A 115,343-nucleotide genomic window follows, 5' to 3' on the forward strand; every position below is an offset into this window, starting at 1 on the left:
ATCGTTCGGCGCCCTCCGGACCGACCGGGTTCGGGTTGGCGCGAGGGTGACGCGTGGCTCGCCGGCGGAACATGGTTGTTCTCCACCGAGCAGCCGCAGCTGCGGCGTCTCGTCGATCTCACCGCACTTGGTTGGGACAGTTTGGTGCCCAGCGATGCCGGGCTCGAGATCGGCGCGACGTGCACCATCGGTGAGCTGGCGGCCTTCGTGCCGCCGAGCGACTGGCGCGCGGGCTCGCTGTTCGCCACCAGCTGCGAGGCGTTCCTGTCGTCGTTCAAGATCTGGAATGCGGCGACTGTGGGTGGCAACATCTGTATGTCGCTGCCCGCAGGCCCGATGATCACCATGACGGTCGCGCTCGAAGCCATGTACACAGTGTGGGCTGCGGACGGGTCCGAACGCACCGTCGACGCGGCCGCCTTCGTCACGGGCGACCACCGCAACATCCTCGCCCCCGGCGAGATTTTGCGGCACATCGACATCCCGGTCAGCGCGCTTCGCAAGCGGCACACGCACCGGCGCTTCACCCTCACGCACCTGGGTCGCTCGACGCTGTTCATGATCGCCACCCAGGCACCCGGCACCGCCGACCTGCTGCTGACCATCACGGCAGGCACCACCCGTCCGGTGCGCCTGACCTTCGACACCATGCCCGACGCCGAGGAACTGCGGCAGTGCATCGATGCGATACCCGAAGACCTGTGGTTCAGCGACCCGAACGGCACGCCCGACCATCGTCACCACCTGGCCCGGCACTTCGCGGAGGAGATCCGCGTCGAACTCGCCGAAGGATGCCGGGCATGACATACACCGTGAACGGAACCACCTTCGACGACGAGCCGAACCCTGGTCAATGCCTGCGCACATTCGTGCGCTCGCTCGGCTACCGCGGCGTCAAGAAAGGTTGTGACGCAGGCGATTGCGGTGCGTGCACGGTGTGGCTCGACAACATTCCGGTGCACAGCTGCATCACGCCCGCGTTTCGTGCGGACGGGTGTGCGGTCACGACGATCGAAGGCCTCGGTTCGCCGGAGGACCTGCACCCGATGCAACGGCAGTTCCGCGACGCCCCAGGCTTCCAGTGCGGCTTTTGCACCGCGGGCATGATCATGACCGCAGTGGCGCTCACCGACGCCCAGAAAGCAGACCTGCCCCGCGCACTGAAAGGGAACCTCTGCCGTTGCACCGGCTACCGGGCGATCGAAGATGCGATGAACGGCGTCGCCGAGATCGAGGTCGCCCGGCCGGGCCGAGCAGTCGGCGTGAGCGTCGGCGCGCCGGCGGCCACCGAGGTGGTGACGGGCCGTGCCGAGTTCACGATGGACATGGCCATCGACGGCATGCTGCATCTCAAGGTGTTGCGCTCACCGCACGCCCATGCCCGCATCGTGTCCATCGACAAGACCGCGGCGCTCGCGGTGCCCGGTGTGCATCGGGTGTATACCTGGGCGGATGTGCCGCGCAAGAGGTTCACGACCGCGATACATACCGATCACCTCGTCGATCCAAGCGACACCTACATCCTCGACAACACGGTACGTTTCGTCGGTCAACGGGTGGTCGCGGTGCTGGCCGACACCGTCGCAGCCGCGGAAGCGGGCTGTCGCGCCGTGATCGTCGAGTACGAGGTGCTGTCTGCGGTCTTCGACCCGGAAGAGGCGATGGCCGACGGCGCTCCCCCACTGCACGGCTCGAGCGATCCGTTCATGCAAGATCCCGAGCACAACATCCTGCTGGAGATCCACGGGCACATCGGTGACGTCGAGGCGGGGTTCGCCGAGGCCGATCTGATCCACGAGGGCACATACTTTTCACCGCGCGTGCAGCATGCGCATCTCGAGACACACGGATCGATCGCATGGATGAACGACAGTCGCCTGCACGTGCGCACCAGTTCGCAGTCCCCGTCGATCGCCAAAGGCAAGCTCGCCTATCTCTTCGACCTCCGTCCCGATCAGCTGCGCGTGTTCAGCAAGCGGGTCGGCGGTGGGTTCGGCGGCAAGCAAGAGGTTATTTCCGAGGATCTGGTCGCCCTCGCCGCCTTGGACACCGGGCGGCCCGTTTGTCTCGAGTTCACCCGGGAGGAGGAATTCACCACAGCGTCACCGCGACACCCGATGGCACTCACGATCAAACTCGGCGCACGGTCCGACGGCACGCTCACCGCGTTCCAGGTCCGCAATGTGTCGAACACGGGCGCCTATGGCAACCACGGTGGCGAGACCCTGTTCGCGGGTGGGGCCGCCATGGCGATCTATCGCTGCCCCAACAAGAAGTTCGACGCCTATTCGGTTTACACCAACACTGTGCCCAGCGGCGCACTGCGTGGCTACGGGATGACCCAGCCCGCGTTCGCGGTCGAGTCGGCTGTGAACGAGCTGGCGATCGCGCTCGCCATGGATCCTTTCGAGTTACGGCGGCGCAACATCGTGCGTCCCGGTGACGCCCTGATCGCGCTCGACGACGGTCCCGACGACGTCATGTTCAGCGAGGACGGCCTCTCGCAATGCATCGATCTCGTCGATACAGCCCTCCGGCGCAACGCGGACCCGCCGCCACCGGGAGACGGGTGGCTCATCGGCACGGGTGCTGCCAGCTCACTGCACGAGACCGCGCCCCCGACCGACCATCTCTCCGAGGCATGGCTGACCCTCGGTGATGACGGCGTCTACGAGCTTGCCATCGGCACCGTCGAGTTCGGTGAGGGCACCTCGACCGCCCACGTGCAAATCGCGGCCGACCAGCTCGGCACCACGCCGTCGCGGATACGCATCGTGCAGTCCGACACGGACCGAACGGGTTTCGATACGGGGGCGTTCGCCAGCGCCGGCCTCTTCGTCGCCGGGAAGGCGGTACTGCGGGCAGCCGAGGCCCTGCGCGCTCGGATCCTGGCCTTTGCCGCGGCGCATGAGCGGGTCGATGTCGCGTCGTGCTCGATGGACGACGACGGGGTCGTCTGCGACGGCCGCCGCGTGTCCCTGTCCGAGCTGGTCGAGCTGGCGCGTCGGCGCGGCATACGATTGACGGAGGCGCGCAAGGCTTTCGGGTCGCCGCGCAGCGTGGTTTTCAACAGTCACGGCTTCCGCATCGCCGTCCACCGGGTGACAGGTGAGGTCCGCATCCTCTATAGCGTGCACGCCGCCGACGCCGGAATCGTCATCAACCCGGCGCAGGTACGCGGCCAGATCGAGGGCGGCGTTGCCCAGGGCATCGGCTTCGCGCTGACCGAGAACTTCCACGTCGACGAAAACGGCGTCATGGTCAATCCGAACTTACGCAATTACCGCATCCCGACCTATGCCGATATTCCCCGCACCGAGGTGCTCACTGTCGACTCGACCGATTCTGCCGGGCCGATGCATTCGAAGGGCATCGCGGAATGCTGCATCAACCCGGTGGCGCCTGCACTCGCCAACGCGCTCGAGGATGCGACGGGGGTCCGATATCGAGCGCTGCCGTTCACGCCGGAGCGCATCTACCGCCGGCTCGACGAAGACACCGGTTTCAGTGCGGGCTGAGCCGTGAGGAGATCGTGATGGAAGCCGGAGAACTCACCGATAGTGCCGCGACTGTCATCATCGGCCACAAAGTACGCGCCGGTTTCGGGCAGGCCTTCAAAACCTGGCAGCAGGAGGTGAACGCCGCGGCTTCCGGTTACGCCGGATTCCGCGGCGCCGAGATCGCCGCCCCGACCGCCGCGCAAACCGAATGGGTCGTGGTCTACCGCTTCGATACCGTTGCCCACCTGCAGGCCTGGATAAACAGCGCCACCCGTCAGGACTTTCTCGACAAGGGCAGGCAATACTTCGACGGCCCCGCCACCCAGCAAGTCATCAGTGGCGGCACGCGACCTACGGATCCGCTTGTCACAGTTGTCGTTACCCACCGCGTAAATCACTACAGCGTCGCCGATTTCGTTGCGTGGCAGAAGCACCTGGCCCAGGAGGAGGCCAAATTCGAAGGCTTCCGCGGCAGCGAGCTCTTCCGTCCCATCGAAGGCATTCAGGACGAATGGACCGCGCTCTACCGTTTCGACACCTCTGCGAACCTGGCCAGGTGGCTCACCTCGAACCGGCGCCGGGAACTCCTCGCCGAGGGCGAGAAGTTCAGCGACTTCGAGTTGCGCACCATCGACAATTCCTTCGGCAGCTGGTTCGCCTTCGACGAGAACGACAACACCGCTCCCGCTCCGTCGGACACCAAAACGGCCATCGCGGTCTGGGTCGGTCTCTACCCGACCGTCGTGCTGCTCACCCTCGCGCTGTCGCCGTTGAAAATGCCGCTGTGGCTGGGGCTGCTCATCGGCAACCTGCTGTCCAGTTTCATCATGAGTTTCTTCACCATGCCGTACTACGTGAACCGGCTGCTCGAGCGGTGGCTGCGGCCACCTTCGGACGCGCCGGCCGTGAAGACGAACCTCCAGGGCCTCGCAGTTGTCGCCGCACTCACCCTGACCTGGGTTGCCATCTTCTATGTAGTGACCAGGCAGCTCTGGTCCCTCCCCTGACCGGGCGGGTACCCGCTATCGACCGGCGAGCGGTGCAGGCCCGGTCGGTGCGGGAATCGGGGCAAGCGTGTTCAACAGCCGCGGTGACAAGGTCGTAGCACCCTCAGCAGCTCGACTCAGCCCGTACCGTCGGACCTCGCTTCCATTCCCGGCGAGCCCACTGACGAGCAGATCTGCGCCGGCGGTCGTGCTAGTGGTCGCCACCTGTACCCCGGTGCCGCCGACGAAGGGGGCGAATGACGTTGTCTCTCTGAAGGAAACCGCGCCCGGGTGGTGGTTCGGGCTCTCGGTGTACATCGCGGGCTCGCCGTCGAGCCGCGATCCGCTCGACCAGACCCGCACCGTGCCGTCGCCGCCGATCATGCCCGTGATGATGCTTTTCGCCCCGCCCTCGACGCCGGCCACCCACCCTGTCGAGAGCGTGACACCATCACGGTAGTTCTCGTCGAAGGCCAGAAAATCCGAGGTCGTCTTCGGCTCACCCGGACGACCGGCATGCGGCTCTGTCGTGCTTTTCGCCGCTGCGGCGGCGGTCGGCGTGTACAGGTCGTAGTGGAAGGTCTTCACCCGTGGGGCGTCGCCGGGCCCCGGGACCGTCACGATGCTGGCCCGGCCCGAGGAGGTTTCGACCATCCCGGTAGCAACTGTGACACCGGCCGTCGATCCGGGATACGGCGTGAAGCTCGAGTACAGCTCGGGCGCCTTGCCCGGCTGGCCGGTCAGCGTCGAGGAGAACACGCGCACTGCCGATTCGATGCCCGGACCCGAGCCGACGATGAGGTTGTCAGCCGAACCGTTGCCATCGATATCGGCGCCCGCGACGTTGACGCCACCACGGAAGTCGGACCCGAACGGGGTGAACCGAGCCAGTTCCGTGCCGAAACGTGCACCGCCGACGCCGCTGTACGCCACGACCTCGGAGCCGACGCCGGCACCGGTACCAGCGACGAGGTCGAGCACCGCGTCGCCGTTGAGGTCGGCCATGGCAACCGTGGGCGTGCCCATGAAGGCGGGAAACGGAGTAACGGTGGCAACCAACTTGTCGCCGTCGCCGTCGTAGACCTGCACGGTCGCCGGCCGGCCCGGCGCCCCTGCGATCGCCACCGCGTAGGTCGATACTTCGGGGATCACGTTGACGATCGCCATCAGGCCGTTGTCTTCGTGGTTGAGGCGATGGCAATGGATCACGAAGGTGCCGGTGTAGTCGATGAACCTCATCCGCAACGTCACCGAAGCGGGGACCAGTGGGTTCTCGTTCTCGTCGGTCACGGGAGCCGGAACGTTGACGTTGTCCACCCCCCACATCTGCACTCCGGTAACGGATTTCGCGACAGGATCGACGATCTCCATCACCTGCAAGTCGTTGACGTGGATATGCATCGGGTGCTCGTCGTTGTTCAGGTTCGTAATCAACCATTCCTCGACCGAGTTGAGTCGCGGCTGGAGCAACGGGATGTTCGGAAACGTGTTGTCGTCGAACTGGTAGGTGAAAGCCTTGGGATCGCTGTTGCTCGCCTTCTCGTTGCCGAAGCCACCCGAGACCGTCAGCGTGCGCTGCACGGCGGGCATAGTGGCCGACGTGTCCACGAAGGACGTGTAGGCATCGAGTTGCTGGCCGGGCACGAACGGTGTGGTCCGACCCTCGCCACTGTCGGGCCGCACCTGAATGAGCTTCTGGGTGGGAAAGGTGAAAAAGCCGTCCTGGTAGCTGATGACCGACGGGTCGACGCTCACCGTGCCCAGTACGGCGGGCGGCTGGTCGGTGCTGTTGTTCGTGTAGAGCACGCCGGGCTCCGTGCTGGGCCTGGCGTCGGGTGCGGGTGGCATTCCGAGCACCAGATCACCGGTTTTCGGCATCGTGACCGCGATCGCGTACCGCGATGCCGGCGGAATGACCAGACGCGTGCCGTCGCCGGCGACCGGCAGGTCGACCTCGGAGAAGGGGACGCCGTCTTGCCCGACGATCGCGAACTTCGGATGGTTGCCGGTCGCCGTTTCGGTCAGCATGACGGGGATATAGGCCATGTCGCTGATGTTCGCCAGAACCCATATCTCGGTCTGACCCGGTTTCAGCTTCAGTGCGGGCTGGAACTGCCCGTTGATCGTGAACTGCACGTCGCGCTGGTTCTCCGGTAGCGTGAGATCCGTGGGGACCGAGATGGGCGGCCGCGACGTAGGACCGCTGATGAAGCTCTGCAGGTTGCTCGGTACGAACTGGTTCTGACCACGGTGGTTGGCCGGCGACAGTGGCCCGCTGTACCAGTTGGTGACATACCGGGAGCCGTTCGTCGTCTCCGCGAAGTTCACCGGGGCCAGACTCGGCCGGTATGTGCCGTCGGCAAGCTGCGATCCCTCCGGAGGCTTCAGCGTGCTCACGTACTGCGGCCGATTCGGGTCGTTCAACTGGTGACCGCTGCCCTTGCGATCGAAGACGTAGTTGTACTGCAGCGCCATCGTGCGGATCGGAATGTGATTCCGTGTCACCAGCGGCAGATTGCCGTCGGGCCGTCCGATCTCGAGTAGACCAGCCAGACCCTTGTAGGTCTGCTGAGCCGTCAGCGTGTGGCGATGGCTGTGGTACCAGTACATGCCGTCGGGCATGCCCTTCGGCACCGCGTAGTCGTAGACGTTGCCCTTACCGGCGGGGATGTCGAGCAGGACGTTGTCGACGTTGCCGTCAGGGCTCACATGGAGTCCGTGGGTGTGCAGGTTGAGCGGCGACGAGGTGAGAGCAGGAGGGTAGATCGGAACTTCTTCACCCGCTCGGGTGAAAGCGGGATCGTAGTAGTCCTCGATCGTCAGGTCCTGCAGATCGTTGTCGTAGTGCACGATCAAGCGCTCGCCCGGATCGACGTGCAACGTTGGCGCCGGGTAGAGATTGTCGCCCTTGGTCGAGCCGTCCGAGGCGGCACCCTTGATGACCTCGTAACCGAAGACCAAGAAGTTCGACACAGGTTTCGAGACGGTGTCGAGTGCGACAGTGCCCTGATGGGCCGACAGCCGCACTTCGAGAACGCCGTCCTTGCTCGTGAGCTTCACCGGCTCCCGGTAGGCGACCGGGATGCCGTCGGGACCGGCGTTGCCACCGCCTGATGTCCTCGACGCATCGGACCCGCACGCTGCGAGCAGCAGCGTGATTGCCGCGGCGACAGCGACAACGGAGACATTCGGCTTCCAGCGATGGGTGACCATAGTTTCCCGTTCCACAGCTGCGGGTGAGTGGCTACGCTCCAAAGCATCGATCGACGAGTCGAAGACTACTCAGAAGCTGCCCTACCAGCACCGAGTCGGGGAAATGCCATCACGAGAATCCGAGCAGCTCCACCAGCCGGTCGAGCTGCAGCTCGAACAACTCGGACCGATCGGCGAACGTGTCGCGGCCGTACATGTCGAACACATCGAAGCTCACCGCACCGAACATCGCACTCCATACCGTGATCCCGCGCGAGAACAGCCAGTCCGGCGCATCCAGCTCGAACTCGACTCGAATCTGCGCGAAACTCGCTGCCAGCGCGGGAGATACGGTGACAGGCTTGGAAGGCTCGGTGAGCAGTCCGCCGCGATAGGCCTGACCGTAGATCTGCAACAGCGCGGCGATCACCCGAACTCCCGGAGAGACGGTCTGTTCGGCGGGCGCGTCGTAGCCCGGAACCGGCGTGCCGAAAAGTAGCCCATACCATGCAGGTTCGGCGAGCGCCCAGGCGCGCACGGTCCGGCCGACCACCCGCAGCCGCTGCGCCGGGTCTTCGGGGGCTGCCGCAAGCGCCGCGTCCACCGCATCGCCCAGCGCGTTGTAGCCCTCGACGACGAGCAGGGTGAGCAGCTCATCTCGGCTGCGCACATACCGGTATACCGCTGAGGACACGACGCCGAGGTCGCGCGCCACCGCACGCAACGACAGCGCGGCGGCGCCGTCGGTCGCCAGATGTTCGCGGCCGATCCGGACAATATCGGCCATAGTTTGCGCGCGGGCGCGGGCGCGGGGAGTAGTCGGCACGACTCCACCGTGCATTTTCTAGAGAGCATTGTCAACAACCGTGAGCAATGCTCTTGACAATGCAGTGCGACTGCCGCATTCTTTTATAAATATAGAGAGCATCGCTCTCTAAGAGAGTCAGGGAGCCAATGACCGAACTGCACGTCGTCACCGGAGCCGGACCGACCGGCGCCACCATCGCCGAGCATCTGGCCGGAGCGGGTAAGCACGTGCGGTTGCTCACCCGCTCCGGCAGCGGGCCCGAGCATAACCTTATCGAACGGCGCGCAGTGAACGTGACACTGCCCGAACAGCTTTCGGGCCAATTCGACGGCGCTACCGCCGTCTATCACTGCGTGGGCGCCTCGCGCTACGCCGCGAAGACATGGCAAGCCGAGCTGCCCCCCACCGAACAGGCGGTCATGGACGAGGCCGGAAAGGCCGACACCGTGGTCGTTTTCGCCGAGAATCTCTATTCCTACGGCAAGGTCGAGGGCCCCATTACCGAAACTGGGCCCCGCGATGCCGATTTCGGCAAGCCCGCGGTCCGGACCCAGCTGGTGCGGGCGCGGGCGGCCCACGCCACCCCGACGGTGAGCGTCGCGGCCTCGGACTTCCTCGGCCCTTACGTGCGCGCCTCGGTGGCGGGCGAACAACTCTTCACCCCCATCCTCGCCGGCAAGAAGGTGCAGGCGCTCGGCAAACTCGACGTCCCGCACTCCTTTACCTACGTTCCCGATCTCGCCGCCGCCATGATTCGGGCGGCCGCCGACGAATCGGTCTGGAACACCTTCCTGCATGCGCCGACCGCGCCGCCGATCACCCAGCGCCAACTCATCGACGCCATCGCCACCGCCGCCAGTGTCACCGTACCCAAGGTGTCCGCCGCGCCGATCACCGTGATCCGACTGTTGGGCCTGTTCAGCGCGCAATTGCGGGAGCTCGCGGAAGTGAGCTACCAGGTCGCGCACCCGTTCGTGCTCGACTCCAGCGACAGCCAGCAGCGGCTCGGCCTGCACCCCACTCCCCTCGACGAGGCCGTCGCCGCCACCGTCGCCTGGTGGAAAACTCAGCTGTGAAATGTCACTGCCCGCTCATATCCACCCCCTGACAGCCCACAATCGGCCGTAACCTACCCAGTAGTAGTGTTAGCGGTGTCACTGGCGACACCGATCGAGGAGCACCATATGGACCAGCGAGAGACGGATTTCGACGTACTCATCGTCGGTTCAGGATTCGGCGGCAGCGTGACCGCGCTGCGGCTGATCGAGAAGGGCTACACGGTCGGCGTGCTCGAAGCCGGTCAGCGCTACGCCGATAGCAAACTGCCCGAGACCAGTTGGGACCTGCGGAAGTTCCTGTGGGCGCCCAAGCTCGGCTGCTACGGCATCCAGCGCATCCACCCGCTGCGTAATGTCCTCATCCTCGGTGGCGCGGGCGTCGGTGGCGGGTCGCTCAACTACGCCAACACGCTGTATGTGCCGCCGGAGCCCTTCTTCCAGGACGCGCAATGGCGCGACATCACCGACTGGCGTGCCGAGCTCACGCCGTATTACGAACGCGCGCAGAAGATGCTCGGGGTAGTGCGCAATCCGCACATGACTCCGGCCGACGAGATCTTCAAGGAGGTGGCCGAGGATCTCGGCGTCGGCGACACCTTCGTGCAGACTCCGGTCGGCGTGTTCTTCGGTGAGCCGGGCAAGACCGTGGCGGACCCGTATTTCGGCGGTGTCGGTCCTGAGCGTACCGGCTGCCTCGAATGCGGTGAATGCATGACCGGCTGCCGGCACGGAGCGAAGAACACACTCGTCAAGAACTACCTGTATCTCGCGGAAAAAGCAGGCGCGCAGGTGATTCCGATGACGACGGTCACCGAACTGCGCCCGCTGCCGGACGGCACCTGGGACGTCGCGACCGAACGCACCGGCGCGTGGGTGCGCAAGCGTCTCGCGACTTACACCGCGCGTCAGGTCGTCCTGGCCGCAGGCACCCTCGGCACCCAGAAGCTATTGCACGCGATGCGCGACAAGGGTGTGCTGCCCGACCTTTCCGATCGACTCGGCGAACTCACCAGGACGAACTCCGAATCCATCGTCGGAGCGGCGACCAAGAAGGTCACCCCCGGTGTGGATTTCACCAAGGGCGTCGCGATCACCTCATCCATCCACCCCACCCACGACACGCACATCGAGCCGGTCCGCTATGGCAAGGGCTCCAATGTGATGGGCCTGATGCAGACGCTGATGGTCGACGGTGGCGGCCGGATGCCGCGCTGGCTGCGGTTCCTCGGCGTCGTGTTGCGCAACCCGCTCACCCTGCTCACCTTCCTGAGTGTGAAGAACTGGAGTGAGCGCACCATCATCACACTGGTGATGCAGCACCTGGACAACTCCATCACCACCTACACCAAGCGCGGCCTGTTCGGCCGCAAGCTGACCAGCAAGCAGGGCCACGGCGAACCGAACCCGACCTGGATTCCGGCGGGCAACGATGTCACCCGTCGGGTCGCCGAGAAGATCGGCGGCATCGCGGGCGGCAGCTGGGGCGAGATCTTCAATATCCCGTTGACCGCGCACTTCTTGGGAGGTGCACCGATCGGCGCCGACCGCGAAACCGGTGTCATCGACGCCTACCACCGGGTGTACGGCTATCCGACCCTGAGCGTCGTGGACGGTGCCGCGGTGTCGGCGAATCTCGGTGTCAATCCCTCGCTGACGATCACCGCGCAGGCCGAACGCGCCGCGGCCTATTGGCCGAACAACGGCGAACAGGACACCCGCCCGGCGCAAGGCCTTGCCTATCAACAGATTTCGCCGGTGGCGCCCACGAATCCTGTCGTGCCCGCAGGCACGCCGACCGCGCTGGTGCTGCCGATCGTCGAGATCCGCGGTGGCCGCAGCGCAGCCGACGAGAGTGCGACCGCCTGAATCCGCGCTCAGCCAGGGGGCGCGATCTTGGTGATGACGATCGAGCCTTCGCGGTCCGCCACGGTCACGATCTGTCGATAGGTCCGCACGGTCGAATTGGGGCGACTCTCGGTGATCACCACATCGAATCGGCCATCACTCATCGGCGCGATCAGGACACAGTGCTGACTGCCGGGCGGAATCGACGCGATACCCGCGTCGATCACCTCAATCTTCGGCACCGCCGCGTCCGGTGTGGTGACTGCCCGCGCCGCCTGCCCCGAACGCTCCACGTAGTAGGCGTGCTGGAACGCCAGAATCACTTCCGGCCCGGTCGCGCTCGAACCGATACCGTTGCCGCGCACCAGCTGTTCGGTCCGGGTCGCCTCACACCCGGGCCGACCGCCGAGTACCGGATCGACAACCGTCGCGGACTGACGCGGGTCGGTCGCCGCGGCGCTGTAGACCAGCACAATCGCCGCTGTCGCCAATGACCCACCGATCGCGAAAGCGCCGAGCCACCAGAATCGCAGCGGTCCGTGGTGCGCGCGATCAGCGCGCCGCCGCGAGCGGCGTTGACGGCTGAGGCTCTGCCGTGGGTCCACACGCTGCGGCGGCTGGAGCCGCCGTGGCGGCTCCAGCCGCTGTGATATGTCGAGGTGTTGCGGCAGCTCCGAGGAGATCATGCCCGGCCACAACGGCACGGCCGATGCCCTGCCCCGGCCGTGCCGCGCCGCGATATGGCCGCTGGACCCGGCTGTGTTCGACGACGACATACTTTCGCCGCACCCCCTTCGCCGACGCCCGTGGGCAAGCTCGGGTTTCCTATGAATGCCGTTGTGCAATAACAAGATTGCACACCTTTGCCATTTATGCGACCGAATGACCGATAGATAGCCGAAACGTGCACCAGTTATCTTCTGGCACACAATGTTTCGGTTACTCCATGCCAACCGCACACGGCCGGAGGGGGATGCCGGGTCGCCCTCAGAGCAGGCCGCGTTGCCGCAGGTCGGAAACGTACTTGTGGATCAGCGACTGCGACAAGTGCGGAATATCGTTGTCGGGGCCGATGTTTGTGGCCTGCACCGCGGCGGCGAAGCCCTCGGCCGGAATCACCGATCCATCGATGGGCAGGCTGGGCCGGCGATAGGCGTGCAGCAACGGCAACAACGATGCCTGCCGCTGCCACTCGGGTAGACCTCGAAGCGCAGTGTCGAAGCGGGCGAACCACTCTCGATAGTCCTCGATCCGCTGGATCGGGTGACCCGCCTCGATCAACCAGTCGACGAATACGTCGAGCGAGACACCGTCGTCGTGCGGGTTCAGGACATCGAAGGTCTGGAAGCCCGCAGTGGCCTGCGCGCCGAGAGTGGCGATCGCCTCGGCGGTGAAGTCGGCAGGCAGGCCGTCGTAGTGCGCCCGCTGCCGAACGCCGTCGGCAGCTGTCTCATAGAAGGAATACGGCGCGATGCCGGTGACAAGCAGGCTGATCAGCAAGCGCGTGAACATGTCGGGCACGTTCAGCTGACCTGCGTAGCGACTGTGGGCCAGGATCATGTCCGACCGGAAAACGGCGACCGGTAGGCCGCAACGGTCGTGCGCTTCCCGCAGCAGCACTTCGCCCGCCCATTTGCTGTTGCCGTAGCCGTTCGCATAGCTGTCGTCGACGACTCGCACTGGACTGATCTCGCGGATGTCGCCGTCTTCCTCGAAGATCGCGGGTGGGATCTGAGCGGTCACCGCGACGGTCGAGAGATAGTTGACGGGCTTGAGCCGTGTGGTGATCGCGAGGCGAATGAGTTCCGCGGTGCCGACGACGTTGGGTCCGAACAACTGACTGTAGGGCAACACATGATTCACCAGGGCGGCTGGATGCACGATCAGGTCGACGCTGTCCGCGAGACGATGCCACGTCGCATCGTCCAAGCCCAGGTTCGGTTCTCCGATGTCGCCTGCGAGAACCTCCAGGTTCCGGCTCGCCAAATCCCGAAAATGCCCGAGCAGTCCGGCGTCGCCGCTGTCGAACGCCTCTTCGAGCCGTGCACTCGCCGCCGCCGCGTCCCGCCCCCGGACGAGACAGATCAGCGTGCCGCCGGTTCGATCCAGACGTTCCAACCATTCGAGGCAAAGAAACCGACCCAGATACCCGTTCGCCCCGGTCAGCAGAACCGTGCGGGCGGCCGCGGCGCGCGGGAGATCCCGTGCCGCAGTGAGGGTTCGGACGTCGATGAACTTGTTCAGTGTGAGGTCACGGGCTCGGGCTCGGTCGGCCCCGGAACCGTGCACAGCAGCGAACGTCGGACGTTCGGCCGCGGAGTTCTTCGCTGTCTCGATGTACACCGCCAGCTCATAGAGATCGTTGGCCGGGCTGAGGATAACGCCGACCGGCACCTCCAGGCCGAGGATCTCCTGCAGCAGATTCGAAAAGGACAGTGCAGCAAGGGAATCGCCACCGAGATCGGTGAAGTGCACGTCGGGCCGCAGATCCGTGGTCGCGCAGCCGAGCAACGCTCGCGCCGCACGACCGATGGTGTCGAGCACCGGCTGGTTCGCCGCCTCGCGTCGCAGCGCGAGCAATTCGTGCGCCTGTCCTTCGGCAAGGTCGGCGTACAGTTGCTGGAGCCGCCCCCCGTAGCGCTCGGTGAGCGCGGGCCGCAACAACTTACCGATGCCGGAGAGCAAGCCGTTATCGGTGGTGAACGGTGCGGTCTCGATGAGGAAATCGCGTGGAATCTCGTAGGAGTTCAGATTGCCGTCCTTGGCGATCCGTTGCAGCGACTCGGCCAGTGGCACTTTCAGTGCATCCGGGTCGGCGGCGGCGAGTGCGTCCTCAGTAGGAACGATCACCGCAAGCAGGTAGGCGCGTTCGCTGCTGCCGTAGACGAAAATCTGGCGAATCAGCGGACTATTGGCGAAGACGGCCTCGAGACGCGACACGGCCACGAACTCACCCTGCGACAGCTTCAGCACGCTGTTGCGACGATCGACATAGACCAGCTCATCCGGTCCGAGCTCGGCCACAATGTCACCGGTCCGGTAGAAGCCGTCGGCGTCGAAGACCTCCGCGGTAACCTCGGGCCGCTTGTAATACCCGGGAATCATGGTCGAGGTCTTCAGCAGCAATTCACCGCGCGGATGCGGCTGATCGGTATGGAAGTAGCCGAGTTCGGGCACGTCGACGAGCCTGTAGTCGAGCACCGGTGGCCGCCGCACCTGGTTGTCGATCACGAGACCGCCGCCCGCCTCCGTCGAGCCGTAACCGTCGTGCAGATCCATGTCGAGCAGCGACTCGATGAACACCTTCATCTCCGCGGCCAGCGGTGCGCTGCCGCACACCACCGTTATGAGGCGGCCGCCGAAGAAGTCTTGCCGCAGTTGCGCTTTGACCTCGCCGTCGAGCGCCGCGGGGTCGATGCCCGGTGCGGTGCGGCGGTCCATCTCGCTCTGGTAGCGCTGAAACACCATCTCGCACAACCGCGGAACGAGAAACAGCTCCGTCGGTCGCGCCAGCGCGATGTCATCGAACAGCGTCGAAATATCGCTCTTGGCGGCGAAGTATGCGGTGCCGCCACGGGCGAGCACCCCGAACAGGGACATGCGCCCCGCGACGTGGCTCATCGGCATGTAGTTGAGATTGATCGCGGACACCGGCGGCGCGCCGAGCCACATCGCCGAGACCAGCCGGTCGGTGTACATCGCGCCTTTCGGCGTGCCGGTGCTTCCGGAGGTGTAGATGAGCAAGGCCAGCGGATCGTCCTCGGCCTCGGGGACGACGAGCGGGGCCTGCGGGAGGGCGCGCCCCTGTTCGAGGACATTCTGCAGCGTTTGGATGTGCACCGTGCTGCCCGCACTCGCGAGCCGTCGGCGTGCGGATTCGAATGCGTCTTGCTGGTCGTCGTCTTCGGGGTGGTAGTCGAAAACGATCAGTCGCTGTGGCGATGTGCTTGCCAGAATGCAGTGGACGGCGGTCTCGAGATGTTCCGGAGTCGTCGCCAGAATGTGCGGGGCCGTCTCCGCGATGATGGCCGTCAGTGGGGAGACAGCCGCGCTCGCCTGCAGCGGGACGACAACCGCGCCCAGATGCACACAGGCCAGATCGATCGTGGTGTAGTCGCGGCTGGTGAATCCCAGTATCGCCACGAAATCACCTGTGCACAAAGGCTGCTCGGAATCGTGGTGCCATGCGCTCGCCACGGCGGCCGCCCGCTCCCACAGTTCGCCGTAACTGACGGTCTCGAAAGCGGGCAGCAATCGCAGCGAACGACGGCCCGACGCCGCGTCCACCGTGGGCTCGACAGCGCGCTGTCCGAGTGCCGGACGGTCGGCATAGGCCCTCATGATGGCCGCCACGATCTGTGCAAGGCGCATGTCGGGTTGCCGAATCGCTTCGGTGGCGGTGTCGAGTGGCAGCGCGTCGCGAATCTGCTGCTCAGCCGCATACAGATCGGCGATACGTTGCATCAGCCGCTCGCGCGTGTCGGGTACCACTGCCCGCCTCCTTGGGTCGCTCATCAACCTTCGGTCGCTTCGTGCACTCACAAAAGACACCTTTGTCCAGCAATACGTTAGCCTGCCTAAGCATTCCAGGATGGGCGCGGGTCCGGCAATGGACTTGATGTCCTCTCGAAGACATCACGCCCGACGAAACAACGCCCAGTACATCCACCACCCGGCCCATCGGAACCCCGACCGGTTCGTCGACCACATCGGGCCGTCCTTCGCATGCTCCCACCACCCGATGAAAACCACGCGACACATTCGGCGGCCACATCGCCATTCGACGGCTTCGGCAAAGTAGCCAAGTCTGTCGGCCAATTCGTCGCGCCGACAACGATGGTCACTGCGGTGCTGTTCTACTTCGGTTGGGCGCATGTGTATTGGTTCTTCGACTATTTCGGCGTCGACTCGACCACCCTGCACCCCAGCATCCAATGCCGGTGCGTTCGGAGGCCGCGGGTGTCCTCGAGTGGACGATCCTGTTCATCCTGATCGGCATCAGCATGTTCTGGATCGCCACCGACTACGCGGCGGCGGTCGGGCGATCACGAGCCCAGCAGGCGGCGGCCGAGATCCCCACCAGCGCAGGGATTGTCATCTACAGCGAAAAGGACCTCCATCTCTCGGGACCCGACATGCGGAAAGTGGAATGCGGTCCCGAAAGCTCGGCCTACCGCTTCCGCTACGACGGGCTGGTGTTGCTCGCCCACATCGATGACCAGTACGTCCTCCTGCCACGAACCTGGCCGGACCGACTGGGCGCCGCTGTCGTTCTCCCCGCATCGACTCCGGGCGCGGTGCGATTCGAATTCCGGCTGGCAGTCGACCCGGCGTCGGACAGCTGCACGTAATCTGCGCTCAGCCGCCGACCACTGTGTCACAGCGGCGGAAGTTCGAGATTCTCACGGAAAGTAGCGCCGAGATAGTCGCTCCCGACGATGCCTCGGCGGCGCAGTTCGGGGAGCAGTCCGTTGGTGAGGAAGTCACGGGTCCGTGGGTCCGCGAGACCGCCCAACGAGATGACGTCGAGCACTCCTGCCAGGTACCGCTCCTCGATCGCGTCGGCGAGCTGCTCCGGAGTGCCTGCAGCGGCCCAGTGTCCGGTGTCTTTCGAAGCGATGATCAACTCGCGCAGGGTCCGGCCCGAGGCCGCGAGCTTGGTGAAGATCTCGACGCGCCCACGCCGGCGGTTCACCGAGGTCACCTCGGGCAGCAGGTGCGGTGGGATGGGTTTGTCCAAGGGGAGTTCCGAGAGGTCGATGCCGCCGCCGAACATGTCGGCCAAGCGGATTCGACCCGCGTCGAGATCGGTGGCTTCGGCGTCCTCGCGGACCAATCGGCGCACCTCATCTTCGGTCGCGCCGTAGGTGGCATGGAAAGAACTCATGATCAATGGCAATGCCTCGGCGCGGCCGAGTTCGGTCGCGCGGGCGCGCACCGCTTTCGTATAGGTGATGGCATCTTCGAGCGTGGGCAGTGAGGTGAAAACGACTTCGGCGAACCGGGCGCCGAGCTCGATACCGCCTGCCGACTGACCCGCCTGGAATTGCACAGGCCGCCGCTGCGGCAGCGGCGGGATGTTGAGCGGACCTTTCACCGTGAAGTACTGTCCCGTATGGTCGATCGGCCGCACGCGCGTCGCGTCGAGGACCACGCCGCCATGCCCGTCGGGCGTCAACGCGCCGGCGTGCCAGCTGTCGAACAGCGCGTTGACCACCTCGAGGGATTCGGTTGCCCGCGCATACCGCTCTTCCGGTGTCGGCAGGTCCTGGTCACCGTAGTTCTCTTCGCCGACCGACGACGTGACGACATTCCACGCCGCACGACCGTTGCTCACGTGATCGAGCGTTCCGAACAGTCGCGCCAGGTTGTATGGGTGATGGAAGGTGCTGGTCACGGTGGCGATCAGACCGACGTCCGTGGTCACCGAACTCAACGCGGACAGATAGATCAGCGGCTCCTGCGCGCCGATCGCGCCTTGCGCACCGAAGCTGAGCAGATCGGCGGCGAACAGGGCATCGAACTTGTTGGCCTCCGCGATCTTCGCGATCTCGATCGAAGACGCGGCAGTCGACTGCCGTGGATCTATCGCGGCCGCATACACACTCACGGCACCACTGACTCCGGTGACCGTCTTCAGCGTCCGGCGTCGGACAGCACTCATCGTCTCTCATCCCGTCACGAAATCCATAGCGACTCCCGCGCTCTGTCCGTTCACGCGAACACGGGAGCCCGGTCGCCGGCACAATCCGGCGCCCGTCCGAGTCCAGCACTGGTCGTGCTCTGCGGCGACGGTTCGGATCAGCGGAATTTATTTCGCCGTACGTAGAACACGGGTGACCGGATCTCCGAATGGGTACAAACCCATTACGACCCAACGCAAGTCGGCACGCGACGGTCCACGACCGGCACCGGGCCGACCGGCACCGATCCACCTGTCCAGGGTGTCCGCACCCCAACGGCGCGAGGCGAACACCCGCTCGGTGGCCATGTTGCGATCCGACTGTGAGCGGATCAGTGGCATAGCCCACACCTGGCTCTCGTAACCCGGGACCCCAGTCTTCGCGCAAGATATGCCACCACTACCGGAATCGCCTGGTAGACACGCCATTCAGCCCTGACCGTGTCGAACCACGGATACCCCTGCGGTGGACGGCGTTTCGCATCGACTTACGCGATCACACCACCATCGGAACTTTCGCGTTGATGCGGCCGACCCATACAACGCACTTCGAACCCTGACCGAAAGTGCACTGGTCGAACCAAACCCAGTACCGATCGACGGCACCGCATGCCGTTGCAGATCTCTCGGTCGAACCGGACCGAGAAAGCCCGAGAACAAGAAACGAGAAACTGTGAACACTGTCTCCCGAGCAGCGGCGATTGCCGTATTGGCAATCGCCGCGACGGGCGTCACTGCCGGTATGGCAGCGGCCGCACCCACCGAGTCTCCCGCACCGGTGGCAGCGCCCTCCTTCGGCAACGAGAACACCGATGTCCTTGCCGCCGTGCACGGTACGGAGCAGGTGACACCGAATACCGGCGGTGTGGATCGGAATGCGGAAATCGACAAGGCGGTCGAGACGGTCACCGAGGCGTTCAACCACGCCAGCGCGGACGGCCGCATGGTCGGCACGGTCGCGGGCGTCGTCGTCGGCTGCCCGCTCGGCGCGGTAACCGGCGGCACGCTGACCGTGCTCACCACGGCCGGCGTCCTGACCCCGATCGGTGTGGTCGGCGGTTGCATCCTCGGCGGTCTCACCCTGGGCGGCCTCGGCGGCACCATCGGAGCCGCAATCACCGGTCTGCCCGCGCTCGCCACCACCGCGAACGAGCAGTACAACGCGCTGCATGCCAAAGGGTTCGTCGCCGCGCCGATCGACACACCCGCTCCTTAGTCCTCGGCCGGCCGCCGACGGCGGCACGGCTTCCGCACCACATGGAAACGAGCATTTTCATGAAATACCCCACTCGGGCAGCCACAGTCACCGCACTGACCGCCGTCGCCGTTGCGATCGCTGCGGGCACCGCAGGCGCCGATCCGGCGCAGGCACCCGACGCCGACACGGTCTCCGTCGAGGTCATGCCCGGTGTCGAATTCACCGGAGCGGCGGCGGACAATTCTTCCGTCCTCAACACGCCGATCGGGTCGGTCACGATGCGCGACGGTCAAGTCGCGGTGCAGGATGCAGCCCAGCGGCCGATCCTCGGCGCACCGTTGGACACCGCGGCAGGCAGTCCTGCCGAATCGGTGACGGTTCCGGCCGCGCCCATCGCGACCGGTCAGGGCGACTTTCTCACTGACATGAATCAGGCGTGGCACCAGGCAGGCCCCTACACCGGGCTCGCAGCCGGTATCGGCGGCACCGCAGGCGCTTTCGCGGGGATGGTCGTCGGCTGCCCGATCGGCGCGGTCACCCTCGGCAGCATGGCCACCGTCATGTCGGCGGCTGTACTGACCGTGCCGGCCATGATCGGCGGCTGCCTGGCAGGCGCCGGCACCACCGCCGCTTTCGGCGGCATGGTCGGTAGCGTCGCCGTCGGCGTGCCGGTGGGTATCGCCGTGGCCGTCGACAAGTACAACCAGATCCAGGCCAAGCGCGCCAACGGAACCGACGCGGCGCCGCAGCTCTGACCACGCCGACGGCGCTGGTGCGGTCATCACCGGATGACCGCACCAGCGTGCCTATCCGGATCGCTGTCTCAGCAGTGATCCTCCAGTCCTCGGCCGCATCGGTCGCGCACCACTGGGTGTGATACATCGACGCGGCACTCGACCTGCCCCACCAACACCGGTCGGCACCGGAGACCGGGACTCGCGTTGACTACGCTGTTGCGAATGCTCGAATCTGTGCCACTGACGAGGCTCCTCGACGACGCGGGGCTGCTGTCGCTCGAGCACCGGCTCCACCTCGAAGATGTGCTCGGCGCACACGTGTGGCAAGCCGATCTCGATGGACGCCGACTCGAATTCATCGGCGAGCAGCGGTCATTCGAATGCACCGACGTCCACCTGCTCGGCACCGCCGACGCCGAGACGTGGTTGTGGGGATGGGCTAATCCCTGGGGCTATCCGCCGTCACTGATCGAGGCGGCGACGACGGTGCGCGAGTTCGGCTTCCAGTACGGGGTCGCCGAATTGTGTGCGGCGGAAATGCCGATCGCCCTCGCGGGCGCGACACCGGAACCGCACCAGGTGGCCACACTCCTGGCGGACGCCGCGAAGATCGTCTGTGGGCGCTGGAGTTCCTACTGCGGCGTCACCGACGGCACCTACGTCGCGTTTCTCGTCGAACATCCGGCGTTCCTGCTGCCGCCACCCACCGCGTCCGGCCTCGCGCGCGTCATGGCTCACGGCGTCCGCGCACTGCCGCTGACAGATCATCGACGCGCCGCACACAGCTACCTGACCCGACGCGGCCTGCGCACCGCATTCCTCGATGACTACGGGTTGCTCGAATTCAGCGGCCACGGTGTCGAGGGTGACATCGAATTCGATGCTTATGGCCATATCGCAAACCTCGATGTCCGAATGGTCACCGATCGCATCGCACTGCCATCCGGGTCGAACGCACAGTCGGCCCACACGCACTAGGTCCGCGTGCTCCGAGGCGGCGAACCGACCGCAACCTCGACCCACCGGCCGTGCAATTCCGGCAGTCCGTTCTAGGCTGTGACCGTGTCGCTTCAGCCAGGTGCCCAGTTCGCGGGCTATATCGTTCGCGCGCTGCTCGGTCGGGGCGGCAGCAGCGATGTGTATCTCGTCGACGATCCGGCGCGCTCGGGTCGGGCGGTGCTGAAGATCCTCGACCACCCGACGACCGACTTATCCAGTGCGCGACGGCAATTCCGCCATGAGTTCGAGATCGCCGACACGCTGCATCACCCCAATGTCGTGGAGATGCTCGAGTTCGGGGAGTTCCGGGATCAGCCGTGGATGACCTACACCTATCGCGAGGGCGAGCCCGGTTCCGGCCTGCTCCCGCGGCGGCACGAAGAGATCGATCTGGCACGAATGCTTCCGGCACTGGCCGGCATCGCCGCCGGATTGGACTACATCCATCAGCACAACGTGGTGCACCTCGACGTCAAACCGCACAACATGCTCATCGGCCCGCGGGGCACGGAGGCGGTGCTGACCGATTTCGGAATCGCGCACCGCCTCAGTGACGATTCGCCGCTCGCCGGACCCGATGGGCTGGTGCCCGTGTCACTCCCGTACGCGGCACCGGAAGTGCTACGCGGCAAGCCGGTCTCTCCCGCGACCGACCAATATTCGCTGGCATGTGCGGTGGTCGAGTTCTTCACCGGCCGCCCGCCCTTCCCACTACCGACTCAGTTCGCGATCGCCGATGCGCATCTGTGGGCCATTCCCCCGGACGTGTCGTGGCGACGCCGCTGGATCCCGCACGCGGTCGACTCGATACTGAACAAAGCACTGGCGAAAGATCCGGACGCTCGGTACGACTCGTGCGCGGAGCCGATCCGCCTGATCACTCGGGTATTGCGTGGCATGGAACCGCCGAAACACCGCTGACGAACGCAGTTCCCCCTAATTCCGGCCGATTCTCGGCGGTGGCTGTCGCTGAGGCAGGGCCGGACAAACTGGAGGCCGCAGCAGCCCGACCCCTGCCTACATCATCCGAAGCGCCGGTAATTTCCACCGCGCCGTGCCCGGACCGTCAACTCCGAGCCGAATCGTGGCCTCAGCCGAATCAAACGGCCGGCGCTGTCGCCACCTCATGCCCACGGCGGCCGATGGAAACCTGGCGAGGCCGCGGTGATACAGAGTGCGCCGACGCCCTGATCGGACACGGTGAACTCGTACCAATCAGGAGTACGCGCATGGCCGACGATTCCGGATTCGCCGTCGGTGGTGTGGACATTCCAGCCACGCTTACGCCATTCCGCTATCACCATGTCGAGGTAAGCGGCAGTCGCGTCCGCGGGCAAACCCGCGAGCCAGTAGCGCACATCGAGGCGGTCGACCTGGTAGACGTTTCCGGCATCGTCGTCGAAGGGCAGGATCAGTTCGCCGTCCATGCCGTGCTGCGGATGTAGGCTCGGCGCGCCCGGCAGAGCGTCGAGCAGGTCGGCGAGGTAGTCACGAATCTGCTCGCGCGCGGTCGACTCGTCCAGCGAGCGATTCCACACAACGGCCCGGGCCACGGGTTCCAATATCGGAAGTAGGCCATCATGAGCAGTGGTCTCGGCCGATTGCGGTAGCTTGTCCCGACTGAGCACGAACCCCTGGCTCATGAAGGTGTCGCAGGTCGAATCGAAGGGCTGCGGGCTATCGATATTCCCGCCGAGCTCGAACCCGATCGTGCCCGCAGGCAGGTCCGGCGACACGCAATAGCGGATGCCGCTGATGGCATCGGCGACGAGCATCACCCGGTTCGGCGAGATCTCAACGTCCGCATCCCAGTTGTGGACCACCGCGTGGCCGACGCCGAGCTCGGCGTAGGTAATCATGTCGCGTGGACGCAGCGGGCCGAACGATTCGCCCTCCGGGGCCGAGAATCCAGCGTGGACGGTGCGCAGAAATGCGCGCAGCGGCTCTGGCAGACAGTCGAAGAACGGCGGCTCGTCTGCGCCGAATGTGCTCGGATCCCAACCGATCCGGATAACCGGTGGCTGGTATTCCTCGCGCAGAATGTAGAGCAGTACCCAATCCCCGCGCAGCAGGGCTACCCGAACGTCGACGAGGAACTCGTCCAGCACGGCGGCAAACCGCGGCAGCACGTTGAGAAAGTCCAGATTCCATAGCGCGAGTGCGAGTTCCCGGCGATCCTGCGGCCACGTGGCCCGCGCGATCGCCTGCCACCGAGCAGGCACATGCGCGGCGGCAGGCGATCCGGGCTCGACGAGATCGGCGACCGCTGGTCGTAGTGCATCGATGATCTCGGCGAGGCCGATCTCCTCCATACGAATTCCATCCTTGGGTGCGTGAGGCAGAACCCGGCGGCATACTTCGACGTTCGCCCACGTCCGCCTCCACAGCTGGGAACTCCGCTCGTGCACTCAGCGCAGCGTGTCGGCCTGTTCGGGCAGCAGCTATCGGTTCCGAATCGAGCGCGGTAGGGTCCCGTCCGGTGTCACCAGATCGCAGGCCAGGGCGATCGCTCGTGCATGTCCGCCGAAGTGGCCGAAATGAGGTGTCAGGATGGCGATTGCCCCTGCCTTGCAAGCTGTTTGGACCACCAGCGTCGTCGGCATGTAGGTGTCCGATCGGATCGTGAGGATTCCGACGAACTCATAGCCCCGCTGATGAGCCAATGTGCCGATCACCTGCTCGTCCCGATGCCGGTTCGGGCCGGTGATATCGAGCTGCAGCAAGCCGATTGCCCTGGGCTGCATAAGATCTCCCCTGATCGCTGTTGGTTGGCGCAGGCTCATCCGACTGCGGTCAGTCGTCGTTCAATACCCGTTCCAGGCGTCGGTCCGGCACAACCTCACCCGCGAGGACCAGCACCCGGAACACCGACCGCTTCCGGCCACACTCGTCGATACGACACTCGCTGTGCTCTTGCGCGGCGTCATGCGCCTCCGGCACCGTGAATGGGACCGTCGGCGATTCATGCTGGAGCCGAAACTGGATGCCGGACACCGTGATCGAGTCGTGCTCGTTCGGGTGCTGCTCATCGCCGAACGGAAGCAGCCACACCATCGCCACGATTCCGCCACAACAAGCAAGCGCCACCAAGAGTCCGCTGACCACTGCCGCATCCATCGGTCACCGCCCGGCGATTCGGTCACGGCCCGTGATGTCAGCTCCGGCCCGAACGCTCCGCACCAGTTTCGGCCCGCTACTCATAGTCGGAGTCGTCACGGGCACTGATGTAGGCCGTGGCTGCCACGCTCGGTAAACACTGAGGGCTGTGTGCAGCGTGATCCTCGAGAATCTGGTGCGCCATGTCGCTGTTCACGATCACTGGTGCGTCCTGGTCGCACCGGTGCCACACAGCCCCTTGGCCGGTCATGATGCCCATTGGTATGCCTTCCCTTGTCTGTTGGCACCCGGTTCGAGCTGTGGCCGTTGGCGTTTGGCTGACGCCGAGCGAGCATCGAGATAGCGTCGTCAGCCTTGGTTCCGATCCGAGGTTGAGTTCTCTGAGATCGGCAACGTCGTCGGGTGCCAGGAACACACTGGGGCTATCACCGAGAGAAACTGTCCCGCGGCGGGACAACGTCCAGCCCAACTAGCACTTGGATTGCCAGTGCCGCCTAGAGAGCAGGCATATGAGCGAAACCCCCGCTGATGAAGGCCGCTTTGTCGGCAGACAGGTGCGGAGTATCCGGGCCCGCCGCGGCATATCGCAGCAGGTGCTCGCCGATCGGGTCGGTGTCAGCCGCGGCGCTATCGCCAAGTACGAAAACGGCGAGCGCCCTATCGACTCCCGCAGACTGCTGTATGCGCTGGCGAGCGCACTCGGAGTTCGAGTAGACGACCTGACGGGCCAACCAGGTGACCAGACCGATCCCTCCGCAATGGCGTTTCACGCGACTGTCGCGGACATCGAGACCGCACTGTGGGCAGCTGGCGATGCGACTCCAACCGAGCCACCGATGAGTATCGCCGATCTCGCAGCGGCGGCCCGTCGAGCCAGCGTGGCCCTGATCGACTGGGATTTCGTAGTACTCGGGCCGATGCTGGCTCCGCTGCTCACCGAGTGCTACCGACATACCGCCGATACGACTGGGGCACAACGTGATCGCGCATGGAACATTCTTGCGGGCATTGCATCCGACACTGCGATCGCACTCCGGGTGCGCGGCTACACCGCGCAGGCATGGACAGCGACGCAAGTCGCCGAGCAGGCCGCGACGAACACCGATGACCTCGCAGCGTTCGCGGCGGCAGCTTTCGCACGTAGTCAAGTGCTACTGTCCCGGCCGGAATCGTTCTGCGCCGCGCTGAATTGCGCAACGCGGGTTGCCGACGAATTGGATTCGCATGCAACCACGCTCGGAGAGCTGGAAACGGTCGGTATGCTGCACCTGCAGAGTGCGCTTTCCGCCGCTGCACTCGGTGAGAACGCCGAAGGATATTTCGACAAAGCCGCCGAAATCACGGCTCGGATACCTCATGCCCGGCCTGGGTGGTCGATCTTGCGCAATCCCACATTCGGCGTGGAGAACGTAACTCTCTGGCGCATGTCAGCGGGCATGGAGCAACGCGAGCCGGGCCGTGTGTTGGAACTTGGATCCGCGCTCCCGCCAGCGACGATTTCGGCACCAAGTCGACGCGCACAGTACTTCGTAGAACTGGGCCGCGCCTACGCTCTGCAGCGCGAATACCCAGAATCTCTGAATGCTCTCTTGCGGGCCGAACATATTGCGCCACAGAATGTCCGCAGTATGACGCACGTGCGAGAACTGGTCGGTCACATGATGAGAACCGCTCGCCGCGGCCTTACAACCGGAGACCTGGGCAAACTGGCGAAACGCGTCGGAGCCGTTCCGACCTGACTCGCGTGGCCACACCGAGCTGACACGATGGTGGCTATGAATGATCAGGGAAGCCCCGTGCTGTATGCCATCGTGACCGGTGCGACCCCAGCCGGCGGCGTCGGTGAGCTTGTCGACCATGCTCAGGCCGACGGTTGGGACGTATGTGTGATTGCCTCCCCGAATGGCAGTCGGTTCATCGACGCCACTATGCTGGCCGCCAAAACCGGGCACCCGGTGCGCAGTCAGTACAAGGAGCCCGGCACACCGGACGCCCTGCCGCCAGCCGACGCCATGATTGTCGCGCCCATTACGTCGAACTCGATGGCGAAGTGGGCGGCGGGGATCTCCGACACCCTGCCGTTGGGGATGCTGGTGGAAGCTGTGGGGCAAGGACTTCCGGTAGTCGCGGTGCCTTTCGCAAAGCAGGAGTTGCTTCGCTTCCCCGCCATACAGGAAGCCATGCGCAAGCTGTCCGATTGGGGTGTGGTGTTGGTCGGCGACGACGGTCACGAACAAGGCACAGATGAACTCTCCCTCGACGATGTCCCGTGGCTCGCAGCTTGGCAAGCGCTGATTGCGCATCTACGGCACAGGTCTGCTGGCGGCAAATCACTGACCAGCTGACACGATCAAGGGGCATCAAGTCGTGGCCGAAAGGTACCGGTCGTCCTCCTGACACTATGTTTGGCCTCGATCGTCGGACCCACCCGACTCGGGACACGACCGCCACAACTCGCGCCATCGAGGGAATTCGCGCAACCCAGCGCTAACATGGGCCAGCTGGTAACGGTCGATTTGCCGATCCCGAGGTGGTTCGATGCCAAGTACTGTTCCACAGCCTGTGGCGCTGGGTGATGATGCCGCCCGGACCCTTGCGAACGCGACCAAAACCGTCCCGCAGATGGAGTCGATCACCCCGCGGTGGCTGGTTCATCTGCTCAATTGGATCCCGGTCGAGGCCGGTATCTACCGGCGCAACCGGGTAACGCATGAGCAGACCGTCGATATTCAGTGCGACAATTTCGACGAGTCCCCGCTGCCGGAAACCTTCATCGACTACGAGAAGCAACCGCGTGAATACCGACTGAAGGCAGTGCACACGATCCTCGACGTGCACACCCGCGTTTCGGACCTGTACTCGAGCCCGCATAGTCAGATAGCCCAGCAGTTGCGCTTGACGATCGAAGCGATCAAAGAGCACCAAGAAGGCGAGCTCATCAACAGTCCCGACTACGGGCTGATCGCGAATGCCGCCGACAAGCAGCGGATCCCGACGATCGCCGGACCCCCCACCCCCGATGACCTCGACAATCTGATCGCGCGCGCGTGGAAGGAACCCGGCTTCTTCCTGACGCACCCAGAAGGGATCGCGGCATTCGGGCGAGAATGCACCCGGCGCGGTGTGCCGCCACCGACGGTAAGCATGTTCGGTTCGCAGTTCCTGACCTGGCGTGGGATTCCGATCGTCCCGTCGGACAAGGTGGCGGTCGAGAGCGGCAAGACGAAATTCCTGCTGATCCGGACCGGTGAGACCCGTCAGGGCGTGGTGGGGCTGTACCAGCCGGGACTGGCAGGCGAACAGGGGCCGGGGCTTTCGGTGAAGTTCATGGGTGTCGATCGCAGTGCGATCGCGTCGTATCTGGTGTCACTGTATTGCTCGCTGGCGATCCTCACCGACGATGCCGTCGCAGTGCTAGAGGGAGCAGAGGTGGACAAGTTCCATGACTACGCCCCGTCCTACCGGAGCTGAGCCGCCGGTTCCGCCATATTCGGCGGATACCGTTGCGGCACCGGCGAGTTCATTGCTGCCGGACGAAGCCACGTTGAACCGTCTCGCCGCGGAGTTCTTCTCGGCGCTGCCTTCGGCGGCGCGTGGGATCGAGTTTCCCGGCATCACGTCGCCAGACATTGTCACACCCGATTTCGCGTCGCCGGGTATCGCGACGCTCGGTGTCGCGGAGCAAGGAATGACGCCGTCGAGCGCCTCCGTTCCGGCCGCACCACCTGCGGCCGGGCGCTCGGCAGCCGGTCCAGCCGCAGGTGGTACCTCGGCAGCGAGTCCGTGGATGGCCAGTCCGTCGGCAGCCGATCGGCAGGCATCGATGCCACCCAGCTCGCCCGCACAGGGCGTCCCACCCGGAGGACCCACCCCGGATCCGACGGTGCCTTCCTGGCAGACAGAGGTGCCCGCCAACCCGGCGGGCCGACCGCCGACCGCGGCACTGACCGGTGCAGATGTGTACACCGACCAGTTCCTCCCCGACTTGCCCACGCTGAGCAATTCCCCCAGGCTGCCACCGTCGACCGGTCCCGCACCGTCGGCCGAACCGAGCTTCTATTTCCTCGACCGGCCAGAAATCGCTGCACCACAGGCCAATTCGCAGTTCTACTTCCTCGACGAAGGTCGCAGGGCCTCGCCCGACCGGCACCCGCCCTTCGACGTGTACGCGGTGCGCAACGACTTTCCGATTCTGCGTGAACGGGTGAACGGACAGCCGCTCGTCTGGTTCGACAATGCCGCCACCACGCAGAAACCACGATCGGTCATCGAGCGACTCACATATTTCTACGAGCACGAGAACTCGAACATCCATCGCGCCGCACACGAACTGGCCGCCCGCGCGACCGACGCATATGAGCAGGCCCGCGACATCGTGGCCCGGTTTCTCGGCGCATCCTCCGCGGAGGAGATCATCTTCGTCCGCGGCGCCACCGAAGGCATCAATCTCGTCGCCCAAACCTGGGGCCGCAAGAACATTCGCGAGGGCGACGAGATCGTCATCTCGCACCTCGAGCACCACGCGAATATCGTGCCCTGGCAGATGCTCGCCGGCGAGACCGGCGCGGTGCTGAAGGTCATCCCAGTCGATGACAGCGGGCAACTGCTGCTGGACGAGTACACAAGACTGCTGTCCGATCGCACGAAACTTGTCTCGGTAGCGCATGTTTCGAATGCGCTCGGCACGATCACGCCGGTCCACGATATCGTCGCGGCCGCGCACCGAGCCGGTGCCGTCACGCTCGTCGACGGAGCGCAATCGGTGCCGCACACCAGGATCGATGTGCGATCGATCGGCGCCGACTTCTTCGTGTTCTCCGGCCACAAGCTCTTCGGCCCCACTGGAATCGGCGTGGTGTATGGCACTTCTTCTGTGCTACAGGATGTTCCGCCATGGCAGGGCGGCGGAAACATGATCAGCGACGTCACCCTGGAACGTTCCCTCTTCCAACCGCCCCCCGGCCGCTTCGAGGCAGGCACCGGAAACATCGCCGACGCGGTCGGGCTCGGCATGGCCATCGAGTATGTCGAAGGCATCGGCATCGACAATATCGCCCGGTACGAACACGATCTTCTCGCCTATGCGACGCCCCTCGTCGCTGCGGTGCCGGGCGTTCGCCTGGTCGGGACCGCCGTCGAAAAGGCCAGTGTGCTGTCGTTCGTCATGGACGGATATCAACCACTCGAGGTCGGAAAGGCATTGAACGAGAACGGCATCGCGGTGCGCGCCGGGCATCATTGCGCTCAACCCATACTTCGGCGCTTCGGACTGGAAGCGACCGTCCGTCCCTCGTTCACGTTCTACAACACCTGCGAGGAAGTCGACCGCATGGTTGCCGTCCTCGAACGGCTGGCCCGCGCACGTCGCTGAACCTCCGCGGTACGACGCTGGTCTATGGCTACTGGGCCGGTTCCCGCAAAACCCGGGGCGGGAGCGGCCGTTGCCGACGATGCTTGTCTCCAACTGATGACATCTGCCGGATTCGTACACCGGGATCGGGTCGACGCCGGGACCGAGTTCAGGGTGACGTGGTCGGATCGATCTCTGGAAGGGCCTCGACCCCCATGAGGATCGAGTTTCAAAGTTAGCCGCGCAGGAGGACGACACGAGCGGTAGCCAGGCGTTCGGTCTCGTTGCGTGGTGAGTGATTGCCCGATACCTTGTCGGCCCATTCGAGCAATTGATGCAGGTAAGGGTCGGGCACGGCCGTAGCGATGCGGGGGCTGCCGATGGTGACCGCACCGCTGGTTCCATCGATGGTGACGAGCGTGCCTTCGGGGAGTGTGCGTTCACCACAGCGCACGGAGGCGGCGTCGACGATGAGGTCTGTGACCCCCACGACGGCTGGTTTGCTCATTGCTCGCGCGACGATCGCGGCGTGACAGGACGGCCCGCCACGGGCGGTGACAACTCCGGCGGCGGCGGCCAGGCCGTGCATGTCCAGTGGGGAGGTCTCTGGTCGGATCAGTATGACCGGACCTGCTGCGGCCATCCGGACCGCGTTGTCGGCGGTGGTCACGATTCTGCCAGCGGCGACACCTGGGCAGGCACCCAGTCCTCGGGCAAGGATGTCGGCTCCGCTGTCTGTCGCTATTCGGGGTGTGCGGGCATGCTGGAAATGTTGCGGGGAGATTCTCAGTAGTGCTTCATGGCGTTCGATCACGCCCTCGGCGGCGAGGTCGACGGCGACCCGGACCGCGGCAACAGTGGCGAGTCCGCCGGTGCGTACTTGCAGGATCCACAACGCGCCTGCCTCGAAGGTGAACTCGATGTGGCATGCGTCGCGGTAGTGGTTCTCGATGCGCGTCAGGGCGTGTACCAGGTCGGCCCACACTTGCGGCTCTCGGTCGGCCAGTTCGTGAAGGGGGCGAGTCGGTGATTTGCCGGAGACGACGTCGTCGCCTTGGCCGCCGCAGAGGACTTCACCGAACGGGACAGGTTCACCGGTGTTGGGGTCGCGGCTGAATGCGACCCCGGTCCCGCTGTGGCGATCGCGATTCCCGTACACCATTGCCTGCACCGTTACGGCTGTGCCGAGGTCGTCCGGGATGTTGTGCAGTGCGCGGTAGGTTGCGGCACGCGGCGTGTCCCATGACGAACACACGGCCGCGACCGCCAGCTCCAGCTGCCGAGGCGCGTCCTCGGCAGCAACGGCTTCCAGACCGGCTGCGTCGATGTCGGTGATCGCGGATGCGAAACTCGACATGAATCGCAGCCGCGATTTCCACGCGAACGATGAATTGCCTGTCTCGGCCGTCAATCCCCTGGTGGCGTTGATGGTGAGACCGAGGTTGAGGATTGTGTTCATCATGCCGGGCATCGACACGCTGGCTCCGGAGCGGACGGACACTGTCAGCGGCCTTTCGGAGCCGCCCAGCGTGCGATGCGTAGCGGATTCGAGTTCGGTCACGGCGGTTACGAGTTCGGTATGGAAGCCCTCCGGGAAGCGCCTGTCACGGAGAAAAGCGCGGCAGGCCTGTGTGCTGCAACTCTGGCCGACTGGGAAGCATCGCTTCGCCCCCGAGGTGCGCAAACGACAAACACTGGCCCGCAAGGGAATGAGCCGCTTCGCCCCACCAACCAGAGCTCACGTCTGGGCAGGCGAACTGATGCTGCCTCTTATGCCGCCCGTGAATCAGTAGATCCAAAGCCGAGTCGAGGACTGCGGCAGCCTGCTCGGCTCGCCGGAAGCCGCTCGATACCTGGTTTCAGCTCGTGGCGGTCGGCTCAGTTCTCGCTGACGCCGCTGAGTTCATTCGGGGCGGCGGCCAAGGTGATGGTCGCCGCGACGGTGCCCGTCGCAAGGTCGATGCGGTGCACCTTCTTGGTGGCTGGGTCGGAGACGTAGGCCATCCCACCGCGCGCGAACAGCGCCGGGCGGGCCTGCTGCCATTTCAGCGGTTCCTGCCAGGCATCGATGACCGGGATGGCGCGGGTGACGGTGCCCGCTACGGGATCGATCACATGGATGCGACCGTCGGTGCCGAGGACCAGCGCTTCGCCCTGTGGGCCGCGGGCCAGCGATCGGAAGGTGTAGCTCGTGCCGAGATCGACCAGGCGGAGTGTGCCGGTGGCCGTGTCGATGAGTGAAATCTGCTGTGGTCGTTCCAGTTCGGCGTCCTTGTCCTGCTTGTAATCGCCGAGCACGATCGAGGAGACAGCGCTGCCCGCGGCATTCCCGATGCGGCCGTACGGGGTCGGGCTGGTCACCTTTGTGACAACACCGTTGCGGTAGACGAGAACACCTGTCTGGCAACCGATCACGACCGCCTCTTCCTTGGCGGTGGCTTCGCCGTGCACGCCGGGGCAGTCCTCGTTACGAGCGATCTCCCTGCGGTCCTTGTCGAGCACCGCGATGCCGAGGCGCTTCTCCTCGGTGCCGAGAGTGATCACCATTTCACCGTTGTCCAGTTCGACAGCGACGCCGTGATGCGGCGCGGCGGCACGGTAGACAACCGTCTCCGGCTTCCCGCCGCCGAGCGTCGCGGGGTCGAAGGAGGTGACTTCGCCGGAGCCGTCAGCGAACAGAACCGTACGCCCCGCGTGCCGGACGACGTGGCCCGGTTCCGCAGCGGGGAAATCGGTGCCGGTGAACACGGCGTCGACCGCATCGAATACCCGGAAGCCGTCCTTGGTCGACACCATCAGATGACGATCATCGCCCGCCGGATTCAATCGGTTGAACCCCTCGAGTTTCGCCTCACCCGTCCGCGCGAGTGTCATCGCGTCCAGGACATAGATACCGCCGTCATGGGTCACCGCGATCGGCTCGCCACCCGAGGCAGACGCTTTCTTCGAGTCGTCCGCGCCGCAGCCCCCGAGGACAACCACCGAAGCGATGAGCCCGGATATGGCCGCCGATTTCGTTGCTCGTGATCGACTATGCATGTACTACTCCAGTTCTCGTGCGGTAGGCACATTTACGGCGTGGTGAGCCCACGCGCGATCGCCTCGGTGTTGACGCGCATCATTTCCAAGTAGGTGCCGGCACCCGCACCGGGTTCGGTGAGCGATTCGGTATGTAGCCCGATCACCTGCACGTGCAGGCCGGCCTGTTCGGCGAGGACGTGGGCGAGCCGGTCGGGTTGCGACGAGTCGATGAAGATTGCTGGGACGTCGGCGGCTCGGATCGCGTCGGCAAGGTCTTTGAGGTCGGATGAACTCGGCGACGCGAGGGTCGTCCCGCTGGGAATCACCGCGCCGACGACCCGGAAGTCGAAACGGTGTGCCAGATAGCCGAATACGTGGTGATTGGTGACCAGTTGGCGTCGCTCGACCGGAATCGTGGCGAACCGCTCGGTCATCCAATGGTCGAGCTGATCGATCTCGGCCAGGTAGCGATCGGTCCTGGTCCGGAGGTCTGCGGCATCGATGCCGCCGACATGCTCGATGATCTCGGCGCTGATCACATCGACGGCCTTGCGCGTCTGCTTCGGATCGGTCCAGAAGTGCGGATCGGAACTGCCCGCGGATTCGTCGGAGGCGTAGCTGAGCGGGTCGAGGTGATCGGCAACGGCGACCGTTGGGACACCGGCGTTCTCGGCCGCCGCGACATTGCGGGCAACCCCTTCCTCCAAACCGAGGCCGTTGTGCACAACCAGGCCGGCACGGTCGAGCAGTGCCGCCTGTTTGGCGGATATCGCGAAAGAGTGCGGGTCGGCGTCGGCCGGCATCAACACCGTGACTTCGGCGGCGTCGCCGACGATGGCCCGAGTCAGATCACCGAGAATATTGGTGGTGACGACGATTCCGGCGCGCTCGCCGCCACCTGTCGTGCAGGCGGCGACTACCGGCAGCAGCATCGCCAAGGCCGCAGCGATCCGCGTCACGGTTCTCATTCGCCGGTCTCGACCATCAGTGTCGGATCGATCCCGACGGTGAATGTGCGCGCCAAGCGCAGGTTGTCGTTGTAGGCGATCTCGTAGACCTTCCGTCGAGCCGCGTCGTTGACATAGGCGCGATTCGAATCGACCTGGATCACCGGCGGTGTGGCACCTTCGGCCAACGGCTCCAGCAGCGCTATTTGTGCTGTCTCCCTACCACTTTCGGGATCAAGGCCGCGCAGCACACCGTCTCGCGTCAACACCAGCAGCGAGGATCCCTCCCCGGCCGTGTTCACGGCCCGCACCGGGCCGACCGACGCGAACGTCCACACCTTCTTGCGGACATCCAGCGTCCAGATCCCCTGCTCCCCGGCCTTGGCGGTAAGCGTCGCACTGCCAGGACGGTGGGTGAACTCCACCGCGCGATCGGCGTCGACCACTTCTCGCGGGTAACGAATCTTCGTGCCGGTGAACACTCCGTCTCGATGGGACACCACCAAAGCGCCATCAGCACAACCGAAGACCACGCCGCGACGGGTCACCGCCCGACCGCGCGGGTGGGCGCAGGGCTCGGCGACGGCAGTCACCGGCGCGCCGTCGCGGACGCGAACCTCGATTCGCCCACTCGGGACCGCGACCAGCAGATGTTCGGCGTAGGGCACCACACTGCCTTCGGCGATCCGGCCCCGTTCGGAGACCGTCCCGTTCTCCAGGGCAAGCCGGTCGAGCAGGAGCGTGGTGCCGCTCTCGAAGGCCACCGCGACCACGGCTGCGTCGGTGAGCACACCCGCCACCCGGCCGCCTACGATGGCGCCGATCCCGCGGGCCGTTGTGCGGTAGTAGTGGACGTGATCACCGTGATCGGCCGTCCATCCGCCGCCGTCTACGATCCGTGTCGAATCCGCGGCGCCGATAAACGCGAACCGACCGTCGCCCGCAATCCCACGCATGCCTTCGGCCCGACCAGCCTCGACGACCTGCACGGTGATCAGGTCGAGCACCTCGATGGCGCCGGTTCGCTCATCGGCCAGGACCAGACGCGACTGCGCATCCGAAGTCTCCTCGGCTCCCACCACGTAACCATGCGGCGTTGCCGCCGGCTGCCGACTGTCGGCACCGACGCCACACCCCGCCAGTGGCACTGCTGCGACAGCACCTGCCGCCAAAGCGGCATAACGAACGCCCCTGCCGCGCAGCCGATCACGCAGTCCAGCGGCGAGTGCCGAGAGAAAGAACAACCCCACGGCGACCGCCGCGATCGTTGCGCCGCCCGCGGTTCCGGCATGCGACGAAATGATCAGCCCGACAACGGTGGACAGCGCGCCGAGCAGTGCCGCGACGAACATGACGGCCGGAATACGATCCGCCCAATATGTCGCGGCCGCGGGCGGGGCGATGAGCAGCCCGAAGACCAGCAGAGTGCCGACGATGTGGAACGACGAGACGATCGCCAGCGTCACCAGACCAACCAGCGCAACCTGCGCGAGTCGCGGGCGCAGACCGAGCGTGTGCGCCTTGCGCGGGTCGAAAGCAAGCGCCACGAAACCGCGGTGGCCGAGCACCGCGACCGTCACCGCGACGATCAGCGCGACGATCAGATACCAGAGGTCTCGCTCGCGCACGGCCAGCACGTCACCGAACAAGAACCCGGTGAGATCTACGGCGAACGACTGTGAGCGGGAAACAATGATCACCCCCAAGGCGAGCATGCCCACGAACAGCAGCCCGATCCCGGTGTCGGCGGACAGCCGCCGGTTACGTCCGAGTGCCGAGACGCCGAATGCCATTGCCGCACAACTGATCGCGGCACCGAGGAGCAGATTGCCGCCCAGCAGCGACGCCACGGCGACTCCGGGCAGCATGCCGTGCGCCATCGCGTCACCGAGAAAGGCCATGCCGCGCACTACAACCCAGGTCCCGGCCAGGGCGCATACACAGGAGACGAGCAGGCCGCCCCACAACGCCCGTTGCACGAACGCCACCTCGAACGGGGCGAATAGGAACTCCATGGTCGGCCACGATATGATGAAAACGATTATCATTACAAACGAGGTGACATGTCCCACACCCCCGTTCCGGACGCGCTGCGCATCAGCGGACTATCCGTCGGCTATTCCGGCAGGCCCGTCCTGCACGACCTGACCACCGCCATCCCGTGCGGCCGCGTCACCGCGGTGGTCGGGCCCAACGGGTCGGGAAAATCCACGCTGCTCAGCGTCATCGCGGGCGTCCTCACGCCGCGAGCAGGCACCGTGTGGCGACGATCCACCGAGCGGCCCGCATTCGTCGTCCAGCACACCGCCGTTCCCGCGACACTGCCGCTCACCGTCCGGGAGACCGTCGCCATGGGACGCTGGGCACACCGCGGCCCATGGCGGTGGCTGTCCCGGCAGGACCGCAACACCGTGCACGCCTGCATGGAACGACTGGACATCACCGACCTGGCGACGCGACGCCTCGACACCCTGTCCGGCGGCCAACGCCAGCGAACCCTGATCGCTCGAGCACTCGCCCAGGAAGCGTCGCTTCTCCTGCTCGACGAACCCGCCGCCGGGCTGGATTCGGCCGCACAGCAAGAGATCTCCCGCGCACTCGGCGAGGTCAGCAGCCACGGCGTCACCGTGGTGCAGGCCACCCATGACATGGACGAGGCGATGCGCGCCGACCATTGCCTGCTCCTACGCGACGGCATGTTGATCGCCGAGGGGAAACCGCTCGCGGTACTGTCCGACCGCTGAACCGACCGCCTCTCACCAGACTTTCACGGCCGGGAAATCGCCGACAATCCACGACCACACCCCGTCTCGCGCCTGTCCCATCCGGCGCCGCTGATCTTGCTATCCGAACACGCCAGTCGAACGGATGACCCACAGCACCAGGAAGGTGAGCATGCTCGCGAAGCACAGGACATGATCCTGAAAGATGGACCGGGACAGGCGCGTCTGTTCCGAGGATGTATCGGAGCGCCCGCCGAGCCGCATCGCATTGGGCACAACTCGGGTGATCGCCAGGAGGATCGGGCCGCCCGCGAGTGGGGCCGACACGATCAGCAGCCACCCCGGATCGTCGCCGCGAAAGGCTTGAATACCCAACGCGCACAAAAGAATAAGCATGACTACTGCGATCAGCAGACTCATCGGTTTTGAGGTCGTTGTCGCCCGGCGATAGTAATCAGCGATGGACGCGAGCACAGGTTCGGGTAGTTCGCCCCGACGCCCCCGCACCTGGATATCGAAGATCAGGTCCATCCATAAGGTCGACAGCAAAAACCCACTACAAGCGGTGAGCAGCGCGGGCTCGACATTCATTGCGAGAGTATGCAGCCGAACGGCGCGGCGGAAGATGGCGGGTGGTCGACGAATAGGAATACGCGGCTGTCGCGTCCGGCCGATCTCGGTTCAGGCACATACGTCGTGATCATTTACCCGGCCGAGTCGCTGCCCACCTGACTGCGTCCGGCTCGCTCGCGTCTACTCGCATGGCGCCAACTCGGTGCGACCGTTGCCACGCTCGCACCGAGCCACTACCAGCGACTATGCCCGGCAGATCTCAGCAGATGACGGGCGCAGGCTCGCCGCGAACTCGGCCCTCGAGCCACCCCAGCACCGTGGGGGCACCCTCTGCCGCCGCAGACAAATGCTCGGGCGCGGACACCAGCATCGTCTGCAACTGCACCCCGGCCCCGCACCAGCGGCGGTCGGTGTTGTTGATGGCGTCGACCGGAATCAGCGGGTCGCTCGGCGAATGCCATTCGAACATCGGTATTTGCGGCACCCCGGCGTAGAGCTCCATACTGTTCTCCTCCACCACCGACCGGGCCGAGGGACTGTCGAAAATCGTGGTGCTGGTGAGGTAGTCGCGAGCGCTGCTGTTGGCACCCATGGCGAGGATACTGTTGGTGCAGCTGTTGGCAAGGGCGTCACGGATCTCGTTGCCACGCGAGTTGAGATACGCGCTGATCGGCACTCGGTCCGGGTACTCCCGCTCCAAGCCGACTGCCGTTGCCATGGCCAGCCCGAAAGCCGGGTGCGGCGCGAAGCCCAGCGCCTCCGCCATCGTCACCAGGTTCGCCGGGTAGCCGCCGATGGCCGCGCCCGCGAGTTGCAGCTCGGTTGCGTACGACGGCTGCAGCGCTGCCGCCCATGCGGTGGCCAGGCCGCCGCCGGAGTAGCCGGCCATCACCACTGGACTGTGCTGTACGGCGAGCTCGGGCAGCCGTTTCACCGCCCGGATGCCGTCCAAAACGATTTGGCCACCCAAACGCCCGGCTCCAAAGGCAAACTGCGGTCCGAGATGATCCGGCAGCGCGACACTCCAACCCTGCTGCAGCACCACGTTCAACATCGGCGTCGTCGCCATCAGATTCAGATCGCTGTTGTACAGCGTGTGCGATACCGCGCAGGCGGTGCCGAGCGAATTGATGAAATGCTGATACGACAGCAACGGCCCGTCGGGCCGATGACCGAAGGGGGTAAGGATCGTCGTGGTCGCCGCGATCGGCGCACCGTGCGAGTCGGTAGACCGGAACTTGACCAGTGACACAGTGGCGCCGGGGAATAGGGGCAGCGGCGGCATTCCCCGCACCTCGAGCACGTCACCGGGTCCGTGCGCTGCCAGATCCGCCGGGGCGGCATAGAACGGGTCCGGATCGGGCCGCGGATACGTCGGTCCCGCGGTTGCCGTCGTCGCCAGCAGCAGCGTGAGTGCTACACCGCCGAATACACCGAAGACATGGGCCCAACCGCTGCGCATACTGCCGAAGGAAAGAAGCGGACGAGTCAAGACCTTGACCTCCCAGGGTTATGCGTGGCATTCGTCGACCAGCCAGGCTGAATTCAAGGACTACCGTTGGCAAACTTACAGCGACACATCGAAGAGTGGGCCGAATATGTCGAAAAATGGCGCTGCGCATCCGATGCGGCCCAGCCCGGTGGCACTGTCGTCGAGCCTTTCAAGGCAACACTACGGATACGCCGCGCCGAGACGACCTGGAACTATAAGTAAGCGCAGCATCGAAATCCGGCGGAGGTTTCGGCTTCGCGGGACATCACTTCGTCGCGGGCCGGTTCGAATTAATGCGGTCCGCCGCGGATGGTAGGTCGCATCCCAGGGCCGATCAGCGTACCGATCAGCTAACGACGCCGCCGGCATCGGTCCAAGCGACAGCGCGCAGCGGAAACGAGCCCATCCCGTGCATTGGCGCCGGCAGTGCGACCAGCCTGGCACCGGTGTCGGGGACCGCGTCCAGGTTCGTCATGTGCTCGATGATCGGGATTCCGGCACCGAGCAGAGTGTGGTGGCACGGCCGCGTCGGCAGGGACGTGTCGTCGATGTCGAGCGAGTCGATTCCAACCAGCGCCACGTTGGCGGCGACCAGCGCATCCGCGACCTCGCCGACCAGGAACGGATGCCCGGGACTCCGGTATGCGGACGAACCCCACCGGGCCGACCATCCCGTGTGCACGAGCACCGCCTTGCCCCATAGCCGCGCCGGGTCGCCGAGCACATCCGGTCCCACCACGCGAATCCCCGCCACGCGGATCATCACGATCGGCACCTTGAACAGCCGTTCCAGCGGCAGTTCGGCGATATCGGCGCCATCGGCGTGGAAATGGAAGGGTGCGTCGATAGAGGTCCCGGTGTTGCCGAGCATATCCACGCGCGCGATGTCGTAGGTCATGTCGATCAGCGGCGACTGCTCGCGCGAGATTTCTGTGGTGATTCGCGGTCCAGGCAGGCTCGGATAGGTGAGCATGCCGTCCGAGATCGGATGGGACAGCTCCCACATCGCCTTGCTCATGCAAGAGACCGTACCGGGCGATTCCGCTGTAAGCGGCGAGCTTTACTTCGGATTACGAGCGGATCGCGTGATCGGTTGATACGGGTCGATGGGAGGTCGTCACCGCGGCGAAACCGGCCGCGGCTTCGGAACGCGAATCAGACCCGACCACCACGAGACGATCGTCGACATCACCATGATCGCCGTTTGGTCCGGACGTGCCCGGGTATGCCGCGCTTTGACCTGAGACGCTCGGACAGGGCGGCTCTCGACGAGGTTTGCTCGCTCGCCCGACTCGGGCCCGGGCGACGCGCCGGAAAAGGAGTTCAGATGAGCACCGTGGCTGCCAGTGTCGATGTCGAGGTACCGGTCCGCACCGCCTATGACCAATGGACGCAATTCGAGACATTTCCACAGTTCATGCTGGGTGTGGAGGCGGTAGACCAGCTCGACGACAAGCACACCCACTGGCGTATCCACGTCGGACCCTCGATCCGGGAGTTCGACGCGACCATCACCGAGCAGCATCCCGACGAACGTGTTGCATGGAAGTCCGACAATGGTCCCAACCACGCGGGCGTGATCACTTTCCATCGCCTGGACGACACCCACACCAGGATTACCGCGCAAATGGAGGTCGATCCGGAGGGATTCGTGGAGAGCGCCGCCGACAAGCTCGGCGTGCTGAAGCACCGGGTCAACGGCGATATGCGGCGCTTCAAGCACTTCATCGAAGGCCGGCCCCACGAAACGGGTGCATGGCGTGGTGATATTCCACGCCCTGACGCATGATCGAACCTTGGCCCGAAATCATCTCATGAATTACCGAGCAGCAGTCGAAAAATTCTATCGTGCAACGCAATTCGGCGATGCCGACGCCCCGGGCCCCGGACAGCCGGGGAACCCTCAGGATCAAATGTCAGGGGCTTCTCGACGGCTGTTCAGGATCAGCCTCCTGCTGCGTCTCACCCGACTTCGAGTCCGGATCGACCTTATCCGCGCGCTCCCACTCCTTGTCCAGCTCGGATCGCGAATCCGCCGCCTCGTTGCGATGCACATGCGCCTGCTGCGCAAGCTGCTCAGCCTGTGCCGCCTTGACCTCGCTTTCCGCCTTTGCCGCCCGGCTTCGGGCAGCGGTCTCCTGCGCCCGCGCCTCCCGCTGACCGACCTCGAATTCCTGTTCCGCCGCGCGGTCACGGATACCCTGGGCTTCGACCCGCTGGTGTTCGCGCCGTTTGCCTATCAACACCCAGGCCACAAGCAAAATGACCACAACCGCGACGACGATGATCACAATCACAATGGTGGTGCTCATCTTTCGACTCCTCGCACTCTCCCCCCTCTAGCCTAACGCCACCCGACCACCCCCGAACTGGGAAAACGAGCGATCAGACGCCCAGGCCGAGCCGGGCCCGTACCTACCGCCAGCAGGCACGGTGGGGCTGCGCGGACAATGCCGCAAGGCCACACAGGTGACACTCTGTGATCACCGATATCGGGTGAGTTCCCGAGACGACGGACCCGGCCGTCGGGACCGCGTTCCCACCCTGCATACGGCCGTCGCACCCCAGCGGAGCTTTCATAACCACTACCGGCACCATGCCTGACAACAACCCGTCCCCGACGTCCTATATACCGAACGGCCACAAGTGATCTCAGTGGCGGCTCGAACGACAGGCATTCCCTGGGTCACTGTGGCGGCGGCGTGAAGCCTGCGGCCCAAATTGTCGTGCCGTCGTAGATGATGCCGGCGAGGTCGTGCACGCCGGGTCATGTTTGCTCGGGTCATCCTTGCGCCCCCGACGTCCAAGCCTTCGCCCATCGCGTCAGGTCAGAGCCACAATCGACATCGGGACTCGGCCGCCGATCTCGACGCTGGCCGACTGTAATGCGTATGACGGCCCGGCTAACGCCATACGTCCAGGGCCGATCGAGCGACGTCGTCGCCTGCTCAGAGTTCTGCGCCTGCGGGCAGTTGCGGGGATGCGCTCGTCACGATCGCTGTTCAGCACCCATGCAGTCAGCATCGCAGTAAGCCAGATCACTCCGCCATATGCGGGGCATTAGCCTTGTCGCATGGCACGCGATGAGCGCGGTGTGACCGCCCAGAGTGAGGATTTCGCTTCCTGGTACAACGAGCTGGTTCTGAAGGCCGGCCTCGTCGACCGGGGGCCAGCCAAAGGCACGATGGTCATCCGACCGTATGGCTATCGCGTGTGGGAGTTACTGCAAGCCGAACTGGATGCGCGGATCAAGGCGAGCGGGCACGAGAACGCATACTTTCCGATGCTGATTCCGCAGAGTTACCTCGAGCGCGAGGCCGATCACGTCGACGGGTTCGCCCCCGAACTGGCAGTGGTGACCCACGCGGGAGGCAAAGAGCTCGAGGAACCTCTGGTCGTGCGGCCGACATCGGAAACCATCATCGGGGAGATGATGGCCAAATGGATTTCCTCGCATCGGGATCTGCCCATGCTGCTGAACCAGTGGGCCAACGTCGTCCGGTGGGAGATGAGGCCGCGAATGTTCTTGCGCACCACCGAGTTCCTGTGGCAAGAAGGCCACACCGCGCACGCCGATGAGCAGCAAGCGCGCGAGGAAATGCTGCTCGCGCTGGGCATCTACCAGGAGGTGGCGCGCGACTACGCGGCGATGCCGGTAGTGCCTGGCGAGAAGACACCAGGTGAGCGGTTCGCGGGCGCGGTCTCGACGATGACGATCGAGTCGATGATGCGCGACGGTAAAGCCTTGCAGGCCGGTACATCGCATTACATGGGCACGAATTTCGCGACAGCGTTCGGCATCCGCTATGCCAGCGTGGACGGGCGAGAAGAGTTGTGCCACACCACGTCCTGGGGCATGAGCACCCGAATGCTCGGCGGGATCGTGATGACTCACGGCGATGATCGCGGCCTGGTGCTGCCGCCGCGGCTGGCGCCCTATCAGGTGGTGATCGTGCCGATCACCCGCGGCGACAGCGCGGACGTGGTGGCTGCTGCACAGACGCTGGCCGAGGGGCTGCGCAGTGCCGGGGTGCGGGTGCACGTCGATGACCGCGACCAGCTCAGTCCGGGATTCAAATTCAACGACTGGGAACTCAGGGGTGTCCCGGTCCGGGTCGAGTTGGGGCCGCGTGATCTTGCGGCCGGGACTGCGATGCTGGTGCGCCGTTTGGGCGATCAGGGTAAGCAGTCGGTGCCGTTGGATATGTTGCCGCAGCTCATGCCAGGGATTCTCGAAGAGTTCCAGGCGTTCCTGCTGGCTCGGGCAGCCGAATTCCGCGATACGCACACCTCCGATGTCGAGGACTGGGCGTCCTTCGAATCCGGTGTCGCATCGGGATCGGTGCGGGCGCTGCATTGCGGGCAGCCGGGTTGTGAGGACGACATCAAGACGTTGACCTCGGCGACGCCGCGATGTGTACCGCTGGACGGGCCGCCGCAGACGGGACGTTGCGTGCGCTGTGACGCACCAGCTGCCTACGGCAAGCGGGTGATCTTCTCCCGCGCTTACTGAACCGACCGTGGATCACCCGCATCGCCAAGCTGTCCAACGATTGCTTCAAGCCCTAACCTAGGCTCCGTTGACGTGCGGAACCCAGCGATCCGACGAGCCGCCGGTTCGCGTCGCTGGGCGTCAAAGCGCCGCGCGGCGGGCACCGCGGCGTCGTGGACGCAGCTGGTACAGGCGATACCAGGCCAGCGCGAGGAAGACAGCCGCTAGCCCGGCGACGACTCCCATGTCGACCAGCCACGTGCCGAGGGTGTGTTTCCACATCGGGTCGGGTCCGCCCGTGTGCGGTGTGAGGGTGTCGAGATCGAGGGTGGCGGCTCCCGCGCCGAACCCCCAACGGGACGGCGATATGTAGGCCAGTTGCTCTAGGCCGAGCGTGCCGGGGAGCCGCACCAGCCCGCCCGTGAGCACCAGTTGCGCCATCGACAGCACAATCAGCAGCGGCAATGTCTTCTCCGAGGTGTCCACCGACACCGACACCAGCAAGCCCAATGCCAGCGATGCGATGCCGAGCAGCGCCATCGCCAGGATCAGCTCCAGCTCGACTGACGTGAAAAGCCCCTTGGGCGGCATATCCACACCGATGGTGCCGACCAGAACCAACACCACCGCCTGAAGGGTGGTGATCACGCTCAGGACCAGCATTTTCGACATCAGATAGACCCCCGCTGACAGGCCTGCCGCGCGTTCTCTGCGGTAGATCGTCTGTTCCTTGACGATCTCGCGAATCGAGTTGCCGGTGCCGACGAAGCATGCCGCGAACGCCAAAACCATGAGCTTGGTCGGGGCATCGGTGTTGGATCCCGGCGGCCCGGCGAACCCCTCGCCCGACGGCACTGCAGCGATCAAGCCACCGAGAAGCAGGGGCATCACGCCGAGGAGCGCCAGATAACTTCGGTCCGAGGCAATCACCGCCAGATACCGCCGGCACAAGGTACTGAGCTGGGCAAGCTTGGACTGCTGCGCGGGCGGCGGCGCCGGTGGGCGCACTTCCACTGGGCCGACATCGTCGGTCAGTCCGACCGCCACGTAGTTCTCGAAGCGTGACGACGCCTGGAACTCACCGGCCCAGTCGCGCTCGTCCTCGCGATCGAATGCCTGGAACACCTCAGCCCAGGTGCGCTGTGCGAACTGCTGCAGCCCCTCCTCGGGCGGCCCGTAATAGGCAAGCCGACCGCCGGGCACCAGGACCAGCAGGCGGTCGCAGGAATCAAGATTCGCCACGCTGTGCGTAACGACGATGACGGTCCGCCCGTCGTGCGCCAGTTCTGACAGCATCTCCATGACAGTCTTGTCCAGGCCCGGGTCGAGGCCGGAGGTCGGTTCGTCGAGAAACAACAGAGACGGTTTGGTCAGCAACTCCACTGCGACGCTCACCCGTTTGCGCTGCCCGCCCGAGAGCTTATCGATGCGGGTATCGGCGTGCCGCGTCAAGCCGAGCTCGTCGAGGACCTCGTCGACCCGCTGCTCGCGCTCCTCGCTGCGCGTGTCACCGGGGAAGCGCAGCTCGGCCGCGTAGAGCAACGCACGCCGCGTCGCAAGCTGGTTGTGCAGGATGTCCTCCTGCGGGACCAGCCCGATCCGGTGCCTGAGCTCGTCGTAATTGGTGTACAGGTCGCGTCCGTCGTAGCGGACCGTCCCCTCCGTCGCCGGCCGCAACCCGGTGACCGCGCCGAGCAACGTCGACTTGCCCGCTCCGCTGGGCCCGATGACCCCGACGAGCGAGCGCTGCGAGATGGGGAAGCCCACCCCGTCGAGGAGCACCTTGCCCTCAGGTGTCCGCACGGTGAGGTTCTGCACCGAGACCGACACGTCACCGGTGTCGACGAACTCCCGCAGCTCGTCGCCGACCAGCCGGAACGTGGTGTGCCCCATGCCGATCAAGTCGGATTCCGATAGGTCCGCGGCGTCCACCCGGGAGCCGTTGATGTAGATGCCGTTGTGGCTGTCGAGGTCGACGATCCGGTACCTGCCGTCGCCGACTATGTGCAGCTCGGCGTGATGGCGGGAGACCATGAGATCGGGCACAACAACGTCGTTGTCGGCCGCGCGTCCGATCCGAAGCGTGGGCGATGTTATCCGGACGACCGCGCTGGGGTGTGCCGCCGGAGCTGACGACCGCGAAACTCGCCGGGGCCGGCCCGGGTCGAACTGGACCGTTGCTTCATCGTCGAGCTTGTAGCCGGGATCGGGGACGACCATCGTGTCTCCCCCGAAATCCGTGTCTCCCCCGACATCGCCACCGGTCTCGTGGCCGGGTAGTACTTCCACCGAGCAGACCAACTGCTCGCCGTCCACGGCGTGCCCGAGCTGGAACGTCTCGTCCCGGTCGATCACCATCCGTTCGACGCGACGGCCCTCGAAAAAGGTGCCGTTGAGGCTACCGGCGTCCTCGATTTCCCAACCGTCCGCACCACGCTCCAAAACGGCGTGCAACGAAGATGCGCGCGGATCGGTCACAACAATGTCGGCTGTCGGATCGCGACCGACGTTGTATGCGCCCCCGGCGCGTAGCCGATAGACGCGTTCCCTGGTCTGCACCACAAGAACTGGCGCCTCGGGGAATTCGGTGGAGGACGATTCATCCGCCATATCGCGAGTATACGACTGTCGCCGCAAATGATCGGCAAACCCGCGATCCTGGCTCGGTGTCCACCCGCCTCGAGCCTCGTAGAGGTGAGGGTGGTCAGCTGGGCGAGCCGGTCAAGCAATGGGAAGCCGTAGCAGGGTTGCCAGGCGCCGGGGTGCTGGGGCCGATGCTGCGCGAGTTGGCGGCCCAACAACGCGCAGCAGCCCGAGGCCGACGTGATCCGGGGCGCGGCAACTGTATTGGCGTCCGCGCCGGCGGTCACCCGGCCAAGGGATGCGTGGAGAAGTTCGACCGAACTTGTTGGTCAGCCCGTGGCCGGTGGCTCGACACGGCGGTGTGGGGGCTTGGGGCAGCCGCACCGTGCGCTTGTGTGCCGGTGCGGCTGCCCTGATTCAGCAATGCGCGGGTTGTTCGGGGTGTGTTATCAGGTGTGGGAGGTGATTTCGTTCACCAGCCATGCGCCCAGTTCCTCGGTCATGGTGGTGTGCCCCTCGTTGTTGCTCGCGCAGGCGAAGGCGTCGAGTTCGCTGTCGCCGGAGATGATCGGGCTGTACAGGGTGTCACGGTCGCTGATGTCACCGGCGGCTACAGCACTGACGGTGGGGATGAAGCAGGAGCTGTTGACCTGGAGATCGGTCTCGGATCCGAGCAGTCCCATGAGCATCGCGGCCATGCCGAAACTGCCCGGATTGCCCGGCAGCATCGGGTTCTCGGGGAACAGGCCGCCAGCTGCGCCGTCGATGTCCGGCAGCCCGTCGACGTGGACCTCGAGGGGGGATTCATCGGCTTTGTGCAGGGTTGCCACGACCTGGTCGCCGAGTGCTTGGGTGCGCAGGGTGGCCTCCATCAGCTCACCCCGACCGCTCGTCGCGGTCCGCGCGGGGTCGATACCGTTTCCCGCGCCGGTGGCGACGCCGTTGGCGACGCCGATCTTGCGCATGCCCTTGGGCCATCCGCCGAGCGCCTCGAGTTGTTTGAGGAAGGTGATGCGTTCCGCAGCCTGGTCGACCTCGTCGCCGATCTTGCCGATGTGCCAGCGCGCCATCTGCCGGGCCGCCGAGCTGTTGATCAGGTCGGAGAACTGGCCGAAGATCGGGTGGTTCGCGCCCCAATTGTCCTTGAGGAAATGGGCGAATGCTTGCATCGAGATCGGCAGCCACGCACCGCGATGCGGCGTGTCGTAGGACAGATAGATGGCGGTTTCGGGGTCGGGCAGATTTCGATCGCGCTGCATCTTGGCCAGCGCGTAGCGGGTGACCATGCCGCCCATACTGAAACCACCCACGGCCAGCCGCGCATTACCCACGCGCTCGGATATGGCCTTGCGGATGCATTCGATGGCGGTATCTGCGTTGTCCATGATCGAGGCCGTCCGATCGTCATAACCCAGCACGATCACATCCCGGCCCGCAGCGTGTAGTTCGGAGACGAAACGGTATCTGCCGTTTTCCTCCAGCCCGGCCCACAGCTCACCGAGATCACTCGCTCCCAAGGAGAACCCATCGGCGAGGATAACCGGCCGGACGAGCTGGCGCCGGTTCAGCGGGCTGTAGTAGACCCATGCCGTACCGCCGGTCAGCGGCCATTCGTCGTGCGGCTCGGGCGGCGCAGGAAACGCCGATCGTGCCACGGGACTGAGCGAACCCCAAACGTTTACAACAGTCATTTACCTGCTCCTCGAGTGGTCGACTGATACGTGGATTCACAACAAGCCCTGGCGCCGCCACCGAGGCGATCACCGGGCCGATTTCATAGCTTATTGCTATTTCGGCGTAGGATGTTGGCGATTCCGGTCTCGTTGTCGCATCGCCATAAGACCTGCAGTTTCGGCCAGCGGTTCAGATGAATATTCGCTGTGAGGATATTGCGGCTCCCGATCGAACCCACACGACTACCACGCCTGGACGAAGTTCAGGCCGACATCACCAAACGCATCGACACCGTCCGCACCCAACAATGGCGGGTAGACATCGACCAGCTGCCGACCACACTGATCCACATCGAGGCCAAACCAGACGAAACTCCTCACCCACCCGGCCCAGCCTTGGTCATCCCTATACCGGACTCCTGAGAACTGAACGCACCCAACACATCTGGCTGGTTTCGACATCGGTTGGCGAGGGCCGACCGATGGTCAATTCGATTCGCCGTCGTCAGAACCATCCGTTTCCACCGACAGTGTCAGTGCTACCTCCGATATTTTCGGGATCATTTCCGAGACTGCCGCCAGTTGCTCCCGGATCTCGGCCAATTCTGCTGTCACGCACTCTCTTAGCCGTGACAGTTCCTCAATCGTCAGATCAACGTTGCGCCACTGAACGGCATCGCGCCACCACGGATTATCGGTCGACCACGCCCATACAACATCGCGCACCAGGCTGCGGTCGGAGGTATGTACGCGAAAATGTTCACCCTCTGAACCCTCGCGATATTCCAGTTCGTAGACACCGTCGGAGTCCAGGCAGGTTTGGACGTAATTCTGCTCTTCGCGTTCTATGACGAGAAACGGATTGTTCGGATCGGGAGGATCGGCGAGCAGGTCCTCGACCAGTTCCTTGGTCAGATACGGCAAGGTTGTTCCGTCACCAACCGTCACGAGTACGTCGGCACGCCCGCGTGGGTCGTAAAGTCGTCGAGCCTGAGGGTCCACAACTGCCAGGCTACGGTCTGTCAGATCGACTGCCACTCAATCAGCCGCGCCGCCACCCCGATCACCTCCGGATCGGCGTCCAACGCGATCAACTGATCCTGCTCGAGCCACGACTCGCGACGGATCTGGTTCGGCACCGCTATCCCCGAGTGCGGTAGCAGCCGACGCCGAGTTCGAATAGAGCTGGCAGCACGCTCATCGGCACTGTCGCGGGTTCCAACCGGCAGAGTCGAATTGTGTTCTCGGACAACAGGTCTGCGGCTGGCACAGGCGGATCCGAACGCCCGATGTGCGACATGAGCGGTGGCCTGAATGTGGCTGCGCGTACGACCGTTGCCATCATGAGGCCATGTCGATTGATCGCGCGATCCTGTTTCGCCTTGCCACCAATACCCGCTTGGAGCGGATCGTCAAGACCGTGCCGTGGGGGCAGGACATGGCGTGGCGAGCAGCGTCGCCCTACGTCGCGGGCACCGTGGCCGACGACGCGATCCGGGCAGCCCAGGAACTCTCCGCACGCAACGTAGCCAGCAGTATCGACCAGTTCGGCGAACTGGTCGACGACCCAACCGTCGCACAACGTGTTACCGATGACTACCTACGATTGGCCGGTCAACTCACCGATTCGGATGACACCTGGCTGGCGATCGACCTGTCCCACCTCGGCCTCGATATCGACCCGCGCGGCTGTGCCGACCGCATCACAGCGATCGCGCGGGCACTACCGGAGGGTCGCCGCATCCAGGTCGGAGCCGAGGACCACGCGCGCTCGGACGCCGTGCTGACATGCGTGCTCAACGTCGCCGGCAGAGGGCTGGCCGACCGGCTCGGTGCCACCGTACAGGCCAACCTCCGTCGCACCCCCGACGATGTGGAACGCCTCCTGAATGCCGGTATCCACATCCGGCTGGTCAAAGGCGCCTACGTCGAGCAATCCGATCGTGCCCTCCCCTACGGCGAGCCCACCGACATCGCCTATCTGCGCTTGGCGCACCGGCTCGCTACGACGAAAGCGCCATTCGCCCTTGCCACCCACGATGGAGTCCTCCGCGAAGCAGTCCTCGCCTCGCTCGGCCCCGTACCCGTCGAACAGCTACTCGGCGTGCGACCAGAGGTGATAGACGACCTCACTGCCCGCGGAATCCCCGTTCGCGTGTACATACCCTTTGGCCACAACTGGTTCCGCTACTGGATGCGCCGCCTCGCCGAATCACGCGGCGCTTGAACACCTTCCGACCAACATTCCGGGGTAAGGAAGACCCGGCGGGCGACGTTGCGTTCGCCGGTCGAGAAGCCAGGACGCAACGCTTCATACGGCTCGTTGTGAGCCAACACGTCATACCTCGCACTCAACACCACCCTGGCAACGGATGAAGATGATCCAAAATCACCTGAAGCTCGTCCGGCAGAGCGGTACCCGCATGCGCCGTCGGCACCGTCAGTCGGTGGGTCGGCCCCGGGCAGAGGCGCGCACCCATCCTCTGTCAGTCGGTGAGTTGGTATGTCGCGAAGATGCCTTTGTGGTCGCTGCCCCACTGCGCTGGCGAGACGAGGAAATTGTCCTGGGTTGGTTCTTGCGGTCGGGTACCACGCACGATGGACCCGCGCGGGCCGATCATGCCGACGGCAGACAGGCACAGCGCGGCACCATGAGCGAAGATGTAGTCGACGCGGTCGCGTTCGTCGGCCTCAGGAGCCCAGGCGAGCTCGGAGACGTCCACATCGACGTTGTCCGAGGGCCAGGTGAGTCCGGGATGGGTGGCCGGGTCCGGGTACATCGATCGGTAGGCATCGATGAAACCGGCTTGTTGCAGGCGTCGAGTGGTCTCCCACGCCAACACCACACCGTTGTGGTCGAACAAGTTCGCTGTGGCCGGCGTCCAATCCAGCAGGGACGGCTCGTTCAGGTCACCACCCATGATGACCGAAGACCCGTCGGCGATCTCGGCTTTCGCGTCGGCGAGAAAGTTGCTGATGATCTCGGGGCGGCCCGAGGCCGCGTTGATGCGCTCGATCACGGCAGGGTCGGTCACTGGGCCGTCCGGCAGCTTGTTCCACTCGTGCTCGGCGAACTCGCCCGGCGCCGCGGCCCCGGGTCCGTACCCTCGGGGCAGGTTGGAGGCATACCAGCGGTACTCCAGATGCGCGGAGTAGACAGTGAGTCGCTTTCCGCCGATGTTCAACCGCGCCTTGACCATCCATTGCCGATCGGCGCTGTCCTCGACCGGAAACACCGACAGAATTCCCGTGTCGTGCGAGGGGACGGCGTTGAACTCGCGCCCCCGCCGCACCAGTTCGGCCGCAACCGCCGTGGTCGCTTCGGTTGCCTCCGAGAGCAGCACGATCGAGGCCTGAGTCGAGATGATGAGATCGGTGATCAGCTGAATGCCATTGGAGATTTTGCTGCCGCTGTGCCACGTGTTCAATGCGAGCACCCGGATCTCTCGTGCCGCGGGTGCGGCAGCGGCAACGGACATCGCCGCACCGGCCGCGACCGCTCTGCCCGCCCCTGCCGCCCCCACGTCATTATCGCTTCGCGTCATCAACCCATCATGACCTCCATCGAAATGCCTACGATTGCGAGCAGTGCTGCTGCAGCACATCCGGGCTCAGGTGAGGGCCTACCGGCGGTCAGGCCCATCTCCGGCGCGCCAGAGGATGGTCGTGCTGTTCAGCGGCTCACTAGAACCCGCGAAGCGGCATCTCCGAACGGTCGCGAAGCATGTCGGTACCGGCTGACCCGGCGGTCCTGGGCGGCGACATACCGATCGGGATCGTGCGGCACGCGCCCCTGCCCAGTTATTCCCGCGCGGCGGCGATCGACGGCGATTCAGCCGTCCGTCCCGCCGGCGCAGGTGGGCTACGTCCGGCAGACCAGCACGCCTCCTGCGGCCTCGGCGCAATGCGCGTACTGTTATGTACCTATCAGTGAGGTGTGCCACCGGTTCGCCGGGAGATGGAGATGCTAAGCGCCACCGAGCAGTTCAGCAGGGAGCGCGCCCCGTGCGGGAAACTGAGGGGCGGGGCTCGCCACCGCGAAGACGACGAGGCGGGCTTGGTCATTGACGATCTGCGTTACGACTGTGGCTGCCGCCGGATTCGGCGCGAATTTCACGACGGCAGCATTCGGATCAGAATCGTCCGCCATGACGGCAAGGTCCTGATGGACGAGCACAGCGCCGACTTCGAGGCCTGACGGACGACACCCGGGTGGTGCCACCATGACCGCTTCTCACGACGTCGTGATCGTTGGCGGGGGCGGCGCGGGCCTGCGTTCGGCCATCGCCATCGCGGAACACAATCCGCGGTTGAGTATCGCGATCGTTTCCAAGGTTTATCCGATGCGCAGCCACACCGTCTCCGCTGAGGGTGGCGCCGCCGGAGTCGCCGGTCCCGGCGACAGCTTGCAAGAGCATGCATACGACACGGTCTCCGGCAGCGATTGGCTCTGTGACCAAGACGCTGTCGAGGCCTTCGTCGAGGAAGCACCGCGGGAGCTGCTCCAGCTAGAGCATTGGGGCTGCCCATGGAGCCGCCGGCCGGACGGGCACATCGCGGTGCGGGCGTTCGGCGGCATGACGAACAATCGCACCTGGTTCGCAGCCGACAAGACCGGTTTTCACTTGCTGCACACCCTGTTCCAGACCGCACTGTCCTATCAGGACATCGTCAGGTACGACGAATGGTTCGCCACAACATTGCTCGTCGACGACGGCAAGGTATGCGGCATCGTAGCCATAGAACTAGCCACCGGACGCGTCGAAACCATTCTCGCCAGCGCTGTCATCGTGTGTACTGGTGGCTGCGGCCGGGTGTATCCGTTCACCACCAACGCCAATATCAACACTGGCGACGGTATGGCGCTGGCCTACCGGGCAGGCGCGCCGCTCAAGGACATGGAGTTCGTCCAGTACCACCCGACCGGCCTTCCGTTCACGGGCATCTTGATCACCGAGGCAACGCGCGCGGAAGGCGGCTGGCTGCTCAACAAGGACGGTTACCGCTACCTACAGGATTACGACCTTGGGACGCCCTCATCGGTGCCGGTCATGCGAAGCATGGAACTCGGGCCACGCGACCGGCTGTCGCAGGCCTTCGTGCACGAACTCGACAAGGGCCGGACCATCCGCACACCGTACGGACACGTCGTCCACCTCGACATACGCCACCTGGGTGCGGATCTCATCGACACGAAACTTCCGTTCGTGCGCGAGCTGTGCTCGAAGTACCAGAACATCGACCCGGTCCGGGAGCTGATCCCGGTACGCCCCGTCGTCCACTACATGATGGGCGGCATCCATACCGACATCCATGGCGCGACACCCCTGGCGGGCCTGTACGCCGTCGGAGAGGTCGCGTGCGTCAGTATCAACGGCGCCAACCGGCTCGGGTCGAACTCCCTCCCCGAGTTGCTGGTCTTCGGTGCGCGAGCCGGTCGTGCCGCCGCCGAGTACGCGAGCTCGGCCACGGCCGTCCCGACGTCGGCGGTCTTGGCGCGCGGCCGCGCCGAACAGGACCGGCTGGAACGGGATCTCACGCGACACACCGAGGGATCCGAACGCATCGCGCACATCCGCACCGAGATGCAGAAGACGATGGAGACCAGTGCCGGGATCTACCGGGACGGCGACTCCCTCGCCGAGGCGGCCGACAAGTTGCACGAGCTTCGCGATCGGTTCGGCAGCGCGTGCCTCGATGACCACAGCCGGGCGTTCAACACCGAACTGGTGGCGGTGCTGGAGCTGTCGTGCATGCTCGATGTGGCGGAATGCATCATCGCCTGCGCGCTGGCGCGAGAGGAATCCCGGGGCGCGCACCAACGGACCGATTTCCCCGCCAGGAACGACCAGCGATTCCTCGCCCATTCGGTGATCCATCGGCAGCCGGACGGCTCGGGGCGGGTCTCGTACCTCCCGGTAACGATTACTCGCTGGCCTCCCGGCGAACGCGTATATGGGAGGTGATGACGATGGTGGACCGGATAACCCTGCAGGTTGCGCGCTACCGACCGGATCAAGAGGACGAACCGGTACTGCAGTCCTACGAGGTCCCGCTGCGCAAGGAATGGACGGTGCTCGACGGCCTCAACTACATCAAGGACTACCTCGACGGAACGGTGTCCTACCGGTGGTCCTGCCGGATGGGCATCTGCGGTAGCTGCGGCATGACCGTCAACGGCGAGCCACAACTGAGCTGCGCCACTTTCCTGACCGACTACGCGCCGGGGCCGGTGCGAATCGAGCCATTGCGCAACTTCCCGGTGATACGGGATCTCGTCATAGAGATCAGCGACTTCATGCACAAGCTGACCGAGGTCAAGCCATGGCTGATCAGGGAGGAACACCGGCCACTCGAAGACGGCGAGTACCTGCAAACACCGTCCGAAATGGACGACTACACGAAGTACAGCATGTGTATCAACTGCATGCTCTGCTACTCGGCCTGTCCCGTCTACGCGCTCGAGCCCGAGTTCCTCGGTCCGGCGGCGATCGCGCTGGCCCAACGCTACAACCTCGACTCGCGCGATGAGGGAGCCGGAGATCGACGGGACGTTCTCGCGTCCGCCGAGGGAGTATGGTCCTGCACCCTTGTCGGCGAGTGCACCACCGCCTGCCCCAAGGGGGTCGACCCGGCCGGCGCGATCCAACGCTACAAGCTGACCGCGGCCACGCAATCGCTGCGAGATTTCCTCATGCCTTGGCGGGCACGATGACCACGACACCCCGGTTGTACCGAAAACCGATCTCCACGTTCTGGTGGGCGCAACGCCGCTCATACCTGATCTTCGTCCTGCGCGAACTCAGCAGCGTGTTCGTCGCCTGGTTCGTGGTATATCTCCTGCTTCTGGTCAACGCGGTCAGTTCCGGAAGCGAGGAGTACCAGCGGTTTCTGAGCTGGAGCGCCGGCCCGTGGGTGCTCGCACTGAACATGATCGCCCTGTTGTTTGTGCTTCTGCACACGGTCACCTGGTTCAACCTCGCGCCCAAGGCGATGGTGGTGCGTGTGCGGAACCGGCGCGTCGCACCGGTCGTGATCCTTGGGCTGCACTACCTGCTGTGGGGTCTGCTGACGACGATCGTGCTGTCGGTGGTGCTGCGATGAAAAGCAGGAGGTCCCTGGAACCGTTGGCGTGGCTGCTGTTCGGCGTCGGCGGGATGGTGGCCGCGCTGCTCATACCGGTGCTGCTGTTCCTGTTCGGCCTCGCCTTCCCGCTGGGCTGGCTTCCCGCGCCGGACCACGCATACCTGCTCTCGGTGTTGCGTCATCCTGTCACCCGGCTGGTCCTTTTCGGGCTCTGTGTGCTGGCTCTATTCCATTGGGCACACCGCTTCCGGTACACGCTGTACCACGGCTTGCGGCTCGAGCAGTTCAGCGCGTTGATCATCCTGGTCTGCTACGGCGGCGCCGTCATCGGCTCGGGAACCGCCGCTTACTTCCTGCTGCGCGTCTAACACGCGGGATATTCGGGAAGGAGACAGCTAAGTGGTTGCGCATCAAACGCACCCGCCACGTCATTGACTGCCCGTCAGCCGTGCATCAACGAATTCGTCAGTCACAGGCTGGTCCCACCGCGGGCAGCGCAACGCTGCCCGACCCACCGCACCGGCCGAATCCGTGCAGACCAGCAACGAATGACAGCCGATGCAACCTCGCCGAACGAGCACGTTTGCACACGCCGCATCAACACACGCGACGAACAGTCCGCCAAACAGGATCTGACCTGCGACCACTCGACCCAGGGAACTGGATTTCGTCCTCGGGTGCCCACCTGATCCTTTCCCGTCCAGGTCAGAGGATTTTCAACGTCCGGCTCGTATTGCCCGATCTGCCTTGTTTCCGCCCTTGATGAACCCAGGCCGACGTCGACTTCGGAAAACTAGTTGCATTGCAACTAGTGTCTATGACACTATTGATTCGGTGGTCGACCGGGCACCGATCGCGAGGATCGAAGAGATGGAACGATCATGGGAATCAAGACCGCGTTGATCATCGGTGGCGGCATTGCCGGACCCGTGACGGCACTGGCACTGCGGAAAGCCGGCATCGCAGCGACGGTGTTCGAGACGTACGACAGCGCAGCCCGCGACGTAGGCGGCGCGCTGACTGTCGCCCCGAATGGACTGGCCGCACTGAAAACGGTCGGCGCCGACGAACTGGTGCGGGCCGCCGGACACCCGCTGCACAGCATGGTCATGGAGACAGGACGAGGCCGCAAACTCATGCGCGTCGACGCCCTACCAGGCCTGCCGCCGAGCTGCGTGATGCTGCGCGCGGACTTGTTCGGTGTGCTGCACGACCACGCCTTGGCGAACGGGATCGCGATCGAGCACGGAAAACGGCTGGTCGACGTCACGGAGACCGCGCACGGGGTCGTCGCGACATTCGCCGATGGCACCAGCGCCGAGGGCGACATCCTCATCGGCGCCGACGGCATCCACTCGACTGTCCGCACCCTGATCGACCCCGAGGCTCCCGGCCCCGAGTACACCGGACTGATGAGCTTCGGCTTCGGTGAGTTCACACCCGACGGCAGGCGCCGCGACGGTGGCGTCGGCGATATCGACGCCATGCACTTCGCATTCGGCAAACGAGCGTTCTACGGCTACTGGCGGCAACCCGACGGCAGCGACATGTTCTTCAGCAACCTCCCACAGCAGGAGGCGATGACGATGGCCGAGGCCAAGGCCGTCTCCGCCGAGAAGTGGCTGGCCGAGCTGCGCGCCGCACACGTCGGCGACACCCCGGGCCAGCAGCTGTTCCAGCGAACCAGCGTTGAGAAGATGATCGTCGCGGGCCCGATGGAACGGATGCCGCACCTACCACATTGGTTCCGCGATCGGATGGTGCTCGTCGGCGACTCGGCGCACGCCCCCTCCTCCAGCTCCGGTCAGGGCGCGTCGCTGGCCATCGAGTCCGCGGTCGAGCTTGCCCGCTGCCTGCGCGACATCACCGACCCGACCGCCGCGTTCGCCGCCTACGAGCGGCTGCGCCGCCCCCGCGTGGAGGACATCTCGAACAATGCCGCCAAGACCAATAGCGGCAAGACCTCCGGCCCCATCGCCAAGGCCCTCTTCGGCCTCACCATGCCGCTGGCCACCCGCACATTCCTGAAGCCGGAGAAGATGTTCGGCCCGGTTCACCGGTTCGTCATCGACTGGAACCAGAAGGTCGCGACCTGACGAGTCCCACTTGCACGACCAAGGCCCGGCCCCGCGTGGGCCGGGTATTTCGAGTGACCATGGTGGGAACTCGGCAGGCGGATCCGGGCCGCGGGTCGCCCGCAATCGGCACTCCGATACGCCGGGCCTGAGCCAGTGACGCAGTGGAGTCGACGCTCCGCGCGACGGTCTGCGGAATGGCGGGCGGCTCCGCGGTCCTGGGTAGGTCCGCAGGCAGTCGGTAGTGGGCGACTGTTGCAGTGCCCCATACATAGGGTCCGCCTGCGCGCTACCGAACGGCGACCAGGCCAGGCGGGTTCGGCCGGTCTTGTCGCAGTAGTGCGGCACCATGGCTGCCTGGCTCCGCATCAGTGACGACATTAAGCCGTGCGGCGGGCTCATCGCTCCCGCACCGAAGATCTCTCGGTTCCGAACCCAGATCAAGCATTCCGGCTGAACATAAAGCAGAAGTACGGGGCAATGTCAGAATTTTCCGCAGCAGTATAGGTATATCGGTGACGAATACTCATAATTGGAAATCGGTCAACTGGCGATGCACCTCACATTGGCATCAACTGCGGCGCTGTCGCTCAAACCTCGATACGCACGTTCAGGAGCTTTTTGCCTGTGAAAATCGGAATCCCCCGCGAAATCAAGAACCCGGAGTACCGCGTAGCGATAACCCCGGCCCGGGCCCACCAACTGATCTCCCCCGGGCATGAGGTATTCGTCGAATTCGGCACCTGCCGCGGGTCATCGTGCGATGACGCGGACTACCTGCGGTCGGGGGCGACGATCATGGACTCCGCCGACAACGTGTGGGGCACAGCGGAACTGCTATTCGAGGTCAAGGAACCGATTGCCGAGGATGGCCGCGCAGATTTCTGCCCGGTACCCAAGGAGGCTCGAGCCTGACATGGACAGCCAGATGTCTCCGCATCCGGAGGAAGCGGACGTGCACCTTGCAGTGCAACTCGGTCATGTGCGCCTCGATTTCACCGCGTGCGTCACCGCGGCTTTGTTGTTCATACAAGATTGCCGTGACCGCTGCTATCCGAAACATCTCGCAGTGATACCTGATGACAGCCGTAGGTACCCACGCTTGCCCAATGAACGCCTGTACCTGGAGCCCTGAAGGATACTCATGGGCCGAACAACTCACACCGACCCGACGGATGTCGACGGCACGGAAAAAATGGATCTGGCACAGTCTGCGTGATTGACCCGGCTCGGAATACGAACGGGTGCTTGATGATCGATCGTGTTGTCGGCGTTCTGATCTTGGGCCGATGGCGATTCTGTTTCCGCATCTTGACGGGCTGCGGATCGATGGTGGGGACTCGGTAGGGCTGCGGGTGCGCCTGGACGTGAGCACCCGAGACGAGCCGGCAGCCTGCCCCGGCTGCGGAGTTTTGTCTCGTCGAGTTCACAGTCGCTGGCCGCCGCAACCCAAACCGCCAAGTCATGAACCCGCGACGACGTTCCGTTCAGGTTGTCGATTCGAGGGGTGCTCGCGCGTCGGATAGCTAAATGGTCCAAACGGTGGGCCGTGCCAACAAATCGGAGGAATGCCATGACCATGACCCGAACGGACGACTGTGCGGCCATCAACCAAGTCTTGGCCGACCAGTACAAAGCATGGGCAGCCGGTGACGCGGACACTTTTGTCGCGGACTACACCGAGCACGCCACCGTGATCATGCCCGGGGCCTACCGGCGGAACAGGGAGGAAGTCCGGCAGAGCATGGCTGCAAGTTTCGCTACCTACCTCCAGAACTCGACCGTGACCGACGAGATCCAAGACATCCGGTTCCTCGGTCAGGACTACGCAATCGTCGTCAGCAAGGCCGGCATCGTGTTCGCCGGCGAAACCGAAGTGCCTGCCGACCGGCTCGTCAATGCGACCTGGGTCCTCCAGAGGCGTGACGACAGGTGGTTGGTCGCCGCCTACCACAACAGCCCTGTCGACCCGAGCTAGCTGTACTGACCTGAGAGGTTAGTAACGCGGCTAGCGGGCGGGTGGCCTGCGAGTGCGGTGTGGCCGCGGTGGTGATTGTAGGTGTGGAGCCAGGTGGTGAAGGCTGCGCATCGTTCAACATCGCTGCGGTAGAGCCGCGCATAGGCCCACTCGTCGGCCAGGGTGCGGTGGAAGCGTTCGACCTTGCCGTTGGTTTGGGGCCGGTAGGGACGGGTGCGTTTGTGGACCACCGGCCCTAGGGCCTCGGCGAAGGTGCGGGATCGGTAGCAGGACCCGTTGTCGGTCAACACCTTTCGGGTGATGATGCCGTTGGCGGTGAACCAGGCGTTGGCGCGTGCCCAGAACGCGGCGGCGGTTTCCTTGCGCTCGTCACCGAGGAGTTCGGTATAGGCCAGCCGGGAATGATCATCGAGGGCAGTGTGCAGGTAGTGGTAGCCGTGCATCGGGTTGCCGTGAACATTGTTGACCCTGGTTAGCTTGTGCGCCTGGGAATTTCGGTTGCCAGCGGAACGGCCGAGCTTGCGCCAGCCACCGCCGTCGGGGATCTTGCCGAGTTTCTTGACGTCGATGTGGATCAGATCGCCCGGGGCATCGTGTTCATAGCGGCGTACCGGTTGGCTGGTGGCGCGGTCGAGCCAGCGCAGCCGTGCCAGCCGGTAGCGGGTCAGGACCCGGTGCACCGTCGAGGGATGCAAGCCCAGTAGGTAGGCGATGCGGGCCGGTCCCCATCGGCGCAGCACACGAACTTTGATGATGCGGCGTTCGGTGCGAGTCGGTGTCCGGCGCGGGCTGTGATGTGGTCGCGAGGACCGATCGACCATGCCCGCCGGGCCCTGCAGGCGATAGCGACCCGCCCACCTCGACGCGGTGGTGGCCGAGACCTGGAACCGTTCGGCCGCCCGGCGGAGCGGCCAACCTTCATCGACGACACAACGAGCAAGACGCAACCGGCCCAACTCCGTGAGCGGGGCATTACGGTGAGACACGAAGACCTCCGACAGGTGAATGCGTTCCTAGACAGCTCGCACTTCACTCGGAGGTCTTCGCCATGTCAGCTCGCCACGCCGTCACCAACGTCCATGGTCAGTACAGCTAGCGAACCCCCGAGGCTGGGCCACCAAGCACATCAGCTGGGTGGCCCAGCTGTCGAGACTCGAGTCCAGGCTGTCGCTGGATCGCGAGGGCCTGTTCACCGGTGAGTCACCGTAGGGCAACGTCTTTCGTCCATGCACACTGACCGGAAATAGCGACTCCTGAATCCAACCGCTCACCCTTGTGACTCACCCACACGCCCTTCCGCGGAAGATCGCCTTGCCCCGCATCGTCGAACGGGCGACTCGACACCTCACCGGCCGCGTTGCACACCACGCAGCCGAAACCCGCCAGCCGCCGGCACCAAATATCGAGATCGACCCGCCGATACGACGACACGTACCCCTCTGCTGGCAAATTCCTCGCGCGTGTCCTCGAGCCTTCGTTTCCTGGAATCAGAAGGTGAACTGGCTGCCGTATGCAGTGGTCTGCACCGTCCCCACCGCGGTACTCACCGTGGCGGTGATGAAGGGGACGGCCGATACCGGTGAGGCACACTGGCCGACGTTCAACGCGGCGTTGTTGAAAATGAAGTGGTACGGGAACACCGTCTTGTCGTCCAGGTCGGCCGTCACTGTCGTGACGGTGGTGATCTGGCCCGGCGCCAAGGTGGCTTCCAGGATCTCGGTCAAGCCCAGGGCGCCGCCGACGGTCGGTCCGAGGCTCGCGGAGGACGGGCTGGTCGAGGCACTCGGGGAAGTGGTGGCGGCGCTCTCGGAGGTGGAGGCGGCACTCCGGGAGATCGGTGCGGCACTCCGGGAGATCGGTGCGGCACTCCGGGAGATCGGTGCGGCACTCCGGGAGATCGGTGCGGCACTCCGGGAGATCGGTGCGGCACTCCGGGAGATGGTGGGGGCACTCGGCGTTGTGGGCCCCGGCGCGGGCGTCACACTCGGCAGGGTGGCGGCAACGTTCGACTGGCCGAAGTCGGGGGAAATACTCGCCAACAGCCCTTGATTGGGATCGATTCCGATGGAGAAGCCGTTGTCCAGACTGATCGCGCAGCCGAGGAGGAACCCCGCGACGGCCTGGCCGGACGTTATTCCATTGCCCTCCACGGTCAGCGAGTAGTCGCCTGATAGCTGCGCGGCATGCGCGAATGTCATGAGAAAGCTCGGCATCCGGTCGCCCGGTGGGTCCACTTTGACGTTGTCCACCGATGTCGTCAGATGAATCCCGGCACCGGAGACGTCCGCACCGGGCGGTTGGGCTTGGCTCGGCTCGGCGCCCTGCCACAGAACCACAGCCAGAACAGCCGCGACCACAGCGGTCGCGATAACGACGAATCGAGGTCGCATATTTGATCCCGTTTCGAATCGGATGTACATCAGCGGTGGCGAAATTGTCCGAATAGACCCACATGGCTAATACACGGCAAGCATAGTGGGATACCAGCCCGACGCATCGAGGTTGCAGGGTGTGTCGCGCATCGACTGGGCACAGCCACAGATTTGCCGGGCGCACACAGGATTCGAAAATTCGCCCCGTCCCGGCCGCGTCGTCGGCTTAATACTGCAACTGCACTCAGGTGAGTGGGTGCCCTCGCCGCCGGTAGTGCGACAGCCGGGCTTGGTGTTGTCGGCGTCGTCGCCAGCGTGACCAGGCCCAGATGTGGTCGGCGGCATGCAGCGGAGTGAGCACGAACGCGATGAGTAAGCGGCGGATCTCCGGTAGCGTGAGAGCGATCATGCCTTCTTCGCTTCTGGCGAGTCCCCCTTTGCGGCAAGGGTTTTTGTGGCGGCAAGCCAGGCCAGGGCGAGCATCGACAGGGTGATGTGGGCATACCAGGCGCGCCATTTGCGGACCTGATAATGGTCGAGCCCGGCCTCGCCTTTGGCCTGCTGAAACGCTTCTTCCACATGCCAGCGCGACCCGGCGGTCCAGGCCAGATCGACCAGCCGCGACGAGGCCGGGCCGTAGCAGATGTAGTAGGCGATCTCGGTGGGGTCACTGATCGAGCGCCGTGCCAGCAGCCAGTGCCCGCGCCCGGTCTTCCAGGTGCCCTCGATCTGGCGGCGTGCCCAGTCGTATTCGCGGGGTCCGTGTGCGCCGGCACCGACCGACAACCGTTGCCAGGTGCGGTCGCCGAACTCCGCGACCAGCTCGTCGGCACGAGCGATGCGGTCGGCGCGGGTGGCCAGCTGGTGATCGCAGCGGGTGGCCATCACATAGAACACGTCGTGGTCCCCACACCAAGCCCGCAGGTAGCCGGCCTGACCGTAGGCCTCATCAGCGGTGAACCACACAAACGGCACCTTCGCGACCAGCGCACGCTCGAGCATGGCGATCATCTGCCGGGGCTTGGTGGCGAACTCGATTTCGTCGGGAATCCCGGCGTCACGGCACCGCTGCCGATCACCGATCCACGACTGCGGGACGTAGAGCTCCCGGTCGATCAGGGCGTGCCCGTGTTTGGACGCATACGCCAGGAACACCCCGATCTGACAGTTCTCCGTACGTCCGGCCGTGCCCGAGTACTGCCGTTGCACGCCAGCGGATTTGGTTCCCTTCTTCAGGAAACCGGTCTCATCACCGGCCAGCACGGCGGCCGGGTCACCGAGGTGTTCGACCACATAATCGCGCACATCGTCACGCACCCCGTCGACGTCCCAGTCGGCAGCGCGCAGCAGCCGCTGCATCCCGTCCGGAGCGCTCTCACAAGCGCGTTCGGCCAACGTCCACCCGTTCTTGCGTTCCAGGCCCGCGACCAGCCCCGACACATACTCACCCGCCCGCCCCCGCGGTTCAGCGCGGGTGAACCGTTCCCCGATCCTCGCCATCAACGAATCCAGTTCGGCCACAGCATGATCCAACACCACGCAACAGGTCTACCAGGAACGAACTACACGAGTGCAGTTGCAGTACTAACAGGTTCTGCTGGTTGGCGTTGAGTGTCGTTGCAGTGCAGGATGTTTCGCTGTGGCAGCACCATGGATCGTAGACGACCAGTTGTGGGCAGTAATCGAGCCGCTACTACCGACGAAGGCGCCGGGAACACCGGGACCCGCCCAGATGGACAACCGGCTGGTGCTGCAAGGAATCCTGTTCGTGCTGATCACCGGGATCGGGTGGGAAGACCTACCCCAAGAACTGGGCTTCGGGTCAGGGATGACCTGCTGGCGGCGGTTGCGGGACTGGCAGGCCGCCGGGGTGTTCGAGCAGATGCATCAAGCGATCCTGGCCCGCTGCCACAGCGCGGGGTTGATCGACTTCGACCGGGTCATCGTCGACGGCTCGCACCTGCGGGCCAAAAAGGGGGCGCTGCAACCGGACCGGGCATCGTCGTCGAGGGAGAAGCGCTCGGACGATCTCGCGGTGGGCTGAGCACCAAAGTCCATCTGGCCGTCGACGGCCGCGGCCTACCGATGCGGGTACTGCTCACACCGGGCCAAGCCGGAGACAACCCGCAGATGCTGGCGCTGCTCGACGGCATCAGCGTGGCCAGGGTCGGGCCGGGTCGGCCGCGCATCCGTCCCGACGCGGTGATCGCCGACAGGGCGTATTCGCATCCGTCGACCCGGCGCGCTACGCGAGCGCCGGGTCCGGTTCATCAGTCCCGAACGTCACGATCAGATCGGTGGTCGCAAAGCCAAGGGATCACGCGGCGGCCGACCGCCCTCGTTCGATGCCGAAACCTACAAGCAGCGCAATGTCGTCGAGCGATGCTTCAACAGACTCAAACAATTCCGCGACCTGGCCACCCTCTACACCAAACGCGCCGCCTACTACCAGGCCGAACTCACCATCGCCGCCATCATCCTAGGTAGTTTCATTCGACTTACCTGACGGTGCTCGCCGAAATCGACTTCGACGCAATCTTGGTGATCGACTAACCGCTCAGCGCGTGCCGAAGCGTAGACGCGAGTAGAAGCTTGCCGGTGGGCATGCTCCCGAGACTGGAGAAGGATCGCGGCGGAATCAGAGAGTTTCCGGTCCGGTGGGGAGGACCACTGTCGGGCTATGTCGGTCGCGCGGGAAGGCCGCGGCGTTCGTGTGTCGGCGGCGGACGGATTCGTCGGTCGTAGGCCGAGCTGGACAAGATCGTCACCCTGCTGCTTGTCGACGCGGAACGCAGCCTCCGGCGGCGGATACCTGACGGCGGCCATTGACGTGGCAAGCCATGCCATCACCTGCCCCGACAACTGCCCGCGCCGGAAGTCCTCCTCGCCAGGATCGGACACCAGCCGGTGCTCCACCATCCACCGCGGCATCCGTTCCTCGAGCTCGTTGGCATCGGGATACAGACGCGCCAACGGGAACATGATCACCGGCTCGGGCCGGCAACGGTAGAAGGCCGACGCGCGAAGACGAAGAGTAGGATGATGCGCTGTGGCGACCAGAGGTTGGGATCGCGTCGGTGGCCTACCCGCAGCCACCGCGAACTTCGTTGGTCGTGACCGTGAGCTGGAGACGATCAGCACCCTGCTGTTGAGTTCGGCCCGGTTGATCACGTTGACCGGGCCGGGAGGGATCGGTAAAACCCGGTTGGCGGCCGAGGCCGTGCGGCGTTACCACAAAGCCAGAAGCGTACCGGTGTATTGGGCGCGGTTGGCCCGGCTGGTCAAAGGCTGCGACCGTGCCGCTGTCGAGGAAGAAGTCGCCAAGGCGGTGCTGGATGTCGACTTCTCCGGTCGGTCGGTGTTCGACGCGTTGGTCGAGACGTTCGCCGTCGCCGATGCGGCGGGGCGGGACCGGCAGATCGTGTTGGTGCTGGACAACTGCGAGCACGTCGTCGTCGGTGCCGGTGAGTTGATCGCCGAACTGCTGGAGGCGGTGCCGGGGCTGAGCGTCGTGGCGACCAGCCGCGAGGCGATCGGCTGGATCGACGAGCGACTGGTCGAGGTGCCCCCGCTGACCCGCGAGCAGGCGTTGGCATTGTTCCGGCAACGGGCCGAACAGGCTGGCCACCCGATCGCCGAGCGCGAGCAGATCACCACGGTCGAGTCGATCTGTCGCCACGTGCACAACCATCCGCTCTACATCCAGCTGGCCGCTGCCCGAATGCGTCTGCAACCACTGGCGAGCATCCTCGACGAGTTGAGCGGCCGGGCCGCCGACGGACGGATGCGCTGGTCGCCCGGACCACGGTTCGGAGTTGACCCCCGTCACCGGGCGGTCGGCGACGTCATCGCCTGGTCGTACGAGCTGTGCACCGACACCGAACGTCTGTTGCTGGACCGCATGTCGGTGTTCGCCGCGGGCTATGACCCCAACCCGCAAGACAACATCGGTGACAGAGTCCTCGACGTCGGGGCCGACCTGGAAGCCATCCAGGCTGTCTGCGCCGACGACCCCGGCACCGATGCGGTCGTGAGGGTGATGATCGATGAGGTCGAGGGGTTGCTGGAGCGTCTGGTCGACCAGTCGCTGGTGTCGGTACACATGACGGCGACGACCGTGCGATATTCGCTATTGGAAAGTATCCGAGTATTCGCCCAGCAGCGACTAATCGAACGCTCCACCGGCGAGATGAACGACGAACCAGCCCGGCTGGCTGCGCGCCACCGCCGTTACTATCGCGACAAAGTCTTGTACGCGGCGTCCCACTGGTTCGGTCCCACAGAGAGGGACCTGCTGGATTGGGCCCGCGCCGAATGGGACAACCTGCTGACCGCGATCGAGTCCAGTCTCGCCACACCGGGCGAATCCGTACTCGGCCTGGAGATCTGCGTCGGGCTGATGGTCCTGCGCGTCCCGTTCTTCGCGGGCTCGCTGCGAGAGACCCGCCGCTGGACCGAACGCACCCTGGCGGCCACTCGTGTCCTGCGCCCGCAGCCGGTCGAACTCCAAACAGACGCTGTGGCCCAGCTCGTGCTGATCTTGCTGTGTCAGGGCCAGCTCGAAGACGCCGAACGAATGCTCGAAGACTGCATCCTCCTCTGTCTGCCCGAGGCCAGGGCCGACTGGCGACAAAACCCCGAAACCGATATCGGCCTGCCCGCCGCTGTCGAATTCGCGTGGGGCGCTGAACTGTTGCTGGCCCGCAGTGATCGGCGAGCCATCACAGTCTTGACTCGCGCCGCCGACAAAGCCCACCGTCTGGGCAGCGAAGGCCCCGCCTCGATGTGCGAAATGTTCGCCGCGCTGGCCGCTAGTATGCTCGGATCACCGCATCAAGCCCGCGAGATCCCCCGACGCAACCTCGATAACGCCACCGCATCGGGGGCGTGGTGGACGAAATCCTGGGCCGAACTGGCCTGGGCGATTACGCTCACCCAACACGGCAACCCCACCGAGGCGCTCGCCGTCGGACGCGCCGCGCTGGCACAGCAACTCCCAACGGGCGACCAATGGGGTGCGTTGTGGGCGGTGGAAATCCGAATATGGTCGCTTGCCCAGATCATCACCGACACGATCGCCGCCGCAAACCCCGACCGAGCCACCCTCACCGCCCTGGCCACCGAAGCCGCTCAACTTGCCGGAGGGACCAAAACACTCCGCGCCCGAATCGGCGTCGGCATCGAGAACATGGGTCCCTTCGGCGCTGAAACCGCCAAGGCGATCGGCATCGTGCGCCGCGTGCTCGGGGACAACACCTTCACCGTCGCCGAAACCCGAGGCTCTCGGCTGCGCCCCGAACTGACCGAGGTCCAACAGCTCGCTCTGGGCACACTGCACATCGAACAACCCGCCCGCAACGACACCCGATCGCCTTGGAACGAACTATCCACCGCGGAACGGCAGGTCGCGATCCTGGCAGCGGCCGGATGGACCAACACCGCCATCGCCGCACGCCGAGGAAACTCCTCCAGAACCATCGACGCCCAGGTCAGTGCCATCTTCCAGAAACTGGTCATCACCTCACGCGCCGACATCATCGGATTCGTCCCCAAAAACCACATCGACCACGTCCAAACCGAAGCCACCCGACGACCGCACCTGCACCGCCACCAACCCCACCGATAACCGGGAGTATCTCGTTAACGGCTCTGGCTCACTTTCGGTGGTGGCCGGTTTCTAGGCCAGGAGGATGCGGTGGCGTAGGAGTCGGAAGCTGGCGCGGCCATACATTTGTCGTTTGATCAGTTTGGTTTTCGTGTTGACGCCCTCGACCGGGCCGTTGTTGTAAGGCAGGGTGAATCCAGCAACGGCGGCGTCGTGGTCCTGGGTGAGGCCGCGCAGGAACGGATCGAGTTCGGGTAGCCCGGCGTCGCGGACCTGTTTCATCCAACCATCGAGATCGTTTCCGCGGCGTTCGCCCATGATTCGGGCGAACTCGTGCACCAACCGGGCCAGTCTGGTCAGCTCCGGGCATGCGGCGAGGAGCTCGTCGAGGTGGACACGCCGCTGTTCGGTCAGGTCGGCGGGCTTGGTGGTGATCCAGGAGGTCAGCCGCCGCGGCGACGGCGCGATCCGGTCACTCCGTTCGCGGCCCTGGTTGAGGTATTTGTGCAGAAGGTTGAGGCTGCCGGTGTAGCCGAGGGCTTTGATCTCGTGGAACAAAGCGACTACCGGCACGCCGGGTTCGGTGGCGCGGCGTTCTCGCAGGTGATCGCGGTAGGGATCGACCAGGCATGCACGGTATTGCGGTGGGCGGCGCAGTTTTTCGGGTTCGGCTGTTCGGGCGTAGCGTTTGACGGTGTTGAGGCCCACGCCCAGTCGGCGGGCGCAGTCCATCAGTCCGACTCCTTGATCGAGCAGATTGTGCACGGCGCGCCACCGTTGCAAGGTGGTCGTCTCGCGTGTCAGCGTGCGCCGTTTCGGTCCGGCCGCTGCCCAGCAGCGACTGTGGGCAGTGACTACCTTCTCCACCGACCGCACCAATCCGTGCCACAGATGCCAGCGATCAGCGACCTGGGTCGCGCCCGGCAGAGCGCGGCGCACGGCCTCGGCGTAAGAAGCCGATCTGTCACGAACGACGACCTCGACACCCGGATGGGCGCGCAGCCACGCCTCGAGCGTGTCGGACCTGCGGTCGGGCAGCACATCGATCCGCTCGTGTGTGACGGCGTTGATCAGGACGGTGCCGTAACGGTGGCGACGTAGCAGAGCGAAATCGTCCACACTCACCACCTGCGGGATCGGTGGCCGCGGTGCGGGAATACGCAGGAGGATCCGGATCGCGGTGTGACGTGACAACCGCACCGCCAGCGCCCCCAGCAGCCTGACCGCGGCGCGCCCGGCCAGTTCCCGGACCACCGCCCGCACCTGCGCGGTGAGACGGACGGTGCGCCGTTGATAGCGTTCCACCACACCGGGGACTTGTTCACGAAAAGTGGTGAAGCACTGAAGAGTTGAGCAGAACAGCCGTCGGATACGGACCCGAACGACAACGCTGCGACCGTCCATCGGCATGTCGGCGAGGGTTCGTTGATGATAGCTATGTACCCGGCCAGACCAGGTTCCGCAGGAAGGACACACCGCCGGGCCCGCCGGTGTCCGCGCCGACACCAGGATTCTTCGACCATCATCACGCACATCCTCGACAACCAGCGGACCCAGTCCTGAAAAAGCCACCCCGACAGGCACATTCACCACACTCACCGACGCATCCTGCCGTCAGTCGCGCAGACCTACCACCGAAAGTGAGCCAGAGCCTCGTTAAACGGTGTTTCCGGCGTTGTTCCTCAGTAAGTTTGGGCGTCGGGCCAGCGGTCGGCGAAGGTGATCGCAAACGCGTTGACCGCAGGTTTCCAGCGCATCGTCCATCGTGCCCGACCGGCGCCGGTCGGGTCGAGTGAACGGGTGACCAGCTACAGGCATTTCAGGGCGGCCTGCTCGCTGGGGAAATGTCCTCGGGCCTTGATGACTCGTTACCCGACTTCGTGGACGACGGCCTCGACGCGCACTTGCAGGACCGCCTGCAGGACCATCCGCGACATCGACATGTTCGACATGTGCCCCGCCAGTGTGATCACCGCGTGCGCCGCGGCGCGGCGGCATTCCTGGATCAGATCGACGAACGCTGGTGGCAGCATTCCGGTCTCCGGTGGCGGTTCATGGAACACGGTACCCAGCTCGTAGCCGAGCGAGCGGGCAGCAGCCCGTAACGTGTCTTCACCCGACTCACCGTCGCGATCACCGATCAAGTCATCACGCAAGTACCCGTAGGCAAGAGGTAATAGTGCAGTCATCATAGAAGCCAATTCCGCATCGACCGACCACCGCAGACAACCACCTGCGCCAGCCGGATGGATATGTTCGCCGCAGCCCGCTCGCAAAGCCAAGCCCGGCACTCGTAGCCACTCGTATCCAGTTGATGACCGCGACCCCACCGAGCGTCGTTGCCCGACTCGGCTCCACGTCGTTGTGCACCGCAGGGGTCGCCATCGTCGCTGACGGGCATCAACCGCGCGGTGGAACGCACCCAACCGACACCTGTGCCCGCCGACACCTCTTACCCTCGTCGCATAGGTAGCCAACCCACATCGGCAAGGTACGCAACTACCTACCTAGATGGGTCGGGCGGGTCACCATCGCGTGACTTAGTGAGCGTCCGGGAACTGTCGTCAGCTGTCGGTGGTGGTGAGTTATCGGTGGATTCGGCCGTGCCGGGTTCGGTGGTGCCGGGTCGGCGATGTGGTTGCGGGTGAACGGTGTTCGGTCCGGCGTGGTGTAGTTCGGACATGAAGAACTCCTGGTAGATCACCGGTTGTCGAGACCATGTTCTGCCAGGAGTTCGTGTGTCAGTATTGCCGAGTCTGTGTTCGTCCTGCCCGGCCCATGGCCAGTCGCCGTTGCGGTGTCCGGCGTATCCGTCCTCGTGCAGTGACAAGCAGTGGGACCCACTCGGCACGAAGATACGGGTGGTGTGCGAGCGCGAGGACCAGTCACCGCTCGGGCCGGGCGGGGGTCAGGCGGACCGTGGTTGATCCACGCGTCGACGTTCGGCAGCGCTCCGGCGTCAATCGGCTCAACCTGGGCACCGACCCGACACCGGGGTAACCGCCCCAGACCGGCCGCGCCTCGAGATCAGCGTCCCTGCCAGCACCGATGCCGTCGGCCATCGCCATTCGGGACCTTAGTCCCTCGCGGCGCGTCTCGTACTCCGGCCAGACTCGAAACCGGACGGCTACACCCGACCGAGCAGAGGCCTTGATAATGCCCAATGACAGTATGGTCATCGATCGCGTTGGTCTGGATCGCCTGGTGGATGTGCTGCGTGAGCACGGATACCGGGTCATCGGTCCGCAAGTGCGCGACGGGGCGATCGTGCTCGGCGAACTGGAGTCGGGCGCGCGGCTTCCTGCGGGGTGGGGCGTGGAGACCGCGCCCGGACGGTATCGGTTACATCGCCGAACCGACGAGGCGGTGTTCGCGCATTCGGCTGGCCCCGGGTCCTGGAAGCAGTTCTTGCATCCGCCGCGCCGCAAAGTTCTCGATATCGGACCAGACCTGCAGACTGAACCCGTCGAGGATGTTCCGGTGCGCTCCGCGTTTCTCGGCGTCCGCGGCTGCGATTTGGCCTCGATCGCGATCCTGGGGCGGGTACTCGGTGGCGGGGCGCATCCCGACTCCTCGTTCACCGCCCGCCGGAAAGATCTCTTCGTCGTCGCCGTGAACTGCACCGAGCCGGGCGGGGTGTGCTTCTGCGCGTCGATGGGCACCGGCCCCGGAGTGTCGGCCGGATACGATCTCGCTCTCACCGAGCGCGTCGACGCCGAGGGGCACCGATTCCTCGTCGACGTGGGCAGCGAAGACGGCGCCGAGATCCTCGCCGAACTCACGGCGCGTTCGGCCGACGCAGCGGAGGTCATGCAGGCCCGTGCGGCGGTGTCGGCGGCAGCCGACCGGATGGGCCGTGCGATGCCCGAGGTCGACATTCGCGCACTGCTTCGCGACTCCCGTGAGTCCCCACACTGGCAGGACGTCGCCAGCCGCTGCCTCACCTGCGGAAACTGCACCATGGTGTGCCCCACCTGTTTCTGCACCACCACCGAGGACGTCACCGACCTCACGGGCGATCATGCCGAGCGCTGGGAGCACTGGTCGTCGTGCTTCGAACTGGACTTCTCCAACCTGCATGGCGGCAGCGTGCGACAATCCGGCGAAAGCCGCTACCGGCAATGGATCAGTCACAAACTCAGCACCTGGTATGACCAATTCGGCAGCTCGGGATGCGTCGGCTGCGGACGGTGCATCGCCTGGTGCCCGGCCGAGATAGACCTGACGGCTGAGGTGACCCGGCTCGCCGAGCTCGCCGAGGAATCCGATCATGCCCACCAGTGATGAGTTGTCCGCCTTCGCGCGCTTGGACAGACTGAGCCGCAGAGACCTGAGCACGCTAGCCCAGGCCGGGCGTTATGTGTCGTTCCTCGCCGGGCAACGCATCATCGTGGAAGGTCAAGTGGCACAGCGGTGCTGGCTGATCCGTGACGGGCAGATATTGCTGGACGCGCAGGTGCCGGGGCAAGGTGAGGTCGTCGTCCAGACCCTCGGCAGCGGAGACTTGCTCGGTTGGTCGTGGCTGGTGCCGCCATACCGGTGGCATTTCGGGGCCGTGACCACTGAACCGGTGGACGCGGTCGAATTCGATGCCGAGACGCTGGCCGAGTTCGCTGCCGCAGATCCGCGTTTCGGCCATGCGCTGACTCTGACGCTGTTCGAGGCGCTCCTTGACAGACTGCAAGCCACCCGGGCCAGGCTGCTCGACCTCTACCGGAACCCCGCCGAAACGTGCACCGCCGGTCCACCCCGCATCGCGGTGGGGCGAGGTGGCCGATGAGCGTCGACACGCAGGTCCGCACGGCACCGTCCGGGGACACCATGCTGCCCTATCGAGTCATCGGCCGCACCCCGCAAACTCCCGACACCGTGACACTGCACCTGGAACCGGTACGAGATGCGGCGCAACGGTTTCGGGCCGGGCAGTTCATGATGCTCTACAGCTTCGGGGTGGGTGAGGTCGCGATCTCGATCAGCGGGAACCCTGCGGCCGGCGACGATCGCTTGGAGCACACGATCCGGGTGGTCGGCGCGGTCAGCGGCGCACTGCACGACACCGATATCGGCGGCGTGATCGGTGTGCGTGGACCGTTCGGCACCGGATGGGATCTGGCGTCGGCGGTCGGAGGCGACCTCGTCATCGTCGGCGGAGGCATCGGGCTGGCACCGCTGCGGCCGGTTGTGCTCGCCGCGATCGCGGCACGCGGCGACTACGGGCGGATCGTCGTGATCAGTGGAGCCCGCACCCCAGCGGACATTTTGTTCCGCGGTGAGCAAGATCTGTGGACGACGACCGGTTCCATCGAACTACATCAGACCGTCGACCACCCCGCGCCGAACTGGGGAGGCCGAGTCGGCTTCGTCACCGAGCCACTGGCCCACCTGACATTCGAACCCGGCCGCGCCACAGCGTTCCTGTGCGGTCCGGAACCGATGATGCGCTTTTGCGCGCAGACCCTGCTGCGCAAGGGAATTCCCGCCACCGATATCCAAGTGTCGCTGGAGCGCAATATGCAGTGCGGTGTCGCGCGCTGTGGGCACTGCCAGCTCGGCACGCTGCTGCTGTGTCGCGACGGCCCCATCGTCGACTACGCAGTGGCCGAACCACTACTGGCGGTGCGAGAACTATGACGAAGACACCGACGCTCGCCGTCTGGAAGTTCACCTCCTGTGACGGTTGCCAGCTCACTCTGCTCGACTGCGAGGACGAGCTACTCACCCTCGCGGGCCGCCTCCGCATCACTCACTTCGTGGAAGCTTCCAGCGTCATGGAGCCGGGACCGTACGATGTTTCACTGGTCGAAGGCTCGATCACCACGCAGGAAGAGCTGCACCGGATCACCGAGATCCGCGAGCAATCCAGGATTCTGGTAGCGATCGGGGCATGTGCAACGCACGGCGGCATCCAGGCGCTGCGCAATTTCGCCGACGTCACCGAATTCACGTCTGTGGTCTACGCCAGCCCGGAGCACATCGCCACACTTGCCACCTCCACCCCGATCTCGGCGCACGTACCCGTGGACTTCGAGCTGCGTGGCTGTCCGATCGACCGGCGCCAACTGCTCGACACCCTGTGTGCGTTCCTGGCCGGCCGGTCGCCGGACATACCGAACACCAGCGTCTGTACCGAGTGCAAACGCCGCGGTACAACCTGTGTGACCGTCGCCGAGGGAATCCCCTGCCTGGGGCCGGTCACACAGGCTGGATGTGGTGCCTTGTGCCCGGCATACCATCGTGGCTGCTTCGGTTGTTTCGGCCCGATGGCCAATCCCAACATCCACGCGCTGCTTCCTATCCTGCGCGTCAACGGCATGGACACCGGTGACATCGACCGCGTTTTCGCCACATACGCCGCGGCCGCGCCAGGCTTCGCGAACAGGAGCGGCGATGAGTCATCGTAGGGAGCTGAAGGTCGGCTCGCTAGCTCGCGTCGAAGGCGAGGGCGCGCTGCGCGTGGTCGTCACGGATGGGCACGTCGAAAGCGCGGAACTGAGCATCTACGAGCCACCGCGATTCTTCGAGGCATTCCTTCGCGGCCGCGCCTACACCGAACCGCCCGATATCACCTCCAGAGTCTGCGGGATCTGTCCGGTGGCCTACCAGACCAGCGCGTGCAACGCACTGGAACAACTCTGTGGCGCGGAGTTGGACCGGCCACTGGCCGACCTGAGGCGTCTGATGTACTGCGGCGAATGGATTTCCAGCCACTCCTTGCATATTTATCTGCTGCACATTCCGGACTTCCTCGGCTACCCGGACGCGATCGCGCTCGCCGCCGACCATCGCGCCCTGGTCGAGCAGGGGCTGGCGATGAAGAAAGCGGGCAACGCGCTGCTCGAACTCCTCGGCGGCCGGGCCATCCATCCCGTCAATATCCGGCTCGGCGGCTTCTACTCGGTCCCCGAACCCGCCGATTTCGCTCCCGTGACCGAACTACTATGCCGTGCACGAGATTACGCGGTGGATACCGCGCGCTGGGCGGCGAGACTCGAATTTCCCGAGCAGGAACTCGAGTATGAACTGCTTGCCGCGACCGAACCGGGCCGCTACGCCATCGACAACGGGGATGTGCACACCAGCACCGGGCTTCGGTTCGCTGCGGCCGATCTTCCCGCTCACGTGCGGGAACACCAGGTAGCGCACTCCACCGCCTTGCACGCCATGCTCGACGGCGAGCGATACCTCACCGGACCACTGGCGCGGTACACGCTGAACTACCACCAGCTGTCGCCGATCGCCCGACAGGTCGCGGTCGAGATCGGACTCGGCGCCGAATGCCGTAACCCGTTCCGCAGCATCCTAGTGCGCGCGGTCGAAGTCGTCTACGCCATCGAAGAGGCGCTCACGCTCATCGCCGAATACGAACGCCCCTCCCGTACCGCGGTTCCGGTCGAGCCCCGCGCCGGAACCGGCCACGGCGTGAGCGAAGCGCCACGCGGTTTGCTCTACCACCGTTACGACATCGACGATCAGGGAATCGTGCGCTCGGCCACGATCATCCCACCGACATCCCAGAACCAGGCGGCTATGGAGGACGATCTGCGGCGCGCCGTCTCGGAAAATCTCGACCTCGACGACGCCGCGCTGGCCGCCGTCTGTGAACGCACGATCCGTAACTACGATCCCTGCATCTCCTGCTCGGCGCACTTCCTGGACATCGACGTGGTGCGCCGATGACCGGGCCCTGGGCCGTCGTCATCGGCGTCGGCAACGAGTACCGCAGCGATGACGGAGTCGGTTCGGCTGTCGCTTCCCGAATCGAAAAACTCGACATCCCAGGAGTTTTCGTAACCATCTCCGACGGCGAGCCCACGAGTCTCCTGGATATGTGGGCAGATGTGGAGCTTGCCGTGCTGATCGACGCTGTACGCTGCGAATCTTCGGTTCCCGGCCGGGTCCGCCGCACCGACATCGACCTCCTCCGGCACGCCGGCACCGCCGCTTCTTCCCACACTCTCGGCATCCATGACGCGCTGCCACTGGGCCGCGCCCTCGGCCGACTCCCAGGCAGGATCGTCGTCATCGCCGTAGACGTGGCGTGTCTCGAGCTGGGTGTCGGATTGTCCGAGCCAGTCGCAGACGCCGTTCCGCGCGCGGTCGATGCCGTCGTGCGGGAATTGCGACGAGCCGAGCCCGCGACCCGGCCTCGGAGGTGAAGGCCAGGGTCAGGCCATGAACTGCGGGACAAAGGTACGCGGTACGCGTGACACCCGCGAGCAGATCCGACCGCAACTACCTGCTGGCAATCCTCGAATTGCTGGATTCCGGGCAGCAGATGTGCCAGCGTCGCCTATCGACTGCCGGGAGGACGGCCCGAATCGGAGTCGGTCACCCAGAAAGGCATCTCGATCACAGGGCGAAGGTCCCACGGCAAGTGTCGGTTCGGCTCTGTGCGCCTACTTACGCTCGCCGTAACGTCGTAATTCTCGGGTTCCACGGTGCGCAACGCAGAGGAGCCGACCATGCGTGCACGAGTTGTCTACGAGTCGATGTTCGGCAACACCGCGGCGGTCGCGGAAGCCATCGCACAAGGGCTGCTCGAGCATGCCGAGGTGGAAATGCTGAACGTGGTGGCTGCGGCCGAAGTGCCTGCCCTGGCGGTGCACCTGCTCGTGGTCGGCGGACCCACCCACACCTTCGGGCTCAGCCGCCCGCAGACGCGCCGCGACGCCGCCAAGCTCACCGACGCGCCGATCGCGATCGACATCGGCATACGGGAATGGCTCGAGGCCGCGCCGCTGGTGCCACCCGGCCACCGCGCCTTGGCGTTCGGGACCAAAGTCGCCAAACCTCCCTGGTTGCCGGGCTCGGCCGCACGCGGTATCGCAAAACGGCTGTGGCGCTTGGGCTATACCCTCGCCGACCAGCCAGTAGATTTCCTCGTCGAAGACACGACCGGCCCGCTCGCGCCGGGCGAGCTGGACCGCGCCCGTGTTTGGGCGGGTCGGATCGCCCATACCGAACTCGATCGCATCATGCACCATGCTTGACGGGCGAGCGTGAATCCATGCTCTGAAGCAACTGCACATCATCATTGCAAGTGGCCGACGCGGAAACCGCAGCCTCCGTGTGAGCCCGCCTTCGAGTGCTCGTCGCTTCCAGCCGTGCGCTGATTTTTGCGCGTCCGCGCGAACCTGAGCCTCGCGTGGCTCGGGCCCTGTGGTGGTCGACGGCTCACAGAAGTGCAGGAAGAAGCCGAGAAATTGCTGTCGCAGAGCCTGGCCGGCTACTGCGGAAAGTATCCGGGGGTGGGCAGCCACGGACGCGGTGATTCCGCCGGAATGACGGTCGGTTCGGTCGGGCAAGCGGTGCTATACGACGCGAAAATGGTGGTGATCATCGCCAGGTCGGCGAACTGATCCCGCATCGCGCTCCTCTGGGCCTGCTGCCGAGTTGATCGACAGCAGGACCGAGTATCCCCGGCGCACCGTTGCCCACGTCTACCAGCCTGAACGAGCCGATCCGTCCCGTCCAGGGGCAAAAGTCCGCAAAAGCCGCCGGGCGTAGGGGCCACCCAGCGACAAGATCCGGGACCAACGACTCCTCCTCCATCGGCGTGGCAGACATACGGTCAGCGATATGAATCAGCTACCCACCGGAGAAACCATCGAGACGGCCGTCCTGCTCGCTGGCCGGGCGCCGTCGCTGCACAACAGCCAGCCCTGGCACTGGACATTCGACGGCCACGCGCTACAGCTGTTCGCCGTACCCGAACGCAGACTCCCGGCCACCGACCCTTCCGGCCGCCAGATGCTGATCAGCTGTGGTATCACGCTGGGCCATTTCCGTGCGGCCATGTCCGCGGCCGGTTGGCATATTCACGTCGCCCGTTTCCCGAACCCGAACCGTCGCGATCACTTGGCCGCCATCACGTTCCATCCGGCACACTTCGTGACAGATGCCGACCGCACCCGTGCCGACGCCATCCGGCGCCGGCACACCGACCGGCTGCCGTTCGCGGAACCCACCGGATGGTCCGATTTCGAACCCATATTGCGGAGCACCTTCGATCAGGCCGACGCCACCCTCGACGTGCTGCACGACGACAGCCGCCCCGCCCTGGCCCGCGCCTCGGAGATGACCGCATCCCTGCGCCGCTACGACGCCGGCTACCACGCCGAACTACAGTGGTGGACCGGCCACGTCATCGGCAATGCCGGCGTCCCCCGCGAAGCGCTCATCTCCTCGGAGGAACGTCAACGAGTCAACGTAGGCCGCCAGTTCCCCACAGCCACCGGGGCACCGCGTCGCGGTGAGACGACCGCCGACCATTCGGTGATACTCGTGCTCTCCACCCACGGCGACACCCCCGACGAACTGGTGCACTGTGGCGAGGTGCTGTCCACGGTACTGCTGGAATGCACCCTCGCGGGATACGCGACGTGCCCCCTGACCCACATGTCCGAAGTACCACAGAGCCGCGCACTTGTCCGCACGCTGATCGCTGGCTCCGGCTTGCCGCAAGTGCTGGTCCGTGTCGGCTCGGCGCCCGAATCCGCGCAGAACGTCCCGGAGACGCCGCGCCGCCCGCTCGCCGAGATACTCGATATGCCCACTTCCACCGACCAGGTGGACTGAGGCCACACCGACACAGGGACATTCGCCCCTCGCTGGCGGGTAGCAGTGGCAGTCCTCGACCTGGAACGTGCCCTGGAATTCGCTTCCGAGGATGGCCGCCGGGTTACGTCGCGTAATGGGTGCGAACTATCTCAACACTCGCGTACCACGGTGAGAGGGCATTGCACCGAATGCAGCAACGCGGCGCTGGTCGAACCGACAAGCATGCCGGCGAAGCCGCCGCGTCCATGGCTGCCGACCACAACCAGCTGTGCGTTCTCGGATTCCTTCAGCAACGAACGAGCCGGCTGGTCGCATACAAGAACTCGGCGAACGGAGACATCTGGATACCGTTCCACCCAGCCGGCCAGGCTCTCGGCGAGCAGTGCGTCTTCTGCGTCCTCGATGCCGCCCCAATCGAACGCGGGCAGCTGCGGGCCGCTCGTGTCTCTCCAGGAGTGCAGGGCGATAAGACCCACCTTGCGCCGTGATGCCTCCTCGAAGGCCAGTTCGATGCCCGCCACGCTGTTCTGGGTTCCGTCGACACCGACCAGGACCGGTTTGAATGCCGATATCGCGTCGGTGGCCGAGGTGGTGTGCACCACGGTGACCGGACAGTGCGCGTGCCGGGTCACCGCGAGGGCCACCGAGCCGAGTACCTCGCGACGTACTGCACCGAGCCCACGGCTGCCGACAACCAACATCCTGGCCCGCTTCGACCGCTCTATCAGCCAAGGAATAACCGGCTGACCAAGCATCGAAGTGGATATGGCGAGCACGTCGTCCGGCGCCGCCGCCCGCGCCGCCCAGGTTGCTTCGGTGAGTACCCGCTCGGCTTCGGTGCGCATCCGACGCACATCGTCGGGTGGTGCCGCGGTCGGGCCGAATCCGAACGGGACCGTGTACGACATCACGATCTCCAGGTGGCAGCGATGAACTGCGGCGTCTACCGCCGCCCATGCTGCGGCGTGATAGGAAATGGCCGAGCCGTCTACGGCGACCACGATGGGAGCATCGATCGCAGAGTGTGACGGATCGGTGCCCTCCATCATGGTCGGTCCTGTTCGTGAATGTCGACGCCAGCCGGTGAGCGCACCTCTCCGGTCGGGGCATCACCACCGAGCACCGCAAGCCTACGTCGATATTCGGTCTCGTCGAGTTCACCGGTCGCGAACCGCTCAGCCAAAATGCCTGCGGGCGAGCGATTTCCGGTGGGCCGGAGCGAATATCGAGAAGGGCTGCTCGATGCGCGCAGCACCACGACGATCGCGGTGATCACGGCGAACCACAGCGGGATGACGATGAGCAGCATCACGACGAACATCCAGCCGTTCATTGCTCCCTCGTGCCAATACATGATCTTCTCCTTTCGACGGCGACAGCGGCGTTCCGCGCGAGAACGCCTTGCGCGGCCGCATGAGTGCCGAAGTACACCGACTTATCGCCGGCCCGCCACTGCCATGGCCGGGTGCTGTGCACCGACGGCGCACGCACCGCGAGTGAGAGCGGCAAACAAGGTGTTGGGATCAGGGTGTCGGGTCGGCATCTCGAGTTCTCCGCATCGGTGGGGATGTGCATGTCACGCTCGCAAACCAAGGCAGGCCACAGAAAGGGCCGAAAGGCCCGGTAATCGCGCCGACCGACCATGTTCGGACGGCCGATGCCGCATCGGGTTCCAGATGGCCGAAATACCCTTCGCCCGGTGCCGTTCGACACTGTGGATCGCGGTGCGTTCGAACCCATGCTGAGGACGGTGCGCCGATGACTCCGATATCGGAGGTTGACGAAGCCTCGAGCCCGTTATCGAGGTGGAGAGCGTGGACCCGTCGATCCGCCCGGACGGGGGCCCTCACGATAGTCGGCTACTGCACCGAATCCATTGGAAGGCAAGGCAAATCATGTGCGGTTCCAAGATCAATCCGCCGATCGTCGTCGGTGTCGACGGTTCCCGTGCCGCCGCTGGTGCGGTGCGCTGGGCCGCTGCCGAGGCAGCCGCACATCACACCCCCTTGCACTTGGTTTCGGCGATCGGGCAGCCGATCGACTATGGACCGGGTCTCGGCTTCGCGCCGATCATCGATGATGCTTTCCGCGAGGCCAGCGCCGAAACTCTCACTACCGCTGAGAAGTCCGCGGCCGAGGCCGCCACGCTCGTCGATGATGCTGTTATCTCCACCTTCGTCGTCGAAGCGCCGCCGATTCCGGTACTGGTGAACCGTTCGAAGGAGGCACGGCTGCTTGTGGTCGGCACAACGGGCAAAGGCGCTTTCCGGCGTGGGCTGCTCGGTTCGGTGAGCACCGCACTGGCTCGGCACGCGCAATGCCCGGTGGTGGCTGTCCCCGCGACCGACAACCGCATGCCCGATCGGCTCTCCGGTGGTGTGGTAGTCGGCGTCGACGGATCACCATGCAGCATGGCCGCCATCGCGATCGCCTTCGACGAGGCATCCCACCGCGGGGTCGAACTGGTGGCCGTGCACACCTGGTCGGAGTTCAACCGGTACCTGTCTCGCACCGAACTCCAGGAACAGGCGGCAGGAGTGCTAGCCGAGAGCCTGGCCGGATTCGCCGAACAGTATCCCGATGTCATAGTGCGGCGCGTGGTTGTCGAAGATCACCCCGCCAGACGGCTGCTCGCCGAGTCCGAGCACGCGCAACTGATCGTCGTCGGCAGCCACGGCCGCGGCGGATTCGCCGGCATGACCCTCGGTTCGGTCGGCCAAGCCGTACTGCACGGCGCCGACATCCCGATCATCATCGCCCGCCAGGAAGACTGAACCCCTGCCGGACAGCACCGATGTCTCCGGTCACCCGCCACGGGTGACCATCGGCCCGCCGCAACAGGCGGAAGGCCCATATTCCGTAGCACCCGACCGGACGAGACTCGACACCATGACCGCAAGCCACAGTTCTTCCGTAACCTCCGTACCGGATCATCGGACGATGCTGGCGGCGATCCGCCTCGCCGGCCGAGCACCCTCAGTGCACAACACCCAGCCTTGGCGCTGGGTGTTCGATGGCACCCGACTGCATTTGTACGCCGATATAGATCGGTGCCTGGCCTCGGCCGACCCGAACGCGCGGCAGTTGGTGATCAGTTGCGGTGCCGCACTCCATCACGCTCGCACCGCGTTCGCCGCACACGGCTGGCACACCGATACGGTGCGTATGCCCGACCCGGCTCAGCCCTGGCACCTGGCTGCCATCGACTTCCGCCCGTGGCCCGACCCGCCCGCCGGAATCGCCGAGCGAGCACGCGCCATCGACCATCGATACACCGACCGGCTGCCGATGCTCGAGCCGGACGGTTTCGCGCGGATTCTGCCTGAACTGCGGATGCTGACCTCACCACACGACATCGAACTCGACGTGCTCGACGATGACGCCAGACAACGGGTGGCCGCTGCTTCGGACCACTCGTCAGCCACTCGTCAGTACGACATGATGTATCAAACCGAACTGCAGTGGTGGGCCGGTCATCACGACATGCCGGAGGGTGTTCCGCCGAACGCCCTGCCCTCAGATGCCGAATCCGCTCACGTCGACGTCGCACGCACGTTCCCCTCGGTGCCGCACTCGACCCGCCGAGCCGCGCTGGATGACCGCTCCAGACTGGTGGTACTGAGCTCGGCAAGCGAATCCAAACCGGCGTGGCTCCACACCGGTGAGGCGCTGTCGGCTGTGCTGTTGGCCTGCACCGCAGCCGGACTGGCAACCTGCGCGCTCACCCACATCACCGAACTCCCGACCGCTCGCACGACGATCGCGGGCTTCCTCCCCCACCCCACACTGCCCCAAGTTGTGATCCGCGTGGGCACTTCCCCCGACGACACCGAACCCCCGCCAACCCCTCGCCGCCCAGTCGCCGATGTCTACACCGAGCCCCGAACGTAGCGAATCAGCCTGCTGGACAACGAAAGACGCCTTGCCCGACCTACGGCTGGCATCGCCCTCGACCACTGCGGGTACCGTGAGGTACCACTCGTGGTATCGCGTAAGGGCAACGCGTATGCGACAAAGGTCGTTGCTCTCGCTGCCGAAGTGCCCTTTGCCCGCACCGTGATTCGGCGGAACGTATCGAGTATGAAAACAACGACGGCATGCGCGATCGGGATCGCGACATACGCGGCGGGACTCGCGGTCGGCTCCCAGGTGATCGCGCGCCGATGGCGCCTCACCTGGGGCGCAACCAGCGACGAGGTGACACGAACCATGCCAGGTGACGAATTGCTTGCCGAACCGGATATCGTCGCCACCCGGGCGATCGCCATTGCCGCGGGACCGGAACAGGTCTGGCCGTGGCTGGTCCAACTCGGACCCGGTCGTGGCGGTGCGTATACCTATGACTGGATCGAGAACCTGCTGGGCCTCGATATGCATAGCGCGAACACCATTCTCCCCGAGTTCCAGAGCCTCTCCGTCGGTGACGCTTTCACACTCGGCGCCAAGGGGCCGCGTATGCGTGTGGCGATCCTCGACCCCGAACGGACGCTGGTGTTCGCCTCCGAAGACGGCCGCTGGGTGTGGGCGTTCGGGCTCTACCCTGCGACGAACGGCGTTCGGCTGGTCAGCCGCAACCGCATCGCGATCCCCGATGCCACCGTGTCCACTCGGCTGTTCAACTGGATGATCATGGAACCGGGCAGCTGGGTCATGGAACGGAAGATGCTGCTCGGCATCAAGGAGCGGGCCGAAGGCCGTCGCTGGAGAAGTTCTCTGCGATCTTCCGGTGATAGGACGGCAGGTTGCCCTCGATGAGCAGGTTCGTGATCATCGCGGCCCCGATGCTTGTGCCTACCTTTCGTTCTCGACGAGTCTGATGTCGGTGACGATGCTCGGTTCGATCTCGATCACCGTGTCCGTGACGGAGTCGACCCACGGTCGCAGCCGCTGCTCGAACTCGGCGATCCGCGCGGGATCGGTGACTGGCGGGCGAGTTCGGTGACCACCACCGACCACCCGAGTCGCCGGATCGGGTCGAAGTCGTCCGCCTCGCAAGCGACGACGATCCGATGCGAGCCGGACCGCCGAACCGAGCCGAGAGGTGAGCCGAGTGCGGACGATGATGATCCGGTCGTCGACGACCACATGGTTGACCGGACATATGGCCGCTCGGGACCGAATTCCCTTATCCCGAGGCCCCGAGGTACATCACACTCCGGCGATATCACGCCGGTCGAAAACCGGCAGTGCGGTCAGCAGGACCACCGCGCCTGCCGCGACCAGATATCCATATGCCGCCGGTAATCCGGCTCCCATCGGCCCGCCGTCGATCGCCTGATGAAACGGCGACGCCGGCCCCCACGGCTGCATGGCATCGACCAGCTTGCTCGCCACGTAAAGCACGTACGCGCCGACGGCGAGCACCGACGCGACTGCGAGCGCGACGATCCGGTTGCCGGTCGCCGCACCGATGGCCAGCGCGATCCAGCCGAACTCGACACCGAGCAGCACCATCGCGAGCGCACCCGCCGATGCTGCCCCGATTCCGACGCCGAGACCGAAGACCGCCGAGCACACCACGAGCGCACCGAAAAGCACGATCCCGAGTGCACCCGCCGTGGTGGCAAGTAGCGCGGCCTGCTCCAGTGCGAGACGAATCGGCGACAGCTTGGTCACCAGTAGCACTTCGAGTGTGCCGCGCTCCTCTTCGCCTGCGATCGCTCGGGCGCCGCGGCTTATCGCGAACACCAGAAACAGGATCGGCAGCAGCATGCTGAACAGCTCTGCATTCAGGAATCCGGTGCCAGTGACAAATGCGTCCATGTTGAACAGCTTGCGCAGCGGCTCCGGGTAGCTGTCCAAGAATTCGCGCAGTCCCGCCATATCCGAGATCGACGGCCACAACGCGCTTTCCAGCAGTACGAGCGCGACGATGCCGAGGCTCCAACCGATCAGTCCACGCCGCTGATCGCGCAGACTCTTCAGATAGACGTTGCGCAACACGGTCCGTCACTCCTGTCCGTAGTAGGTGAGGAAGACCTCTTCGAGATCCGGTTCGTGGCTGACGATGTCGACCACGTCGTAGGGTGCGACCGCCTTCACCAAATCTGCCGTCGAACCCTCCAGTTCGATATGCACCGCGACGGCGTTGCGTTCGGCCCGCCGGACGCCCGCGATCCCACGCAATACGTCCGAGTCCGGTGGCTCGCCTGCGAAGGTGAGGTCGATGCGATGGAACGCCTGCTTGGTCAGCTCGGCCACCGACCGCACGGTGATCAACTGTCCTTCGCGCAGCATCCCCACCGTGTCGGCAACGGCCTGCACCTCCGACAACACGTGCGAGGACAAGAACACCGTGCGCCCCGCGGCGCGCGCCTGGCGCACCATGCCCAGGAATTCGCGCTGCACCAGCGGATCGAGCCCGGTTGTCGGCTCATCGAGCACTAGCAGGTCCGGCTCGAACATGAATGCCTGCACGATGCCGACCTTCTGCCGGTTGCCGTGTGACATCGCACCGATGCGCTGTGAGGGATCCAGATCCAGCCGCTCGATCATGGCGTCACGAACAGCGGGATCGACGCCGCCGCGCAGCGCGGCCAGGTAACGCAGATACTGCTCGGCGGTCAGATCTGGATAGGCGACGAATTGTCCAGGCAGATAACCGATATGACGCTGCGCGACCTCACGCTCGCGCACCGTGTCAGCGCCGCGCACCCGGGCAGTTCCCCTGGTCGGCCGCATGAGACCGACCAGGATTCGGATGGTGGTCGTCTTGCCCGCGCCGTTGGGCCCGAGATAGCCGAAAACGACTCCGGCAGGGACTTTCAGCGTGACATCGACGAGCGCGGGCTGTCGCCCGTAGTACTTGGTGAGTCCGTCGAATTCGATCATCGGTGAGCCTCCCGCGGTCGGCGCATCAGTGCTGCGGCGCCGCGTCACGAGCACGAGCGAGCAGCTGTTCGGTCGCGCGCTGGATCCCCTCGGCGATCATGTCGATGTCGGGAGTGGTGTCGTAGTCGCCGGTAATGCCGAACACCAATTGGTCGCGGTAGCTGAGGATGGCGATGCCGGTGCGCAAACGCACCGCGATCGGGGCATAGGGGAGGATCTCCAACACTTCCCTGCCGTGCAGATACAACGGTTGTTTCGGACCCGGCACATTCGTGGCCAGGCCGGCGATGCTGTGCTGCGGTAGCCGCAAGACGAGCCGAACAGTCCAGGCGAGCGGCGCGAACGGCAGCCGAGAAGCCAAGGCAAACACCGAATTCGCCGCCGAGGCCGAGCCGCTGGCCTTGTGCTCGGCCATTCGCGTGTGCACAGCGCTCAGTTGTTGGACCGGATCTTCCAATTCGATCGGCAGCAATGGCAGCACAGCTGAAACCCTGTTATCGAGAATATCTTTCGCGTCCTTGGCGCGCACCGACACCGGTGCGAGAATGCGCAGCATATCGGCCGTCGGCTGCTCGCCGCGTTGCAGCAGTACCGCACGGAACGCGGCAGCGACCGCGGCGAGCGCGACATCGTTCACAGTCACCCCGAATGCGGCTCCGATCTCCTTGACCTCCGGCAGGGACGTGCGTGCCACCGCATACCGGCGCTGTCGTCCGATCGGTCCGATGAGCGAGGACCCCGCTGCCGGTAGCACCGCTTCCAGCACTATCGGGACCGCACCGCGCACTGTCTCCAACACCGCGCGTGGCACATCGATCGGTAACCGCAGTCCCTTGACCAGCAAGCCGCGCCAGTCGCGCGACCCGTTGTCCACAGACTGTGGAAGGGGCGCGACTTGCTGTCGCGGCGAATCACACAGCCGCTCGAACAAGGTGATCCCCGAAATACCGTCGACCATGCTGTGGTGAACTTTCACGATCAACGCCCAGCGATCGCCTGCGAGATGTTCGACGACGATGCACTGCCACAGCGGGTGATCGCGATCGAGACGTTCCTCCATCTCTGTCGCGATCAGCTCGTGCAGCGTGGCCTCGTCACCGGGATCGGGTAAGGCGGTCCACCGAAGATGATGTGCCAGATCGAAATGCGGATCATCGACCCACACAGGCGCGGTGAGATCCCATCGAGCCCTACGCACTTTCTGTCGCAACCGGGCATCCACGTTCAAGTGTTCGGTAAGCGCTGCGGCGAACTCCGCCCGCGAGGGTGGGACGCCCGCGAGCACCGCCACCGCCCCGATTCCGGCGCTGACGTGCCGATCGGTGTCCTCCAGTTCGATAAATCCCGAATCCAACGGGCCAAGTCCGGTCATCACAGGTGTCCATCTCGAATGCCGTGGAAGGCCGCTGCCGGATCGGCCACGGCCCCTGCCACCACCTCATCGTCGCGCCTCGACGGGGCACCGAGGGAGATGCGAAGGGACTCAGGTTCAGGGACGTTGGCCCTCGTTGCGCTCGATTCGACAAATCGCCACCGAGTGTATGAGTCGTCGCCTGGTCACGAGCACGAAAAGGATCGGTGCTGTCCGGTTCTCGCTTGGTGGCAGATAGGGCATTGTGTGGCTACTGCGCAGGGCCGTGCGGGGTCACGGTCGGTCCAGGTGCAACGTGGGCTCACCGGGATGTTCTGTGGTTGGGCACGGCCACTGCATCGAACCGGTCCGATCCAGACGTGCGTGCGAAATACCACCGAACAACGGCGCACCTGTAATCGAGCATGCACCGAGAGCCTGCCTGATCCGGACCATTGGTCTCCCTGCAGGTCGGACAAGCACCGACGCGCGCCCCGAGATCGAAAGTATCCGGCGCCTACCCAGGCATAACGTCGCTATGTGCGGCACCCTGCCCGGTTCAGAGCCCATCGCAGTTCATCTCCTCGGAGCATTCGCGTTCATTCCACTGGCTCCACCAACACCCGGAATAGGGCATCAAGTAGTCCGCGGTGCGCGCCCTCCCTGGCGCTACGAGTGACCAAGGTCCCTTGGCTGCCGTTTATTCGGAGACCACCAGATCCGCCCCGGACGCGAGCGGCATTGGCCATAAACCCGGCACCGGTGCGCAGCCATGGCAGGCACGCGGGCGGTGCCCGTCGTAGTGGTGACCGTCGATCGGATCAGGTGCGAAGTGCCTGTCGCGTCATTCGGTCGCAAGGAAGTCCACACAGGCATGTATCGACACCAGCTGCGGATAGTCGTCTTCCTCGATCCGGACGCCAGTGGCTCGGGTGAGTTTTTCGACGAACGTCAAGAAATCGAGAGAGTCGAGTTCCAACGCGGCTCGCAGCGGCTCGTCTTGTGTCAACGCCGCCAGGTCCTCGTCGGAGGCGAAACCGCGCAGCGCGGACCGGACGATGGAGTCCGCTTCGCTCCGGGACAGATTGCCGGGCATGGTCGTTCACAACCTTCCTGTCACAGCTGCTCAGGATGCTGGAGCAGTTCGGCGATCGTGTTCAGGAAGCGCGCGCCGACCGCGCCGTCGCTGGCTCGGTGGTCGGCCGCCAAGGTGGTGGTGACCTGCGGCCGCACACCCAGCAATCCGTTTACCGCGCACGGACGTTCGGCCACCGCACCGAAGCCGACGATCGCCACCTGCGGCGGCGGGATAACACCGAGCACGGATTCCACGCCCAGCTCACCGAGGTTGGTCACGGTGATGGTGGCAGCAACGGTTTCCGAGGAGCGCAGCCGGCCCGACCGGGCGCGGTCGACCACCTCGCGCAGCCGTGCCATCAGCTCGCGCGGCGATGCCGCCTCGGCGTGCGCGATAGTCGGTGCGATGATTCCGCCACGGCGCAATGAGACGATCACCCCGAGGTCGACGGTGTCGGCAGGATGGAAGGCGTCCTCGACCCAGTGTCCGTTTACCGCGGGCACTCTGCGGGCCGCCACAGCGACGGCGCGCAACAACAAGGCCGCCATGACGATTCGGTCCGGCACTGACGCCACCCTGTTTACCTCGCGCAGCCAGCCGCTCGCGGCACCGACATCGATGGTGGTGGACAGATAATAGTGTGGGATGGTCTGTTTGGATCGGGTCATCATCGCCGCGATCGACCGACGCATCGCTGCCCGGTCACGCGACGACGCGACCTGGCGCGACTCGCCGGTTGTCGGGTGGTCTTGCGGTGGAGGCTTTCGGTCTTCGAGCGCTTCCGCAGCGGTTCCCTCAGCATCGGGGCGCGCCCGCACCGCACGAACATCTGCCGCGCGCACAGCTCCGCTCGGACCGGTGCCGCTGACGGCTGACACGTCGACACCGAGCTCCCGTGCCAACCGCCGCGCATACCCGGAAGCCCGCACGGCGCCGGTCGCGGCCTCCGGATTCGCTATCTCGGGTTCCGCTGCGGCGGAGCGGATCTCATCGGCGCGTACAGTGACGGCACTGTCCACATCGGCACGGAGGATCCGCCCGCCCGGTCCGGAACCGACTACCACGGCCAGATCGATGCCCGCTTCCTGCGCCAGTCGCCGTACCAGCGGTGTCGCACGAATATCGGCCCCCGGAGGCCCCGGCCCAGCAGTGCGCGCAGTCCCGGTCATCGTCGACTTGTCCGCCGAACGTCGCGACCGCTTGGTCTTGGGTCGAGACCGCGACGCAGAATGATCTTCCGGCGGCGGCTTGCGCCCCGGCAGACCGCTCTCGACCGAGACCGAGACCGGCTCCACCGAATCAAGCTCCGCCGACGACGGTTTCGCAGGGCCGGACACCGCGGTTGAGGTTTGCGCCGGATCGGCCCCGGCTGGTGCCACACTCGGGGGCATTCGGCAACCGTTCGGCTCGATCGTGGCCAGCACACTGCCGACCGGAACCGTTACTCCCGGCGCAACCAGGATCTCGCCGATGGTGCCCTCATCGAAGCATTCGACTTCTATTGCCGCCTTGGCGGTGTCGACCTCGGCGACAATGTCACCCTTATGCACGACGTCCCCTGGCTGAACCCGCCAGGACAGCAGTGTTCCCTCTTCCATGTCCGCGCCCAGCGACGGCATCCGAAATTCAGCCATTCAGCTCACCGCCCGACGCCCCGCCGCGACGATATCGGCGACCTGCGGCAGCGCCGCTTCTTCCAAATGCTTGGCGTAGGGAATCGGCACCTCCACCGCGCAGACCCGCTGTATCGGGCCGTCGAGCTCGTAGTAGCCGTATTCGGCCGCACGTGCGGCTATTTCGGCAGCGATACCCACGCTGCGCCAGCCCTCGTCGACGACGACGAGACGATGTGTGCGCGTCACCGATTCCAACAGGGTTTTCTCGTCCAGCGGACGCAGCGTGCGCAGGTCGATGACCTCGGCGTCGATGCCGTCGGTGACCAACGCCTCCGCCGCCGCCTGCGCCAGCCGCAAGGCACCGCCGTAGGCGACAAGCGTGACATCGGCGCCCGCGCGGCAAATCTTTGCGCTATCGATATCGGTCGCACCCAGATCACGGGGCAGCTCCGACTCCGCGTTGTACAACGCCGCGGGCTCGAAGATCAGCACGGGATCCGGATCCTGCAGTGCGGGCCACAGCATGCCGCGGGCATCCTCGACTGTCGCCGCGGATAGCACGCGCAGGCCGGGGATGTGCGCGTAGAACGCCTCCAAGCTGTGCGAATGCTGGGCGGCGAGTTGACGGCCCGGGCCAGTGGCCATCCGGATCACCAGCGGAACCGAAAGCTGCCCACCGGACATGTGCCGCAGCGTCGCCGCGTTATTGAGGATCTGATCCAGCGCGAGCAGGCTGAAATTGATGGTCATGATCTCGACAATGGGTCGCATCCCGCCCAGTGCGGCGCCGATGCCTGCGCCGACGAAGGCCGACTCGCTCAGCGGCGTATCTCGGATCCGGCGCGGCCCGAATTCGTCGAGCAATCCTCGGCTCACACCGAAACATCCGCCGTAGGCGCCGACGTCCTCGCCCATGAGGAACACCCGATCGTCTCGAATCAGCGCTTCTCGCAATGCTTCCCGCATCGCGTCCCGATAGGTGGTCATGAGCGCTCCGTGTAGACGTATCTGGTGAGGTCGCCCACAGGTTCGAAAGGTGCCGCCTCGGCCGCCGCGATGGCCACGTCGAGTTCGCTGTCGGCGGCGGCTTGGAGCGAGACCAACGCGTCCTCGGCCAGTTCGCCGGACGCGTGCAGCTGGGCGAACAGCTTCGGGATCGGGTCGCGTTCCTGCCATCGAGCGATCTCGGCCTTGTCCCGATATCGGTCCGCGTCGTACATCGAATGCGCGCGGAAGCGGTAGGTCTGCAGCTCGAGGAAGCACGGGCCGCCGCCGGCGCGAATGGACTCCACAGCTCGCCGCGCCCCGTCGGCGACGGCGAGCGCGTCCATGCCGTCGACCGGCCATGCGGGCATGCCGTATGAAGCCGCGCGCAACGCAAGATCGGTGGCCGCATGCTCGCGGGCCAGCGCGGTGCCCATCGCGTAGCGGTTGTTCTCGCAGGCGAACAGGACTGGAAGTCGCCACAGCGCAGCCAGATTCAGGCATTCGTGGAATTCGCCCTCGGCCACCGCGCCGTCGCCGAACAGGCATACCGTCACCACCGGACGTTCCTGCATCGCGTCGGCCAGTGCAAGACCGACCGCGATCGGGAGCCCGCCGCCGACGATGGCGTTGCCGCCGTAGAAACGGCGCCCGGCATCGAACAGGTGCATCGACCCGCCGTGCCCGTGGCTGCAACCCGTTGCTCTGCCGTACATTTCGGCCAGCAGCGCTGACATCGAAAGGCCGCGGGCCAGTGCATGTCCGTGCTCCCGGTAGGTCGAGACCACCGCGTCCTCGGGCCCGATCGCGCTGAGCACACCGGCCGCCACCGCCTCCTCGCCGATGTACAGATGTAGGAAGCCGCGGATCGATCCGGCACTGTAGAGCTGCACGCATCGCTCCTCGAAGCGGCGGATCCGGACCATCTGCCGCAGCAGCTCGATGCGTTCGTCCTTGTCCAGCGTCGACCCGTTCACACCGCACCTTCAAGTGTCGAGGTATCGCCTTCGGGCAGGCCGAGCTCGCGGGCCTTCAGCAGTCGGCGCATCACCTTGCCGCTGCGGGTGTGCGGCAGACTCTCGGTGAACTCGATTTGTTTGGGAGCCACTGCGCCGAGGGCCTTGCGGCCGAATGCGGTCAGCTCGGCACGCAGTTCCTCCGACGCCTGATAGCCGGGACGCAGTAGCACGAACGCCTTCACCAGCTCCCCCGCGACCGGATCGGGTGTGCCGATGACACCGGCCTCGGCGATGGCGGGGTGCTCCATCAGCGCGCTCTCGACCTCGAAGGGCCCGACCAGGTGACCGGCGGACTTGATGACATCGTCGGCACGGCCGACGAACCAGTAGTAGCCGTCCGCGTCGCGACGGGCGAGATCACCGCTGAGGTACCAACCGCCCGCGAAACACTTTTCGTAGCGTTCGGGTTCACCCCAGTACTCTCGGAACATCGACGGCCAGCCCGGGCGCAGCGCCAGCTCGCCGACCTCTCCTGGGTCGGCCGGCGTGACGGAATCGGCGACGACCGCCGCGCGGCCGTCCTGGCCGCGCTTGAGCGTGGTCGCCTCGACGCCGGGCAGTGGTCGCCCCATGGACCCCGGACGCACCTGCGCAGCAGCGAGATTCGCGATCATGATCGCGCCGGTTTCGGTCTGCCACCAGTTGTCGTGCACCGGGTGGCCGAGCACCCGCTCACCCCACAGCACCACTTCGGGGTTCAACGGTTCCCCCACGCTGGTGATGAACCGCAGCGGCGACAGGTCGGTGCCCTCTGGCAGCCGGTCCCCGTAACGCATCAGCATGCGCAGCGCAGTCGGCGCGGTATACCACACCGATACCCGTTGTGCAGTCAGGACGTCATACCAGCGACGGGCGTCGAATTCCGCTTCGTCACTGATCACGGTCGCCCCCAGGCACAGCGGGGCGATAACGCCGTAGGACATACCTGTCACCCAGCCGGGATCGGCGGTACACCAGAAGATATCGCCAACACGCAGATCCAGAGCGTAGCGGGCAGTCACCCGGTGCGCGAGCACGGCACCGTGAACATGCAAGGCACCCTTGGGTTTCCCGGTGGTGCCGCTGGTGAAATGCAGCAGCGCCGGGTCGTCGGGACCAGTGCGGGCGATCCGGAACTCCGGGCTGGCGACGGCCATCGCTGCGGCCAGGTCGTCGACGTACATTTCACCGGTCTCGGTCAACCCGTCGGTGATCAGCACAGTGCGCAGCGCGGGCACTTCGGCGCGAATGGGGGCGACCTTCTTGCGGTACAGTGCCGTCGAAGTGACCAGAGCCGCCGCCTCGCTGATCGCCAGACGCTGCCGCACCGGTTCCGGGCCGAAGGCCGAGAACAACGGCGAGACCACGCAGCCGACCTTCAACGCGCCCAATATCGCGATGTACAGCTCGGGGGTTCGCCCGAGCAGGACACAGATCCGCTCGCCGCGCCCTATCCCCAACCCCTGCAGGACGTTCGCGAACCGATTGGTTGCCGCGGCCAGCTCCGCATAGGTCAGCACCACCTCACCGCCCGCGGCCGACAACCAGCGCAGCGCAGGCGTCTGCGCGGCTGGACCTTCGGCGTGCCGATCCACGGCCTCATAGGCGATGTTCAGCCCGCCACCGGGCAGCCCGGCGAGTTCAGATCGCGCATGCTCCCAGGAGAATTCGCGACACGCTCGGTCATAGTCGACGAGATTGGCCAGCGCCCGCTCGGACTGCGGCTTCTCGATCGGCGTCCAGCCGAACGTTCCGCTCGTCGATGCGCCGACCGGGACCATATTCGTCATACCCTCATCGTCTGCGCCGCGACCGCCGCGCGGCAGAGTCCCCGGGCCCACACCTGTCGCCGAATTCGACATGGAACGTCCATCACCTAGAGGACTTCCGGCCCTGTCCGAGCACCGCCCGATAAAGTCCGCTCGATCGCGGAGCCACCGCAGCCGAAACCGGGACCATCGGCTCACGCAGGGGCAACCTTCGGCCCTTGGATGGTGGCCGCGCGGGACACAGGCTGAGCGATAAGAACCCAGCATCGCACCCGGTCAGCACCCAGGAGGCCAACCATGTCGCGCCACGACGATCCCCTCGCACCCGCCGTGCAGACTGCCCACGACTGGCTCCGTGCTGTCGCCGACAGTCTCGATACCGACGACCGCGCCTTCGCCTACCGGGCGCTGCGCGCCTGGCTGCACACTGTGCGCGACCGCATCAGCGTCAGCAGTTCGGCCCATCTGACCGCGCAATTGCCCGAGATCCTGCGCGGGGCCTACTACGAGGGCTGGGTGCCCGGCCACGTGCCGGTCCGGCACGGCATCACCGAATTTCTCAGGCAGTTCGCCAGGGAGTCGGGCATCGACGAGGACGAAGTCGGCCCGGTCGCGGGCGCGGTCACGGCGGCATTGTCGGAGCTGTTTTCCCCTGGACAGTTGGACCGGATCTTCGCGGTCCTGCCGATGCAACTGTACGGCGTGCTGTGCGGTGCGCGAATGGCCATCGACGAATCGCTGATCGAATGGCGAGCGGTCGCCGAGGAGCAGGCGGTCCATCCGGTCGCCAGTCTCGAAGACCGCATCCAGGCGCTCGGCGACGCCGTCGCCGTGCTGGCACGCGGCCTCGAACGGCTGCCCGCCGACGAACCCGACAGCGACCGATCGACCCAGGCGGCCCAGCAAGCACACCGCATTCTGCTCGCCGAAGGTCTGGTCGGCGCCGAGACGCGGGACCGCTGACATGCTGCGTGCAACGATCCCACTGGGCCGGGTCGCGGGCATTCGAGTCGGCGCGCACTGGTCTACGCTGGTCACCCTCGGACTGTTCACCTATCTTCTCGGCCGTTCACTGGCCGATACGCACGGGAACTCGGTGGCGGTCTGGCTGGTGGCTGCGGCGGGCGCGGTCGGTCTGCTCGCCACGCTGCTGGGTCATGAACTGGCACACTCGATCGTCGCGCGCCGCCGCGGCACCCGGGTCGAACGCGTCGTGCTGTGGCTACTCGGCGGCGTCTCCGAACTCGGTGAAGAACCGAAAGATCCGCGCTCGGACCTGCGCATCGCATTGGCCGGACCGGTCACCAGCCTCGGGATCGGCATCATCGTGCTGGTCGTCGCGAACCTCGTCGGCAGCCTGGTGAGCGGACCGGTGCCGGATATGCTCGGCTGGCTCGGCGCGATGAATATCCTGCTGGCCGTATTCAACCTGCTGCCCGGCGCACCACTGGACGGCGGCCGCGTACTGCGCGCACTGATCTGGCGACACACCGGCGACCAACTGCGCGCCACCACCATGGCCGCGCAGAGTGGCAGGATCCTCGGACTCGGTCTGCTCATCCTGGGCGGCGCCGAGATGCTACTGGTCGGCAATGGCGGTGGACTCTGGCTGATGCTGCTCGGCTGGTTCCTCTACTCGGCCGCCAATGTCGAGCTCGCCGCTGCCGGGCTGCGACATCGGCTGGGCGACACCCGGATCCGTGACGTTATGACCGAACACCCACTGTCGATTCCTGCGGCCTGGTCCATCGAGGACCTGTTGCACTCGCAGATCGTGCATACCGATCACCGGGTATTTCCGGTCACCGACCCGGCAGATCGACCGATCGCTGTGCTCGCGTGGTCCGATCTCACGGCATTGCCCGCCGCGGCGCGCGCCACCACCGCGGTGCGCACAGTCGCCCGCCCCCTGCCACCGACAGCCCGAGTGTCCGGCGACGAACTGCTCAGCGCCGTGGCGGCCAAGGTGGTCCTGCGACCCGACTTCGATGTCATCACCGCGATCGACCCACACGGCCGACTCATCGGAGTGGTCACCGCGACGGATCTCACGCTCGCCGTCCAGCGCAGCGCGCTCGGTCTGCCCGTCCGCCGATCCGAACGGTTTCGACCACCGAATACCGCACCCTGACAAGATAATTCGGCCCTTTGCGGGTGATAGGAGGCTTTCCATGAGCCCTACGCAAGTCGAGCAGGAAACGCCGCGGCCGATCTTCCGGGATCGGCACGAAGCGGGCCGGGTGCTCGCCGGTTTACTCGGACACTATCGCGGCGATCCGGATGTCCTGGTGCTCGGACTGCCGCGTGGCGGTATCCCGGTCGCCTGGGAGGTCGCCGCGGCGCTGAACGCACCGATGGACGCACTGGTCGTGCGCAAACTCGGCGCCCCCGGTCATCCCGAGTTCGCGATCGGCGCACTCTCCACCGGCGGCCGCATCGTGCTCAACGACGATATGGTGCGCGCACTGCGGCTGACCGCCGATCAGGTGCGCCGCATCGCCCGCGACGAGGCCCAGGAGATGATCCGGCGCGAGGCCGCCTATCGCGCCGACCGGGGCCCGATCGAGGTGGCCGGGCGGACGGTGATCCTGGTGGACGACGGATTGGCCACCGGCGCGAGCATGTTCGCAGCCATCGAGGCGATCCGGGCAGGCGAGCCGAAGCGGATCGTCGTCGCGGTCCCCGCCGCGCCGGAGTCGACCTGCCGGGAGCTCGGTGCCTCCGTCGACGAAATGGTGTGCGCGACAATGCCTTCGCCGTTCCGCGCGGTCGGCGAATGGTTCTGGGACTTCACCCAGGTCACCGACGAGCAAGTGCGTACTCTGCTCGGCATCTCGACCACCGGAGTCGCCGTCCCGCCCATCGACACCGCGGCGACCATCCGGGCCGCGGCCATCGACGCGCCCGACGGCGTCCCGCCTATCCAGGTGCTCGAGGAACTCATCGGCGACGCCCAATTCGTGCTGATCGGCGAGAGTTCGCACGGCACACACGAGTTCTACCGGGCCCGCGCGGTGATCACGCGCTGGCTGATCGAGGAGAAAGGCTTCACCGCGGTCGCCGCCGAGGCGGACTGGCCCGATGCCATTCGGGTGAACCAGTACGTGCACGGGCGCGGCAACGACACCAGCGCCGAACAGGCGCTGCGCGGATTCGAACGATTTCCGACCTGGATGTGGCGCAACACCGAGGTCCGCGAATTCGTCATCTGGCTGCGCGCACACAACGCCGAACAACAACGCGACAACCGAATTCAGACCGGCTTCTATGGTCTGGACCTCTACAGCCTGCACCGCTCGATGCACGAGGTCGTGGACTACCTCGACCGCGTCGATCCGAAGGCCGCGCAGCGCGCCAAGATTCGCTACGCTTGCTTCGACCACGTCGCGGGCGATGACGGCGAGGCCTACGGCTTCGCCGCCGCCTTCGGTGCGGGCAAATCCTGTGAAGCCCAAGTGATCCGGCAACTGCTCGAACTGCAGCGCCTGGCCATCGCCCGCGGCGAGCAGGAAGCCTATGCCGCTGACGAACAGTTCGACGCGCTGCGCAATGCCTGGTCAGTGCGCGACGCCGAGGCCTACTACCGAGCCATGTTCGGCGACCGAGTGTCCTCGTGGAATCTGCGTGACCGGCACATGGCCGACACCCTCGACGCACTCGCCACCCATCTGGACCGCTCCGGCGGCTCCGGCGCCAGAATCGTGGTGTGGGCGCACAACTCCCACGTCGGCGATGCCCGCGCCACCGAACTGGGCAGCGAAGGCGAACTCAACCTCGGCCAACTGATCCGCGAACGCCACGGCGACGCCTGCCACATCATCGGCTTCAGCACCTGCTCGGGCACGGTCACCGCCGCGCAAGATTGGGGTGGGCCCACCATCCGCGAAACCGTACGCCCCGCACTGCCATCCAGCGTTGAAGAGCTGTTACACGACACCGGCAACCCGGAATTCCTACTCCGCATGGATATTCCTGGCGAGGTCACCGACCTGCTGCGTCAACCGCGCCTACAGCGCGCCATCGGCGTGGTATACCGCCCCGGCACCGAACGCCAGAGCCACTACTTCCACACCAGACCCGCCGACCAATACGACGCCCTCATCCACATCGACCACACCACCGCACTGGAGCCACTGGAACCAAGCGGCGAATGGATCGCGGGCACGATCCCCGAGACGTACCCGTCTGGTTTGTGACCAACGACCGATGCAGCATGTTCGCGATGACCGTGCCAAGTCGACGGCGAGCAACAGATCTGCGGCTCGCCGTCGCCGGTGTGCTGCTGACCATGCTGGGCGCCCTGGCCACCGGGTCCGCCGCGCTCGTGCGCGTAGACCGCGAACTGTTTCTGCGCGTCAACGCACTCCCCGACGCGCTGTACCGGCCGCTCTGGCTGCTACAGCTGACGGGCGTGCTGGGCGCACCGCTACCCGACGACGGGTCCATCGGCCCTGATCCGGGAGCCGTACGCCCCTGGTCGCGCCGTGGGCTCGGTTGCGACACTGCAGTTCCACCGACGAAAGACCGATGACGATGACGGCTGAGGCGACACGGATCGAGGCGGTGCCGGCCGGCGTGACACCGACCTCGGCGTCGCAGGCCACGACCGCAGCCGACATCCCACCCCGGGCCCGAGTCGTCGAGCGGCATGCGGGCGATGCCATCCGAGTCGTGCTCGGCCTGGTGGCACTGACCATTTCAGCGCTGGCGGCCCGCCATACCGAGGTGCCGCAACTCGAGGTCGACCTGTTCCGGGTGATCAACGACCTGCCCTCGTGGGTGGCGCCGGTCTTGTGGGTCATCATGCAGCTGGGCACCATCGGCGCGGTCGGCGTCGCGGCGGGCGCGGCGCTGGTGGCGCGGCGGTTCCGGATGGCCCGCGACATCGCCGCGGCGGGCGTGCTCTCCTATCTGCTCGCCATCGAGGTGAAAACGCTGATCGGTCGCGCGCGACCGGATGTCCTGCTCAACGAGCTGAACCTGCGCACACACCAGGGCGGACTCGGCTTCGTCTCCGGGCACGCTGCGGTCGCGGCAGCTATGGCGGCCGCGGCGAGCCCGTGGCTGCCCCGGCCCTGGCGACGCGCCGTCTGGGCGCTTGCCGGAGCGGTCGCCCTGTCGCGGGTCTTCGTCGGGGCGCATTTCGTGCTGGACGTTTTCGGCGGCGCGGCGCTGGGTTGGACGGTTGCCGCCGCGCTGCACCTACTCTGGGGCGCTCCCGTGCACCGCGCTGAGGCGCCTGCGGTGCTGCGGGCTCTTACCGCCGCCGGACTGCGCCCGGTGCGGGTCATCCCCGCGGTCCTCGACGCGCGTGGGTCCCGGCCGTTCTACGTCACCACCGAGACCTGTGAGCTGTTCGTGAAGGTAATCGGCTATCACGAACGCAATGCCGATGTGCTGTTCAAACTGTTCCGGCACCTCATATTCCGGGAGGTCGAGGACGAATCGCCGTTCGCGACCCCGAAACAGAAGGCCGAACATGAAGCGTTCCTGACTCTGCTGGCCCGACGCGCGGGCGTGCGCACGCCGACGATCGCCTCGGTCGGCGTCGCCGCGAGCGGTGACGCGTGGATCGCCGAAGAACGCGTTCCGAGCCGCAATCTCGCCCGCACGGTGTCCGGCCCGATCTCCGACGAATCCCTGTGCGATATCTGGTGCCAGATCGCGCTGTTGCGCGCAGCCCGCATCGCCCACCGCGATCTGCGCCTGGCCAATATCCTCATCGACGAACAGGACGCACCGTGGATCGTCGATTTCGGCTTCGGCGAATCCGGCGCCTCCGACCATCTGCTCGACGCCGACGTCGCCGAACTGCTCGTCTCGATGAGCTTCAAGGTCGGTCCGGAACGTGCGGTCGCGACGGCGCATATGGTGCTCGGCACCGACGCGTTGACCAGCGCGACGCCCCTGCTCCAGCCGCTGGCGCTGGCCGTGGCCACCCGCCGCGCGACCCGGCATCAGCCTCGCCTGCTGCACGAACTGCTTGCCACCATCGCGGATACGACCGGTGTGGCGGCCGTCGTACCGGAGGTGCTGGTGCGGTTCCGTTGGCGCACCCTCGGCTGGATCGCCGCGACGATCTTCGCGACCTATGTGCTGCTACCGCGGGTCGGTCAACTCGGCACCACCATCGCCACCCTGGACGACGCGCAATGGCAATGGCTGGCCGGCGCCTTGGCGATGTCGGTGGTGACCTATGCGGCGGCGGCGCTGGTACTGATGGGAGCGAGTCCCCGCCCGCTCGCATTCGGCCGCACAATGAATGTGCAACTGGCGACCTCGTTCGCCAACCAGCTGGTGCCCTACGGCATCGGAGGTACCGCGGTCAACGAACGCTATCTGGAACGTTCCGGGATGACCAGGGCCACCGCCGTCGCCGCCGTCGCACTGACAGTCGCCTCGGGCGCGATCCTGCATGTCATCGAGCTCGTCGGAGCGGGAGTGTGGCTCGGCCGGACCCGAGTGCTGCTGAGTTCCGCACTGCCCAGCGGCTGGGTGCTGCTCATCGGCTTCGTGGCCGTGATGACCGTGCTCGGCGGCGCCGTCGCGCTGCTGCTGCGTCGCCCTGACCAGCTCGCCCAGGTGCGGAGCGCGGCCGGTTCGATGACCGATGTGCTGCGCAGGCCACGACGTGCCGCGATGGTGATCGGCGGCCAAATCTGCGTAAATGTCGCTTACGTTGCGGCCCTAGGTTTTTCAGTACAAGCATTCGGCGGACACCCGTCCGCGGCCCTGGTCGCCGCCGTCTTCCTCGGCGGGGCGGCGTTGGGCGCGGCCAGCCCGACCCCGGCGGGCCTCGGTGTGGTCGAGGCCGCCCTGGTGGCCGGTCTCATGGTGGGCGGTGTGCCCAGCGCGTCGGCGGTCGCCGGTGTCCTCGCCTACCGGTTGGCGACCTTCTGGATCCCTGGCGCTATCGGGTTCGTCTCCCTCAAATCCCTGCAACGTCAACGGATGCTGTGAGGTGAGGCGCTGGCCCGTTGTACAGCGGCCGGAGCAACGCGACTCAGCTCGTCAGGGACGGCGCTATGCGGGGTGTCGGATGACGCAGGTACGCAACGGTCCGACATGCCTTTGGCTGCGTTCACCGCGGCGTCGGCACCGGACCTCGTGCAGATACGAGAGCAATTCCGCGAGCTGTCGCGGCTATGGGATGCGATTCGGCACGAGTACTGGGCGGAGGTCGCTCCGCCCCTGAAACATTCACGAGGACGGCTGCGCCAGCGGACGACGACAAGCAGGTGAGGCCGGTGCCAACTGATCCGGAGTCGGCGCGGAATCGACAACTCGGCGCACGAGCCGGACGTGCGGGGTATCGGCTGGTATGCGCTCCTGGGTACCGTGCGACTGGGAGTTGCTCGACGCCGAAGACGGTACATGCCTCGAGGCGGGCCACCGCATCCGTACCTACCCACCGCGACCGACCGAGTCCTCGACGCGGTAACTCGCTGAGGCCCAGAGGTTTTCGACTACCGGAGGACCTCGGTCATCTGGTCATGGGACCTTCGGCTCTTTCCGGTCAGCCCAGGCGAGGGTGAATCTGGGGGTGCCTGCCGAATGTGCTGTCACTATCGAAGAAGAAGGGGGACTGCCGCCGTGCGTACACCGTGCCCGAGTGAGTACCCGACGTTTCCCGATGTCGTTGTCTCTGTTCGGGGCCGAATCGCGGATCTCGAGATCGAACGGATAGGTAGTGCGGTCGGCCGGGTGTTGGCGCGGCGCGGGACCACCAGCGGGGCGCGGGTCCGAGTGACCGGTGCAAACTGCGATGACGGCCCGATGCTTGTGCAGGTGAATCTGCGCGTACTCGGCACGCCGACCCGCATCCAGACGATGGTCCCCGGCAAGGGTGTCGTACTGCCCGCGGTCGACCGGCTGGACAAGCAGATCTCCCGACTATCGGGACCGTGGCAGCCGTGGACTCTGCCCGATCCGACCCGATCCGCGCTGGCCGCACCGGGGGAAGGGGCAGTAGCGCGCCGCAAACCGTACTCACTGGCAACAGCGGATGTCCGTGTGGCGGTGGCGTCAATGGACGCAATGGATTACGACGTGCACCTGTTCACCGACGCCGAGACCGGCGAGGATGCGATCGTTTATCGGGCCGCTCGCTCGGGGCTGCGGCTGGCTCGACAGCGGCATCAGCATTTACCGCGATTGCCCAACCCTCCGCGGGCGCTGCCACTGACGGTGCCCCCAAGTCCGCCGCCGGCCCTGCCAGAGGCCGAAGCGGTGAAACGGTTGTGCGAGCACGGCCTGCCGTTCCTGTTCTTCACCGACTTGGCCGACGGTCGCGGCCATCTGCTGTATCGCCGCTATGACGGCGATCTCGGCCTGATCTCACCCAACCCGGCAAATCGGACGGCATAACGAACGTAGCGGCATCGACCCCGCCCACGTCTCCATCCCCGCAGCCAACCCGAATGCTCGCGACGTCGAAGAAGGTAGGGCCGGAGCCCGGCAGAGCCTGCATGCTTGGTTCCTTATTTCGTTCAGTCGTCCCGGCTCACGCTTTCGCCGACACCCACTCGAACACCGGCGCGAACATCCGACACGGTCCGCACCACGGAGCTCACAAATTGTGGTCGGTGTAGAACTCGGTGAACGCGGCGTAGGCGCGTGCGCCATAGACAGTGGCGGGGCCGCCGTTCATCAGGAAGGTGACGCCGATGGTCTCGGCCGCCTGCTCGGGGGTCGCCCCGTGTAGAACCGCCGCGTGCGCGTGCGCGGCGATGCAGCCGTCGCATTCCTTGCTCACCGCGATGGCAAGGGCGATCAGCTCTTTGGTTTTGGTATCCAACACACCGGCGGCGAACGCCGCATCGTGCAATTGCTTGTAACCGGCGTACACCTGCGGGATCGCGCGCCGCAGCTCGCGGGTCGGCGTACGCAGCTCGTCCCGGACCGTCGCACCGTAATTGCTCATCTCGCTCCTTACCAATTGTCCCTTGGGTCCACGGTGCACGTAGTCGGCCAGGCCGCGATGCGGTCTTTGGTCCTGTCCGCGGGCGGCTTTGGTCGCACACCTGGAGCAGTTGCGTCGCTGGCACAATGAATTTCGGCACTGGTGATCAAGCCGACCTGAACCGCCGACTGACATTGCGCCGCTCGACTGCTGGTCGGCATCATCACCGAGGCCGATCTGTCGCGGCAATTGGCGGAAGACACAGTCGGCGAATTCGTCGAAGCGATCTGCGCACCGAACCTGCCGAGTGCCACCCAGGCATGAATCGGACTTCCCGCCCTCGGCTGGTGCCACCAGTTCGATGGACAGCATCACAAGGCGGCGACCGGCGTGCCATCTCGGTTCGATCCTGAGGTGGCGGGTGGCGCCGTCGTAGCGTCCTTCGGCCCACGGATCGGGGACCATCGCCAGCAGTTGGATCCGTCGGGAACTCGTACCGTTCGGGTATCCGGCTCAGCGCAGATCGAAGGGCTTCGCCATGAACACGCAGCAGCGCGATAATTCACACCAGCTGGCCTCGGCACCGGTTGTCGTCGGCGTCGACGGGTCCGACGGAAGCGACCTCGCCGTCCGCTGGGCCGCCGAGCTCGCCGCGCAGCGCGGCCGCCGACTGCTCATCGTGCACGGCCTTGATCTCGTCGCGACCCAATCGCTGCTCGGCGGCTACCACGTGATACCCACCTCCGTGGTCGAGACGGTCCGCACGCGCGGCACGAAAATCGTCGCCGCCGCACGCAGACTCGCCCACGAAATCGCACCCGGAGTGGACATCGCCACCGAGCTGTCCGATGCGAGCCCTTCCCGGCTGCTGATATATCTGTCGAAGACCGCATACCTTGTGGTGCTCGGCGCCACCGGCAATGCGGGAACCATCGCCCACCTGGGCTCCACCCTGCTCGCGGTCACCAGCCACGGACACGGCAGCGTCGTCGTGGTCCGCCCGACCGATACCGAAGGCCAGATCCGCGACGATGGACCCGTCGTCGTCGGTATCGATGGCAGCCCCGTCGGCGAGGCGGCCATCGCGGCCGCGTTCGCCGAAGCATGCGACCGCAAGACCGAACTGATCGCCTTGCATTCCTGGAGCGAATGGCATTTCGGTGAATTCGCCGGACCTGCCGACCCTATGGCCGGGCCCGGCTTGGAAACCGCCGAGAACGCGGTGCTCGCTGAACGACTCGCCGGATGGACAGAGAAGTATCCCGACGTCCCGGTCACCCGCAAGGTGTACCGGGCCGGGCCGATGGATCGGCTGACGGAGTGGTCGAAATCCGCGCAACTGGTCGTGGTCGGCAGTCGCGGCCGGGGCGGCTTCACCGGCCTGCTACTCGGCTCCACCTCCAATTTCCTCGTGCAGCACGGCCATTGCCCTGTCATGGTCACCCGAACCACGTAATGACAAGAAAATCCCGCACCGGATCGAGTATGGACCGCGCCCAGCGCTCAACTGTGCTGTTCGGTCCTTCGGTTGGGGACCTTCGGCCCATCCCGATCCGCCCGTTCAGAGATGCTTTGCTCGAGAAACAATTTCGATCTCGGAGGCTGGGAGTCCACAGCATGATCACCTCGACCGAAACCATCACCGTCCGCCCACTCGGCCCAGCCGATACCGCCACCGTCGCGGATCTGCACGCTGGGATGCCCGATAAGGACAGCCTCTTCCGAAATGTCGTGCCGCGTCCGACCGAGCTACCCAACGTCGCTCACGCCCTCGCCATCGGCGATCCGGCACACTGTGTGCTCGGCGCTTTCACCGACGACCGGATCGTCGGCCTCGGTAACTTCGTCGTGCTCGGCACGACCAAGACGGCCGAGCTCGCCATGACCATCGCTCCCGATCAGAACGACCGGACGGGCGCTTTCGGCCCCGACCTCCTTCACCGCCTGGCGCAGCTCGCGCGTGACCGCGGCATCGAACGATTCATCGCCGAGTTGATTCCGGCGAATTCCAGGCTGATGCGGTTGGTCGTCGCCGCGGACTTCACCGTGACGGCCTACCGCCAGAACCGTATCGCGCTAGTCGGCATCCAACTCTGACGGCACAAAGCTGTTCGCCGCTGGTTTCGCCGCACCGCGTAGTGACATTCGAAATATGCTGGCAAACCCTACACCGCCGACATCCACGCCGAAAACTGCTGTGCCACCAAAGATCTCGGATCATCACTCGAATCGAAGCGCCCACAGAACACCATCGACTACCGAAAACAACCGCATCCTCGATGCGGGTCACACGGCCCGCAGTGTGAGCCGATCGTGTCAGCGGGCCGACGCGAACCCCCGGATAGCCGCCGACATGTCGGCCCTACGCTGAATGAATGTTGCACAGCGACACAGCAGAATGACCAGAGTGTTCCTGGTGGATGACCACCACATCGTGCGTCGCGGTGTTGCCGACCTGATCAGCGCCGACCCCGACCTCGAAGTCAAGAAGACAGTGAAGAACTATGCCTCCCGGCTGTTGACCAAGCTCGGCGTCGAACGACGCACCCAGTCCGCCGTGCTGGCCACGTAGCTCAATCCACCACACCAGGAGGAATGAGCAGGCGCACCCGCAACGGTCCCGCGCAGCATCTCTACACCCTGGAATCGTGCACTGCCGTCTGAGGACCATCGCCCCGCCGGGCACCGCCTTTGGACCCTTGGGCCCTTGCCGCGAACACCTCAGGCTGAGCAGTACGCCCCCCTGATTCGCCTGGGGCCTGCCCGAGGAGGACACCATGCCCCGTCGTCTCGACACCGACGACCGCGCCTTCTCCTACCGCGCGCCGCGCGCCTGGATACCTACCGCGCGGGACCGCATCAGCGTCACTGGCTCAGCTGGCCGCCCAACTGCCCGAGATACTGCGCCGGGCCTACTACCTCGAACGCCCTGCCGCCCTCGAAAATCGACCACACGCGATCGGCCAAGCGGTAGCCCTGCTGGCCGCCGGGCCCGAGCCAGTCCCGGAGGACGAATCAGGTTATGCACGAACGACTTCCACCGCCGAGCGAATACACCGCATTCTGCTCGCGGCAGGCGTGAACAGCGCCGATACGAATGGTCGGACCAACTGACATGCTGCGCGGAATACCGACCAGTCCGACAAAGGAGAAGTCATGCATGCAATGGTCTTTCACGGCCCAGGAAACACCTCATGGGAGGAAATACCCGACCCGACGATTCAGCAGGGAACCGATGTCATCGTCCGCGTCGATGCTGTCACGATCTGCGGAACCGATCTGCACATCCTGAAAGGCGATGTGCCCGAAGTGAGCGCCGGACGTGTACTCGGTCACGAGGCCGGCGGCACCGTGACCGACGTCGGCAGCGCGGTGCGGACCCTTCAGGCCGGTGACCGCGTCCTGATCTCCTGCATCTCCGCATGCGGCAGCTGCCGATTCTGCCGCGAAGGCAGGTACGGCCAATGCCTCGATGGAGGCGGTTGGATTCTCGGCCACCTGATCGATGGCACACAAGCCGAGTTGGTGCGTGTCCCCTTCGCCGATACCTCGACCTACCGTATTCCGGCCGGACTCACTGACGAGCAGATGCTCATGCTGGCCGACATCCTGCCGACCAGCTATGAGGTCGGGGTCCGCAACGGCCGCGTCGAACCCGGTGATGTCGTGGTGATCATCGGCGCCGGTCCAATCGGATTGGCCGCGGTCTTGACCGCCCGGCTCTACAGTCCCGGTCGCATCGTCGTGGTCGATGTCGCGGACAACCGCCTCGAAGCCGCACACAAGCTGGGCGCCGATATCGTGATCAACAGCCGCACAACCGATGTCCGCGACGCCGTCGCCGCGATCACCGACGGCCTGGGCGCCGATGTGGCGATCGAGGCCGTCGGCGTTCCCGAAACCTTCGAACTCGCGGTAGCCCTGGTGCGCCCGGGAGGCCGCGTCGCGAACATCGGCGTACACGGCGCGTCCGCCACTTTGCATTTGAAAAACGTGTGGATCCGGGATCTGACCATCACCACCGGACTCGTGGACACCTTGACCACACCCACCCTCATCCGGCTCGTGCAGACCGGACAGCTCGACCCGGCAGCGCTGGTCACCCACCGCTTCGGCATGCACGAATTCCCCGCCGCCTACGATGTATTCGCGCGGGCACAGGAAACCGACGCACTCAAGGTCGTGGTTTCGAGAACCTGAGTCGACCAGCCATCCCCGGGGTAGCACTGGGGCTATTCATCCCGAATGAGCGAGATCCGTGATAGCCCACAGACCAACACGGAAAGGCAGCAAGAGATGTCCACTGATCAGCCGACCCCCCCGATCGCCGTCGGCGTCGACGACTTTACCGCCGCCACTGCCGCAGTGCGGTGGGCAGCCGTCGAGGCCGCCCGGCACGCCCATCGCGCCTCATCGACACAATCGGCGTACCGACCGACGATGGCAGCTGATTGCGTCGGCAGCCATGGACGCGGTGGCTTCGCAGAGATGACGCTCGGCTCGGTCGGCAAAGCTGTCCTGCAAGCCGCCGACATCCCGGTCATCATCGCCCGACCGCGCTGATTCGTATGAACACGCCAGTTTCGCCATCAGTGGACAGTTCCACTGCGGTCGGCGCCGAACAGGCCGAAGGAGCGTCCGGACTGCGGCTCGACCCGACGGAGCGGATAGAGCTCCTACTTCGCGATCTGCGCAGTTCTCGATCCGGGCTGACCGGTCGGGAGGCGCAGCGGCGGCTGATCCACGTCGGCCCCAACGCGCTGCGCCGACGAGGCGTACGGACCTGGCCGCGTGAGCTACTGGCGCAGTTCACCCATCCGCTGGCACTGCTGCTATGGGCAGCCGCGGGCCTGGCCTGGCTGGTCGGCATCGAACCAGTAGCCATCGCCGTGATCGTCGTCATCCTGATCAACGCGGCATTCGCGTTTATACAGGAGCGGCATGCCGAGCGAGCGGTGGAGTTACTCGCGGCGTATCTACCGGCGCGAGCGACGGTAGTGCGCGACAGGGAGATCACCCAGATCGATGCCGTCGATGTGGTGCCCGGCGATGTGCTGGTGATCCAGGAAGGCGATCGAATCTCGGCCGACGCCCGGCTGCTCGAGGGCGGGATCGAGGTCGATCTGTCCGAACTGACGGGGGAATCGCTGCCGGTGTTCCGCTCGGCCGATGCCCCGGACACCGGTGTGCCGCTGGCCCAGGCACAGGACATCGCCTTCAGCGGGACGGCATGCACCGGCGGCGACGCGCACGCGGTCGTTTTCGCCACCGGCATGCGTACCGAGCTCGGCCGCATCGCGGCGCTGTCGGAACGGGTCGGGCATGACGAGAGCCCGCTAGAACATCAAGTGCGCCGGGTCGCCTGGCTGATCGCCTTGGTCTCGCTGCTGCTCGGGGCGGCGTTTGTACCGCTCGCCACCATAGGCGCCGGGCTGTCGCTGCTCAACGCGGTGGTCTTCGCGGTCGGGCTCCTGGTAGGCAATGTACCGGAGGGCCTGCTGCCGACAATCACCTTGGCATTGGCGATCGGCGTCCGCGACCTGGCGCGACGCGGTGCGGTCGTGAAGCGGCTCAGCGCCGTGGAGACACTCGGGTCGACCGATGTGATCTGCACCGACAAGACCGGCACCCTCACCGAGAACCGGATGCGGGTCACCGTGATCCATACGTCGACCGGTGCGCACGACCTCCAACCGCGCCCGGCCGACCCGACGCTCATTCGGGTGGCTGCCGCGATGATCGCCTGCAACAACGCCCGCTTCGATCAGACCGGACGGGCGCTGGGTGATCCGACCGAGACCGCCATACTCGTCGCCGGTGCGGCACTGGGTGCGCATACGGACTTTGACGACCGGCAGCGCCTGCGGCAGAGGCAGTTTCACTTCGACCCAGCGTGGAAGCGCATGTCGACGATCGACAGCTCGAGTGACGGCATCTGGGTGCACACGAAGGGCGCACCCGAAACAGTGCTCCCGCTGTGCACTTCCGAACTCGATGGCGACGGCCGACCGCAACCGTTGCACCCCGCCCGGCGCGCAACGCTGGTGGATCTGGTGGATACACAAGCGCGGCAAGGACTTCGGGTGCTCGCGGTCGCCGAACGCAGACTGCCGGCCGATACCGTGCCCGCGGTGCGCGAATACGCCGAACAGCAGCTGGTATTGCTCGGACTTGTCGCGATGACGGACCCGCCTCGCGCCGAGGTCGCCGATGCCGTCGCAGCGTGCCACAGCGCGGGTATCCGCATCATCGTCATCACCGGCGACCACGGCCTGACCGCAGCGACCGTCGCCGCCCAGGTGGGGATCACCCGCGGCGAACCAGTCGTGGTGACCGGCGAAGAGCTCGACCGGATGAGCGAAACCGACCTGGACACCCTGCTCTCCGCGACGCCCGACCTGATCTTCGCTCGATCCTCACCCGAGGCGAAACTCCGTGTCGCGGACGCACTTCGCGATGCCGGCCACGTGGTGGCGATGACCGGTGACGGCGTCAACGACGCGCCCGCCCTGCGCCGCGCCGATATCGGCATCGCGATGGGCCGCTCCGGCACGGATGTGGCCCGCGAGGCCGCGACCATGGTCCTCACCGACGACAACTTCGCGACCATCGCCGCGGCGATCGAGGCCGGGCGGCGGGTCTACGACAACATTCGCAAGTTCATCTTCTACATTTTCGCCCACGCAACACCCGAGGTGACCCCGTTCATCGTGTTCGCGCTCTCGGGTGGTGCGATCCCCTTGCCACTGACCGTCTTACAGCTACTGGCGATCGATATCGGCACCGAAACCCTGCCCGCGCTCGCACTGGGTCGCGAACCGGCCGAGCCCGGTCTCATGCGACGACCACCTCGGCGACGCACCGAAGCGATCATCCGGATTCCGATGGTGTTGCGCGCGTGGCTGTTCCTCGGCACGATCGCGGCGGCACTGGGCATGGCGGGTTTCTTCTATGTTCTGCTGGGCGCGGGATGGCATCCGGGCGATCCCACCGGCCCCGGTACGCCACTGCACCACGCCTACCTCCAGGCCACCACGATGACCTTCTTCGGCCTCGTCGCCGGTCAGATCGGCACCGCGTTCGCGGCCCGCACCGAACGGGCCTCGCTGCGCTCGATCGGCGTGCTGTCCAACCCTCTCCTGTTGTGGGGTATCGCGTTCGAACTCGCGCTCGCGGCCGTGATCGTCTATTTCCCGCCGGTTCAGCACCTACTCGACACGGCAGCGCTCACCCCGGACATGCTCGCCTTCGCCGCACCCTTCCCGGTGATCATCTGGGGTGCGGACGAAATTCGGCGCTGGCTGTTGCGTCGCAGTGACATCGCACTGCCGTAGACGTCTTTCGCACCCCTTGATCGTGGCCAACGCCTGGAATGGGACCAGTCCGCGAATTCGTACCGCACCCGTATTCCCCCAATCGAACATTTGGGTAATCGTGGCAGCGCGGGCTGAGGAGTCCGACGGTCTTCTAGCGTCGCCGCAGGTCGATCTGTGTGGTTAGCGCACGTATCCCCCCGGACACCAGTGCTAACCACACAAGGGGTGGCTAACACTGTGGCGATTTTGCTGTCGATGGTCGTATCGAATCTCAACGTTGAGCGCCGTGTAGAGCGCGATCTTGTCCTCGGGTGCGCCCGCGTTGAGGACCGCTGACATGTCGCCCAGCGAGTCGATCAGCTTGTTGGCCTCGGCGGCCGTCAGTACAACGGTCAGTGGGATGATACGGCCGCGGCAGCGTCGTTTGCCGAGCTCGCTCCAGCTGACTGCGGGAGCGGTTACTGGTGCCCGCCTTGGCGCGCCGGATCAGGTGTGCCTCGGTGAAGGCCTCGACCGACACGATTTTCGGGTGTGCCGGTCGACGTGAGCGGACGATGCGACCAGCGCGCGACCGACGAAACCGCACCACATGCCCCGCGGCCACATCATCGGGGTCCGACAGTTCCTCGACCTTGGACCATCGGCCGAAGACTCCATAGCCGGTGTAGCGGGGATTCTGCAGGATCGCCGAGACGGTAGGAGCCTGCCGGCCATCGCCCGCGCGATGCCGATTCTGCTCGGGCCGAGGCGCCTCGGGAACGGGATCGACGGTTTCTCGTACTTCAAGGGGGGCCACCTCGAAGTACGACTGCACGCATAGTTCTCTTTCGCCGTTGTCGCAGGTGGCGGCGGTCCACTGTCCAGACATGGGATGCGATCGACCGATTCGCTTCTCCGACAACGTGTACCGGGCCATTCCCGATGTTTTCGATGATTTCACTGGCCACGTCGCCGGGCTGCATAGTCTGCGCGTCGGGGGTGACACCCATACGTTGCATTGCCTCGGTGGCCGTCTTGCCGAGCGCCGTGCACTCGGGCCTCCAGCAGATCAACCGCTTCCCGCGTGGTCGCGGCCTTGACCTGTACCCGCACCGATCGGCCGTCCATATCCACATTCGCCTGGGCGACAATCGACCGCCGGATCCGCATGCCAGGTCAATCGCACCCTGGCCCCCGACACGGCTCCAGCGGCGGACACGTGCTGGCCGAGCGAAATCCGCACGACCGACTCCGTCCCTGACGTAGCTCTGGACATGATCCCTTCTTCCCGCCGACCATGCCACCCGGTCGAACAACCCCGCCAGAGCCGAAAGTCTCCTTGACAGACCCGTTCGACTCCATGGCCGGCTTCATAAAGCCGGGCCGGCCGCTGTCACTGGGAACTCTTCGCCGCTACCCGCCTGCATCACCCGCTACGCTGCCGTCATGCCGTACTACGCGACGGTTCCGGACAGCATGCGGGAACGGCTCGCAGAGCTGGCGGCGCTCCTGCGCGGGTGCCGGGACACCTACCTGCGCATCGACGAGGACCATCATTGGATGGTCCACCCGAGTTCGGCTGCCGCCTCGGATCTTGCCGTATTCGCCGGTACGGTCGGCCGTCGCCGACTGTTCGCCGAGTTCGACGACGGCGGGCGAAGAGCACAGACGATCCGGCTCGATGGCGTCGAGTGGCTGACATCGCTTGCCGCAATGGGGATCTACGACGCTTTATCGTCGGTCTACCAGTACTGCGGTTGGGAATTCGATATCGATTCCGAGTTCGAAACGATGATCGACCGGACCCTCCCCGGCTTCCTATGGCCTTCACCGTAGGTGCCGCAGCGTAACGGTGACCATAGACCCGTAAGTACGTGCGCAAAGGCCGTACTCCCGGACGCCTCGGCCGACCAGACTCACCGATATGACCGCAAGTGATGTCTCGCTATCCGAGGTGCCGGATCACCCGACGATGCTGGCAGCGATGCGGCTCGCCGCGCACGCCCCCTCTGTGCACAACACCCAGCCATGGCGCTGGATATTCGACGGCGTCCGGCTGCATCTCTACAGTGACACCGACCGGCAATTGCCCGCCGCCGACCCGCGCGGACGCCAACTGGTGATCAGCTGCGGCGCCATGTTGCATCACGTGCGCACGGTCTTCGCCGCATACAACTGGCACACCGATGTCGTGCGCCTGCCCGATCCCGAGCAGCCACAGCACCTTGCCGCGATCGGATTCCGTCCGTGGCCCGACCCACCCGCCGAAATACGCGCCTGCAGCAACGCCATCCATCACCGGCACACCGACCGGCTGCCGATGCTCGAACCGGACAGCTGGGCCGAAATCGTGCCCGCGCTGCGAAACCTGGTGTCGGCGTGCGATATCCAACTCGACGTGCTCGACGAGAGTGCCCGGCCGCAGCTGGCGACGGCCTCGGAGCATGCCTCGGCGCTGCATCGGTACGACATGTCGTACCAGACCGAATTGCATTGGTGGACAGGGCATTCCCAGCTGTCCGAGGGTATTCCGCGCTCAGCCATGATCTCCGATGCCGAGGCTGCCCGGGTCGGCGTCGCGCGCGCGTTTCCGTCCGTCGCGCACTCGATGCGCCGGGCCGACCTCCGAGACCGCGCCCGGCTGGTGGTGCTCAGCTCACCCGGTGAGACCGTGGGGGAATGGCTGCATGCCGGAGAAGCGCTCTCAGCGGTCCTGTTGGAATGCACGGTGTTCGGGCTGACCACGTGCGCGCTCACTCACATCACCGAAACCACGACGGGCCGAAAAGTTATGGCACGTCTAATCGCTCACCCGTCCGTGCCGCAGGTCCTCATCCGCATCGGGACCGCACCGGACGAGCCGGAGCCACCGCCCACCCCGCGACGGCCCCTACTCGACATGTTCACAATTCGTCGAGCTGGTTGACCGCGAGCCACGCGGATAACCGATCTCCGCCGCGGGCGATCAGGTCAACTGGAACATGTGCCGGTGCGCATCGATGGCATGCCCCAGCTCGGTTCGTGACAGTTCGTGCATACCGCACTCGCAGTTGGCGGGAACGAGGTCATCGCTGAAGCGGTCGCCACGCAAGATATCGGTGTAGCGGGTGCCGTGCCGACCCGCGTGGTGTGCCTCGTCGATGAAATCGCGCTGCCCATGGGCGTGCGGGCCGACCAACGACTCGTACACCGCACCCAGAGCTGTATCGAAAACCGTTGCGACGTGGTGACTACGACCGCAGCGAACCTGCAGCAGGATGTGGTCGTCTCGGTCCGAGCCGAGGTCGTCCACGGCCTTCCCGGCAACGAGCTGACGTTCGGTCGGGCTGAGATCAGAGAGGCTGCTCATTGTTCCTCCAAAGATGGGCTACTCGAATAACGACCGGGACGTCGCCTGCACCGCACGGTAGTGAAATGGCTACTGCTACAACCATTCCGGGAGCGGCACAGTGGTGCGCTCCGGCACCTCGTAGTCGAGCACCTTGACGTGGTCGACGCCGGGTACGGTGCGAGCAAGGGTGGTGATGACGCGTTCTTCGGTGGGATCGATGCGGTTGCCGCGGATGGTGACTCGGCCGGATGCCACGTCGATGGTCCAATCTTTGCGGCTGCCCGCATAGTCATCGAGCAGGGCTCGGATCTTGGCTTCGATCGTGGCGTCGTCATTGATCAAGGTGCGCAGCAGATCTCGTCGGGAGACGATGCCGACCAGAATGCCCGCCTCGACCACCGGCATCGAACGCAGCCGTCCGGCGAGCATCTCGGTGGCGACGGTGGCGATATCGGTACCCGGGTGGACCACCTGCACCGGCACTGTCATCACCGCCTCGACCACCGCAGACTGTACGGCGGACTTCGCGGCTAGCGCATCGGATTCAGAGAGCAGGCCGATCACCCGGAAACGCTCGTCGATGACCGGGAGTGCGGCGAATCCATGCTCGGTGAGCAGCCCGATGGCCTCGGTCAGAGGTGTTTCCGGCCGGACCGTGACGACCGGGCGGCTGAGGATGTCGCGTGCATGCATTCGAAGTCACCTCGCAGGTGGATGATGTCGACGGTGTTTCGGTACCTGTCAGCATCATGTGCCGATGCGGCCTGGCACACGATGCAACGGACCTCTACTCGGGTGACCTTGGGCCCGAATGAAAAGCCGGTCCGCACAACTCTGCGACAGCCGGCGATGGCGTGCGTGTGATGGGCCCGTGACCTCGGCTGCAGGGTCACAGACCTGACAGAAGGCTTGCCGGGCTTCATCGCACACGGCGATGAAGTACCCAGCGGGCGGTGCCGTTCGGCACTGTGAAATCGGTGTACGCGGGCCGCATTCTGAAGATGGCGAGCCGCGATCGTCGCGGGTATCCGCGTCGAGCCGGCCGCTGGTGATCGCCATGTCGGCATGGTCGGCGCCACCGTCAACCACCCCGTTTCAGATGCCGACGCGAATTCGCGTCGATAAGGAGAAGTTGTGAATGCACTCGTGATTGCTTTCGCAGTGCTCATCGTGGCACTGATCGTGGTGTGGCTGTCGATTCGGGTGGTGACCCAGTATGAGAAGGGAGTGTTGTTCCGCCTCGGACGCGTGATCGCAGTCCGAGAACCTGGGCTGAGATTCATCATCCCGGTCGTCGATCGACTACGGAAGGTGTCGATGCGCATCATCACCATGCCGATTCAATCCCAAGGCATCATCACCCGAGACAACGTCAGCGTAGACATCTCCGCCGTCGCCTACTTCCGCGTCGTCGACGCCGAGAAATCGGTCGTCGCCATCGAAAACGTCTACGCCGCCATCGACCAGATCGCCCAAACCACGCTCCGCAAAGTCGTCGGACAGCACACCCTCGACCAAGCACTCGCCGAGACCGACACCATCAACGCCGACATCCGGCAGATCCTCGACACCACCACTCTGGAGTGGGGTGTCGAGGTCACCCTGGTCGAGCTGAAGGACATCCAACTGCCCGACACCATGAAACGGGCCATGGCCCGCCAAGCCGAAGCCGAACGGGAGAAGCGAGCCAAAATCATTGCCGCCGAAGGCGAATCCATGGCCGCCGCAGCACTCGGCGACGCCTCCGACACCATGATGGCCCACCCACTCGCCCTCCAACTACGCAACCTGCAGACCCTCCTCGAACTGGGCGTCGACAAGAACACCACCGTCGTGTTCCCGGCACCACTGATGAGCGCGATCGGCGACATCGGCGCCTTCTTCGCCCGCGAAACCACCGCCTCCACGACCCTGACCCCCACCGTCCAGACGCCGCCGGTGTCGACACCGCCGGTGTCGACACCGATACACAACGGGACGGCGAGCACCGCGGTCAAAGCGCACACGCCGGACTGACCCGCCGCAGATCCACCAGACCTTGCGGCTCCGGCGGTATGGAACACACCGGATATCACCGGCGCGCCAAGGATTTTCGACCGATGACATTCGCGAAAACACCGACCGCGTGGGGTACAGGTGGTCGAATGGCCGCTGCGATCACCGGCCGAGGGGACTGTGCCGAGGAGACGCGCATGAGCGCACACAAGAATGCGGGAATCGTGGTCACCGTCGACCGACCCCCGATCGGGCACGACGCGGCCCTGTGGTCGGCCGCTCTCGCCGAACGCCTGCACTGTTCCCTTCGCATCGTCTACATCGCACCCGAGGCGCATCCCATGGTTGCGGACATCGTCCGGCCCCACCACGTCCCGATCCTCGTGTCGGCGCACGCGCGCGCGACAGCGGTCCTCGACGCAGCAATCGCGGCGGTCCGTCGAGGTTCCCCCGATCTCGAACTGATCGGTGAGCTGATCGAGGGACCGGCCACCGAGGTGTTGGCCACCGTCGGGAGGGGTGCCCGGATGCTCGTACTCGGGCACCCCGATGCCGGAACCACTGATGTCCTCGCGGCCACCTCGCGGGCCAGCACCGTCACCGAACACACCACATATCCGGTCACCGTTTGGCGGGGAGAATCCGGGCAGCTACCAGCGGCGGCCCGTGGTCCTCGGTGTCGACGAAGACGCCGACAGCGCCGAAGCCACCGGCATGGCGTTCGAGTACGCGCACCTGTTCGCCGCACCACTCGTCGCGGTGCACTCCCGCCCCGCCCGACCGCCACCAGACCTGACGACAGTCCCCGACCTGCACCCCGAGCAGGACACCCTCGACGAAACCCTGTCCGCGGCACGACAGGCGTTCCCCGACGTCGCCGTCACCGCTACCGTCGTATCCGAGCCACCACCTCAAGCGCTGATCGAACGCGCCGCGGACGCACAACTGGTTGTTATCGGAACCCATGGCCGAAGGCGCATGCCCGCTGGTGCCGGCGCGTCGGTAAGCCCGTACCTGTTTCGCCACAGCCCCTGCCCGACCATGGTCTGCCCGCCCTGCCGCCGCCGACCGAGACCGGACGACGATATCGCGCGGCCACCGCGCATATCGGCACGCCCAGGGCAGCGGACGACACCGTGATCGCCGACATCACCCTCCGCTCCTCAGTCATAGAGGGCGTCGATGCGGTCCGCGAGATTGTCGACGACTATCCTGCGGCGCAGCTTCATACTCGGTGTGAGATCACCTGCCTCGACGGACAGTTCGCGGTCGATGATGCCGAATCTCTTGATCTGCTCCCAGCGATTGAGTTGGGCGTTCAGGTCATCGATGTAACCGGCGATCACGTCGTGGGTCTTCTTGTCCCGCGCGATTTCGGCGAGCGGCATGTCAGCCAAGTCGTGCTTGTCGGCCCATTCGGTAATGGCCGGGGCATCGAGACCGACCAAGGCGACGCAATAGGGTCGGGTCTCTCCGTAGACGATGAATTCTCCGACGTACGGACAGAGTCCCTTGAACGTCGCGGCAATCGCGGAGGGCGCGACGTACTTGCCTTGCGAGGTCTTGAACAAGTCTTTCTTGCGATCGGTGATGTGCAGGAAGCCGTCGGCGTCGATCTCGCCGATGTCGCCGGTGCGGAACCAACCGTCCGCGTCGAAAGCCTCGGCGGTGGCGTCGGGGCGGTCGTGATAGCCGCTCATCACCCCCGGGCTCTTGAGCAGGATCTCGCCGTCCTCGGCGATCTTGACCTCGGTGCCGGGGAACGGTTTGCCGACGGTACCGAACCGGTAAGCACCTGGGCGGTTGATGAACGAGGCGGCGGCGGTCTCGGTCAGGCCGTAGCCCTCGAGCACGATGATGCCGATCGCGTCGAACCACTGCGCGACATCGCGGTCCAAAGGGGCTGCTGCCGAGACGAAGTACCGCAGCCGACCACCGAAGCGTTCACGGATGGTGGACAGCACCAGCCTGTCCGCAACTTTGTGCTGCAATGAAACGAGCAGCGTCGGATTCTCGCCGGCCTGTCTGGCACGCGAGACCTTCAGGCCAACCCCGATCGCCCAGTCGAAGATCTTCTTCTTGATCCCGCCTTCTTCGGCCACCATGCCCTCGATACGCGCATGCGCCTTCTCGAAAATGCGAGGAGCGGCCCCCACGATGGTGGGGTGCAGTATCGCAAGGTTCTCCACGATCTTGTCGACCCGGCCGTCGATTGCCGTCGGAAAGCCGATCAGCGGTGACAGTGCCAACATCACCTTGCCGAACGCGTGAGACAGCGGCAGCCACAGAAAGTTCAGGTCGTCCGGGCCGAGAACGTTCAGGGCATCGATCGCGGCGGCGCTGTAGGTCCATGCGGAATGCGGTAGCCGAACCCCCTTCGGGGTGCCGGTCGTCCCGGAGGTGTACATGATGCTGCCCAGGTGCTCGGGCCGGATCTCGCGGATGCGGTCGACCACCGCATCGGGGGATCCGGCAAGCAGTTTCCGTCCCTGCTCTTCGAGGTCGTCGAGAGTGATCACCCAGTTTCCGTCGCCCTCGCCG

At 65.3% G+C, this 115,343-nt stretch carries 100 protein-coding genes and 6 pseudogenes (2 of these 106 running past the window's edge); 59 read left to right on the forward strand and 47 right to left on the reverse strand.

Going from position 1 to position 115,343, the window contains the following annotated elements:
* The 3 genes in view from OHQ90_RS24995 to OHQ90_RS25005 are tightly spaced (at most 17 nt apart) and all read left to right on the forward strand, a layout consistent with a single transcriptional unit that may run on beyond the window.
* Positions 1-804, forward strand: partial view of an FAD binding domain-containing protein gene (locus tag OHQ90_RS24995; protein WP_328401400.1) — the 3' portion only. 24 nt of this gene lie to the left of the window's left edge; only the last 804 of its 828 coding nucleotides appear in the window; its start codon lies off the left edge, out of view; its stop codon occupies positions 802-804.
* Complete coding sequence (locus OHQ90_RS25000; protein ID WP_328401402.1) at positions 801-3,518, forward strand: molybdopterin-dependent oxidoreductase; 2,718 nt, start codon at positions 801-803, stop codon at positions 3,516-3,518. The genes OHQ90_RS24995 and OHQ90_RS25000 overlap by 4 nt, the downstream gene beginning before the upstream one ends.
* A 17-nt stretch (positions 3,519-3,535) precedes the next feature.
* Positions 3,536-4,507, forward strand: a complete 972-nt coding sequence (locus OHQ90_RS25005; RefSeq protein WP_328401404.1) for an antibiotic biosynthesis monooxygenase — start codon at positions 3,536-3,538, stop codon at positions 4,505-4,507.
* A 15-nt stretch (positions 4,508-4,522) separates the two neighbouring features.
* Here the strand turns inward: OHQ90_RS25005 and OHQ90_RS25010 are convergent, their stop codons facing one another.
* A complete protein-coding gene (locus OHQ90_RS25010) occupies positions 4,523-7,699 on the reverse strand; it encodes a multicopper oxidase domain-containing protein (RefSeq protein WP_328401406.1) in 3,177 nt (1,058 codons plus the stop codon).
* 109 nt (positions 7,700-7,808) lie between these two features.
* Positions 7,809-8,504 (reverse strand): TetR/AcrR family transcriptional regulator, encoded by a 696-nt coding sequence (locus tag OHQ90_RS25015; RefSeq protein WP_328401408.1) that lies wholly within the window; start codon positions 8,502-8,504, stop codon positions 7,809-7,811.
* Positions 8,505-8,632: 128 nt separating this feature from the next.
* On the opposite strand from OHQ90_RS25015, the gene OHQ90_RS25020 reads away from it, so the two are divergent.
* Positions 8,633-9,562: an NAD-dependent epimerase/dehydratase family protein gene (locus tag OHQ90_RS25020; protein WP_328401410.1), complete on the forward strand. Its 930-nt coding sequence runs from the start codon at positions 8,633-8,635 to the stop codon at positions 9,560-9,562.
* A 108-nt stretch (positions 9,563-9,670) separates the two neighbouring features.
* Positions 9,671-11,410 carry a GMC family oxidoreductase gene (locus tag OHQ90_RS25025; protein WP_328401412.1) on the forward strand — a complete coding sequence of 580 codons (1,740 nt, stop codon included), beginning with the start codon at positions 9,671-9,673 and terminating at the stop codon, positions 11,408-11,410.
* Between the two features lie 8 nt (positions 11,411-11,418).
* Here OHQ90_RS25025 and OHQ90_RS25030 read toward each other — a convergent pair whose 3' ends face one another.
* Complete coding sequence (locus OHQ90_RS25030) at positions 11,419-12,165, reverse strand: hypothetical protein (protein WP_328401414.1); 747 nt, start codon at positions 12,163-12,165, stop codon at positions 11,419-11,421.
* A gap of 211 nt (positions 12,166-12,376) precedes the next feature.
* Positions 12,377-15,853, reverse strand: a complete 3,477-nt coding sequence (gene car, locus OHQ90_RS25035) for a carboxylic acid reductase (protein WP_328413083.1) — start codon at positions 15,851-15,853, stop codon at positions 12,377-12,379.
* A 476-nt stretch (positions 15,854-16,329) separates the two neighbouring features.
* Here car and OHQ90_RS25040 point away from each other — a divergent pair, with 476 nt between their 5' ends.
* A complete protein-coding gene (locus OHQ90_RS25040) occupies positions 16,330-16,740 on the forward strand; it encodes a hypothetical protein (protein WP_328401416.1) in 411 nt (136 codons plus the stop codon).
* A gap of 26 nt (positions 16,741-16,766) precedes the next feature.
* Here OHQ90_RS25040 and OHQ90_RS25045 read toward each other — a convergent pair whose 3' ends face one another.
* Entirely contained in the window at positions 16,767-18,053 is a 1,287-nt protein-coding gene (locus OHQ90_RS25045; RefSeq protein ID WP_328401418.1) for an NtaA/DmoA family FMN-dependent monooxygenase, read from the reverse strand.
* A 691-nt stretch (positions 18,054-18,744) separates the two neighbouring features.
* On the opposite strand from OHQ90_RS25045, the gene OHQ90_RS25050 reads away from it, so the two are divergent.
* From OHQ90_RS25050 to OHQ90_RS25065, 4 genes are all read left to right on the forward strand, one after another.
* Entirely contained in the window at positions 18,745-19,287 is a 543-nt protein-coding gene (locus OHQ90_RS25050; RefSeq protein ID WP_328401420.1) for a hypothetical protein, read from the forward strand.
* A gap of 59 nt (positions 19,288-19,346) precedes the next feature.
* Positions 19,347-20,024 (forward strand): hypothetical protein, encoded by a 678-nt coding sequence (locus tag OHQ90_RS25055; RefSeq protein WP_328401422.1) that lies wholly within the window; start codon positions 19,347-19,349, stop codon positions 20,022-20,024.
* 204 nt (positions 20,025-20,228) lie between these two features.
* On the forward strand, positions 20,229-20,984 hold the full coding sequence (locus OHQ90_RS25060) for a DUF6882 domain-containing protein (RefSeq protein WP_328401424.1): 756 nt from the start codon (positions 20,229-20,231) through the stop codon (positions 20,982-20,984).
* 84 nt (positions 20,985-21,068) lie between these two features.
* Positions 21,069-21,926: a serine/threonine-protein kinase gene (locus OHQ90_RS25065; protein WP_328401426.1), complete on the forward strand. Its 858-nt coding sequence runs from the start codon at positions 21,069-21,071 to the stop codon at positions 21,924-21,926.
* A gap of 203 nt (positions 21,927-22,129) precedes the next feature.
* On the opposite strand, the gene OHQ90_RS25070 is transcribed toward OHQ90_RS25065, so the two are convergent.
* From OHQ90_RS25070 to OHQ90_RS25080, 3 genes are all read right to left on the reverse strand, one after another.
* Entirely contained in the window at positions 22,130-23,317 is a 1,188-nt protein-coding gene (locus OHQ90_RS25070; RefSeq protein WP_328401428.1) for a hypothetical protein, read from the reverse strand.
* A gap of 129 nt (positions 23,318-23,446) precedes the next feature.
* The gene (locus OHQ90_RS25075) at positions 23,447-23,788 is read right to left on the reverse strand and encodes a hypothetical protein (RefSeq protein WP_328401430.1); all 342 of its coding nucleotides are present in this window, start codon (positions 23,786-23,788) and stop codon (positions 23,447-23,449) included.
* A 10-nt stretch (positions 23,789-23,798) separates the two neighbouring features.
* Positions 23,799-24,122 carry a hypothetical protein gene (locus OHQ90_RS25080; RefSeq protein WP_328401432.1) on the reverse strand — a complete coding sequence of 108 codons (324 nt, stop codon included), beginning with the start codon at positions 24,120-24,122 and terminating at the stop codon, positions 23,799-23,801.
* Between the two features lie 509 nt (positions 24,123-24,631).
* Here OHQ90_RS25080 and OHQ90_RS25085 point away from each other — a divergent pair.
* The 4 genes from OHQ90_RS25085 to OHQ90_RS25100 all read left to right on the forward strand — a co-directional run bounded on the left by OHQ90_RS25085 (position 24,632) and on the right by OHQ90_RS25100 (position 29,493).
* Entirely contained in the window at positions 24,632-25,861 is a 1,230-nt protein-coding gene (locus OHQ90_RS25085; protein ID WP_328401434.1) for a helix-turn-helix domain-containing protein, read from the forward strand.
* A gap of 36 nt (positions 25,862-25,897) precedes the next feature.
* Positions 25,898-26,467: a flavoprotein gene (locus OHQ90_RS25090; RefSeq protein ID WP_328401436.1), complete on the forward strand. Its 570-nt coding sequence runs from the start codon at positions 25,898-25,900 to the stop codon at positions 26,465-26,467.
* A 193-nt stretch (positions 26,468-26,660) separates the two neighbouring features.
* Positions 26,661-27,593 carry a family 2A encapsulin nanocompartment shell protein gene (locus OHQ90_RS25095; RefSeq protein ID WP_328401438.1) on the forward strand — a complete coding sequence of 311 codons (933 nt, stop codon included), beginning with the start codon at positions 26,661-26,663 and terminating at the stop codon, positions 27,591-27,593.
* Positions 27,565-29,493 carry a family 2A encapsulin nanocompartment cargo protein cysteine desulfurase gene (locus OHQ90_RS25100; protein ID WP_328401440.1) on the forward strand — a complete coding sequence of 643 codons (1,929 nt, stop codon included), beginning with the start codon at positions 27,565-27,567 and terminating at the stop codon, positions 29,491-29,493. The genes OHQ90_RS25095 and OHQ90_RS25100 overlap by 29 nt, the downstream gene beginning before the upstream one ends.
* 214 nt (positions 29,494-29,707) lie before the next feature.
* Here OHQ90_RS25100 and OHQ90_RS25105 read toward each other — a convergent pair whose 3' ends face one another.
* From OHQ90_RS25105 to aztB, 4 genes are all read right to left on the reverse strand, one after another.
* A complete protein-coding gene (locus OHQ90_RS25105) occupies positions 29,708-31,033 on the reverse strand; it encodes a PEP/pyruvate-binding domain-containing protein (RefSeq protein WP_442941167.1) in 1,326 nt (441 codons plus the stop codon).
* 317 nt (positions 31,034-31,350) lie between these two features.
* Entirely contained in the window at positions 31,351-32,511 is a 1,161-nt protein-coding gene (gene aztD, locus OHQ90_RS25110; RefSeq protein ID WP_328401444.1) for a zinc metallochaperone AztD, read from the reverse strand.
* A gap of 32 nt (positions 32,512-32,543) precedes the next feature.
* A complete protein-coding gene (aztC, locus tag OHQ90_RS25115) occupies positions 32,544-33,461 on the reverse strand; it encodes a zinc ABC transporter substrate-binding protein AztC (protein WP_328401446.1) in 918 nt (305 codons plus the stop codon).
* A complete protein-coding gene (gene aztB, locus OHQ90_RS25120) occupies positions 33,458-35,455 on the reverse strand; it encodes a zinc ABC transporter permease AztB (RefSeq protein WP_328401450.1) in 1,998 nt (665 codons plus the stop codon). Before aztB ends, aztC begins: the two co-directional genes overlap by 4 nt.
* A 48-nt stretch (positions 35,456-35,503) precedes the next feature.
* Here aztB and aztA point away from each other — a divergent pair, with 48 nt between their 5' ends.
* Positions 35,504-36,184 carry a zinc ABC transporter ATP-binding protein AztA gene (gene aztA, locus OHQ90_RS25125; RefSeq protein ID WP_328401452.1) on the forward strand — a complete coding sequence of 227 codons (681 nt, stop codon included), beginning with the start codon at positions 35,504-35,506 and terminating at the stop codon, positions 36,182-36,184.
* Between the two features lie 99 nt (positions 36,185-36,283).
* Here the strand turns inward: aztA and OHQ90_RS25130 are convergent, their stop codons facing one another.
* The 3 genes from OHQ90_RS25130 to OHQ90_RS25140 form a co-directional block, all read right to left on the reverse strand.
* A complete protein-coding gene (locus OHQ90_RS25130; RefSeq protein ID WP_328401454.1) occupies positions 36,284-36,754 on the reverse strand; it encodes a hypothetical protein in 471 nt (156 codons plus the stop codon).
* 241 nt (positions 36,755-36,995) lie between these two features.
* Positions 36,996-38,198 (reverse strand): lipase family protein, encoded by a 1,203-nt coding sequence (locus OHQ90_RS25135; protein WP_442941494.1) that lies wholly within the window; start codon positions 38,196-38,198, stop codon positions 36,996-36,998.
* Positions 38,199-38,574: 376 nt separating this feature from the next.
* Positions 38,575-39,246 (reverse strand): cyclase family protein, encoded by a 672-nt coding sequence (locus tag OHQ90_RS25140; protein WP_328401458.1) that lies wholly within the window; start codon positions 39,244-39,246, stop codon positions 38,575-38,577.
* 309 nt (positions 39,247-39,555) lie between these two features.
* Between OHQ90_RS25140 and OHQ90_RS25145 the strand changes: the two genes are divergently transcribed.
* Positions 39,556-40,017: an SRPBCC family protein gene (locus tag OHQ90_RS25145; protein WP_328401460.1), complete on the forward strand. Its 462-nt coding sequence runs from the start codon at positions 39,556-39,558 to the stop codon at positions 40,015-40,017.
* Between the two features lie 127 nt (positions 40,018-40,144).
* Here OHQ90_RS25145 and OHQ90_RS25150 read toward each other — a convergent pair whose 3' ends face one another.
* Positions 40,145-40,540 (reverse strand): hypothetical protein, encoded by a 396-nt coding sequence (locus OHQ90_RS25150; RefSeq protein ID WP_328401462.1) that lies wholly within the window; start codon positions 40,538-40,540, stop codon positions 40,145-40,147.
* Positions 40,541-41,301: 761 nt separating this feature from the next.
* Here OHQ90_RS25150 and proS point away from each other — a divergent pair.
* The gene (gene proS / locus OHQ90_RS25155; protein WP_328401464.1) at positions 41,302-42,741 is read left to right on the forward strand and encodes a proline--tRNA ligase; all 1,440 of its coding nucleotides are present in this window, start codon (positions 41,302-41,304) and stop codon (positions 42,739-42,741) included.
* Between the two features lie 120 nt (positions 42,742-42,861).
* Here the strand turns inward: proS and OHQ90_RS25160 are convergent, their stop codons facing one another.
* On the reverse strand, positions 42,862-45,330 hold the full coding sequence (locus tag OHQ90_RS25160; RefSeq protein ID WP_328401466.1) for an FHA domain-containing protein: 2,469 nt from the start codon (positions 45,328-45,330) through the stop codon (positions 42,862-42,864).
* 422 nt (positions 45,331-45,752) lie between these two features.
* On the reverse strand, positions 45,753-46,994 hold the full coding sequence (locus OHQ90_RS25165) for an esterase/lipase family protein (RefSeq protein WP_328401468.1): 1,242 nt from the start codon (positions 46,992-46,994) through the stop codon (positions 45,753-45,755).
* Positions 46,995-47,183: 189 nt separating this feature from the next.
* Here OHQ90_RS25165 and OHQ90_RS25170 point away from each other — a divergent pair, with 189 nt between their 5' ends.
* Complete coding sequence (locus OHQ90_RS25170; protein ID WP_328401470.1) at positions 47,184-47,399, forward strand: hypothetical protein; 216 nt, start codon at positions 47,184-47,186, stop codon at positions 47,397-47,399.
* A 63-nt stretch (positions 47,400-47,462) separates the two neighbouring features.
* Here OHQ90_RS25170 and OHQ90_RS25175 read toward each other — a convergent pair whose 3' ends face one another.
* Complete coding sequence (locus OHQ90_RS25175; protein WP_328401472.1) at positions 47,463-47,924, reverse strand: hypothetical protein; 462 nt, start codon at positions 47,922-47,924, stop codon at positions 47,463-47,465.
* A gap of 403 nt (positions 47,925-48,327) precedes the next feature.
* Between OHQ90_RS25175 and OHQ90_RS25180 the strand changes: the two genes are divergently transcribed.
* Positions 48,328-49,203: a proline dehydrogenase family protein gene (locus OHQ90_RS25180; protein WP_328401474.1), complete on the forward strand. Its 876-nt coding sequence runs from the start codon at positions 48,328-48,330 to the stop codon at positions 49,201-49,203.
* Here the strand turns inward: OHQ90_RS25180 and OHQ90_RS25185 are convergent.
* Complete coding sequence (locus OHQ90_RS25185; protein ID WP_328401476.1) at positions 49,164-49,514, reverse strand: MmyB family transcriptional regulator; 351 nt, start codon at positions 49,512-49,514, stop codon at positions 49,164-49,166. The two genes, OHQ90_RS25180 and OHQ90_RS25185, sit on opposite strands and share 40 nt — an antisense overlap.
* Positions 49,463-50,521: an endonuclease/exonuclease/phosphatase family protein gene (locus OHQ90_RS25190; RefSeq protein ID WP_328401478.1), complete on the reverse strand. Its 1,059-nt coding sequence runs from the start codon at positions 50,519-50,521 to the stop codon at positions 49,463-49,465. The genes OHQ90_RS25185 and OHQ90_RS25190 overlap by 52 nt, the downstream gene beginning before the upstream one ends.
* Before the next feature lie 512 nt (positions 50,522-51,033).
* Here OHQ90_RS25190 and OHQ90_RS25195 point away from each other — a divergent pair.
* The 8 genes and pseudogenes from OHQ90_RS25195 (at position 51,034) to OHQ90_RS25230 (ending at position 58,115) form a co-directional block, all read left to right on the forward strand.
* Entirely contained in the window at positions 51,034-51,174 is a 141-nt protein-coding gene (locus OHQ90_RS25195; protein WP_328401480.1) for a hypothetical protein, read from the forward strand.
* A 25-nt stretch (positions 51,175-51,199) separates the two neighbouring features.
* Positions 51,200-52,942, forward strand: a complete 1,743-nt coding sequence (gene frdA / locus OHQ90_RS25200; protein ID WP_328401482.1) for a fumarate reductase (quinol) flavoprotein subunit — start codon at positions 51,200-51,202, stop codon at positions 52,940-52,942.
* A 5-nt stretch (positions 52,943-52,947) separates the two neighbouring features.
* Entirely contained in the window at positions 52,948-53,691 is a 744-nt protein-coding gene (gene sdhB, locus OHQ90_RS25205; protein ID WP_328401484.1) for a succinate dehydrogenase iron-sulfur subunit, read from the forward strand.
* Positions 53,688-54,080 (forward strand): fumarate reductase subunit C, encoded by a 393-nt coding sequence (locus OHQ90_RS25210; protein ID WP_328401487.1) that lies wholly within the window; start codon positions 53,688-53,690, stop codon positions 54,078-54,080. The genes sdhB and OHQ90_RS25210 overlap by 4 nt, the downstream gene beginning before the upstream one ends.
* The gene (frdD, locus tag OHQ90_RS25215) at positions 54,077-54,430 is read left to right on the forward strand and encodes a fumarate reductase subunit FrdD (protein WP_328401489.1); all 354 of its coding nucleotides are present in this window, start codon (positions 54,077-54,079) and stop codon (positions 54,428-54,430) included. Before OHQ90_RS25210 ends, frdD begins: the two co-directional genes overlap by 4 nt.
* Positions 54,431-54,943: 513 nt before the next feature.
* Entirely contained in the window at positions 54,944-56,158 is a 1,215-nt protein-coding gene (locus OHQ90_RS25220; RefSeq protein ID WP_328401491.1) for an FAD-dependent oxidoreductase, read from the forward strand.
* A gap of 606 nt (positions 56,159-56,764) precedes the next feature.
* Positions 56,765-57,007: pseudogene (locus OHQ90_RS25225) on the forward strand (alanine dehydrogenase); the annotation flags it as partial.
* A gap of 703 nt (positions 57,008-57,710) precedes the next feature.
* Complete coding sequence (locus OHQ90_RS25230) at positions 57,711-58,115, forward strand: SgcJ/EcaC family oxidoreductase (protein WP_328401493.1); 405 nt, start codon at positions 57,711-57,713, stop codon at positions 58,113-58,115.
* Here OHQ90_RS25230 and OHQ90_RS25235 read toward each other — a convergent pair.
* The 4 genes from OHQ90_RS25235 to OHQ90_RS25250 form a co-directional block, all read right to left on the reverse strand.
* Positions 58,112-59,101 carry an IS481 family transposase gene (locus OHQ90_RS25235; protein ID WP_328399578.1) on the reverse strand — a complete coding sequence of 330 codons (990 nt, stop codon included), beginning with the start codon at positions 59,099-59,101 and terminating at the stop codon, positions 58,112-58,114. The two genes, OHQ90_RS25230 and OHQ90_RS25235, sit on opposite strands and share 4 nt — an antisense overlap.
* Before the next feature lie 501 nt (positions 59,102-59,602).
* A complete protein-coding gene (locus OHQ90_RS25240; RefSeq protein WP_328401496.1) occupies positions 59,603-60,472 on the reverse strand; it encodes an MspA family porin in 870 nt (289 codons plus the stop codon).
* Positions 60,473-60,731: 259 nt separating this feature from the next.
* Entirely contained in the window at positions 60,732-60,896 is a 165-nt protein-coding gene (locus OHQ90_RS25245) for a hypothetical protein (protein WP_328401500.1), read from the reverse strand.
* Complete coding sequence (locus OHQ90_RS25250) at positions 60,893-62,026, reverse strand: IS701 family transposase (protein WP_442941170.1); 1,134 nt, start codon at positions 62,024-62,026, stop codon at positions 60,893-60,895. The genes OHQ90_RS25245 and OHQ90_RS25250 overlap by 4 nt, the downstream gene beginning before the upstream one ends.
* A gap of 100 nt (positions 62,027-62,126) precedes the next feature.
* Between OHQ90_RS25250 and OHQ90_RS25255 the strand changes: the two genes are divergently transcribed.
* From OHQ90_RS25255 to OHQ90_RS25265, 3 genes and pseudogenes are all read left to right on the forward strand, one after another.
* The gene (locus tag OHQ90_RS25255) at positions 62,127-62,531 is read left to right on the forward strand and encodes a transposase (RefSeq protein WP_328401502.1); all 405 of its coding nucleotides are present in this window, start codon (positions 62,127-62,129) and stop codon (positions 62,529-62,531) included.
* 14 nt (positions 62,532-62,545) lie between these two features.
* A pseudogene (locus OHQ90_RS25260) lies at positions 62,546-62,669 on the forward strand (IS5/IS1182 family transposase); the annotation flags it as partial.
* Positions 62,670-62,780: 111 nt separating this feature from the next.
* Complete coding sequence (locus OHQ90_RS25265; RefSeq protein ID WP_328413084.1) at positions 62,781-62,993, forward strand: hypothetical protein; 213 nt, start codon at positions 62,781-62,783, stop codon at positions 62,991-62,993.
* Here the strand turns inward: OHQ90_RS25265 and OHQ90_RS25270 are convergent.
* Entirely contained in the window at positions 62,933-63,460 is a 528-nt protein-coding gene (locus OHQ90_RS25270; protein WP_328401504.1) for a hypothetical protein, read from the reverse strand. The genes OHQ90_RS25265 and OHQ90_RS25270 overlap by 61 nt on opposite strands.
* A 76-nt stretch (positions 63,461-63,536) precedes the next feature.
* On the opposite strand from OHQ90_RS25270, the gene OHQ90_RS25275 reads away from it, so the two are divergent.
* A complete protein-coding gene (locus tag OHQ90_RS25275) occupies positions 63,537-66,113 on the forward strand; it encodes an AAA family ATPase (protein ID WP_328401506.1) in 2,577 nt (858 codons plus the stop codon).
* Between the two features lie 51 nt (positions 66,114-66,164).
* Here the strand turns inward: OHQ90_RS25275 and OHQ90_RS25280 are convergent, their stop codons facing one another.
* The 3 genes and pseudogenes from OHQ90_RS25280 to OHQ90_RS25290 all read right to left on the reverse strand — a co-directional run bounded on the left by OHQ90_RS25280 (position 66,165) and on the right by OHQ90_RS25290 (position 68,284).
* The gene (locus tag OHQ90_RS25280) at positions 66,165-67,691 is read right to left on the reverse strand and encodes an ISL3 family transposase (protein WP_328401509.1); all 1,527 of its coding nucleotides are present in this window, start codon (positions 67,689-67,691) and stop codon (positions 66,165-66,167) included.
* 83 nt (positions 67,692-67,774) lie between these two features.
* Positions 67,775-67,960: pseudogene (locus OHQ90_RS25285) on the reverse strand (IS256 family transposase); the annotation flags it as partial.
* Entirely contained in the window at positions 67,961-68,284 is a 324-nt protein-coding gene (locus tag OHQ90_RS25290; protein ID WP_328401511.1) for a hypothetical protein, read from the reverse strand. It abuts the pseudogene before it with no gap.
* Between the two features lie 964 nt (positions 68,285-69,248).
* On the opposite strand from OHQ90_RS25290, the gene OHQ90_RS25295 reads away from it, so the two are divergent.
* The 7 genes from OHQ90_RS25295 (at position 69,249) to OHQ90_RS25325 (ending at position 75,082) form a co-directional block, all read left to right on the forward strand.
* Complete coding sequence (locus OHQ90_RS25295) at positions 69,249-70,376, forward strand: 4Fe-4S dicluster domain-containing protein (RefSeq protein ID WP_328401513.1); 1,128 nt, start codon at positions 69,249-69,251, stop codon at positions 70,374-70,376.
* Positions 70,363-70,872 (forward strand): Crp/Fnr family transcriptional regulator, encoded by a 510-nt coding sequence (locus OHQ90_RS25300; protein WP_328401515.1) that lies wholly within the window; start codon positions 70,363-70,365, stop codon positions 70,870-70,872. Before OHQ90_RS25295 ends, OHQ90_RS25300 begins: the two co-directional genes overlap by 14 nt.
* Complete coding sequence (locus OHQ90_RS25305) at positions 70,869-71,723, forward strand: FAD/NAD(P)-binding protein (RefSeq protein ID WP_328401517.1); 855 nt, start codon at positions 70,869-70,871, stop codon at positions 71,721-71,723. The genes OHQ90_RS25300 and OHQ90_RS25305 overlap by 4 nt, the downstream gene beginning before the upstream one ends.
* Positions 71,720-72,493: an oxidoreductase gene (locus tag OHQ90_RS25310; RefSeq protein ID WP_328401519.1), complete on the forward strand. Its 774-nt coding sequence runs from the start codon at positions 71,720-71,722 to the stop codon at positions 72,491-72,493. Before OHQ90_RS25305 ends, OHQ90_RS25310 begins: the two co-directional genes overlap by 4 nt.
* The gene (locus OHQ90_RS25315; protein ID WP_328401521.1) at positions 72,480-73,769 is read left to right on the forward strand and encodes a Ni/Fe hydrogenase subunit alpha; all 1,290 of its coding nucleotides are present in this window, start codon (positions 72,480-72,482) and stop codon (positions 73,767-73,769) included. The genes OHQ90_RS25310 and OHQ90_RS25315 overlap by 14 nt, the downstream gene beginning before the upstream one ends.
* Positions 73,766-74,248, forward strand: coding sequence for a hydrogenase maturation protease (locus OHQ90_RS25320; RefSeq protein WP_328401523.1), 483 nt, complete (start codon positions 73,766-73,768; stop codon positions 74,246-74,248). The genes OHQ90_RS25315 and OHQ90_RS25320 overlap by 4 nt, the downstream gene beginning before the upstream one ends.
* A 306-nt stretch (positions 74,249-74,554) precedes the next feature.
* A complete protein-coding gene (locus tag OHQ90_RS25325; RefSeq protein WP_328401525.1) occupies positions 74,555-75,082 on the forward strand; it encodes a flavodoxin family protein in 528 nt (175 codons plus the stop codon).
* A 236-nt stretch (positions 75,083-75,318) separates the two neighbouring features.
* On the opposite strand, the gene OHQ90_RS25330 is transcribed toward OHQ90_RS25325, so the two are convergent.
* Positions 75,319-75,459 carry a hypothetical protein gene (locus OHQ90_RS25330; protein ID WP_328401527.1) on the reverse strand — a complete coding sequence of 47 codons (141 nt, stop codon included), beginning with the start codon at positions 75,457-75,459 and terminating at the stop codon, positions 75,319-75,321.
* 212 nt (positions 75,460-75,671) lie between these two features.
* Between OHQ90_RS25330 and OHQ90_RS25335 the strand changes: the two genes are divergently transcribed.
* Positions 75,672-76,670 (forward strand): Acg family FMN-binding oxidoreductase, encoded by a 999-nt coding sequence (locus OHQ90_RS25335; protein ID WP_328401529.1) that lies wholly within the window; start codon positions 75,672-75,674, stop codon positions 76,668-76,670.
* 131 nt (positions 76,671-76,801) lie between these two features.
* On the opposite strand, the gene OHQ90_RS25340 is transcribed toward OHQ90_RS25335, so the two are convergent.
* Together OHQ90_RS25340 and OHQ90_RS25345 are read right to left on the reverse strand one after the other, a co-directional pair.
* The gene (locus OHQ90_RS25340) at positions 76,802-77,701 is read right to left on the reverse strand and encodes a universal stress protein (RefSeq protein WP_328401531.1); all 900 of its coding nucleotides are present in this window, start codon (positions 77,699-77,701) and stop codon (positions 76,802-76,804) included.
* Positions 77,698-78,006, reverse strand: a complete 309-nt coding sequence (locus OHQ90_RS25345) for an SHOCT domain-containing protein (protein WP_328401533.1) — start codon at positions 78,004-78,006, stop codon at positions 77,698-77,700. Before OHQ90_RS25345 ends, OHQ90_RS25340 begins: the two co-directional genes overlap by 4 nt.
* A 541-nt stretch (positions 78,007-78,547) precedes the next feature.
* On the opposite strand from OHQ90_RS25345, the gene OHQ90_RS25350 reads away from it, so the two are divergent.
* The 3 genes from OHQ90_RS25350 to OHQ90_RS25360 all read left to right on the forward strand — a co-directional run bounded on the left by OHQ90_RS25350 (position 78,548) and on the right by OHQ90_RS25360 (position 81,407).
* Complete coding sequence (locus OHQ90_RS25350; RefSeq protein WP_328401535.1) at positions 78,548-79,426, forward strand: universal stress protein; 879 nt, start codon at positions 78,548-78,550, stop codon at positions 79,424-79,426.
* Between the two features lie 166 nt (positions 79,427-79,592).
* A complete protein-coding gene (locus OHQ90_RS25355) occupies positions 79,593-80,543 on the forward strand; it encodes an Acg family FMN-binding oxidoreductase (RefSeq protein WP_328401537.1) in 951 nt (316 codons plus the stop codon).
* 189 nt (positions 80,544-80,732) lie between these two features.
* Positions 80,733-81,407, forward strand: coding sequence for an SRPBCC family protein (locus OHQ90_RS25360; protein WP_328401539.1), 675 nt, complete (start codon positions 80,733-80,735; stop codon positions 81,405-81,407).
* Between the two features lie 36 nt (positions 81,408-81,443).
* Here OHQ90_RS25360 and OHQ90_RS25365 read toward each other — a convergent pair whose 3' ends face one another.
* The 9 genes from OHQ90_RS25365 to acsA all read right to left on the reverse strand — a co-directional run bounded on the left by OHQ90_RS25365 (position 81,444) and on the right by acsA (position 91,300).
* A complete protein-coding gene (locus OHQ90_RS25365; protein WP_328413456.1) occupies positions 81,444-81,737 on the reverse strand; it encodes a hypothetical protein in 294 nt (97 codons plus the stop codon).
* A 63-nt stretch (positions 81,738-81,800) separates the two neighbouring features.
* Complete coding sequence (locus OHQ90_RS25370) at positions 81,801-82,595, reverse strand: ABC transporter permease subunit (protein ID WP_328401541.1); 795 nt, start codon at positions 82,593-82,595, stop codon at positions 81,801-81,803.
* 6 nt (positions 82,596-82,601) lie between these two features.
* Positions 82,602-83,483 carry an ABC transporter ATP-binding protein gene (locus tag OHQ90_RS25375; RefSeq protein ID WP_328401543.1) on the reverse strand — a complete coding sequence of 294 codons (882 nt, stop codon included), beginning with the start codon at positions 83,481-83,483 and terminating at the stop codon, positions 82,602-82,604.
* A 25-nt stretch (positions 83,484-83,508) separates the two neighbouring features.
* Complete coding sequence (locus OHQ90_RS25380; RefSeq protein WP_328401545.1) at positions 83,509-84,855, reverse strand: wax ester/triacylglycerol synthase family O-acyltransferase; 1,347 nt, start codon at positions 84,853-84,855, stop codon at positions 83,509-83,511.
* An 823-nt stretch (positions 84,856-85,678) separates the two neighbouring features.
* Complete coding sequence (locus tag OHQ90_RS25385) at positions 85,679-85,930, reverse strand: acyl carrier protein (protein ID WP_328401547.1); 252 nt, start codon at positions 85,928-85,930, stop codon at positions 85,679-85,681.
* A gap of 20 nt (positions 85,931-85,950) precedes the next feature.
* Positions 85,951-87,546 carry a 2-oxo acid dehydrogenase subunit E2 gene (locus OHQ90_RS25390; RefSeq protein WP_328401549.1) on the reverse strand — a complete coding sequence of 532 codons (1,596 nt, stop codon included), beginning with the start codon at positions 87,544-87,546 and terminating at the stop codon, positions 85,951-85,953.
* Entirely contained in the window at positions 87,547-88,515 is a 969-nt protein-coding gene (locus OHQ90_RS25395; RefSeq protein ID WP_328401551.1) for an alpha-ketoacid dehydrogenase subunit beta, read from the reverse strand.
* Entirely contained in the window at positions 88,512-89,489 is a 978-nt protein-coding gene (gene pdhA / locus OHQ90_RS25400) for a pyruvate dehydrogenase (acetyl-transferring) E1 component subunit alpha (protein WP_442941171.1), read from the reverse strand. The genes OHQ90_RS25395 and pdhA overlap by 4 nt, the downstream gene beginning before the upstream one ends.
* A complete protein-coding gene (gene acsA / locus OHQ90_RS25405) occupies positions 89,486-91,300 on the reverse strand; it encodes an acetate--CoA ligase (protein WP_328401553.1) in 1,815 nt (604 codons plus the stop codon). Before acsA ends, pdhA begins: the two co-directional genes overlap by 4 nt.
* A 276-nt stretch (positions 91,301-91,576) precedes the next feature.
* On the opposite strand from acsA, the gene OHQ90_RS25410 reads away from it, so the two are divergent.
* The 6 genes from OHQ90_RS25410 to OHQ90_RS25435 all read left to right on the forward strand — a co-directional run bounded on the left by OHQ90_RS25410 (position 91,577) and on the right by OHQ90_RS25435 (position 99,646).
* The gene (locus OHQ90_RS25410) at positions 91,577-92,242 is read left to right on the forward strand and encodes a DUF2267 domain-containing protein (protein ID WP_328401555.1); all 666 of its coding nucleotides are present in this window, start codon (positions 91,577-91,579) and stop codon (positions 92,240-92,242) included.
* A 1-nt stretch (position 92,243) separates the two neighbouring features.
* A complete protein-coding gene (locus OHQ90_RS25415) occupies positions 92,244-93,410 on the forward strand; it encodes a site-2 protease family protein (RefSeq protein WP_328401557.1) in 1,167 nt (388 codons plus the stop codon).
* Between the two features lie 40 nt (positions 93,411-93,450).
* Positions 93,451-95,475 (forward strand): erythromycin esterase family protein, encoded by a 2,025-nt coding sequence (locus OHQ90_RS25420; protein ID WP_328401559.1) that lies wholly within the window; start codon positions 93,451-93,453, stop codon positions 95,473-95,475.
* 26 nt (positions 95,476-95,501) lie between these two features.
* Complete coding sequence (locus OHQ90_RS25425; protein WP_328401561.1) at positions 95,502-95,810, forward strand: hypothetical protein; 309 nt, start codon at positions 95,502-95,504, stop codon at positions 95,808-95,810.
* Positions 95,807-98,239 carry a lysylphosphatidylglycerol synthase domain-containing protein gene (locus tag OHQ90_RS25430; protein ID WP_328401563.1) on the forward strand — a complete coding sequence of 811 codons (2,433 nt, stop codon included), beginning with the start codon at positions 95,807-95,809 and terminating at the stop codon, positions 98,237-98,239. The genes OHQ90_RS25425 and OHQ90_RS25430 overlap by 4 nt, the downstream gene beginning before the upstream one ends.
* An 828-nt stretch (positions 98,240-99,067) precedes the next feature.
* Positions 99,068-99,646: a sigma 54 modulation/S30EA ribosomal C-terminal domain-containing protein gene (locus OHQ90_RS25435; protein WP_328401565.1), complete on the forward strand. Its 579-nt coding sequence runs from the start codon at positions 99,068-99,070 to the stop codon at positions 99,644-99,646.
* Between the two features lie 136 nt (positions 99,647-99,782).
* Here OHQ90_RS25435 and OHQ90_RS39525 read toward each other — a convergent pair.
* Together OHQ90_RS39525 and OHQ90_RS25440 are read right to left on the reverse strand one after the other, a co-directional pair.
* Positions 99,783-99,848: pseudogene (locus OHQ90_RS39525) on the reverse strand (thioredoxin domain-containing protein); the annotation flags it as partial.
* Positions 99,849-100,202, reverse strand: coding sequence for a carboxymuconolactone decarboxylase family protein (locus OHQ90_RS25440; RefSeq protein WP_328401567.1), 354 nt, complete (start codon positions 100,200-100,202; stop codon positions 99,849-99,851).
* 517 nt (positions 100,203-100,719) lie between these two features.
* Between OHQ90_RS25440 and OHQ90_RS25445 the strand changes: the two genes are divergently transcribed.
* The 6 genes and pseudogenes from OHQ90_RS25445 (at position 100,720) to OHQ90_RS25470 (ending at position 107,515) form a co-directional block, all read left to right on the forward strand.
* Entirely contained in the window at positions 100,720-101,637 is a 918-nt protein-coding gene (locus OHQ90_RS25445; RefSeq protein ID WP_328401569.1) for a universal stress protein, read from the forward strand.
* Between the two features lie 161 nt (positions 101,638-101,798).
* Positions 101,799-102,278: a GNAT family N-acetyltransferase gene (locus OHQ90_RS25450; protein WP_328401571.1), complete on the forward strand. Its 480-nt coding sequence runs from the start codon at positions 101,799-101,801 to the stop codon at positions 102,276-102,278.
* 388 nt (positions 102,279-102,666) lie between these two features.
* Positions 102,667-102,753 (forward strand): annotated as a pseudogene (locus OHQ90_RS25455) (LuxR C-terminal-related transcriptional regulator); the annotation flags it as partial.
* Positions 102,754-103,337: 584 nt separating this feature from the next.
* A complete protein-coding gene (locus tag OHQ90_RS25460; RefSeq protein WP_328401573.1) occupies positions 103,338-104,381 on the forward strand; it encodes a zinc-dependent alcohol dehydrogenase family protein in 1,044 nt (347 codons plus the stop codon).
* 96 nt (positions 104,382-104,477) lie between these two features.
* Entirely contained in the window at positions 104,478-104,744 is a 267-nt protein-coding gene (locus tag OHQ90_RS39530) for a universal stress protein (protein WP_442941173.1), read from the forward strand.
* 29 nt (positions 104,745-104,773) lie between these two features.
* Positions 104,774-107,515 (forward strand): cation-translocating P-type ATPase, encoded by a 2,742-nt coding sequence (locus OHQ90_RS25470; protein ID WP_328401575.1) that lies wholly within the window; start codon positions 104,774-104,776, stop codon positions 107,513-107,515.
* 253 nt (positions 107,516-107,768) lie between these two features.
* On the opposite strand, the gene OHQ90_RS39535 is transcribed toward OHQ90_RS25470, so the two are convergent.
* Complete coding sequence (locus OHQ90_RS39535) at positions 107,769-108,413, reverse strand: recombinase family protein (RefSeq protein WP_442941174.1); 645 nt, start codon at positions 108,411-108,413, stop codon at positions 107,769-107,771.
* A gap of 509 nt (positions 108,414-108,922) precedes the next feature.
* Here OHQ90_RS39535 and OHQ90_RS25480 point away from each other — a divergent pair.
* Both OHQ90_RS25480 and OHQ90_RS25485 read left to right on the forward strand, forming a co-directional pair.
* A complete protein-coding gene (locus OHQ90_RS25480; RefSeq protein WP_328401577.1) occupies positions 108,923-109,312 on the forward strand; it encodes a hypothetical protein in 390 nt (129 codons plus the stop codon).
* Between the two features lie 88 nt (positions 109,313-109,400).
* Positions 109,401-110,402 carry an Acg family FMN-binding oxidoreductase gene (locus OHQ90_RS25485; protein ID WP_328401579.1) on the forward strand — a complete coding sequence of 334 codons (1,002 nt, stop codon included), beginning with the start codon at positions 109,401-109,403 and terminating at the stop codon, positions 110,400-110,402.
* 39 nt (positions 110,403-110,441) lie between these two features.
* Here the strand turns inward: OHQ90_RS25485 and OHQ90_RS25490 are convergent, their stop codons facing one another.
* On the reverse strand, positions 110,442-110,825 hold the full coding sequence (locus tag OHQ90_RS25490; protein ID WP_328401581.1) for a hypothetical protein: 384 nt from the start codon (positions 110,823-110,825) through the stop codon (positions 110,442-110,444).
* 75 nt (positions 110,826-110,900) lie between these two features.
* Positions 110,901-111,500 carry a CBS domain-containing protein gene (locus OHQ90_RS25495; RefSeq protein ID WP_328401583.1) on the reverse strand — a complete coding sequence of 200 codons (600 nt, stop codon included), beginning with the start codon at positions 111,498-111,500 and terminating at the stop codon, positions 110,901-110,903.
* A 441-nt stretch (positions 111,501-111,941) separates the two neighbouring features.
* Between OHQ90_RS25495 and OHQ90_RS25500 the strand changes: the two genes are divergently transcribed.
* The 3 genes and pseudogenes from OHQ90_RS25500 (at position 111,942) to OHQ90_RS25510 (ending at position 113,942) form a co-directional block, all read left to right on the forward strand.
* Positions 111,942-112,823: a slipin family protein gene (locus OHQ90_RS25500; protein ID WP_328401585.1), complete on the forward strand. Its 882-nt coding sequence runs from the start codon at positions 111,942-111,944 to the stop codon at positions 112,821-112,823.
* A 176-nt stretch (positions 112,824-112,999) separates the two neighbouring features.
* A pseudogene (locus OHQ90_RS25505) lies at positions 113,000-113,374 on the forward strand (universal stress protein); the annotation flags it as partial.
* A gap of 142 nt (positions 113,375-113,516) precedes the next feature.
* Positions 113,517-113,942, forward strand: a complete 426-nt coding sequence (locus tag OHQ90_RS25510; protein WP_328413088.1) for a universal stress protein — start codon at positions 113,517-113,519, stop codon at positions 113,940-113,942.
* A 23-nt stretch (positions 113,943-113,965) separates the two neighbouring features.
* Here the strand turns inward: OHQ90_RS25510 and OHQ90_RS25515 are convergent, their stop codons facing one another.
* Positions 113,966-115,343, reverse strand: partial view of an AMP-dependent synthetase/ligase gene (locus OHQ90_RS25515; RefSeq protein ID WP_328413090.1) — the 3' portion only. The gene runs 461 nt beyond the window's last position; only the last 1,378 of its 1,839 coding nucleotides appear in the window; the start codon falls outside the window, past its right edge; it ends in the stop codon at positions 113,966-113,968.

Source organism: Nocardia sp. NBC_00403 (genome assembly GCF_036046055.1).
Lineage (GTDB): Bacteria > Actinomycetota > Actinomycetes > Mycobacteriales > Mycobacteriaceae > Nocardia.

Bases quoted from the DNA above. Each gene is read 5' to 3' on its own strand.
- OHQ90_RS25000 (WP_328401402.1), top strand. From the start codon at position 801: ATGACATACACCGTGAACGGAACCACCTTCGACGACGAGCCGAACCCT.
- OHQ90_RS25005 (WP_328401404.1), top strand. From the start codon at position 3,536: ATGGAAGCCGGAGAACTCACCGATAGTGCCGCGACTGTCATCATCGGC.
- OHQ90_RS25010 (WP_328401406.1), bottom strand. From the start codon at position 7,699: ATGGTCACCCATCGCTGGAAGCCGAATGTCTCCGTTGTCGCTGTCGCC.
- OHQ90_RS25020 (WP_328401410.1), top strand. From the start codon at position 8,633: ATGACCGAACTGCACGTCGTCACCGGAGCCGGACCGACCGGCGCCACC.
- OHQ90_RS25025 (WP_328401412.1), top strand. From the start codon at position 9,671: ATGGACCAGCGAGAGACGGATTTCGACGTACTCATCGTCGGTTCAGGA.
- OHQ90_RS25030 (WP_328401414.1), bottom strand. From the start codon at position 12,165: ATGTCGTCGTCGAACACAGCCGGGTCCAGCGGCCATATCGCGGCGCGG.
- car (WP_328413083.1), bottom strand. From the start codon at position 15,853: ATGCAACGTATCGCCGATCTGTATGCGGCTGAGCAGCAGATTCGCGAC.
- OHQ90_RS25045 (WP_328401418.1), bottom strand. From the start codon at position 18,053: ATGAGTGCTGTCCGACGCCGGACGCTGAAGACGGTCACCGGAGTCAGT.
- OHQ90_RS25055 (WP_328401422.1), top strand. From the start codon at position 19,347: ATGAAATACCCCACTCGGGCAGCCACAGTCACCGCACTGACCGCCGTC.
- OHQ90_RS25060 (WP_328401424.1), top strand. From the start codon at position 20,229: ATGCTCGAATCTGTGCCACTGACGAGGCTCCTCGACGACGCGGGGCTG.
- OHQ90_RS25070 (WP_328401428.1), bottom strand. From the start codon at position 23,317: ATGGAGGAGATCGGCCTCGCCGAGATCATCGATGCACTACGACCAGCG.
- OHQ90_RS25075 (WP_328401430.1), bottom strand. From the start codon at position 23,788: ATGAGCCTGCGCCAACCAACAGCGATCAGGGGAGATCTTATGCAGCCC.
- OHQ90_RS25080 (WP_328401432.1), bottom strand. From the start codon at position 24,122: ATGGATGCGGCAGTGGTCAGCGGACTCTTGGTGGCGCTTGCTTGTTGT.
- OHQ90_RS25085 (WP_328401434.1), top strand. From the start codon at position 24,632: ATGAGCGAAACCCCCGCTGATGAAGGCCGCTTTGTCGGCAGACAGGTG.
- OHQ90_RS25090 (WP_328401436.1), top strand. From the start codon at position 25,898: ATGAATGATCAGGGAAGCCCCGTGCTGTATGCCATCGTGACCGGTGCG.
- OHQ90_RS25095 (WP_328401438.1), top strand. From the start codon at position 26,661: ATGCCAAGTACTGTTCCACAGCCTGTGGCGCTGGGTGATGATGCCGCC.
- OHQ90_RS25100 (WP_328401440.1), top strand. From the start codon at position 27,565: ATGACTACGCCCCGTCCTACCGGAGCTGAGCCGCCGGTTCCGCCATAT.
- aztD (WP_328401444.1), bottom strand. From the start codon at position 32,511: ATGCATAGTCGATCACGAGCAACGAAATCGGCGGCCATATCCGGGCTC.
- aztC (WP_328401446.1), bottom strand. From the start codon at position 33,461: ATGAGAACCGTGACGCGGATCGCTGCGGCCTTGGCGATGCTGCTGCCG.
- aztB (WP_328401450.1), bottom strand. From the start codon at position 35,455: ATGGAGTTCCTATTCGCCCCGTTCGAGGTGGCGTTCGTGCAACGGGCG.
- aztA (WP_328401452.1), top strand. From the start codon at position 35,504: ATGTCCCACACCCCCGTTCCGGACGCGCTGCGCATCAGCGGACTATCC.
- OHQ90_RS25130 (WP_328401454.1), bottom strand. From the start codon at position 36,754: ATGAATGTCGAGCCCGCGCTGCTCACCGCTTGTAGTGGGTTTTTGCTG.
- OHQ90_RS25135 (WP_442941494.1), bottom strand. From the start codon at position 38,198: ATGCGCAGCGGTTGGGCCCATGTCTTCGGTGTATTCGGCGGTGTAGCA.
- OHQ90_RS25140 (WP_328401458.1), bottom strand. From the start codon at position 39,246: ATGAGCAAGGCGATGTGGGAGCTGTCCCATCCGATCTCGGACGGCATG.
- OHQ90_RS25145 (WP_328401460.1), top strand. From the start codon at position 39,556: ATGAGCACCGTGGCTGCCAGTGTCGATGTCGAGGTACCGGTCCGCACC.
- OHQ90_RS25150 (WP_328401462.1), bottom strand. From the start codon at position 40,540: ATGAGCACCACCATTGTGATTGTGATCATCGTCGTCGCGGTTGTGGTC.
- proS (WP_328401464.1), top strand. From the start codon at position 41,302: ATGGCACGCGATGAGCGCGGTGTGACCGCCCAGAGTGAGGATTTCGCT.
- OHQ90_RS25160 (WP_328401466.1), bottom strand. From the start codon at position 45,330: ATGGCGGATGAATCGTCCTCCACCGAATTCCCCGAGGCGCCAGTTCTT.
- OHQ90_RS25165 (WP_328401468.1), bottom strand. From the start codon at position 46,994: ATGACTGTTGTAAACGTTTGGGGTTCGCTCAGTCCCGTGGCACGATCG.
- OHQ90_RS25180 (WP_328401474.1), top strand. From the start codon at position 48,328: ATGTCGATTGATCGCGCGATCCTGTTTCGCCTTGCCACCAATACCCGC.
- OHQ90_RS25190 (WP_328401478.1), bottom strand. From the start codon at position 50,521: ATGACGCGAAGCGATAATGACGTGGGGGCGGCAGGGGCGGGCAGAGCG.
- frdA (WP_328401482.1), top strand. From the start codon at position 51,200: ATGACCGCTTCTCACGACGTCGTGATCGTTGGCGGGGGCGGCGCGGGC.
- sdhB (WP_328401484.1), top strand. From the start codon at position 52,948: ATGGTGGACCGGATAACCCTGCAGGTTGCGCGCTACCGACCGGATCAA.
- OHQ90_RS25210 (WP_328401487.1), top strand. From the start codon at position 53,688: ATGACCACGACACCCCGGTTGTACCGAAAACCGATCTCCACGTTCTGG.
- frdD (WP_328401489.1), top strand. From the start codon at position 54,077: ATGAAAAGCAGGAGGTCCCTGGAACCGTTGGCGTGGCTGCTGTTCGGC.
- OHQ90_RS25220 (WP_328401491.1), top strand. From the start codon at position 54,944: ATGGGAATCAAGACCGCGTTGATCATCGGTGGCGGCATTGCCGGACCC.
- OHQ90_RS25230 (WP_328401493.1), top strand. From the start codon at position 57,711: ATGACCATGACCCGAACGGACGACTGTGCGGCCATCAACCAAGTCTTG.
- OHQ90_RS25245 (WP_328401500.1), bottom strand. From the start codon at position 60,896: ATGATCGCTCTCACGCTACCGGAGATCCGCCGCTTACTCATCGCGTTC.
- OHQ90_RS25290 (WP_328401511.1), bottom strand. From the start codon at position 68,284: ATGATGACTGCACTATTACCTCTTGCCTACGGGTACTTGCGTGATGAC.
- OHQ90_RS25295 (WP_328401513.1), top strand. From the start codon at position 69,249: ATGCCCAATGACAGTATGGTCATCGATCGCGTTGGTCTGGATCGCCTG.
- OHQ90_RS25300 (WP_328401515.1), top strand. From the start codon at position 70,363: ATGCCCACCAGTGATGAGTTGTCCGCCTTCGCGCGCTTGGACAGACTG.
- OHQ90_RS25305 (WP_328401517.1), top strand. From the start codon at position 70,869: ATGAGCGTCGACACGCAGGTCCGCACGGCACCGTCCGGGGACACCATG.
- OHQ90_RS25310 (WP_328401519.1), top strand. From the start codon at position 71,720: ATGACGAAGACACCGACGCTCGCCGTCTGGAAGTTCACCTCCTGTGAC.
- OHQ90_RS25315 (WP_328401521.1), top strand. From the start codon at position 72,480: ATGAGTCATCGTAGGGAGCTGAAGGTCGGCTCGCTAGCTCGCGTCGAA.
- OHQ90_RS25320 (WP_328401523.1), top strand. From the start codon at position 73,766: ATGACCGGGCCCTGGGCCGTCGTCATCGGCGTCGGCAACGAGTACCGC.
- OHQ90_RS25325 (WP_328401525.1), top strand. From the start codon at position 74,555: ATGCGTGCACGAGTTGTCTACGAGTCGATGTTCGGCAACACCGCGGCG.
- OHQ90_RS25330 (WP_328401527.1), bottom strand. From the start codon at position 75,459: ATGCGGGATCAGTTCGCCGACCTGGCGATGATCACCACCATTTTCGCG.
- OHQ90_RS25335 (WP_328401529.1), top strand. From the start codon at position 75,672: ATGAATCAGCTACCCACCGGAGAAACCATCGAGACGGCCGTCCTGCTC.
- OHQ90_RS25340 (WP_328401531.1), bottom strand. From the start codon at position 77,701: ATGATGGAGGGCACCGATCCGTCACACTCTGCGATCGATGCTCCCATC.
- OHQ90_RS25345 (WP_328401533.1), bottom strand. From the start codon at position 78,006: ATGTATTGGCACGAGGGAGCAATGAACGGCTGGATGTTCGTCGTGATG.
- OHQ90_RS25350 (WP_328401535.1), top strand. From the start codon at position 78,548: ATGTGCGGTTCCAAGATCAATCCGCCGATCGTCGTCGGTGTCGACGGT.
- OHQ90_RS25355 (WP_328401537.1), top strand. From the start codon at position 79,593: ATGCTGGCGGCGATCCGCCTCGCCGGCCGAGCACCCTCAGTGCACAAC.
- OHQ90_RS25360 (WP_328401539.1), top strand. From the start codon at position 80,733: ATGAAAACAACGACGGCATGCGCGATCGGGATCGCGACATACGCGGCG.
- OHQ90_RS25375 (WP_328401543.1), bottom strand. From the start codon at position 83,483: ATGATCGAATTCGACGGACTCACCAAGTACTACGGGCGACAGCCCGCG.
- OHQ90_RS25380 (WP_328401545.1), bottom strand. From the start codon at position 84,855: ATGACCGGACTTGGCCCGTTGGATTCGGGATTTATCGAACTGGAGGAC.
- OHQ90_RS25385 (WP_328401547.1), bottom strand. From the start codon at position 85,930: ATGCCCGGCAATCTGTCCCGGAGCGAAGCGGACTCCATCGTCCGGTCC.
- OHQ90_RS25390 (WP_328401549.1), bottom strand. From the start codon at position 87,546: ATGGCTGAATTTCGGATGCCGTCGCTGGGCGCGGACATGGAAGAGGGA.
- OHQ90_RS25395 (WP_328401551.1), bottom strand. From the start codon at position 88,515: ATGACCACCTATCGGGACGCGATGCGGGAAGCATTGCGAGAAGCGCTG.
- acsA (WP_328401553.1), bottom strand. From the start codon at position 91,300: ATGACGAATATGGTCCCGGTCGGCGCATCGACGAGCGGAACGTTCGGC.
- OHQ90_RS25410 (WP_328401555.1), top strand. From the start codon at position 91,577: ATGTCGCGCCACGACGATCCCCTCGCACCCGCCGTGCAGACTGCCCAC.
- OHQ90_RS25415 (WP_328401557.1), top strand. From the start codon at position 92,244: ATGCTGCGTGCAACGATCCCACTGGGCCGGGTCGCGGGCATTCGAGTC.
- OHQ90_RS25420 (WP_328401559.1), top strand. From the start codon at position 93,451: ATGAGCCCTACGCAAGTCGAGCAGGAAACGCCGCGGCCGATCTTCCGG.
- OHQ90_RS25425 (WP_328401561.1), top strand. From the start codon at position 95,502: ATGACCGTGCCAAGTCGACGGCGAGCAACAGATCTGCGGCTCGCCGTC.
- OHQ90_RS25430 (WP_328401563.1), top strand. From the start codon at position 95,807: ATGACGATGACGGCTGAGGCGACACGGATCGAGGCGGTGCCGGCCGGC.
- OHQ90_RS25440 (WP_328401567.1), bottom strand. From the start codon at position 100,202: ATGAGCAATTACGGTGCGACGGTCCGGGACGAGCTGCGTACGCCGACC.
- OHQ90_RS25445 (WP_328401569.1), top strand. From the start codon at position 100,720: ATGAACACGCAGCAGCGCGATAATTCACACCAGCTGGCCTCGGCACCG.
- OHQ90_RS25450 (WP_328401571.1), top strand. From the start codon at position 101,799: ATGATCACCTCGACCGAAACCATCACCGTCCGCCCACTCGGCCCAGCC.
- OHQ90_RS25460 (WP_328401573.1), top strand. From the start codon at position 103,338: ATGCATGCAATGGTCTTTCACGGCCCAGGAAACACCTCATGGGAGGAA.
- OHQ90_RS39530 (WP_442941173.1), top strand. From the start codon at position 104,478: ATGTCCACTGATCAGCCGACCCCCCCGATCGCCGTCGGCGTCGACGAC.
- OHQ90_RS39535 (WP_442941174.1), bottom strand. From the start codon at position 108,413: ATGGCCCGGTACACGTTGTCGGAGAAGCGAATCGGTCGATCGCATCCC.
- OHQ90_RS25480 (WP_328401577.1), top strand. From the start codon at position 108,923: ATGCCGTACTACGCGACGGTTCCGGACAGCATGCGGGAACGGCTCGCA.
- OHQ90_RS25485 (WP_328401579.1), top strand. From the start codon at position 109,401: ATGACCGCAAGTGATGTCTCGCTATCCGAGGTGCCGGATCACCCGACG.
- OHQ90_RS25490 (WP_328401581.1), bottom strand. From the start codon at position 110,825: ATGAGCAGCCTCTCTGATCTCAGCCCGACCGAACGTCAGCTCGTTGCC.
- OHQ90_RS25495 (WP_328401583.1), bottom strand. From the start codon at position 111,500: ATGCATGCACGCGACATCCTCAGCCGCCCGGTCGTCACGGTCCGGCCG.
- OHQ90_RS25510 (WP_328413088.1), top strand. From the start codon at position 113,517: ATGGCGTTCGAGTACGCGCACCTGTTCGCCGCACCACTCGTCGCGGTG.